The sequence below is a fragment of the Mesorhizobium loti genome (assembly GCF_013170705.1).
In the GTDB taxonomy this organism is placed as follows: Bacteria; Pseudomonadota; Alphaproteobacteria; order Rhizobiales; family Rhizobiaceae; genus Mesorhizobium; species Mesorhizobium loti_D.
Genome location: NZ_CP033334.1, coordinates 6245840 through 6361182, shown reverse-complemented (window position 1 = coordinate 6361182; position 115343 = coordinate 6245840). Strand labels below are relative to the sequence as shown.

General features: G+C 61.2%; 97 protein-coding genes and 6 pseudogenes (2 of these 103 running past the window's edge). 80 read left to right on the top strand and 23 right to left on the bottom strand.

Features of this window, described 5'->3' with window-relative positions:
- The 3 genes from EB815_RS30910 to EB815_RS30900 all read left to right on the top strand — a co-directional run.
- Nucleotides 1-584, top strand: the 3' portion of a protein-coding gene (locus tag EB815_RS30910; protein WP_244277775.1) for a hypothetical protein. Its footprint begins 241 nt before the window's first position; 584 of the gene's 825 nt are visible here — the last part of the coding sequence; the start codon falls outside the window, past its left edge; the stop codon is at nucleotides 582-584.
- Between the two features lie 172 nt (nucleotides 585-756).
- Entirely contained in the window at nucleotides 757-4188 is a 3432-nt protein-coding gene (locus tag EB815_RS30905) for a DEAD/DEAH box helicase (protein ID WP_432430891.1), read from the top strand.
- Entirely contained in the window at nucleotides 4185-5924 is a 1740-nt protein-coding gene (locus EB815_RS30900) for a phospholipase D-like domain-containing protein (RefSeq protein ID WP_065005186.1), read from the top strand. Before EB815_RS30905 ends, EB815_RS30900 begins: the two co-directional genes overlap by 4 nt.
- A gap of 6 nt (nucleotides 5925-5930) precedes the next feature.
- On the opposite strand, the gene EB815_RS30895 is transcribed toward EB815_RS30900, so the two are convergent.
- Nucleotides 5931-6443: a 3'-5' exonuclease gene (locus EB815_RS30895; RefSeq protein ID WP_081294830.1), complete on the bottom strand. Its 513-nt coding sequence runs from the start codon at nucleotides 6441-6443 to the stop codon at nucleotides 5931-5933.
- A 50-nt stretch (nucleotides 6444-6493) separates the two neighbouring features.
- On the opposite strand from EB815_RS30895, the gene tnpA reads away from it, so the two are divergent.
- Genes tnpA through tnpC form a run of 3 tightly spaced genes read left to right on the top strand, consistent with a single transcriptional unit; the run spans nucleotide 6494 to nucleotide 8927 of the window.
- Nucleotides 6494-6967, top strand: coding sequence for an IS66-like element accessory protein TnpA (gene tnpA, locus EB815_RS30890; protein WP_171883330.1), 474 nt, complete (start codon nucleotides 6494-6496; stop codon nucleotides 6965-6967).
- Nucleotides 6948-7301: an IS66 family insertion sequence element accessory protein TnpB gene (gene tnpB, locus EB815_RS30885; protein ID WP_014761846.1), complete on the top strand. Its 354-nt coding sequence runs from the start codon at nucleotides 6948-6950 to the stop codon at nucleotides 7299-7301. The genes tnpA and tnpB overlap by 20 nt, the downstream gene beginning before the upstream one ends.
- A gap of 54 nt (nucleotides 7302-7355) precedes the next feature.
- Nucleotides 7356-8927, top strand: coding sequence for an IS66 family transposase (gene tnpC, locus EB815_RS30880; RefSeq protein ID WP_171883329.1), 1572 nt, complete (start codon nucleotides 7356-7358; stop codon nucleotides 8925-8927).
- On the opposite strand, the gene EB815_RS30875 is transcribed toward tnpC, so the two are convergent.
- The gene (locus EB815_RS30875; protein ID WP_246740207.1) at nucleotides 8858-9532 is read right to left on the bottom strand and encodes a UvrD-helicase domain-containing protein; all 675 of its coding nucleotides are present in this window, start codon (nucleotides 9530-9532) and stop codon (nucleotides 8858-8860) included. The two genes, tnpC and EB815_RS30875, sit on opposite strands and share 70 nt — an antisense overlap.
- 1422 nt (nucleotides 9533-10954) lie before the next feature.
- Here EB815_RS30875 and EB815_RS30870 point away from each other — a divergent pair.
- The 16 genes and pseudogenes from EB815_RS30870 to EB815_RS30800 all read left to right on the top strand — a co-directional run bounded on the left by EB815_RS30870 (nucleotide 10955) and on the right by EB815_RS30800 (nucleotide 32882).
- Entirely contained in the window at nucleotides 10955-12157 is a 1203-nt protein-coding gene (locus tag EB815_RS30870; RefSeq protein ID WP_064987350.1) for a cytochrome P450, read from the top strand.
- Nucleotides 12158-12251: 94 nt separating this feature from the next.
- Nucleotides 12252-13538 (top strand): cytochrome P450, encoded by a 1287-nt coding sequence (locus EB815_RS30865; RefSeq protein ID WP_064987410.1) that lies wholly within the window; start codon nucleotides 12252-12254, stop codon nucleotides 13536-13538.
- Nucleotides 13525-13665, top strand: a pseudogene (locus tag EB815_RS34150) (ferredoxin); the annotation flags it as partial. The gene EB815_RS30865 and the pseudogene EB815_RS34150, both read left to right, overlap by 14 nt.
- A 174-nt stretch (nucleotides 13666-13839) precedes the next feature.
- On the top strand, nucleotides 13840-14664 hold the full coding sequence (locus tag EB815_RS30860) for an SDR family oxidoreductase (RefSeq protein ID WP_065005097.1): 825 nt from the start codon (nucleotides 13840-13842) through the stop codon (nucleotides 14662-14664).
- Nucleotides 14664-16007 carry a cytochrome P450 gene (locus EB815_RS30855; protein ID WP_065004879.1) on the top strand — a complete coding sequence of 448 codons (1344 nt, stop codon included), beginning with the start codon at nucleotides 14664-14666 and terminating at the stop codon, nucleotides 16005-16007. The genes EB815_RS30860 and EB815_RS30855 overlap by 1 nt, the downstream gene beginning before the upstream one ends.
- A 150-nt stretch (nucleotides 16008-16157) precedes the next feature.
- Nucleotides 16158-17123 (top strand): polyprenyl synthetase family protein, encoded by a 966-nt coding sequence (locus EB815_RS30850; protein ID WP_019856502.1) that lies wholly within the window; start codon nucleotides 16158-16160, stop codon nucleotides 17121-17123.
- A gap of 325 nt (nucleotides 17124-17448) precedes the next feature.
- Nucleotides 17449-18999 (top strand): hypothetical protein, encoded by a 1551-nt coding sequence (locus tag EB815_RS30845; RefSeq protein ID WP_065005098.1) that lies wholly within the window; start codon nucleotides 17449-17451, stop codon nucleotides 18997-18999.
- Nucleotides 18996-19898, top strand: coding sequence for a terpene synthase family protein (locus EB815_RS30840; protein WP_019856505.1), 903 nt, complete (start codon nucleotides 18996-18998; stop codon nucleotides 19896-19898). The genes EB815_RS30845 and EB815_RS30840 overlap by 4 nt, the downstream gene beginning before the upstream one ends.
- Nucleotides 19899-19983: 85 nt before the next feature.
- Nucleotides 19984-21033, top strand: a complete 1050-nt coding sequence (gene fni, locus EB815_RS30835) for a type 2 isopentenyl-diphosphate Delta-isomerase (protein ID WP_019856506.1) — start codon at nucleotides 19984-19986, stop codon at nucleotides 21031-21033.
- A gap of 402 nt (nucleotides 21034-21435) precedes the next feature.
- Nucleotides 21436-23088: an MFS transporter gene (locus EB815_RS30830; RefSeq protein WP_019856508.1), complete on the top strand. Its 1653-nt coding sequence runs from the start codon at nucleotides 21436-21438 to the stop codon at nucleotides 23086-23088.
- Nucleotides 23089-23426: 338 nt separating this feature from the next.
- Entirely contained in the window at nucleotides 23427-23639 is a 213-nt protein-coding gene (locus EB815_RS30825; protein WP_020628770.1) for a cold-shock protein, read from the top strand.
- A 594-nt stretch (nucleotides 23640-24233) separates the two neighbouring features.
- A complete protein-coding gene (locus EB815_RS30820; RefSeq protein ID WP_223217784.1) occupies nucleotides 24234-24806 on the top strand; it encodes a hypothetical protein in 573 nt (190 codons plus the stop codon).
- Nucleotides 24807-25051: 245 nt separating this feature from the next.
- Nucleotides 25052-26743: a type IV secretion system ATPase VirD4 gene (gene virD4, locus EB815_RS30815; protein WP_065004880.1), complete on the top strand. Its 1692-nt coding sequence runs from the start codon at nucleotides 25052-25054 to the stop codon at nucleotides 26741-26743.
- Between the two features lie 357 nt (nucleotides 26744-27100).
- On the top strand, nucleotides 27101-28138 hold the full coding sequence (locus EB815_RS33475; protein ID WP_196232815.1) for a type III secretion protein: 1038 nt from the start codon (nucleotides 27101-27103) through the stop codon (nucleotides 28136-28138).
- 237 nt (nucleotides 28139-28375) lie between these two features.
- Nucleotides 28376-29627: pseudogene (locus tag EB815_RS34290) on the top strand (type IV secretory system conjugative DNA transfer family protein).
- A 60-nt stretch (nucleotides 29628-29687) separates the two neighbouring features.
- On the top strand, nucleotides 29688-32882 hold the full coding sequence (locus EB815_RS30800) for a Ulp1 family isopeptidase (RefSeq protein ID WP_432430888.1): 3195 nt from the start codon (nucleotides 29688-29690) through the stop codon (nucleotides 32880-32882).
- 37 nt (nucleotides 32883-32919) lie between these two features.
- Here the strand turns inward: EB815_RS30800 and EB815_RS33735 are convergent.
- Nucleotides 32920-33488, bottom strand: a pseudogene (locus EB815_RS33735) (ISKra4 family transposase); the annotation flags it as partial.
- A gap of 27 nt (nucleotides 33489-33515) precedes the next feature.
- A complete protein-coding gene (locus EB815_RS30795) occupies nucleotides 33516-34235 on the bottom strand; it encodes a response regulator (protein WP_019856516.1) in 720 nt (239 codons plus the stop codon).
- A 777-nt stretch (nucleotides 34236-35012) separates the two neighbouring features.
- Here EB815_RS30795 and EB815_RS30790 point away from each other — a divergent pair.
- The 12 genes from EB815_RS30790 (at nucleotide 35013) to virB11 (ending at nucleotide 44720) form a co-directional block, all read left to right on the top strand.
- On the top strand, nucleotides 35013-35210 hold the full coding sequence (locus EB815_RS30790; protein ID WP_019856517.1) for a hypothetical protein: 198 nt from the start codon (nucleotides 35013-35015) through the stop codon (nucleotides 35208-35210).
- A gap of 87 nt (nucleotides 35211-35297) precedes the next feature.
- Nucleotides 35298-36074 (top strand): type IV secretion system lytic transglycosylase VirB1, encoded by a 777-nt coding sequence (locus tag EB815_RS30785; RefSeq protein WP_019856518.1) that lies wholly within the window; start codon nucleotides 35298-35300, stop codon nucleotides 36072-36074.
- 75 nt (nucleotides 36075-36149) lie between these two features.
- Nucleotides 36150-36455, top strand: a complete 306-nt coding sequence (virB2, locus tag EB815_RS30780; RefSeq protein ID WP_019856519.1) for a pilin major subunit VirB2 — start codon at nucleotides 36150-36152, stop codon at nucleotides 36453-36455.
- Nucleotides 36455-36781, top strand: a complete 327-nt coding sequence (locus tag EB815_RS30775) for a type IV secretion system protein VirB3 (RefSeq protein ID WP_019856520.1) — start codon at nucleotides 36455-36457, stop codon at nucleotides 36779-36781. Before virB2 ends, EB815_RS30775 begins: the two co-directional genes overlap by 1 nt.
- Nucleotides 36781-39150, top strand: coding sequence for a VirB4 family type IV secretion/conjugal transfer ATPase (locus EB815_RS30770; RefSeq protein ID WP_065004882.1), 2370 nt, complete (start codon nucleotides 36781-36783; stop codon nucleotides 39148-39150). Before EB815_RS30775 ends, EB815_RS30770 begins: the two co-directional genes overlap by 1 nt.
- A gap of 13 nt (nucleotides 39151-39163) precedes the next feature.
- Complete coding sequence (locus EB815_RS30765) at nucleotides 39164-39844, top strand: type IV secretion system protein VirB5 (RefSeq protein WP_064987366.1); 681 nt, start codon at nucleotides 39164-39166, stop codon at nucleotides 39842-39844.
- Between the two features lie 58 nt (nucleotides 39845-39902).
- Entirely contained in the window at nucleotides 39903-40787 is an 885-nt protein-coding gene (locus tag EB815_RS30760) for a type IV secretion system protein (RefSeq protein WP_064987367.1), read from the top strand.
- Nucleotides 40788-40813: 26 nt separating this feature from the next.
- Complete coding sequence (locus EB815_RS30755; RefSeq protein ID WP_019856524.1) at nucleotides 40814-40972, top strand: type IV secretion system lipoprotein VirB7; 159 nt, start codon at nucleotides 40814-40816, stop codon at nucleotides 40970-40972.
- Complete coding sequence (locus EB815_RS30750; protein WP_065004883.1) at nucleotides 40969-41682, top strand: type IV secretion system protein VirB8; 714 nt, start codon at nucleotides 40969-40971, stop codon at nucleotides 41680-41682. Before EB815_RS30755 ends, EB815_RS30750 begins: the two co-directional genes overlap by 4 nt.
- The gene (locus EB815_RS30745) at nucleotides 41679-42560 is read left to right on the top strand and encodes a TrbG/VirB9 family P-type conjugative transfer protein (RefSeq protein WP_027046530.1); all 882 of its coding nucleotides are present in this window, start codon (nucleotides 41679-41681) and stop codon (nucleotides 42558-42560) included. The genes EB815_RS30750 and EB815_RS30745 overlap by 4 nt, the downstream gene beginning before the upstream one ends.
- Nucleotides 42557-43696: a type IV secretion system protein VirB10 gene (virB10, locus tag EB815_RS30740; protein ID WP_065004884.1), complete on the top strand. Its 1140-nt coding sequence runs from the start codon at nucleotides 42557-42559 to the stop codon at nucleotides 43694-43696. The genes EB815_RS30745 and virB10 overlap by 4 nt, the downstream gene beginning before the upstream one ends.
- The gene (gene virB11, locus EB815_RS30735) at nucleotides 43680-44720 is read left to right on the top strand and encodes a P-type DNA transfer ATPase VirB11 (RefSeq protein ID WP_064987370.1); all 1041 of its coding nucleotides are present in this window, start codon (nucleotides 43680-43682) and stop codon (nucleotides 44718-44720) included. The genes virB10 and virB11 overlap by 17 nt, the downstream gene beginning before the upstream one ends.
- 113 nt (nucleotides 44721-44833) lie before the next feature.
- On the opposite strand, the gene EB815_RS30730 is transcribed toward virB11, so the two are convergent.
- From EB815_RS30730 to EB815_RS30695, 8 genes and pseudogenes are all read right to left on the bottom strand, one after another.
- Nucleotides 44834-47374 (bottom strand): two-component system VirA-like sensor kinase, encoded by a 2541-nt coding sequence (locus tag EB815_RS30730; protein ID WP_065004885.1) that lies wholly within the window; start codon nucleotides 47372-47374, stop codon nucleotides 44834-44836.
- A gap of 969 nt (nucleotides 47375-48343) precedes the next feature.
- Nucleotides 48344-48940, bottom strand: a pseudogene (locus EB815_RS30725) (ISKra4 family transposase); the annotation flags it as partial.
- Between the two features lie 14 nt (nucleotides 48941-48954).
- Nucleotides 48955-49082 (bottom strand): annotated as a pseudogene (locus EB815_RS30720) (IS630 family transposase); the annotation flags it as partial.
- A gap of 458 nt (nucleotides 49083-49540) precedes the next feature.
- Nucleotides 49541-50653: an IS110 family transposase gene (locus tag EB815_RS30715; protein ID WP_065004887.1), complete on the bottom strand. Its 1113-nt coding sequence runs from the start codon at nucleotides 50651-50653 to the stop codon at nucleotides 49541-49543.
- A gap of 147 nt (nucleotides 50654-50800) precedes the next feature.
- Complete coding sequence (locus EB815_RS30710) at nucleotides 50801-51688, bottom strand: dihydrodipicolinate synthase family protein (protein ID WP_065005099.1); 888 nt, start codon at nucleotides 51686-51688, stop codon at nucleotides 50801-50803.
- Nucleotides 51689-51705: 17 nt separating this feature from the next.
- Entirely contained in the window at nucleotides 51706-52344 is a 639-nt protein-coding gene (locus EB815_RS30705) for a LysE family translocator (RefSeq protein ID WP_010914002.1), read from the bottom strand.
- Nucleotides 52345-52428: 84 nt separating this feature from the next.
- Complete coding sequence (locus EB815_RS30700) at nucleotides 52429-53118, bottom strand: B3/B4 domain-containing protein (protein ID WP_065004888.1); 690 nt, start codon at nucleotides 53116-53118, stop codon at nucleotides 52429-52431.
- 364 nt (nucleotides 53119-53482) lie between these two features.
- The gene (locus EB815_RS30695; RefSeq protein WP_064987375.1) at nucleotides 53483-54247 is read right to left on the bottom strand and encodes a carbonic anhydrase; all 765 of its coding nucleotides are present in this window, start codon (nucleotides 54245-54247) and stop codon (nucleotides 53483-53485) included.
- 679 nt (nucleotides 54248-54926) lie between these two features.
- On the opposite strand from EB815_RS30695, the gene EB815_RS30690 reads away from it, so the two are divergent.
- Complete coding sequence (locus EB815_RS30690) at nucleotides 54927-55571, top strand: acyl-homoserine-lactone synthase (RefSeq protein ID WP_065004889.1); 645 nt, start codon at nucleotides 54927-54929, stop codon at nucleotides 55569-55571.
- Nucleotides 55572-56025: 454 nt separating this feature from the next.
- Nucleotides 56026-57849 (top strand): glutamine--fructose-6-phosphate transaminase (isomerizing), encoded by a 1824-nt coding sequence (gene glmS / locus EB815_RS30685; RefSeq protein WP_065004890.1) that lies wholly within the window; start codon nucleotides 56026-56028, stop codon nucleotides 57847-57849.
- 395 nt (nucleotides 57850-58244) lie between these two features.
- Here the strand turns inward: glmS and EB815_RS30680 are convergent, their stop codons facing one another.
- On the bottom strand, nucleotides 58245-58508 hold the full coding sequence (locus EB815_RS30680; RefSeq protein WP_065004891.1) for a hypothetical protein: 264 nt from the start codon (nucleotides 58506-58508) through the stop codon (nucleotides 58245-58247).
- Between the two features lie 332 nt (nucleotides 58509-58840).
- The gene (locus EB815_RS30675) at nucleotides 58841-60004 is read right to left on the bottom strand and encodes a porin (protein WP_065004892.1); all 1164 of its coding nucleotides are present in this window, start codon (nucleotides 60002-60004) and stop codon (nucleotides 58841-58843) included.
- Between the two features lie 1347 nt (nucleotides 60005-61351).
- On the opposite strand from EB815_RS30675, the gene hemN reads away from it, so the two are divergent.
- Nucleotides 61352-62677, top strand: coding sequence for an oxygen-independent coproporphyrinogen III oxidase (gene hemN / locus EB815_RS30670; protein ID WP_065004893.1), 1326 nt, complete (start codon nucleotides 61352-61354; stop codon nucleotides 62675-62677).
- A gap of 1 nt (nucleotide 62678) precedes the next feature.
- Here the strand turns inward: hemN and EB815_RS30665 are convergent, their stop codons facing one another.
- Nucleotides 62679-62969, bottom strand: a complete 291-nt coding sequence (locus tag EB815_RS30665) for a ZinT/AdcA family metal-binding protein (protein ID WP_065004894.1) — start codon at nucleotides 62967-62969, stop codon at nucleotides 62679-62681.
- 303 nt (nucleotides 62970-63272) lie between these two features.
- Between EB815_RS30665 and EB815_RS30660 the strand changes: the two genes are divergently transcribed.
- From EB815_RS30660 to EB815_RS30595, 14 genes are all read left to right on the top strand, one after another.
- Entirely contained in the window at nucleotides 63273-63671 is a 399-nt protein-coding gene (locus EB815_RS30660) for a hypothetical protein (RefSeq protein WP_155772359.1), read from the top strand.
- A complete protein-coding gene (locus EB815_RS30655; protein ID WP_065004896.1) occupies nucleotides 63662-64051 on the top strand; it encodes a hypothetical protein in 390 nt (129 codons plus the stop codon). Before EB815_RS30660 ends, EB815_RS30655 begins: the two co-directional genes overlap by 10 nt.
- A 666-nt stretch (nucleotides 64052-64717) precedes the next feature.
- The gene (locus EB815_RS30650; RefSeq protein WP_065004897.1) at nucleotides 64718-66748 is read left to right on the top strand and encodes a conjugal transfer protein TraG; all 2031 of its coding nucleotides are present in this window, start codon (nucleotides 64718-64720) and stop codon (nucleotides 66746-66748) included.
- Between the two features lie 118 nt (nucleotides 66749-66866).
- Nucleotides 66867-67280 carry a CopG family transcriptional regulator gene (locus EB815_RS30645; RefSeq protein ID WP_065004898.1) on the top strand — a complete coding sequence of 138 codons (414 nt, stop codon included), beginning with the start codon at nucleotides 66867-66869 and terminating at the stop codon, nucleotides 67278-67280.
- Nucleotides 67277-68245 (top strand): P-type conjugative transfer ATPase TrbB, encoded by a 969-nt coding sequence (gene trbB / locus EB815_RS30640; protein ID WP_065004899.1) that lies wholly within the window; start codon nucleotides 67277-67279, stop codon nucleotides 68243-68245. The genes EB815_RS30645 and trbB overlap by 4 nt, the downstream gene beginning before the upstream one ends.
- A gap of 11 nt (nucleotides 68246-68256) precedes the next feature.
- Nucleotides 68257-68565: a TrbC/VirB2 family protein gene (locus EB815_RS30635; protein WP_010914020.1), complete on the top strand. Its 309-nt coding sequence runs from the start codon at nucleotides 68257-68259 to the stop codon at nucleotides 68563-68565.
- Entirely contained in the window at nucleotides 68565-68837 is a 273-nt protein-coding gene (locus EB815_RS30630; RefSeq protein WP_065004900.1) for a VirB3 family type IV secretion system protein, read from the top strand. Before EB815_RS30635 ends, EB815_RS30630 begins: the two co-directional genes overlap by 1 nt.
- The gene (trbE, locus tag EB815_RS30625) at nucleotides 68831-71281 is read left to right on the top strand and encodes a conjugal transfer protein TrbE (protein WP_065004901.1); all 2451 of its coding nucleotides are present in this window, start codon (nucleotides 68831-68833) and stop codon (nucleotides 71279-71281) included. The genes EB815_RS30630 and trbE overlap by 7 nt, the downstream gene beginning before the upstream one ends.
- Complete coding sequence (gene trbJ, locus EB815_RS30620) at nucleotides 71278-72003, top strand: P-type conjugative transfer protein TrbJ (RefSeq protein WP_065004902.1); 726 nt, start codon at nucleotides 71278-71280, stop codon at nucleotides 72001-72003. The genes trbE and trbJ overlap by 4 nt, the downstream gene beginning before the upstream one ends.
- Nucleotides 72004-72034: 31 nt before the next feature.
- Nucleotides 72035-73357, top strand: coding sequence for a P-type conjugative transfer protein TrbL (gene trbL, locus EB815_RS30615; protein ID WP_065004903.1), 1323 nt, complete (start codon nucleotides 72035-72037; stop codon nucleotides 73355-73357).
- Nucleotides 73358-74083: a conjugal transfer protein TrbF gene (gene trbF / locus EB815_RS30610; RefSeq protein ID WP_006329228.1), complete on the top strand. Its 726-nt coding sequence runs from the start codon at nucleotides 73358-73360 to the stop codon at nucleotides 74081-74083.
- A complete protein-coding gene (gene trbG / locus EB815_RS30605; RefSeq protein WP_065004904.1) occupies nucleotides 74080-75108 on the top strand; it encodes a P-type conjugative transfer protein TrbG in 1029 nt (342 codons plus the stop codon). The genes trbF and trbG overlap by 4 nt, the downstream gene beginning before the upstream one ends.
- Nucleotides 75109-75119: 11 nt before the next feature.
- Nucleotides 75120-76334, top strand: a complete 1215-nt coding sequence (locus tag EB815_RS30600; protein WP_065005100.1) for a TrbI/VirB10 family protein — start codon at nucleotides 75120-75122, stop codon at nucleotides 76332-76334.
- A gap of 12 nt (nucleotides 76335-76346) precedes the next feature.
- A complete protein-coding gene (locus EB815_RS30595) occupies nucleotides 76347-76592 on the top strand; it encodes a DUF2274 domain-containing protein (RefSeq protein WP_065004905.1) in 246 nt (81 codons plus the stop codon).
- On the opposite strand, the pseudogene EB815_RS33725 reads toward EB815_RS30595, so the two are convergent.
- A pseudogene (locus EB815_RS33725) lies at nucleotides 76540-77192 on the bottom strand (radical SAM protein); the annotation flags it as partial. The gene EB815_RS30595 and the pseudogene EB815_RS33725 sit on opposite strands and share 53 nt — an antisense overlap.
- A 144-nt stretch (nucleotides 77193-77336) precedes the next feature.
- Here EB815_RS33725 and EB815_RS30590 point away from each other — a divergent pair.
- A complete protein-coding gene (locus tag EB815_RS30590) occupies nucleotides 77337-78092 on the top strand; it encodes a Crp/Fnr family transcriptional regulator (RefSeq protein WP_065004906.1) in 756 nt (251 codons plus the stop codon).
- A 251-nt stretch (nucleotides 78093-78343) separates the two neighbouring features.
- Here the strand turns inward: EB815_RS30590 and EB815_RS33720 are convergent, their stop codons facing one another.
- Nucleotides 78344-78607 carry a hemerythrin domain-containing protein gene (locus tag EB815_RS33720; RefSeq protein ID WP_245303314.1) on the bottom strand — a complete coding sequence of 88 codons (264 nt, stop codon included), beginning with the start codon at nucleotides 78605-78607 and terminating at the stop codon, nucleotides 78344-78346.
- 150 nt (nucleotides 78608-78757) lie between these two features.
- On the opposite strand from EB815_RS33720, the gene ccoN reads away from it, so the two are divergent.
- The 9 genes from ccoN to EB815_RS34285 all read left to right on the top strand — a co-directional run bounded on the left by ccoN (nucleotide 78758) and on the right by EB815_RS34285 (nucleotide 87638).
- Complete coding sequence (gene ccoN, locus EB815_RS30580) at nucleotides 78758-80368, top strand: cytochrome-c oxidase, cbb3-type subunit I (protein ID WP_065004907.1); 1611 nt, start codon at nucleotides 78758-78760, stop codon at nucleotides 80366-80368.
- 11 nt (nucleotides 80369-80379) lie between these two features.
- Complete coding sequence (gene ccoO / locus EB815_RS30575; RefSeq protein WP_065004908.1) at nucleotides 80380-81111, top strand: cytochrome-c oxidase, cbb3-type subunit II; 732 nt, start codon at nucleotides 80380-80382, stop codon at nucleotides 81109-81111.
- A gap of 12 nt (nucleotides 81112-81123) precedes the next feature.
- Complete coding sequence (locus EB815_RS30570; RefSeq protein ID WP_065004909.1) at nucleotides 81124-81276, top strand: cbb3-type cytochrome c oxidase subunit 3; 153 nt, start codon at nucleotides 81124-81126, stop codon at nucleotides 81274-81276.
- A complete protein-coding gene (ccoP, locus tag EB815_RS30565) occupies nucleotides 81273-82136 on the top strand; it encodes a cytochrome-c oxidase, cbb3-type subunit III (RefSeq protein WP_065004910.1) in 864 nt (287 codons plus the stop codon). Before EB815_RS30570 ends, ccoP begins: the two co-directional genes overlap by 4 nt.
- A gap of 203 nt (nucleotides 82137-82339) precedes the next feature.
- Complete coding sequence (gene ccoG / locus EB815_RS30560) at nucleotides 82340-83905, top strand: cytochrome c oxidase accessory protein CcoG (protein WP_081294647.1); 1566 nt, start codon at nucleotides 82340-82342, stop codon at nucleotides 83903-83905.
- Complete coding sequence (locus tag EB815_RS30555; RefSeq protein ID WP_065004911.1) at nucleotides 83902-84399, top strand: FixH family protein; 498 nt, start codon at nucleotides 83902-83904, stop codon at nucleotides 84397-84399. Before ccoG ends, EB815_RS30555 begins: the two co-directional genes overlap by 4 nt.
- A complete protein-coding gene (locus tag EB815_RS30550; RefSeq protein WP_065004912.1) occupies nucleotides 84396-86675 on the top strand; it encodes a cation-translocating P-type ATPase in 2280 nt (759 codons plus the stop codon). Before EB815_RS30555 ends, EB815_RS30550 begins: the two co-directional genes overlap by 4 nt.
- Entirely contained in the window at nucleotides 86672-86827 is a 156-nt protein-coding gene (gene ccoS / locus EB815_RS30545; protein WP_019856561.1) for a cbb3-type cytochrome oxidase assembly protein CcoS, read from the top strand. Before EB815_RS30550 ends, ccoS begins: the two co-directional genes overlap by 4 nt.
- A 367-nt stretch (nucleotides 86828-87194) precedes the next feature.
- Entirely contained in the window at nucleotides 87195-87638 is a 444-nt protein-coding gene (locus EB815_RS34285; RefSeq protein ID WP_056565207.1) for an enoyl-CoA hydratase-related protein, read from the top strand.
- A 309-nt stretch (nucleotides 87639-87947) separates the two neighbouring features.
- Here EB815_RS34285 and EB815_RS30535 read toward each other — a convergent pair whose 3' ends face one another.
- The 5 genes from EB815_RS30535 to EB815_RS30515 all read right to left on the bottom strand — a co-directional run bounded on the left by EB815_RS30535 (nucleotide 87948) and on the right by EB815_RS30515 (nucleotide 93431).
- The gene (locus EB815_RS30535) at nucleotides 87948-88742 is read right to left on the bottom strand and encodes an N-acyl homoserine lactonase family protein (protein WP_056565205.1); all 795 of its coding nucleotides are present in this window, start codon (nucleotides 88740-88742) and stop codon (nucleotides 87948-87950) included.
- 2 nt (nucleotides 88743-88744) lie between these two features.
- A complete protein-coding gene (locus EB815_RS30530) occupies nucleotides 88745-89668 on the bottom strand; it encodes an NAD(P)-dependent oxidoreductase (protein WP_056565200.1) in 924 nt (307 codons plus the stop codon).
- A gap of 69 nt (nucleotides 89669-89737) precedes the next feature.
- Nucleotides 89738-91693: a (Fe-S)-binding protein gene (locus EB815_RS30525; protein ID WP_056565196.1), complete on the bottom strand. Its 1956-nt coding sequence runs from the start codon at nucleotides 91691-91693 to the stop codon at nucleotides 89738-89740.
- Nucleotide 91694: 1 nt separating this feature from the next.
- Complete coding sequence (locus EB815_RS30520) at nucleotides 91695-92663, bottom strand: electron transfer flavoprotein subunit alpha/FixB family protein (RefSeq protein ID WP_056565194.1); 969 nt, start codon at nucleotides 92661-92663, stop codon at nucleotides 91695-91697.
- A 3-nt stretch (nucleotides 92664-92666) separates the two neighbouring features.
- A complete protein-coding gene (locus tag EB815_RS30515) occupies nucleotides 92667-93431 on the bottom strand; it encodes an electron transfer flavoprotein subunit beta/FixA family protein (RefSeq protein WP_056565190.1) in 765 nt (254 codons plus the stop codon).
- A gap of 315 nt (nucleotides 93432-93746) precedes the next feature.
- On the opposite strand from EB815_RS30515, the gene EB815_RS30510 reads away from it, so the two are divergent.
- The 11 genes from EB815_RS30510 (at nucleotide 93747) to EB815_RS30460 (ending at nucleotide 105961) form a co-directional block, all read left to right on the top strand.
- Nucleotides 93747-94961: a substrate-binding domain-containing protein gene (locus tag EB815_RS30510; RefSeq protein ID WP_162258877.1), complete on the top strand. Its 1215-nt coding sequence runs from the start codon at nucleotides 93747-93749 to the stop codon at nucleotides 94959-94961.
- A 73-nt stretch (nucleotides 94962-95034) separates the two neighbouring features.
- Nucleotides 95035-96576 carry a sugar ABC transporter ATP-binding protein gene (locus EB815_RS30505; RefSeq protein WP_056565184.1) on the top strand — a complete coding sequence of 514 codons (1542 nt, stop codon included), beginning with the start codon at nucleotides 95035-95037 and terminating at the stop codon, nucleotides 96574-96576.
- Complete coding sequence (locus EB815_RS30500; protein ID WP_081294650.1) at nucleotides 96573-97523, top strand: ABC transporter permease; 951 nt, start codon at nucleotides 96573-96575, stop codon at nucleotides 97521-97523. Before EB815_RS30505 ends, EB815_RS30500 begins: the two co-directional genes overlap by 4 nt.
- 2 nt (nucleotides 97524-97525) lie before the next feature.
- Nucleotides 97526-98494, top strand: coding sequence for an ABC transporter permease (locus EB815_RS30495; protein WP_056565801.1), 969 nt, complete (start codon nucleotides 97526-97528; stop codon nucleotides 98492-98494).
- Between the two features lie 36 nt (nucleotides 98495-98530).
- The gene (locus tag EB815_RS30490; RefSeq protein ID WP_056565181.1) at nucleotides 98531-100204 is read left to right on the top strand and encodes a GMC family oxidoreductase; all 1674 of its coding nucleotides are present in this window, start codon (nucleotides 98531-98533) and stop codon (nucleotides 100202-100204) included.
- 1 nt (nucleotide 100205) lies between these two features.
- A complete protein-coding gene (locus tag EB815_RS30485) occupies nucleotides 100206-100613 on the top strand; it encodes a hypothetical protein (protein ID WP_056565178.1) in 408 nt (135 codons plus the stop codon).
- A 28-nt stretch (nucleotides 100614-100641) separates the two neighbouring features.
- Entirely contained in the window at nucleotides 100642-101019 is a 378-nt protein-coding gene (locus EB815_RS30480) for a carboxymuconolactone decarboxylase family protein (protein WP_056565175.1), read from the top strand.
- Nucleotides 101016-102515 (top strand): aldehyde dehydrogenase, encoded by a 1500-nt coding sequence (locus EB815_RS30475; RefSeq protein WP_155772361.1) that lies wholly within the window; start codon nucleotides 101016-101018, stop codon nucleotides 102513-102515. The genes EB815_RS30480 and EB815_RS30475 overlap by 4 nt, the downstream gene beginning before the upstream one ends.
- Nucleotides 102516-102541: 26 nt before the next feature.
- Entirely contained in the window at nucleotides 102542-104044 is a 1503-nt protein-coding gene (locus EB815_RS30470; protein WP_056565795.1) for an aldehyde dehydrogenase family protein, read from the top strand.
- Between the two features lie 15 nt (nucleotides 104045-104059).
- Complete coding sequence (locus EB815_RS30465; RefSeq protein WP_056565172.1) at nucleotides 104060-104974, top strand: SMP-30/gluconolactonase/LRE family protein; 915 nt, start codon at nucleotides 104060-104062, stop codon at nucleotides 104972-104974.
- A 57-nt stretch (nucleotides 104975-105031) separates the two neighbouring features.
- A complete protein-coding gene (locus EB815_RS30460) occupies nucleotides 105032-105961 on the top strand; it encodes a LysR family transcriptional regulator (protein WP_056565168.1) in 930 nt (309 codons plus the stop codon).
- Between the two features lie 369 nt (nucleotides 105962-106330).
- Here the strand turns inward: EB815_RS30460 and EB815_RS30455 are convergent, their stop codons facing one another.
- Nucleotides 106331-107761, bottom strand: coding sequence for an NAD-dependent succinate-semialdehyde dehydrogenase (locus EB815_RS30455; RefSeq protein WP_056565165.1), 1431 nt, complete (start codon nucleotides 107759-107761; stop codon nucleotides 106331-106333).
- A 111-nt stretch (nucleotides 107762-107872) separates the two neighbouring features.
- Between EB815_RS30455 and EB815_RS30450 the strand changes: the two genes are divergently transcribed.
- The 8 genes from EB815_RS30450 to EB815_RS30415 all read left to right on the top strand — a co-directional run.
- On the top strand, nucleotides 107873-108553 hold the full coding sequence (locus tag EB815_RS30450) for a GntR family transcriptional regulator (protein ID WP_056565162.1): 681 nt from the start codon (nucleotides 107873-107875) through the stop codon (nucleotides 108551-108553).
- A gap of 3 nt (nucleotides 108554-108556) precedes the next feature.
- Nucleotides 108557-109549, top strand: coding sequence for a proline racemase family protein (locus EB815_RS30445; RefSeq protein ID WP_056565159.1), 993 nt, complete (start codon nucleotides 108557-108559; stop codon nucleotides 109547-109549).
- 28 nt (nucleotides 109550-109577) lie between these two features.
- Nucleotides 109578-110420, top strand: a complete 843-nt coding sequence (locus EB815_RS30440; RefSeq protein ID WP_056565156.1) for a transporter substrate-binding domain-containing protein — start codon at nucleotides 109578-109580, stop codon at nucleotides 110418-110420.
- Between the two features lie 74 nt (nucleotides 110421-110494).
- Nucleotides 110495-111148: an amino acid ABC transporter permease gene (locus EB815_RS30435; protein ID WP_056565153.1), complete on the top strand. Its 654-nt coding sequence runs from the start codon at nucleotides 110495-110497 to the stop codon at nucleotides 111146-111148.
- Nucleotides 111145-112002 carry an amino acid ABC transporter ATP-binding protein gene (locus EB815_RS30430; protein WP_056565150.1) on the top strand — a complete coding sequence of 286 codons (858 nt, stop codon included), beginning with the start codon at nucleotides 111145-111147 and terminating at the stop codon, nucleotides 112000-112002. Before EB815_RS30435 ends, EB815_RS30430 begins: the two co-directional genes overlap by 4 nt.
- 85 nt (nucleotides 112003-112087) lie before the next feature.
- Nucleotides 112088-113566 carry an aldehyde dehydrogenase family protein gene (locus EB815_RS30425; RefSeq protein WP_056565147.1) on the top strand — a complete coding sequence of 493 codons (1479 nt, stop codon included), beginning with the start codon at nucleotides 112088-112090 and terminating at the stop codon, nucleotides 113564-113566.
- A 14-nt stretch (nucleotides 113567-113580) separates the two neighbouring features.
- Nucleotides 113581-115275: a GMC family oxidoreductase gene (locus EB815_RS30420; RefSeq protein ID WP_056565143.1), complete on the top strand. Its 1695-nt coding sequence runs from the start codon at nucleotides 113581-113583 to the stop codon at nucleotides 115273-115275.
- A gap of 17 nt (nucleotides 115276-115292) precedes the next feature.
- Nucleotides 115293-115343: the beginning of an HpcH/HpaI aldolase family protein gene (locus tag EB815_RS30415; RefSeq protein WP_056565140.1), read on the top strand. Its footprint extends 732 nt past the window's final position; the window shows 51 of its 783 coding nt (coding positions 1-51); the start codon lies at nucleotides 115293-115295; the stop codon falls past the right edge of the window.

Genomic DNA, 115343 nt, shown 5'->3' with positions numbered 1-115343 from the left:
AAGCCGAGGTGCAACATGCGGTATCGAGAGCGCGGTTGCTGCGAGCAGCCCCATGGTCGATCGACGAGCACATGGTCCTTCGTACCTCCCTCTGGAGGCAGCGTGTGTTCGGCCCGCCTGGTCGTGGCAAGCCCGGAACCATCGTGAGGGACAAGGCCTATGGTTCCAAGACCCCGGCCTACCTTCGCTATCCCGGCCGTCCAACATACCTGCTTTTCGACACGGGATTTGGTGAGCGGGCCGACTTCGAGGTGGCAACACCGCGCTCCCCACTCCCGGACTTCGTGCCATCACGGATCTGGTTGCCCTACGGGATCTGGAAGCTGAGCGATGGATCGGAAGTCCCGTTCTCGCGCGACTATCTGCCGATGTGGCGCATTTCGAACCATCGAACCGAGCGCATTGCGCCGTGGCTTTGGATCAAAAATATTGTCGAGGAAACGCGTTTCGCCAACTCTGGAACCGCTACATGGGCCTTCCGGCCCGGCGCGCGAAGGGGCGGTCAGCTACTTGCAGAGGCATCACATTTCCGAGTTGCCGCGGCTGACCGACATCATGCCCCACCTCTTCGAGCCCGAGGTTGATTCTTTCCCGGACGGCGTTGCTCGCCTCTATGCCACTCGACCCGGGATCGAGGCCCAGACGCCCTACGCGGAGCTTAACACCCGCATTTTGGTTTAATCGCAGTTTGTTGCCATCGCAAAAAGCAGGGCGGCCTCGAATCTGCTAGGCAGAAGTATTCAGGGGGCAAACCATATGGCTGCAGTCAACAAGAAGAGTAATCCGCCGCTAGAGTCACGTTTCAAATTCGCAGAAGACTCGTTTGCTCGGTTGACGGGAGGATGGGATTCTCACCTGCGCACTGCTGTCGGCACTGCGGACGGCGAGGCGTACCTACTGCGCTTGTTCAAGAAGACGGGCACGGCGCTCGACGATGATCTGCGGGCAATTGTCGCCCGTGGGTTGAGACGGATTCGACGGGTACTTTCTTCTCGTCGTGCTCGAGACGTGCTGGTTGAGGTTCTCGAAGTTGCGGAAGACCAACACGAGCTCGCCATCGTCATGGTCGACCCCGGCAGTCCGATTTCCGGAGCATCACAGCGCCGGAGGGCAAAGGAGGGGCGCTATCTGACGAGCGCAAGTCGTGGGGCCTTCTGGCGGAATATGGTCCGCGTCGCAGAAGCGCTCGCGCTGTGTCACGACGCCGGCATCGTGCACGGCGGCGTCAGCATGCATTCGATATTTTCACACCGAGACGACAGTGCCGATTATCGCCTCGGTGGTGTCGAGGCATGCGTCCACATTTCGGATGGCGATCTCGGAGATTCCGGGCACCTGCTTCGCGCCTCTGCTACGATCTCGTTCCGGCAGGACTGGATCGACCTGGCCGCGGTTGCAGGCGCGCTCCTCGGCCTCGAAGGCGACAACCCTCCGGCGCTTCTGTCCGTGGAACGCCGAATGCTGGAACGGCTGGCCACTCCACCGCAGTTTCAGCTTTTCGATGGCGCTGTAGTTCTCGACGAGCTGCGAAACGTCGTGGTCGAACTCGACAGGGTCGGCTCGAGCTCCGATGGGGAACTGGTTCTCTATCCCTCACGGGGTGTGGTTCAGAGCGATTTGCCGGCCCTTTCTTCGGGCACCATACCCGCGGCCGATGGGGCAGCGATCATGCAGTTTGTTGCCGATGATCTGCTGTCGGCCGGCGTCCGCCTCGTCCCGGCTGGACAGGACACCGCACGCCTCATGACCGATCTCGCGATCTACAATATTCGCCTCATGAGCGACTCCGTCGGAATGATCGAAGGTGCGCACCAGCGTCGTCCAAATGAATGGATGCATGGCGCGGTCGAAATTGTTCATCGAATACACCTGTCAAGAAACAGAACGGGCGCCGAAGAGCGGGTTCAAAACCTCGGACCAGGCGCCAAGCGGTGGCGCGACCTCCTGGAACCCGTCCGGTCCGCCGACGCGACGGCGGACGTTCCAATATGGTTCGCTCTCATCCTCCTCGAAGCTTTCACCCTGCTGAGGGAACAGTTTCGACTCTATCCCGTCGACGTCATCGCCCCAGCCAACGCGGAAGCCAGCGTCGTCTGGCTGGCGCCCCACGATGACGCAGAGCGTGACGCTCAGCGCGAAACGATGGGGTTGCGTCCGGCGGCCGAAGCGCTGAGGCGCGAGTTGAAGTATGACGACGGAAAAGCCAACTGGACGCTGTCACAATCGGCGCGCCTCGCGATGGGCCGCGAGCGCGTGCCTGAACTCAGCTACGAAGGCAGCGGTCTGATTAAGGGGAAAACCGCGTTCGCTTTCGGAACCAATCTGTCGATTCAAGCCGGGCAACGGCTTTTTCTCCGGCCTCGCAAGGACACTGGCGCCGAACGGGCCATCCGACGACGGCTGCAGAATATTGTGGCCGCCAGATCCAATGTCGAGCTTCTGAGGGCTTTGGATGATCCGGCGCAGGTTGCGATGGATGAGGTGTTGCGCGACATCGCGGCACCCGGCCCGCCACCCGCCGACGCCGACATGGAGACGTCCAAGATCGAGGCATGGGGGTCAATCGTCGACGGCAGATCCATCAATGTGGTCGTTGGGCCGCCCGGCGTGGGCAAGACCTTCTTGATCTCACATCTCGTAAAAAGCATCCTTCATCAAACGCCCGATGCTCGAATCCTTGTTTCGTCTCAAAATCATGAGACACTCGTCCACATGGAGGACGAGCTTCGAAAGTTCCTCCCTGCGACCTCCACCATCGTCGTTCGTGTCGAGCGATCGCGCTCCAGCGAGAAAGAGAGCACGCTGAGGCGGAGCTCGCATTCTTTGTTGCGCTCCGTTTCGAAGCCGGACCCGGCCAGCGCTGCAATCATGACGAACCAGCTCAATCAGATCATCCAGGCGCTCAAACCTGTAGATTCGTCTGAGCAGTCGATCGCCGACCGCGCCTTGCGTGACACCGACAATCTGATGCTGCGCTCGTCAGATGTGACGCTTGCAACCACGTCGTCGCATATTCTTGAGGAGATGATCGCCGACGGCGACCAGTTCGACTGGGTCTTTATCGAGGAAGCAGCGCGGGCCAACGGCGCCGAACTGATCGGCGCCCTGCTGCTGGGGAACCGCAGGGTAATGATCGGCGATCACAATCAGCTGTCTCCCTTCGACGCGGCGGATCGCCAGAAGTTCTACGATGCAAGCCGGGCCGGCGAACTCCTGCGTGACGCGAAGGAGAAACTCGCCGCCATCTCCGACCTGCCGAGCGAGGTGGAGTTTGCCCTCGAGACGCTTAAGGCAGATCAGTTTCTGCTCAGCGACGTTCTCGCCATCGCGTCTCGGCTCGAAGAGCCCTTCAGATCGATTGCCGCGCGAGAAGAGATCAGGGCTGGGGACACCGGGCGCCCCAGTACGATCGCCAACACGCTTCGCGAGCAGAGCCGTATGCACCCGGCCATATGCGAGCTGGTTTCCAACACGTTCTACAAGCGGCTGCTGGTTTCCTCCGATCGGGTGAAGGCTCGCAAGCCGGCCGTTGAGTGCGCCGACGGGTTTCCCGCTTCTCCGGTCGTTATTCTGGACATGCCCTCGCTGAGCGTGGTCAAGAGACGCGCATTCGAGCAAACGGTGAAGCGCTCAATTCGCAACGAGGTTGAGGCGACAGCGCTGCTGGCCGCCATGAAGAAGCTGCGGCCCGTCATACGTGAGGGCGCGCCCGTGCCGACGCTCGTGGTGCTGTCTCCGTATACGGCCCAGGTCCATCACCTCGAACGACTGCTCAAGCCTGAGATCGACGTGTCCGCGGGCACCCTCTTCGGCTTCGCCAGCCCGCGAGGCGATGCAAAGTTCGTTTACACCAGCGACAGTTTCCAGGGCGGCGAAGCCGATGTCGTCGTCGCCAGCCTTGTGCGCAACAACGTCCTCGTGGGCACGAGAGCCCTTGGCTTCATCAAGAACCCTCAGCGCCTGAACGTTTTTCTCAGTCGCGCCAAGCACAAGCTCGTTCTCGCAACCAGCCGGCAGTTCATTCGTAATGCAGTAGAGGGGATCGACCCCGACGGGGTGAACGACGAACTCAGCTTTCTGCGGATCATGCTCGATGAAATCACACGCTTGTCCCAGGCCGACTTTCCGTCGGTAGGCAAAGGCGCCTGCGTTATCCCTGTCGATGAACAGGGGAGGCTATCCCAGTGAACAACATCTACATCCCGGCTTGGCACTATCGGGCACCCGGCATCGTGCAGCGGACCTGGGGATGGAGCCCGATCGAGGAAATGATTCTGCTGTCATTGGATCGAAGCCCGGGCACGATCAATGATGTCTCCCAGACGCTCAAGATCCCCCGACAGGTGGTCGGTTCGACCGTCGCCCGTCTCATGCAATTCGGCCTCGTCGAGGTCCGGATGTCACCGCAACCTGTCCTCGCCGCCAGCAGTGTCGGTCATGACTTCATACGGACCGGGCGCGCGCTTCCCGAACGCTCGACCGACCGCGAGATCGGCATCAGCGTCGTCTACGAGAAGGTCGGACTATCCGTTTTCAGGACCAGGGACATTGACACGGTCGCCGTCACCAAACTTCCTGCCACGGGCGCAATCATCAGGTTTCCGGATGGTGAGCCACCCGAGACGCACTACTCGATGATGCAGCGCGTCAACGAATTCATGGTCGGTATGCTCAGGCAAGGCGAATGGCTGCGGGGCGTACAAGCGAACAGCTCCTTCCTGGAGCCGAAATTTCTCGTGCTCGATCTCGACGAGGTGGCCGCCGGCGTGTTTCCGCAAGGGGCGAGCGACCAGCTCGTCGAAGCCCTCAAGACGACGATTAAGACCGGCGTTCTACCGAAAACCACGACCCCGCCGCCGGAGCGCCCCGCAACCATCGAGACCCGATTTGGTGTCGACCAGCTTGTCGTTGGCGCCGAGCAGCACTTGCAGCGTTTCGAGCAGATTGTCGGCGCCGCCACCTCCAACATATTCGTCCTGTCCACTTTCGTGGCCTCGCAGTCCGACGAAAAGGGCAGGGATCGCCGCGAACGCATCGTGCGATCACTAGAGGATGCGTGCAGGCGGGGGGTCAGATGTCACCTCTTCTTCGGCACTTCGCTCGATCGTGCCAAGCACGCCACGGCCATGCAGGAACTCTTTCTCCGCTTGTCCGCCACGAGGCAGACAAGGGGCTATCTCCTGGTGCAGAGGGATCCTGTCGACAGCCATGCGAAGTTCCTCGTAGCCGACGACGGTCACGATGGAGCAGTTGTGCTGATGGGCTCTTGCAATTGGCTCCACTCTCCGTTCTCGGCCGTCGAAGTCTCGGCGGAACTCAGGGAATCCCAGGCGGTGGCGGAGGGGCTGGATCTGCTCCGCGAGATAGTCTCCAAACTTTCCAGTGCCAGCCGATCGGTGGAAGCACTACAGTTCATGGCGTCCGAACTGCGGCGTCAGCGAAACATGCTGTCGACCCCCGAAGACGCACAGGCACCCGCCGCAACATTGACGATCCTGCATGCCGCCGACCACCAACGCCTGCTGCGCGTCGCCGCCCACGATGCGCAACAACGCTTCGTCTGCTGTACGAACAAAGTCGGTGCGAACATGGTGCCGGCGCTCTTCGATCCCGCCGAGGTCGCTGGCCGGCGACTCAGCGACGTCCGCATCTACTATTCGCGCCGTACTGGCCCGGTGAAGCGCAGCCATGTAACGAAGCACCGAGAACGGCTCCACGGGATAGTGGACCTCATCGGTGTGCCCGAACCGCAGCTGCATGCGAAGTTCCTGGCCTGGGACAGTGATCACGTTGTCGTCAGCAGTTTGAACTGGGGCTCGCAGTCAGGTCTTGAGGACAACCCACTGGATGAAATCGGCCTCTATCTGGAGGGCCCGAACTTGGCAACGTCGTTGCTCGATAGATTCGAAGCCGAATGCAGATGACGCCCCTCATTTCACCGGCTCCGCGTGATCGCAAGTGGGAAACTGACTGCAGCCGAGAAAGCGACGATTGGCGGGCCCGATTCTCTGTACAAGGTGGCCGGCGCGACATGTTGGACATTGACGCAGAGCGGCACCGTCGATTGTCTCAAAGCGGAGGTTGTCGCCAGCGATTTCGGAGAGCTCGCCGACGTATCGAGACGGTTCGCGGCTGTTGGTGAGCAGGAACACGCCGCGGCTTGCGCGGGTCAGAGCGACATAGAACAGGCGCCGTTCCTCAGCATACTCAAATGTCTCAGGTCGCGGCATGACCAGGTTGAGTGGTTCGTCATCCTCGATCCGGCTTGGCACCCCATAGTCGCCTTCACTGACATCGAGCAAAATCGTGTAGTCGGCCTCCAGCCCCTTGGCACGATGGAACGACAGTCCCGACACTTCGATGTTCTCGAAATCGGGCTTTGCTTCCTTGAACGGGTCGTGCTGATTGTAGGTAAGCGCGAATTTCCCCGCACCTTTTGCCATTGAGTGGGTTGATGCATGAGGTGTCCACCAAAATAGGTGGACACCTTGTGATGGAAGAAGATGATCAGAAACTGCTGGTAAGGCTTGTCGGTCGGAACGGGCGACGCCGATACGACCCCGCATCGAAGGACCGTCTTGTCTCGGCCTGCCTTGAGCCTGGCGTGTCGGTATCGAGGCTTGCACTCGAACATGGGGTCAATGCGAACCTTCTTCGGAAGTGGATAAAGAAGCGCACGGAGACCCAGTCCCTCCCGCCGTCCTCATCACCGGCGTTTATCCCAGTTCAGATTGAAAGCCCTTCCGATCGGGCCTTGCTGCGACAGAGCAGCATGGCTGCGGTGGATTTGCCGGGGACTTGCGATGGGGTGCGTGGGTCGGCATCGAAAAGGACAGCGCCTTTTTCCTCTCCAGCCAAGGTGAGCGCGTCACTGCCGAACGGCGTGAAGTTGACGCTGGAATGCGGTGATGTGGATGCATTGACGGCGACCATCGGAGCACTGGGTCATGTTCAGACTGGGCGCTGACCTGAAAGTCTACCTGCACCGCGAGCCGATCGACTTCCGGGCCGGCATCAACAGCCTTGCGGTCCTGGTCCAAGAGACGATGGCGCTCGATCCGTTTGCTCCGGCGGTTTTTGCGTTCTGCAATCGCCGTCGCGACCGGATGAAACTCTTGTTCTTTGACCGGTCGGGCTTTGTGCTGGTCCTGAAGCGGCTGACCGAGGACAAGTTCCGGTGGCCGCGCCGGGAGGCAGCGGTGGTCACGCTTACGACCGAGCAATTGCACTGGATTCTCGACGGCATCGATATCGATGCGATGGTCCGCCATCCGGTGCGGCAATATCAGGTTGCCGGTTGAGGGCTCTCGAATTGAGCGATTGACGCGGCGGCATGCTTTCGATTCAAGAATCTGATGAATCGACCCGGCGAACCGACTGTTGAAGAGTTGATGGCGCGTATTGCTGCGCTGCAGGCGCAGAACCGTCAACTCGCCGACCGCGTCGTCAAGCTCGAGGAAGAGCTGGCGCTTGCACGACTGCATCGTTTTGCGCCGAAGAGCGAAAAGCACATTGATCGTCTCTTCAATGAAGCCGAACAGGCCGCGGATGAGGATGACGCCGACGGCGAAGATGACGATGTCGCCGACCTTCCGGATACTGGATTGCCAGTGGTCGAAAGCAAGACCGGAAAGAAGCGCGGCCGCAAGGCCTTGCCGGAAAACCTGCCGCGCGAGCGTGTCGAGTATGACCTTCCCGACGATCAGAAGGCGTGTCCTTGCTGCGCCGGCCAGATGCATCGCATGGGCGAGACCGTTACCGAGCAGCTTCATATCGAGGTGAAGGCGAAGGTCCTGCAGAATGTGCGGTTCAAGTATGCCTGCCGTCATTGCGACCGCACCGGGATCAGCACGCCGGTCGTGATCGCGCCGATGCCCGCGCAACCTTTGCCGGGCAGCATCGCCACGGCCTCGACGCTGGCCTTCGCGCTCGTTCATAAGTATGTCGACGGCACACCGCTCTACCGCCTGGCGCAGGCATTCGAGCGCGCCGGCGTTCCTGTCAGCCGAGGCGCTCTGGGCCACTGGGTGATCGGCTCGAGCGAAAAGCATCTCTCCCGCATCTATGACGCGCTGAAGCTGCGGCTCAGATCGCAGCCCCTCATCCATGGTGACGAGACCACGGTCCAGGTGCTGAAGGAAATGGACAGAGAGGCCGCCAGCACGTCATATATGTGGGCTTACCGGAGCGGCCAGGACAGTGACGAGCCGATCGTGCTGCTCGATTATCAGCCAGGCCGCGGCCAGATACACCCGCAGGCCTTCCTCGGCCATTACCACGGCATAGTGATGAGCGATGGCTATTCCGCCTGGCGCACGCTGGAGGGGGCAACGCATATTGGATGCATGGCCCATTCGAGGCGGCGCTTCGTCGATGCCCTAAAGGCGAGGAAGAAAGGCGGCGGCCCGCCGGAACAGGCGCTCCGCTTCTTCGAACAGCTCTATCGGGTTGAAAGGCAGGCGCGGAACGAAAAACCGGACAAGGGCGAAACGCGAGATCACTGCATTCGCCGCTTCCGCCAGCAACATAGTGTCCCCATCCTCAATGCTCTTAAGGCATGGCTCGACGACATCGCCCCAAAAGTCTTGCCGGACAGCAAGCTCGGCGACGCCGTGTCCTACACCCTGAACCAATGGGGATATCTGACGCGTTACACCGAGGACGGCAGCATGCCGATCGACAACAATCTTCTCGAGCGCGACATCAGGATTTTTGCAACCGGCAGGAAGAGTTGGTTGTTCAGCGATACTGTCGACGGAGCCAAGGCCAGCGCTGTCATCTACAGCCTGATGTTGACCTGCCGCGCCTGTGGCGTCGAGCCGTTAGCGTGGTTGCGCCACGTCCTCACTGAACTGCCTCAGCGCCCCGAGAACGTGGCTATCGACGATCTCCTGCCCTTCAACTTCCTCAAAGCCGCCGCAGCCTGACCCGACGCGTCCGTCTGAAAGCGATCAGTTGTTGCAAGGGCCGTCAATGTGCGGGGAAATGAGCGCTTACGATTGTAGCGCCAGAGCACCATCACCTTGAGCTTCTGGCGCCCATCGCCGCGCCATTGCTCCGAGCGACCGCCGAGGACAGCGTCGAGACGCTTCAGCAGCCGCCAGCAGGCGACGCCGAAGTCGGGCTTCCCCCGCTCGTTCTCTATCGGAACGACACGGATCGATCGAGCGACGGGGGGCCGTGTCGACCGCACTGACTTTTTCAGTTGCGCCGGATTGCGCTGCACGAAGCTCGCGGCAGTCTCGGCGATGAGCTGGTTGCAGCGATAGGTCTGCTCGAGCTGGCCCTGCCAGCTTGCGCCGAAGTTTGCCTCGAACTGCGTGAAAATGGTGATGTCGGAGCCTGCAAAGCGATAGATGGACTGCCAGTCGTCACCGACGGCGAAGATCTTGGTGAACGCCTTCTGGTGCTTCAGCGCCTTGATGAGGTTTGCACTCGGCTCGGAAATGTCCTGGAACTCATCGGCGAGGATCAGGGCATAGGTGCTCTGGTACCGCCCAGTTTCCACGAGGCGCGTCGCATTGGCGATCATCGAGTCGAAGTCGATGCGATTGGCCGATCCAAGGACCGGGTTTACCAATGGCCTCAGTGGCAGCTAATTCTGGACTGGCGTTAAGTGGTTGGATCGGCGTGGAATTTAACCGCCTATATTGGTCAACCCGCTTACGGTCGGCAACGGATTGGTCAACCCAAGACCCCTGGATTGGTAGACCAAAGCAGCAGCCCAATCGACCAAGATTCAGCTCTGTACTTCCCCACAATCCTTTGAGACAGATGGCGTCAGAATGTAATCGTGGCAACGTGCGCGCGACAGCGACGTCCTGACTTAATTCCGGACTGCAACAGATAATTCTGGACGCCACAGTGGAATTGCGCCACCGGGCAGCAGCCTAGGGAATCGCACCAAGAATCAGGCCTGGCGCAAACTTCGAGCGGGCCCTGTGCTTGGGCGCTGACGCACGGCGCCGCTGGCCCTGCCGACCGCGAGCCGAGCTCGGCCGGTGCGCCGATCGGTTGGTGGCGCTAGCACCAAAGCTTCGTGCCAAGGCAGGGGAAACGATCCAGAAGGAGGCTGGAAGCCTGTCGCGTTTTGCGTCGCGCCGTTTGTTTGAGCGGCTGCGGACAAGTGCTCAGGGGCAGGGGAGCATGAAAAAGCTGGGGGCATCACGCGGCCATTTTCGCCTCGTTCAGTGGTAGTCGCCGTTCCTCGCACCAGCATTTGAGTCGCTGTCGAGCGTGCGGTCCGCGAGTTCGCAGTTGCATGAGGAGATGAACGCCGCGCGGCGTCTATTGCCCTTCCGTATGGGTCAATACGGTCAGGTCGCCTGCCATCATTCCAGGACAGGACAACTGATAAAGAAGGTCTCGCCGGTCTGGCGCTGACGTCCACTGTCCGACACTGTTCTGTCGCCTTTTGTTGGGTCCGCGACACCGGCCTATTTCGCTGAGCTCCTGTCTAGCCTCAGGCTAATCCGCTGAAAAGCAATCACAATGTTTTTTCTTCTGCTGGGTCGGCCAAATTGGCACGAGTTTTGAAACTCCTTCGTTGCGAGCCGGGAGCCGCCGACCGACCTTCATTTGGTGGATGACACCGCGATCGATGGATCGAAGAAAGAAAAGCAAAATGTCAAATCCGCATCAGATAGCATTCTATGGCAAGGTGGCCTCGGCGAAACCGCCCAGTACCCAAACAGGCTGCCGCCCTTGTCGACCCTTGCGCAGGAAGTCTTGATGGCCGGCTGCGACTCAAAGGCCCACCACACTCGCCTTGATCCTGAACTCGAAGGCTCAGGATAGAGTTCTGCATCTCTCCGCGCGGTATGCCTAGATAGTTACACGTTGGCCGATCTTGATAATCCGTCGGGCTACGCCGCGGAGGACGTCTCCATGCCGTCTTACGTTATTCGCTGCAGCGCCTTCCGCCCTTCCATCGCTTAGAGAGTGAAGTGCCACCATGACCGAACAATCCTTGCCGACGCTGCCGATGTGGCGCGTCGATCACATCGAGCCCTCGCCTGAGATGTTGGCGCTACGCGCCAACGGTCCGATCCACCGCGTGCGCTTCCCCTCCGGGCACGAAGGCTGGTGGGTGACAGGCTACGACGAGGCCAAGGCGGCGCTGTCCGACGCGGCGTTCCGGCCGGCGGGAATGCCGCCGGCGGCATTCACCCCGGATTCGGTGATTCTCGGTTCGCCGGGGTGGCTGGTCTCGCACGAGGGGGGCGAGCATGCCCGGTTACGCACGATCGTGGCGCCGGCCTTCAGCAACCGCAGGGTGAAGGTGCTCGCGCAGCAGGTCGAGGCGATCGCCGCGCAGTTGTTCGAGACGCTGGCGGTCCAGCCCCAGCCCGCCGACCTGAAGCGCCACCTCTCCTTTCCGCTGCCGGCCATGGTCATCAGCGCGCTGATGGGCGTGCTCTACGAGGATCACGCCTTTTTCGCCGGGCTGTCCGACGAAGTGATGACGCACCAGCATGAAAGCGGCCCGCGCAGCGCGTCGCGCCTGGCCTGGGAAGAACTGCGCGCCTACATTCGCGGCAAGATGTGGGACAAGCGCCAGGATCCGGGCGACAACCTGCTGACGGATCTGCTCGCGGCGGTCGAGCAGGGCAATGCGACCGAGGAAGAGGCGATAGGCCTGGCGGCGGGCATGCTGGTGGCGGGGCACGAGAGCACGGTCGCGCAGATCGAATTCGGCCTGCTGGCCATGTTCCGCCATCCGCAACAGCGCGAACGCCTGGTCGGCGATCCATCCCTGGTGGATAAGGCGGTGGAGGAAATCCTGCGCATGTACCCGCCGGGCGCGGGCTGGGACGGCATCATGCGCTATCCGAGGACCGACGTGACTATCGCGGGCGTGCATATTCCCGCGGAGAGCAAGGTGCTGGTCGGCCTGCCGGCGACGTCGTTCGATCCGCGCCATTTCGACGACCCGGAAATCTTCGACATCGGCCGCGACGAAAATCCGCACCTGACGTTCTCCCACGGGCCGCACTACTGCATCGGCATGGCGCTGGCCAGGCTGGAACTCAAGGTGGTGGTCGGTTCGATCTTCCAGCGCTTTCCCGCGCTGCGCCTGGCCGTGGCGCCCGAAGAACTGAAGTTGCGCAAGGAGATCATCACTGGCGGGTTCGAGGAGTTGCCGGTGCTCTGGTAATACGCGGACGCCGCCCGGAATCGCGACCTTCTCCGCAATTTGCCGGCGCGCGTTGCGCGCGCCGGTCAGATCAGCCAGCCAACAGGAAACCAAGATGGACGTGCAAGAAACCACGGCAGCATGCCGGGACGCCTTCGCCGAACTGGCGTCGCCAGCGTGCATCCACGATCCGTATCCGTTCATGCGGTGGTTGCGCGAGCACGATCCGGTGCATCGTGCGGCGTCGGGCCTCTTTCTATTGAGCCGCCACGCCGACATCTACTGGGCGCTCAAGGCCACGGGCGATGCGTTTCGGGGACCGGCGCCGGGCGAACTGGCGCGCTATTTCCCTCGTGCGGCGACCAGCCTGTCACTCAATCTGCTGGCGTCCACGCTAGCGATGAAGGACCCACCGACGCATACGCGTCTGCGCCGGCTGATCTCGCGCGATTTCACCATGCGCCAGATCGACAACCTGCGGCCGAGCATCGCGCGCATCGTCGCAGCGCGCCTGGACGGCATGGCGCCCGCGCTGGAGCGCGGGGAGGCGGTGGACCTGCATTGGGAATTCGCGCTGGCCTTGCCCATGCTGGTCTTCGCCGAACTGTTCGGCATGCCCCAGGACGACATGTTCGGGCTCGCCGCCGGCATCGGCGCCATTCTGGAAGGCCTGAGCCCACACGCCAGCGATCCTCAGCTCGCCGCGGCGGACGCGGCCAGCGCCAGGGTGCAGGCCTACTTCGGCGACCTCATACAGCGCAAGCGCACCGATCCCCGCAACGACATCGTGTCGATGATGGTCGGCGCGCACGACGACGATGCCGACAAGCTGTCGGATGCGGAGTTGATCAGCATGCTGTGGGGCATGCTTCTAGGCGGCTTCGCCACCACTGCTGCGACCATCGACCATGCGGTCCTGGCGATGCTGGCGTATCCCGAACAGCGGCACTGGCTGCAGGGAGACGCCGTGGGGGTGAAGGCATTCGTCGAAGAAGTCCTGCGCTGCGACGCGCCTGCCATGTTCAGCTCCATTCCGCGTATCGCCCAGCGCGACATCGAACTGGGCGGCGTGGTGATCCCGAAGAACGCGGACGTGCGCGTGCTCATCGCGGCCGGCAATCGCGACCCGGACGCCTTCGCCGACCCCGACCGCTTCAATCCCGCGCGGTTCTACGGCACCACTCCTGGCATGTCGACCGACGGGAAGATCATGCTGAGCTTCGGCCACGGCATCCACTTCTGCCTCGGTGCGCAACTTGCCCGGGTGCAGTTGGCCGAGAGCCTGCCGCGGATCCAGGCGCGCTTCCCCACGCTGGCATTGGTCGAGCAGCCGACCCGGGAGCCCTCCGCGTTCCTTAGGACGTTTCGCGCGCTGCCGGTGCGGCTGCATGAGGGGGGCTGAGATGCGCGTCGTGATCGATCAGGATCTGTGCGGAACCACCGGGCAGTGTGCGCTGACGCTGCCGGGCACCTTTCGCCAGCGCGAACCGGACGGCGTGGCGGAAGTGTGCGTGGCGACGGTCCCGCAGGCGCTGCACGCCGCCGCGCGGCTCGCCGCCAGCCAGTGTCCGGTCGCCGCCATTCGGGTCATCGAAAGCGACGCTGGCGAGCGCGCCAGCGCCGACCCTGCGCCTTCTCCGGCGCAGGCTGAGCGGCATGCCGCGAGAGACCAACGCAACCCAGGAGGACGGTTTGAAGGCAAGGTGGCCGTGGTGACCGGCGCCGGCGCCGGCATCGGCAAGGCATGCGCCCTCGCCATCGCGCGCGAGGGCGGCAACGTGGTGGTGGCCGACATTGATGGCTCGGCGGCCGTCGCCTGCACCGCGCAGATCGCGGCCGAAGCGGGCCACGCGCTGGCCCTGGCCATGGACATCGCCGATGCGCAGGCGGTGGCAGCGCTGTTCGAGACGGCGGAGCGGCACTTCGGTGGGGTCGACCTGCTGGTGAACAACGCGAGCGCCATGCATCTGACACCGCGTGACCACACGATCCTCGACCTGGACCTGGCGGTCTGGGATCAGACCATGGCGACCAATCTGCGCGGCACGCTGCTCTGCTGCCGGCAGGCCATCCCACGAATGATCGCCCGCGGCGGTGGCGCGATCGTCAACATGTCGTCGTGCCAGGGGCTCAGCGGTGACACCGCGCAGACGTCCTACGCCGCGTCGAAGGCGGCGATGAACATGCTGTCGGCCTCGCTCGCCACCCAGTACGGTCATGCGCAGATCCGCTGCAACGCGGTTGCGCCGGGTCTCATCATGACCGAGCGTCTCCTCGCCAAGCTGGACGAGCGCATGCAACGGCATCTGAGCCGGCACCAACTCCTGCAACGCGTCGGCCGCCCCGAGGACGTGGCCGCGCTGGTGGCGTTCCTGCTCTCCGACGATGCTGCGTTCATCACCGGCCAGGTCCTGTGCATCGACGGCGGCATGCTGGCGCATGTGCCGACGTACGCCGACGGTGGCAACAGCCGCGCCGCGCGGCCTGCCGGCGACACCGCCAAAGCGGCCGCGGCGCCCCGCTGCTGATGGACATGCTGCTCAACCCGCTGGACCGTCGGCACCGGCTGCGGGACGACATCCCGGTTGTGCCCGGCGCTTTCCCCCTGGTCGGACATCTTCCCGCCATCGTATGCGACCTGCCACGCCTGTTGCGGCGCGCGGAATGGACGCTGGGCAGCCACTTCTGGCTGGATTTCGGCCCTGCCGGACACCTGATGACCTGTGTGGATCCGGATGCGTTTGCATTGCTCCGGCACAAGGACGTGTCCTCGGCGCTGATCGAAGAGATCGCGCCCGAATTGCTTGGCGGAACGTTGGTCGCCCAGGACGGCGGCGCGCACCGGCAGGCGCGCGACGCGATAAAGGCGGCGTTCCTGCCCAAGGGGCTGACCCAAGCCGGCATCGGCAACCTGTTCGCGCCCGTCATCCAGGCGCGGGTGCAGGCGTGGCGCGACCGCGGCGACGTAACCATCCTGCGCGAAACCGGCGACCTGATGCTCAAGCTCATCTTCAGCCTCATGGGAATCCCAGCGCGGGACCTGCCGGGATGGCATCGCAAATATCGGCAACTGCTGCAGTTGATCGTCGCGCCCCCGGTCGACCTGCCCGGACTGCCCTTGCGGCGCGGCCGCGCCGCCCGCGACTGGATCGACGCGCAGTTGCGCCAGTTCGTCCGCGACGCGCGCGCGCATGCCGCGCGCACTGGGTTGATCAATGACATGGTGAGCGCCTTCGATCGCGGCGACGATGCGCTTTCCGACGACGTCCTGGTCGCCAATATCCGCTTGCTGCTGCTTGCCGGTCACGACACCACCGCCTCGACGATGGCCTGGATGGTGATCGAGCTGGCGCGGCAGCCTGGGCTGTGGGACGCCCTGGTCGAGGAGGCGCAACGCGTGGGCGCGGTGCCGACCCGGCACCCGGACCTGGCGCAGTGTCCGGTCGCCGAGGCGCTGTTCCGCGAGACGCTGCGCGTGCATCCGGCGACCACGCTCCTGCCGCGTCGCGCGCTGCAGGAATTGCAACTCGGCCAACGGCGCATTCCCGCGGGCACCCCTCTGTGCATCCCGCTGCTGCATTTGTCGACCTCGGCGCTGCTGCACGAGGCGCCTGATCAGTTCCGCCTGGCGCGGTGGCTACAACGCACGGAGCCGATCCGGCCGGTGGACATGCTGCAGTTCGGTACCGGCCCACACGTCTGCATCGGTTACCACCTAGTATGGCTGGAAATGGTGCAGTTCTGCATCGCCTTGGCACTGACCATGCACAAGGCCGGGGTGCGGCCGCGGTTGCTGAGCGCCGCCGAAAAAGGTCGGCGCTATTTCCCGACCGCACATCCGTCCATGAAAATCCGCATCGGATTCTCATGAGCTGGCATCGCATGCCCCGTGTGGCGAGGCAGCTGCGCCGGCGACGCGCGGCAATGCTGCACTCGGCGCGCGCGCTCGGGGCGACGCCGCCAACACCGCGGCGGCTCGGACGCTCGCCGTGGCCGTGCCAGGTACAAGGACATGAACGACATGCAGACCGATTCCACGCTACACGACGACGCGCAGGCGCGCGGCGCATCCGGCAGGCTGCCGCCCGAGATCTGGATGCAGGACGGCGCAAGGCGGGTCGAACAGGCGCTGGCGCGTCTTCTCTGCGCCGAAGACGACGGTGAGACCGAGCTGATGGCGGCGATGCGCTACGCCACCTTGCATGGCGGAAAGCGCACCCGCGCCTTGCTCTGTCTGGCTACCGGCGCACTGGCCGACACGCCGGCGCACATGCTCGACGATGTCGGCGCCGCCATCGAGATGATGCACGCCTGTACCCTGGTCCACGACGACCTGCCCGCAATGGACGATGACGTGCTTCGCCGCGGCCTTCCGACCGTGCACGTCAAGTTCGGCGAAGCCACTGCGATCCTGGTCGGCGATGCGCTGCAGGCGCACGCCTTCCTGACCCTGGCGAGCCTGGATGCGCCGGGCGACAACCGTATCGCGCTCGTGCGCGAACTGGCGCAGGCGGTGTCCGCCGAGGGTGCCGCAGGCGGGCAGGCCATGGATCTGTCGCTGGTAGGAAAGCACGTCGAGCTGGACAGGATCGTGGCGATGCACCGGATGAAGAGCGGAGCACTAGTGCGCGCGTCCGTTCGCATGGGCGCGCTATGCGCCATCGCGGAGGATGCCGCCCATGCTGCGCTGTACTGTGCGCTCGATCGCTACTCCGCCTGTTTCGGCCTGGCGTTGCAGGTGGTCGACGACATTCTCGACGCGACAGCGGATACCGCGACGTTGGGCAAGACCCCCGGCAAGGACGCAGCGGCGCAGAAGCCGACCTGTGCGTCGATCATGGGGCTGCAGGCAGCGCGCCAGTTGGCGCTGGATCTGTTGCGCGACGCCGGGGAGGCCATCGCCCCGCTGGGAACGCGTGCAGAACGGTTGGCGCAGATGCTGCAGCGGGCCAACGCGTATCTGTTCAAGCACGCGCCATGCGCATGAGCGCGCCCGTCCGCATGGAGTCGCCCCTGTGCCGCTGCGATCGATCGGCCGGCGTGAGCGGTTCATGCTGCACTGTGTCCAAGTCGGCGGCGATCGCAGCGGTTGCCCAGCACAGCCGCGGCGCACGCGGCGCACGAGGCGCACGCGGCGCGCTGCGCGCAAGCCTATACGGCGGATCGGCCCCAGCATGGGGCGCGTCGCCGCGCCGGAGCAGGGCGGCCGTCCGGCGCTGCCCGTGCGTCGGGCCGCGACGGGCCTGCGGCGACATGCGCGGCGTCTGCCCGATCCTGGTTCCCGTCAACTGTCTGCAGAAGGAACATACCGCGTGAACGCGCTGTCCGAACAGATCCTTTCCGAATTGCGCCACCTGCTGATCGAGATGAGCGACGGCGGCAGCGTCGGTCCGTCCGTCTACGACACGGCGCGAGCTCTGCAGTACCACGGCAACGTCACCGGTCGGCAGGAGGCATACGCGTGGCTCATCGCGCAACAACAGGCCGATGGCGGATGGGGAAGCGCGGACTTCCCGCTGTTCCGCCATGCGCCCACCTGGGCGGCGTTGCTGACATTGCAGCGTGCCGATCCTCTTCCCGGCGCTGCCGACGCAGTCCAGGCTGCAACCCGGTTCCTCGAGCGCCAGCCCGATCCCTACGCGCATTCGGTGCCGGAAGACGCGCCGATCGGCGCGGAGCTGATCCTGCCGCAGTTGTGCGGCGAGGCCGCATCCTTGCTGGGCGGCGTGGGGTTTCCGCGCCACCCGGCGCTGTTGCCGTTGCGGCAGGCGTGCCTTGTCAAGTTGGGCGCGGTGGCGACGTTGCCGAGCGGCCATCCGTTGCTGCACTCCTGGGAAGCCTGGGGAACGTCGCCGACCACCGCATGTCCGGACGATGACGGCAGCATTGGCATCAGTCCGGCGGCCACCGCCGCGTGGCGTGCGCACGCCGTAACAGATGGGAGCACGCCGCAGGTCGGGCGCACCGACGCGTATCTGCAGGCGGCATCGCGGGCGACGCGCAGCGGCATCGAAGGTGTCGTTCCCAACGTCTGGCCGATCAATGTGTTCGAGCCATGCTGGTCGCTGTACACCCTGCATCTGGCCGGGCTGTTCGCGCATCCCGCGTTCGCCGATGCCGTGCGCGTGATCGTCGCGCAGCTCGACGCCCGCATGGGCGTGCGCGGTCTGGGCCCGGCCTTGCACTTCGCAGCCGATGCCGACGACACCTCCGTTGCGTTGTGCGTCCTGCGCCTTGCAGGTCGCGAACCGCCGGTCGATGCGTTGCGCGATTTCGAAGTCGGCGAGCTATTCGTCACCTTCCCCGGCGAGCGCAATGCCTCGGTGTCGACCAACATCCATGCCCTGCATGCGTTGCGACTGTTGGGAAAGCCCGCCGCCGGTACCAGCGCTTACGTCGAGGCCAATCGCAACCCGCACGGTCTATGGGACAACGAAAAATGGCACGTTTCGTGGCTGTATCCCACCGCGCATGCTGTCGCTGCGCTGGCGCAAGGCAAGCCCCAGTGGCGCGACGAGCGCGCGCTGGCAGCGCTGCTGCAGGCGCAGCGCGATGACGGCGGCTGGGGCGCCGGTCGCGCGTCCTCATTCGAGGAAACCGCCTATGCGCTGTTCGCGTTGCACGTGATGGACGGGAGCGAAGAGCCGACAGGGCGCCGGCGCATCGCGCAGGCGGTGGCGCGTGCGCTGGAGTGGATGCTCGCCCGCCATGTGGAGCATGCATTGCCGCAGACGTCGCTGTGGATCGGCAAGGAACTGTATTGCCCCACCCGGGTCGTGCGCGTGGCCGAACTCGCCGGGTTGTGGCTGGCGCTTCGTTGGGGGCGGCGCGTCCTGGCCGAGGGAGCAGGAGCGGCGCCATGATCCAGACCGAACGCGCGCTGCAGCAGGTGCTGGAGTGGGGGCGGTCCCTGACAGGGTTCGCCGACGAGCATGCCGTGGAAGCGGTCAGGGGCGGCCAGTACATCTTGCAGCGCATCCACCCGAGCCTGCGCGACACCAGCGCCCGCACTGGCCGCGATCCGCAGGACGAAACGCTGATCGTGGCGTTCTATCGCGAACTGGCGCTGTTGTTCTGGCTCGACGATTGCAACGACCTTGGCCTGATCGCGCCGGAGGAGCTCGCCGCGGTGGAGCAGGCGCTGAGGCAGGGCGTGCCGTGCGCGCTCCCCGGATTCGAGGGCTGCGCTGTGCTGCGCGCTTCGCTGGCCGCGCTCGCCTACGATCGCCGCGACTATGCTCAGCTTCTCGACGATACCCGGTGCTACTGCGGGGCGCTGCGCGCCGGACACGCGCAGGCGGCAGGGGCGGAACGCTGGTCCTACGCCGAGTACCTGCACAACGGCATCGATTCGATCGCCTACACGAACGTGTTCTGTTGCCTATCGTTGCTGTGGGGGTTGGACATGGCGACCTTGCGCGCGCGTCCGGCGTTTCGCCAGGTCCTGCGGCTCATCTGCGCAATAGGGCGCCTGCAGAACGATCTGCATGGACGCGACAAGGACAGGTCGGCCGGCGAGGCCGACAACGCGGCGATCCTGCTGCGGCAGCGCTATCCGGCTATGCCTGTGGTGGAATTCCTCAACGACGAGCTGGCCGGCCACACGCGCATGCTGCACCGGGTGATGGCGGAAGAACGCTTTCCCGCGCCGTGGGGACCGTTGATCGAGGCCATGGCGGCCATCCGCGCGCAGTACTACCAGCCCTCTACCAGCCGCTACCGCAGCGACGCTGCGGGGGGAGGCCAGCGTGCGCCGGCCTAAACGCGCGGGAGGCGGCGGCGTGCGCGCGCTGCCGTCGGTCCGATCCGACGCAACGCCGTCGCCTGATGCGACGGTTGGGGCGAGCATGAGCGACATCGCCCTGAGCCGGCGCAAGGACGACCATCTGGACATCGTGCTGGATCGGCGAACGGCGCCGGCCACGGTCGCCGCCGGCTGGGAGTACATCCGTTTCGAACACTGCGCATTGCCCGAGTTGGACCTGACGCAGATCGACCTGCGCGCCTCGCTGCTGGGCAAGACCATGCGCGCGCCGCTGCTGATCAGCTCGATGACCGGCGGCATGCCACGCGCCGAGGCCATCAACCGGCATCTGAGCGAGGCAGCGCAAGCCTTGGGGATCGCCATGTGCGTCGGTTCGCAGCGCGTGAGCCTGCAATCCCGCAACTCGCAGGGGCTGACGCGCGCGCTGCGCCGCCTGGCCCCAGACATTCCCTTGCTGGCCAATATCGGCGCCGCGCAACTGCGCGAGGCCGACGGCCTGGACCTGGCGCGCCGGGCGGTGGATGCGCTGGAGGCCGATGGACTCATCGTCCATCTCAATGCGCTGCAGGAAGCGGTACAGCCGGAGGGCGACCGGGACTGGCGCGGCGTCCTGGCGCAGATCGCTCGCGCCGCGCGCAGCGTGGACGTGCCGATTGTGGCCAAGGAAGTGGGGTCGGGCCTGTCCGCCTCTGTGGCCTGTGCGCTCGTCGAGTCGGGCGTGGCGGTGATCGATGTCGCCGGCGCCGGCGGCACCAATTGGGCCGCGGTGGAGGGCGAGCGCGCCCGCGATGCCGCCGACCGTGCAGTGGCGATGTCATTCGCCGACTGGGGGATTCCGACCCCGGCCAGCGTGCAGGCGGTACGTCGGGCGCTGCCAACGGTGAAGCTGATCGCGTCGGGCGGGATCCGCGACGGCGTGGACGTGGCCAAGGCCATCCGCCTGGGCGCGGACACCGCCGGGCAGGCGGCCGGCGTGCTGCGCGCGGCGACGGTGTCCACCGAGGCGGTTGTCGCACATTTCGAGATCGTCATCCGCCAGTTGGCCGTCGCCTGCTTCTGCACCGGCTCGGCTGATCTGGCGGCGTTGCGTCAGGCGCGCTTGTTGCCCTCGGCACATCTGCCCGCCGGTTGATGCCGGCGTCGCTCGTACGTGGCGGCGGGCGCCTAGCAAGTTGCTGAATACCTACGCCAAAGATAGACTACTGATCACCTTGGCGAGGCGGTTCAACGCGCGGGAGCTCGTGATCACCAGAAGGGAAGTCGATGCCCAGGACGTGGCTTGGTTGGAGACGCCAAGGATCGTCAAACTGAGATCCTTGTAACGTGGTCGGGATCGACAAAGACAGGATCGAACCGGTCTCGTCACGCATAGCGGAACGATCGCGCCAGAGGAAGCATTCGGTTCTGCCACAGCATCGGTCAGGCAAAAATAACTTGCGTTGCGCAGATAAAATGCCCTGATCTTGCCATTCCTCCAAAGCACGTGGGCGGGGAGAAATCTCATACAACTGGCAGCGAAGGGAGGCTCGGCCCAATGAGCGGGGTGGCGCGTGAAGAAGTTAATCCGGCGTCATCGGCAACGTTTGCGCCGCTTGAGAGTTCAACTTTCCGTCCGATCTGGATTGCCACACAGGTATCCAGTCTAGGGTGGCTGATTCAAATGGTCGCCATCAGTTGGCTGATGGCGACCATTTCGACATCGGATGTGATGGTCGCCTTGGTGCAGGCTTCGACGACGTTGCCCACATTCCTCCTGTCAATCGTCGCCGGCGCCCTAGCCGACAATTACAGCCGCCGCAATCTCATGTTCGCTGGCTGGTGCGTGATCGCATTGTCCTCGACGATGCTGACTGTTGTTGCAGGCCTCGGAATTTTCAATCCATGGATGGTTCTTGCATTCAGCTGTTTGGCCGGAGTAGGCGCCGCTTTCACCGACCCCGCCTGGCACGCGTCGGTCGGCGATATTCTGCGCAAGCGCGATGTTCCGGCCGCCGTCACGCTTATCTCGGTCGGATATAACGCCGTCCGAAGCATCGGTCCAGCTCTCGGTGGCGTCGTGGTTGCTTCCTTTGGCCCTTTGACGGCTTTCGCCGTGGCGACGCTTACGTATCTGATGCTGCTGTGGACCATAGGGCGCTGCAAATGGCATGTTCGGTCGTCACCGCTGCCGAGTGAACCATTGACCACGGCGATCCATGACGGAGCGCGCTTCACCGCCCTGTCATCCGAAATCAAGGCAGCAATTGCCCGCGGTGCCCTTTTTGGCCTGACGAGCATCTCCATACTAGCGCTCTTGCCTCTCGTCGCCCGCGATCAGCTGGGGGGAGGGCCAATCGTTTACGGCATCCTGATGGCCGGCTTCGGGACCGGCGCCTTGTTCGCCGGCATCTGCAACAACACTCTGAGACGGAGGCTGTCCCAGGAACGTTTGACGACTCTGTCGTGCATCGCCTGTGCGGCTTGTTGTCTATCGCTTGCTTTCACCCCCTCGGTGGCGGTGGCGGTTATCGCGCTGGCGCTCGGCGGCGCGGGCTGGGTCGTGACCTGGACCGGGCTGGACGTGAGCGTCCAGTTGGCGAGTCCAAGGTGGGTCGTTGGTCGCACGCTCTCGATCTATTATGCTCTTTCATCCGGCGGCATCGCGGCTGGCAGCTGGCTGTGGGGTACGGTGGCCGAGAGCAATTCGCTAAGCTCGGCTCTGGAGCTTTCAGGTGGCGCGCTGCTGCTGGTCGCCGGCACCGGCTTCCTGCTGCCCATCCGTCAATGGAAAGACTCCGATCAGGCCCCTCTTGGCTTCGAAACGCCTCAGGTTGCCCTGGAATTGAAACCACGAAGCGGGCCGATCGTCGCCAAGATCGAATATTCAATACCCGAAGCAAATGTCGAAGCGTTCCTGGAGCAGATGCGGGAACGCCGGCGAGTACAAAGCGGCGTCGGTGCGCGACACTGGAATCTCCAGCGCGACCTACAACAGCCTTCGCATTGGACAGAAACCTTCCGCACCCCGACCTGGATGGACTACCTTCGCCTGAACCACCGCCTTACGGCAGCCGACAAGGAGTTGGACCAGCGTCTCCTCGCATTGCATCTAGGAGAGCTTCCTCCTCGAACCACACTTGCGATCGAGCGGCCGACCGGAGCTGGCCGCAAGCGGGACCAATCGATGCGGTTCTTTTTCCGGCGTTGACATTCGTCCAGGCGTCCGCGCTGGTGAGACAGGATAGGTTGGAAACGAGCCAACGCTCTCACCATCCGTTTTGCAGATCGGCTTCGATCCTGGGCGGCTCAGACGTATCCTTGTCGGAGAGATTCCTCGGCACTCGAGCGTCTTGGAGCGCGTTGCGCTCAAGCTCACCGGCACCTGTTCGGTGCGTTCCCGAACAGAGCAATGGCTTTTCGCGCCGCAACCCCGAGGCGGGCTTGTAATTTTCGCTTTTGCTGGGGTTAACTCCAAAGTACGAGATATGAACAGGATCGGCTTCACGGCCCGTCTGGTTCGCAGTGGCCACAGAGGAATACACAGATATGGCGACCGGAACAGTGAAGTGGTTCAACAGCACCAAAGTTTTTGGCTTCATCCAGCCCGATGACGGCGGTCAGGACGTTTTCGTCCATATTTCAGCTGTAGAACGGGCTGGACTTTCAAACCTCGTTGATGGGCAGAAGATCAAGTACGAGATCGAGCAGGACCGCCGTAGCGGCAAGTCCTCCGCAGGTAGTCTCAGCAAGGTAGGCTGATTTTCTCGTCGGACCCGCAGAGTGCGAAGGATAAGTCAAGCCGAAGGTACCATCGTCATTCGCGGGGCGTATCGCGACGGACTCTCTTATACGAGAGGATCCTGATGCGTCACGCAAACGGTGAATCACGAATGCTCTCGCCGCAAACCCCTTCCGCCCGGAAATCTGCCCCGGTTACGGCTCTCAGCGTATCCCAGAGTTGGGAGAAGCTTCTGCGAGACTACAACTGTAACATCATATCGGTTCCGCAGGTCAAGCTTCGGTGGTAACCTCATTGGGTCGAATAATGACTTTGGAGGCCGAGCAATGGATCGCGATAACAAAAGGGCACGCGCAGCTGCAAGTTCATCCCAAGACGTGGGGAATCGCAGTACTCTCCGTGACCTTCCATACGGACCATTGACCCATGTTGCAGAACGGCTGGTAACCGCTAACCCGCGCGATACAGCGCGAAATCTTGGGACCTTCAAAGAACTCGGGAGGCGAGAGCGCATATCCGTTCGGGGCACTCGAACCGAGCCAGAAACTGACCTCGCGAGATTTGAAACGCGGACCAATCAGCTTGGACGATCAGCCGTCGATCTGGGGGACAAATTGACTGCCGGGCTGGGGCACACCTCGGATGAAGTAGCATTGGAGCTATTCAGAGCCGTCAGTAACGTATCCCATTACCTTAGGCCAGAGACGCAAGATAGCATTGTTAATCGCATTGGCAACATGGCCCCACCTTCGCAAGCTAACGGAGCGCTTTACGCTGCGCAAAACTTCAGCAAGTTTAACGCTGAAAATAAATCTCGCATTTTTGATCAGGCCGCTGAATTGGCTACCGATCCGGATGGCCACGTCAGGTCGACAGCATCCAATGCTATGTACGCGATGTATCACCAGTTAGATCCAAATCAACAGGCCCAAGCTCACTCAATTCCCGGCATGCAAGACATCTTGCCGCAGATGCCTCCTCCGCGGCATGCAGCAGAGGAACGCAGTGCGGATCTGGACGCCCACATAGCAGGTCTTGAAGCTGAAGTCCGTGCGGCAGGTGCGCAAATCTCCTATGAACAGCGGCAGCGGGGTGGTGAAATCGGGCAGTCCCTAAGCCACGCCTACAATCACGCCCGCGAGGATCTAGTGGCTGCCTCCAGAAGCAGAGATCGCTCCGGCCGTTGAGGTCTCGGCCATGGCAGTAACGCTTCCTCTCCCGAATTCCGTTCACGGCCTTGCCATCTCCAATTCGCTGGCCGTTGACGTACCTGCTTAGTGTAGCTTTCAAAGACCACGCCTGCCGGGTGGTGCGATGCAAACGTCGCACCACCCGCTGCGGCATCGATCTGTCGAGCGGCGACATCGCGCGACGTCGGTTCGGTGTCTGAAGCAAGCGCAGCATTAGCTACGGCTAATCCGGCAATGGAACAATGTCTTCAACAAAAACGACGCCCCCCAACATAGCTATTAGCATCGCGTGCTCACTCGCCTTGGGCTTCTGCGCGGCAAGTCTGTACGCAACGTTCCGCCACGGGGGTAGCGGCGAGGCTTTGATGACGTTTGACGTCCGTGCCTTTTGGTTTGAGACGCCGTTCTATCTGGGTTTCGCAACCCCTGTCTTCTATCGGGGCATAGCTATCGTGCTCGCAACGTCGGCGGTCGTCTTGCTGATTCAGCAGGTCGTATTGCGGCGCAAACTCGAACACCACGGGACGGCGCGTTGGGCTCGAGTCGACGAAATGCGATGCACCGGATATCTGCGACGATATCGTAGCGTGACAGGGCCGGTATTTGGGAAGACAAGTGGCCCTTTCTGGCCTGGCTACTACCTGACCAATGGCGAGCAGCCTCACAGCCTCATCGTTGCACCGACCCGCGCCGGCAAGGGCGTCGGCATAGTCATTCCAACGCTACTTACATTCAAAGGCTCAGTGATAGCTCTCGACGTCAAGGGGGAGCTCTTTGAGCTCACCTCTAGGGCGCGCAAAGCCACAGGCGACAACGTGTTCAAATTCGCGCCGCTGGATTCGGAGCGGCGCACCAACTGCTACAATCCGCTGTTGGACCTTATAGCGCTGCCTCCGCAGCTGCAATTCACCGAAGCCCGCCGCTTGGCCGCAAACCTGATCACGGCCAAGGGGGAGGGCGCGGAAGGTTTCGTCAGCGGCGCGCGAGATATCTTTGTCGCGGGGATCCTTGCCTGCATCGAGCGGGGCACGCCAACAATCGGCGCCGTCTATGACCTCTTCGCCCAGCCGGGGGAGAAGTTCAAGCTCTTCGCGCAACTCGCCATGGAGACCCGGAACAAAGAGGCACAACGCATCTTCGACGACATGGCGGGGAACGATACAAAAATCCTGACCTCCTACACGTCCGTCCTCGGCGATGGCGGGCTCAATCTGTGGGCGGATCCGGCTGTAAAGGCAGCGACAAGTCGCTCGGACTTTTCGGTCTATGATCTTCGCCGTCGCAGAACGTGCATCTATCTGTGCGTCGGTCCGAACGACCTTGAGGTGATCGCGCCTTTGATACGCCTGTTCTTTCAGCAAATCGTTTCAATTCTACAGCGGTCGCTGCCCCGCCAAGATGAAAAGAACGAGGTTCTCTTTCTGCTCGACGAGTTCAAGCACTTGGGTAAGCTGGAGGCGATCGAGACCGCAATTACGACCATAGCGGGCTACAAGGGTCGTTTCATGCTCATCATCCAAAGCCTTTCGGCACTGACGGGGGCCTATGGAGAGGCTGGCAAGCAGAATTTTCTGAGCAATACCGGCCTGCAAGTGTTCATGGCCACTGCCGATGACGAGACTCCAACCTACATTTCCAAAGCCATCGGTGAATACACGTTTGAAGCCAAGTCGATTTCCTACAGCCAGGCGCGAACGTTCGATTGGAACATTCAGAATTCACATCAAGGTGCACCGCTGTTGCGTCCCGAACAGGTTCGGCTGCTCGATGAAGACTACGAGATTGTTCTCATCAAAGGCCTGCCACCATTGCAATTGAGGAAGGTGCGATATTATTCGGATCGCATTCTGAAACGCATCTTCGAAAGCCAGACAGGCGCCCTCCCGGAGCCGGCACCCTTGATGGAAGCTCATCCAGATGACACTGACGGTTAAGCGCCCGTCTCGCGTATCCCGTCCCTCGGCGATCAGAAACTCCACTACAGGTGAACGGCTATGGGAATTTGCATCTCCAAATCCTCCGGATCGACTCGACAGTCGCCGCGAGAATCCACGGCGTCCGGCTTTGAGAGCAGCATATCAGCGCTGAGGGTCTCCCTGGGCACGCCTGCCGACAGGTTGCGACGGGGCGGAGATGCGCCTCTGGAGCCACATCAGATCCAGCAGGCCGCCTATCATATGGGAGCGTGTGTCGTCGGTGACGACGTCACCAGCCCGATAAGACTCGCGACAGCGGGGCAAACAGTTCACGACGTTCGCCTGCTGCTCAAGCATGGCCGGGGAAACGTTAAGGTGGACGACATTCCCTCTCGCGGCCACAACAGCATCGGATCGTCGGTTGCAATGATGGGAGCAGACGACAACATTAAGGTTGCAGTGGCCGTAGTCATGGGAGCGGCGTGCTGCAATCAGAACGCTCCCCTTTCCGCTATCGTCCACGCCCCACACATGGCGGCCGACGAGTGGAGTATGACCTCTAGTGCTTCCGTGTCAATGAAACAGATAACCGACGAAGGTGATGAGATCCCAGTCAAGTTAGGTCACATTTGGAACGAACTGCGGCGCGGAAGCCGCGACCCGAGGTCGACCGTGGTTATGGATGCCTGGGCCAACGGCCCCGCTGTTCGGTTGAAAGACAGCGCATGGAGCGGAGTGCCGGTCAAGGAGGGTCATTGGTCGATGGACAAAAGCACCGCCGAATTCCTGAAAAACCGTGTTGAGGGGTTGATTCCGTTCGTGCATCCGGACACAAATGAACAGACTGCCAACGATTTGCGCCGGAAGCAAAACGAACCCACTTCGTGGAAAAAATATGCAGAAGTACAAGTGATCTCACCCGAGTTCGCCGATAGTGTACGCAACGCATTGTCCCGTATTCCTGAAGACCAACAAAAGGAAATCGCATCACGGATGATTCAGGAAGCCTACGGAATGGATCCTTCCTCGCGCACGCACCAAGACGCAGTGGAATCAGTTCTGGTCGCCGCCAACCAACTGGACTCGCTGCCCCGGCCTCCTGTCGAGCCGCCGGAATTGGCGGCGTATCACCAGTTCGACGCAAATCAACAGACCCAAGCTCACGCAGTTCCCGGCATGCAAGACATCTTGCCGCAGATGCCTCCGCCGCAGCATGCAGCAGAGGAACGGAATGCGAATCTGGACGGCCACATAGCAGGTCTTGAAGCTGAAGTCCGTGCGGCAGGTGCGCAAATCTCCTATGAACAGCTGCGGCGGGGTGGTCAAGTCGGGCAGCCCATAAGCCACGCCTACAATCACGCCCGCGAGGATCTAATGGCTGCCTCCAGAAGCAGAGATCGCTCCGGCCGTTGAGGTCTCGGCCATGGTAAGTGACGGTTTCTCCTCGAATCCCGTTCGGCCTTGCCATCTCCAATGCGCTGGCCGTTGATGTACCTGCCTTAGGGGCAGAAACACGTCTGCCGTGTGGCGCGATGCAAGCATCGCACCACACGCTCCGGCATCGATCTGTGGAGCCGCGACATCGCGCGACGTCGCTCCGGTGTCTGAAGCAAGCGCAGCATTAGCTACGGCTAATCCGGCAATGGAACAATGTCTTCAACAAAAACGACGCCCCCCAACATAGCTATTAGCATCGCGTGCTCACTCGCCTTGGGCTTCTGCGCGGCAAGTCTGTACGCAACGTTCCGCCATGGGGGTAGCGGCGAGGCTTTGATGACGTTTGACATCCGTGCCTTTTGGTTCGAGACGCCGTTCTATCTGGGTTTCGCAACTCCTGTCCCTCTTCGCCCAGCCGGGGGGAAGTTCAAACTCTTCGCGCAACTCGCTATGCAGACCCGGAACAAAGAGGCACACGCATCTTCGACGATTGGCGGGGAACGATACAAAAATCCTGACGTCCTACACGTCCGTAGCTATCGTGCTCGCCACGTCGGCGGTCGTCTTGCTGTTTCAGCAGATCGTATTGCGGCCCAAACTCGAACATCACGGGACGGCGCGCTGGGCGCGAGTGGATGAAATGCGACGCACCGGATATCTGCGACGTCTCGGCGATGGCGGGCTCAATCTGTGGGCGGATCCGGCTGTAAAGGCAGCGACAAGTCGCTCGGACTTTTCGGTCTATGATCTTCGCCGTCGCAGAACGTGCATCTATCTGTGCGTCGGTCCGAACGACCTTGAGGTGATCGCGCCTTTGATACGCCTGTTCTTTCAGCAAATCGTTTCAATTCTACAGCGGTCGCTGCCCCGCCAAGATGAAAAGAACGAGGTTCTCTTTCTGCTCGACGAGTTCAAGCACTTGGGTAAGCTGGAGGCGATCGAGACCGCAATTACGACCATAGCGGGCTACAAGGGTCGTTTCATGCTCATCATCCAAAGCCTTTCGGCACTGACGGGGGCCTATGGAGAGGCTGGCAAGCAGGATTTTCTGAGCAATACCGGCCTGCAAGTGTTCATGGCCACTGCCGATGACGCGACTCCAACCTACATTTCCAAAGCCATCGGTGAATACACATTTCAAGCCCAATCGATTTCCTACAGCCAGGCGCGAACGTTCGATTGGAACATCCAGAATTCACATCAAGGTGCACCGCTGTTGCGTCCCGAACAGGTTCGGCTGCTCGATGAAGACTACGAGATTGTTCTCATCAAAGGCCTGCCACCATTGCAATTGAGGAAGGTGCGATATTTTTCGGACCGCATCCTTAAATGCATCTTCGAAAGCCAGACAGGCGCCCTCCCGGAGCCGGCACCCTTGATGATAGCGGACGAGGGGCTCTCGGCAGAATCTCAACTCGATGACCCGCTGCGTGAATTGGCGCAGAATTTTGACGATACAGTTTGATGTGAGGCTAGTGTGGACCCGCGAAATAGTAATCCATCCCGCGTAACAGCTTTGTCGCAGGTGCAGGACTTGGAAGAGGAGCAAGCGGGCCAGGCCCGGCAAGTGGGCTTTGAGCAGCACGTGGCCGAGGCGCTCCGGCCGCTGTTCGATGATCGAGCTGACGAGCCGCCAACCAATCCAGAGGCGCTTCTGCGACTGGAACAGGGGTTCCGCGAAATGCTTCAGCGAGGGCAGGATGATCAAGCCGCCTCGTCTTTTTTCAGCGACCCCGGGATGCCCGCTGGACCGGGTGACCTCAACAGCGGCGTGGCGGACGCTTTCGCAGCGGCCGGCTCTGGGCATGCCGGAGTTGATGCCGCCGCCCCGCCAGTGTTAGCTGCCAGCCAACAGCAGATCCGGCCCTCGCCGGATGCGCTTGAACAGGGCAACCACCTGCCACCCGAGCGGGTCATCATCAACAATGAACATTCCACGGCGCTGTTGCGGACAGCGGAGAGGCAGAGGACCCTGAATACGCCGCAACCCGCCGCCATTCAGCAGCCGCTGAGCGAAATCGGCAATTCAGGCGGCCGCGTGCCGATGCAGCCCCCCATGCAGCAGTTGGGTGAATTGCCATTGGAAGGGGTACCGGTTCAAGGCACAGGGTCCGAACACATCGGAAGGCTGCATGCGGAGGCCGCGCCCTCCGCAAGGTCTGAGGCACCCCCCGCTGCGATCGAGGACTCCATCAACGTCTCATTCGCCGTCCCCAAAGGCTTCTCCCATCGGACTCAACGCGTCCCAGACGCGATGCTCTCTTTCTTGGACCCCCATGCCCCCTTGCCGGATGCGGGCCAGGCCCGGCAAGTGAGCTTTGAGCAGCACGTGGCCGAACCGCGCCGAGCCGATCCGGCTCCTGGCGCGAGTGGCGCCCGTGAAGCCCGCTATCGCCACCTGTCCGGCGAACACCGGGACGTTATTGATAAGGCGATCGCCCACGCTGCGGCCCAGCAACACCATAGCGCGGCGACGGTCCGAATATACTCGCATGCGCTTCGCCGATTGGCGAATGATCTCGGCGCTCGCGGCCAAGCGATTGATCTAAAAAATCACCAATCCCTGGTCGATCACGTCGATACTTTCTTTCCGGAAAACCACGGCATGAAGACGGCGTTGAACGTCCTGCGTGCGTATCATGAGCCGGGCTATTCAGCTGCTGCCGCGCGGCCAGCGGTGCCCTCAAAGGCAGACGCGCGTATCTTAGAACAATTGGCCAGTGACAGCAGCTTGGGCTTCGGCAGCCGTAATAACTATGGTCGGAATCTTCGCAGATTTTCTGAAGCGCTTGGGAGCTGGGGCCAGACGATCTCTGGGCTGGATCACAATTCGCGGATCAAATCCGCCGCGACGTTGTTTCCAGGCAATCGCAATCTCTTCTTCGCGTTGCAACGGGTTCGCGATGCGGAGTCCGCGTCAGACAGAAGCGTGGCCGACGCTTTCGCAGCGGCCGGCTCTGGGCACGCCGGAGTTGAGGCCGCCGCCCCGCCAGTCTTAGCTGCCAGCCAACGGCAGATCCGGCCCTGGCCGGATGCGCTTGACCAGGGCAACCACCTGGCACCCGAGCGGGTCATCATCAACAATGAACATTCCACAGCGCTGTTGTGGCCAGCGGAGCGGCAGAGGGCCCTGAATACGCCGCAAGCCGTCGCCATTCAGCAGCCGCTGAGCGAAATCGGCAATTCAGGCGGCCGCATGCCGATGCAGGCCCCCATGCAGCAGTTGGATGAATTGCTATTGGAAGGGGTACCGGTTCAATGGACAGGGTCTGAACACATCGGAAGGCTGCATGCGGAGGCCGCGCCCTCCGCATGGTCTGAGAACCCGCCCGCTGCGATCGAGAACTCCATAAACGTCTCATTCGCCGTCCCCCAAGGCTTCTCCCATGGGATTCAAGGCGTCCCAGGCGCGATGCTCTCTTCCTTGGACCATTATGGTTATGGCTTCTTGCCGGATGCGGAAAAGAAGGAGTGGAACCACGAGATTGAAGGTCGCGGCTACGCCGCCGAGAGGCCAGAAGGGCGCAACGACTTTTCGCTCGTCCATCGCGGTCCAATGAGCGAAGCTGCAGCGGCAGCAGTACCGGCAAGAGCTCCAGGACCCGCCTCGCCAGCCACCGCCAGGCTTTCAGACGCCTATCGCGGTGTTCCGTTGGTCGATCTGACCACCACCTCCGATGCTCGGATCGGAGCTTTTCCGTCAGGCTCATCCAACCTCCCCGCGGGGGCGGTGCTCGGGGCCACCGAACTGCTAAGCGACGCCCATATCCAGAGGGATTACGAATTCCTCGAGCAGCAGCTGCAGCAGGCGGATCCAGCGCTCGCCGCTCGAACGCGGCTGGTGGATCCGTCGGTATCCCATCTGCTGCGCCACATGGAGCAGCCAGACGCGCTAGGCACATTGCAGTCGATTTATAATCGAAACGCCGACCCACCCGACTTCCTGTTCGTGCCAGTGAACGATGGCACTCCTAGCAACCGAGGCACCCATTGGTCGCTGCTGCTCGTAGATCGCCGCGACCCGCAAAGAACGGTCGCCTATCACTACGACTCCGTCCAGCAAAACGACTCCGTCCAGCAAAATCGACGGGGATACAATGACGCGCCTGCCCGAGAGCTCGCAACAAGACTGGACGCGACCATCCTGGTGACACCCGAGACGGCGCAGCAGAACAACCTTGTTGATTGCGGCGTGTTCGTGGTGGACGGCACGCGCGAGCTGGTTCTTCGATTGGCGAACCAAGAGCGGCCAGAACGGCAGCTGCCACTGGACCTCAACTACCTCGTCGCCGATCGGCAGGCGCTGCAAAACCGACTGAGGCAGGGCCGCTTGCCGCACGAGCTTGCCGCAATCCCCGCGGATGCTTTTGCAGCAGCCGGGTCGCAGGTGCAACATGCCGTCTTGCAAGAGCAGCAAGCCCGACAAGTGGCGCCAGCACCGTTTGAACCGCACTTGGGCAGGACTCGCGAGAGCCAGGACGAGCTGACGGGTACACTTGACAACCGCGTGAACAGAGAGGGCGTCATCATAAACACTGAACGTTACACAGTGCTGTTGAGACCGGCGAAGATGCAGAGGACTGACAATCCGCAATCCTTCGCCACGGGGCGGCAAGCGAGCGAAGCAAATACGTCGTCCATCAGGCAAGACTCCGATCAAACCCGAGCAGACCTCATGGCTTCCTCCAGAAGCAGAGAGCGCTTCGACGCCGGACGTTGAGCTCCACGGCTGGGGCGAAGCAGAACAGCTCTTTTGAGACAGAGGCGCTGATGCGATATCCGGACCGGTAGCTCTTGTCGAAGTTTACCAGGCTGGCACAGTTGAAGCCGATGTAGGCCTGGAACCCGCCGACGGCGGTCAGGAACTTGCGCATATTCGGCTAGCCTGTTTCGAGACCTTCCGGGTCGAACTGCAGGTCGGCGATTTCGTCACGGGCACAATAGAGGTTACGATGCCAGAGATGCCATTTGATCCTGCGCAAGCTTTCAAGCAGGTCCTGTCCGATCTGCTCGTCGGTGGTTTTCGAGCCCTTGCACGAACTGGCGAAGGAGCGTGATGCGCGTGGTGTATGAAGCCAGTCGAGGACATGCTCGCTCGCCGTGCGATCATTTCCGCGACCGAGCGGACTTCTTCCCACCATCGTTGATGAAGGTAATATCCTGATTGGTCCGGACGCCCTGCTGCTTGAGATGGTCGAGAACGTGCCATTGCAGCTCGCGATCATAGCCGTGGACGAAACCGATGTAGCGCGGAGCGCCGTCTTCAGGCCGCGAGTGGCCTGCGATCAGCTCGATTTTTCTTCCAGTCGTCGCGGTGGCGGATGTACTCGGGAAACTCCAGAATACCTCCCGGTCAAGCTGCCGAGATCCCTCCGTAGCTGACATCTACGTCAGCGTTGAAGAAGTACCCTGCACCACGGGACGTTTTGACCAGGCAAGGATTGGCCGCATCAACCTCCAGCTTTCGGCGCAGGCGCATAATCAGGACATCGACACTTCGATCACAGACCTCTTCTCCACGCACACGGCTCGCGAGCAGAAGCCGTTCTCTGGATAACACGTTGCGTGGGTTCTCCAAGAACGCGATCAAGAGATTGAACTCACCTGCGGTAAGCTTGACCTCACCACGCTCCTCAAAGATCAGTCGCCGCTGCTTGACGCTGAGCTTCCAGGCCCCAAAGCGAAATGAGCGCTGATCTCTGGTTCGAGGAATGCGCTCTCGTAACGCTACTCGAATGCGGGCCAAGAATTCGCGCATCCCGAAAGGCTTGGCAATGAAATCGGTTGCGCCGAGCTCCAGTGCAACCACTTTTTCCGCCTCATCAAGCCGGTCGCCGCTGATCACTATGATCGGAACATGCGATTTTGTCGCCAGATTGCGGACGATCGCAAGTCCATCCTCCCGGCCTAGATTAAGGTCAACAACCACGAGATCGACTGGCTCATGTGAAAGAACATAGTCAAACTGCTTGCTATCGTGGACTGCGGTTACCTTCAAGGCATGCATCGTGAGGTACTCGGCGATGAGGTGCCGCATTGGGGCATCATCATCGATGACAAGAACATGTTTCAACGGCTCACCTTCAATCTCGAATCGCTTTGTCTAAGCTGTTGCCGAGCAACCCTAGGGCACCGATGTAGAACAGCTGCCCCATGATCCACCCGCCGCTGCGGCGGCCAGGTAAGGAGGCGTTGCTCGTCCATAATCGGTAGAAAGCAGGGCCTTATCGCGGACTGGCGGCATGCATTTAGCCGTGCACCAGACAGGTTCAAGCGCCGACTCGCTTTTCCGGATCGTGATTCTCCGCTTTGTCAGTTTGATGCTGACCCGCTCACACTATTCGGGTTCGACGGCATGGATGCCGAGTTGCCTGCAATGTGTTTGCTTCCTCGTCACGTTATCCGGCGCTTGTGGCCTGGATCATCTCGACATCGTCCGACTCGTGGGAGTCCGACGTGGTTAAGCAGCGCCGCGTTGGAGTCCCTGAAAGGTCGTCGGCGAAAGGACCAACGTGATTCGCTACAGCGGTTTGTGCCAAATAGCATGTCTCCTGCCAAGCCGGGTTCTTCCGAGAAGGCCGGCGGCATCGCATCTTGTTATGGTCGAGGCGGTTACCGTCCGACCTAACATTTCTCAGATTAGGCGAGACCTCCACATTGATCCTGTCACGTCACGGGCAGCACCTCAAACTCGACAGCGCCAAATCGAATCTCGTGATTGTGCCCGGCGATAGCCCGTCGGATTCCGTCAATGGCGTGCGGTTTTCTGCCGATGGGTACGATCAACTGATCCAGTGCGCGGCCGAACAGCTAAACCAGGTTCGCGAGCGTCAGCTCTCCGGGCTTCGGCATGGACGGCCTTTATGTCCACCTCGGCTCGGATTTCTCCGCCGCGCCGAAACACGTTCGCGGCTCCTTCCAGAAGCTGCTTACTTCAATCCGTGATCTAGTTCGCATGCACATCATGCTGCTGCGTCAGCTCAGCCAGCGTCCTTTCCGCCTGAACAAATGTCTTTTGTTTCAGTTGAAACCGAAAAGCTGGACTTGAACATCACGCAGTAACAAACCTCCCCGATAAGCGCGTGCCGGACAGGGCCAGAACCGGTCCGGACGCTTGGAAAGGTAGGGGATAGGAATGTTTATTGCAGCTTGGCCGCTGGCCATCGCCCTGTTGACATCCATGTCATTCCCAGCCGAGCCCGCGCCACTTTCGCCCCGTGAATTCCATCGCCTGTCGCGCAAATGCGCTCCCTGGGTTGCGCCGTCCACCCTCGCCGCGATTGCCAAAATTGAAAGTGGCTTTGAAACGCTGGTGGCTCATGACAACACCACAGGTGAGCAGCTTCGCTGGATAGACCGCCTGGAAGCGACGCGGGGCATCAAGAACCGCCTCGAAGCACAACATTCTGTCGATGTCGGATTGATGCAGATAAACAGCAAGAACTTTTCCTTCCTCAATCTCACGCCGGAAAAGGCTTTCGAGCCCTGCGCCTCGCTATCGGCCGCCGCCCACTTGCTTGAAAGCCGGTATGCCGGCGGCACGACTGCTCCGGCGCAGCAACTGGCGCTTCGCCGTGCCATCTCGGCCTACAACACGGGCGACGTCACGCGTGGCTTCACCAACGGTTATGTACGCAAGGTCGAGTTGGCCGCAAAGGACATCTCGAGTCACCCCGCGCCAACCCTGGAGCCGACCGCTCAAGATGCGCCACACCTTGAGGCACCCGGTCGGAAAGCCGTGCCGCCTCTGCTCCAACAGAGCCAACAGGCCAATGGAAAGCAGCCCAACCAAAATTCTTGGGACATCTGGGGCTCGTATGAGTCAAACCGCTCCGGGGCCGATCCCTCCGGTCCGACAGGCAGCCAGGCTGCGGAAGAACCCTCGAACCCGAACAAACTCGTATTCGATTGAACCCATGGAGATACAATGATGACGCCACTCAAAATACTTCGTGCGCTTAAAGCGCGTGTTCCTTCGCCTTTTTCCATGCTGCGCACGGCGGCTGAATATGTACCGGCCGCTGCTGCAGGCGCGGCGTGGACGGTCTTCTCCATCGGGCCAGCCTCGGCTCAGGTGACCGGAGGGACGGATCCCGCCAAGATGGTCCAGAATATCTGCACCTTCGTACTTGGCCCCTTCGGACAATCACTGGCCGTGCTCGGACTCGTGGCCATCGGCATCTCTTGGATGTTCGGTCGTGCTTCACTTGGCCTGGTTGCGGGTGTCGTTGGAGGGATCGTCATCATGTTCGGCGCCAGCTTCCTGGGCAAGGCGCTCATAGGCGGTGGCTGATGAGCGACCGGTTGGAAGTGAGCACCCTCTATGTGGCGGCGACACGTCCCGCACTGTTTTTGGGGGTGCCGCTGACGCTGGCCGGATTGCTGATGATGTTGGCTGGTCTCGTCATCATTGTCCTTCAAAACCCACTTTATGAAATCGTGCTCGTGCCACTCTGGTTTGGCGCCCGGCTGGTTGTTGAGCGTGACTATAACGCCGCAAGCGTCGCGCTCCTCTATTTGCAGACGGCCGGCAGAAGCGTGGACGGGCCGGTCTGGGGCGGCGCGAGCGTCAGCGCCAATCCGATCAGAGTGCCGAAACGCGGAAGAGGAATGGTGTAATGTTTGGCGCCAGTGGCCGGACCGAGAGGTCTGGCGAGATCTACCTTCCGTATGTTGGTCACGTAAGCGATCAGGTCGTCCTTCTGGAAGACGGATCGATCATGGCCATGGCACACGTGAACGGCCTGCCCTTTGATTTGGAAGACGCTGAGATGCGCAACTCGCGCTGCCGCGCGTTCAACACTCTGTTGCGCAACATCGCCGATGACAATGTCTCGATATACGCTCATCTTGTGCGAAACAACGATGTGCCGGAGCCGGCACTGCGCCAGTTTCAAAGTGCATTTGCTGGCAGTCTGAGCGAGGCCTACGAGAGCCGTGTGCTGTCGGGAAAGCTTTTTCGCAACGACCACTTCCTCACTGTGGTCGTGTTCCCCCGCACCGCAATCGGCAAGATCGGCTTGCGCATTGCCAAGTCCCTCAGACGGAATGACAACGATCTAGCCACCCAAATTCGAATCCTGGAAGACCTCTGGCAGATCATTGCTGGCTCACTCGGCGGTTACGGTCTGCGCCGGTTGGGTATTCGCGAGAAAGGCAACGTGCTCTTCACGGAAATTGGTGAGGCGCTTCGGCTGATAATGACTTGCCGGTTTCTTCCGGTTCCGATGGTTACCGGCTCACTCGGCGCCTCGATCTACACTGACCAGGTCATCTGCGGGAAGCGGGCGCTTGAGATTCGAAGACCCGGAGGTAGCTCCGTGGGATCATTGTTTTCGTTCCGCGAATATCCGGCGACGACGCGGCCAGGCATGCTGAATCCCTTGCTGTCCGCGAACTTCCCGCTTGTCCTGAGCCAGAGCTTTTCCTTCCTCACTCGGCCACAAGCTCATGCGAAGCTTAGCCTCAAGTCCAGCCAGATGACGAGCGCTGGCGACAAGGCTCTCACCCAGATCAATGAACTTGCCGAGGCAGAGGATGCACTGGCTAGCAACGAGTTCGTGATGGGGTCGCATCATTGGAGCCTGTGCGTCCATGCCGACAGCCTCAATAGCCTTGCAGATCGTGGAGCAAATGCGCGCGCAAGGCTGGCAGACGCGGGCGCCGTCATCGTCCAAGAGGGTATCGGCATGGAGGCCGCATACTGGTCCCAACTGCCGGGGAACAACAGGTGGCGCACGCGCCCCGGGGCGATCACCTCCTACAATTTTGCCGGGCTTGTCTCATTTGAGAACTTCCCAAGCGGTTCCAGTTCCGGCCACTGGGGCAAGGCTGTTGCGCGCTTTCGCACAAACGGGGGAACTTCTTTCGACTACATCCCCCATGAGAATGACGTCGGCATGACGGCGATATTCGGGCCTGTCGGCAAAGGCAAGACGACGCTGATGACCTTTATCCTGGCGATGCTTGAGCAAAGCCTGGTCAATCGCGATGGTGCGATCGTCTTTTTCGATAAGGACCGGGGCGGTGAACTGCTGGTGCGAGCCACGGGAGGGACATATCTTGCGTTGCGCAGAGGCGCTCCAAGCGGCTTGGCCCCCCTGCGTGGACTGGACAACACCTCCGCCTCGTTGGACTTTCTGCGCGAATGGTTGATGGCCCTGATCGAGAGTGACGGCCGCGGTCCGATCTCGCCGGAGGAAAGCCGTCGACTGGAACGTGGCATTGTTCGTCAACTTTCGTTTGAACCCGTCATGCGCTCAATTGCGGGCCTGCGCGAATTCCTGCTGCATGGCCCCTCCGAGGGCGCAGGAGCACGGCTGCAGCGGTGGTGTAGAGGGAATGCGCTTGGATGGGCGTTTGACGGCGATGTGGACGAAGTAAGGCTGGACGCCTCGATTACAGGCTTTGACATGACGCAGCTCCTGGAATTTGAGGAGGTCTGTGCGCCGGCCGCCGCCTATCTTTTGCATCGCGTGGGCGCTGTTGTCGATGGCCGTCGGTTCGTCATGAGCTGCGACGAGTTTCGCTTCTATCTGCTCAACCCCCAGTTCTCGGCTGTTATCGACAAGTTCTTGCTCACCGTCCGCAAGAACAACGGCATGTTGATACTCGCAACGCAGCAGCCTGAACACGTGCTGGAATCGCCTCTCGGAGCTAGTCTCGTTGCACAATGTATGACGAAAATTTTCTACCCATCTCCGACAGCCGACCGATCCGCGTATGTCGATGGCTTGAAGTGCACCACGCAGGAGTTCGAGGCAATCCGCCAGGGAATCGCAATTGGCAGCCGCAAGTTTTTGCTCAAGCGCGACAGCGGGAGTGTTGTTTGCGAATTCGATCTTGGCCAGATGCGCGAGTACGTAGCCGTACTCTCGGGGCGGGCCAACACCGTGCGCCTTGCCGACCAGCTTCGTGACCAGCACGGAGATGCCCCAAGTGGATGGCTCGACAAGTTCATGGCTCGTTACCACGAAGTTCAAGACTGATGGAGGAATACTGATGAGATTGGCCAAGCTTGCAGTAATAACGCTTGCTTCCTTTCTGCTTAGCACACAGGCCCGTGCGCAATGGGTCGTCAGCGACCCAGTAACAGAAACACAATCGGTCTTAACAGCGGCTTCCGCCGCGGCGATCCTTATAAAGTCAGCCGAGACGCTCGCTGCCACGATCGAAGTGGTGGAAATGCTGAAGTCGTCATTTGCTGTCACGGGACTGCTGGGCGCAATGAACCAAGGAAATCACTACCCGTCGAGCAATAAGCTGGAGGGGCAGATGTTTGATGCTCGGGCGCCAGTTTCGACCATGGCGCGTAACATTGCGCAGGACCCAACTCGGATAGTCACCGGCTCCGATGCAGAAGGGAAACTGTTACAGGGGCAAATCGCTGGTGCCGCCAATGCCGCAGCTCTTGCAGCCGACACTCTGGACGTAATGGACAAGCGCGTTAAGGCTAACGACAGCACGCTTGGTCAGCTTTCCAGCTCGAGAAATATTGTGCAGGCCACCGTGACCAACGGGCTGGTCCTCAAGCAGATTCACGATGCGATCATCCAAAATGTCCAGGCCACGAGTTTGCTGACGATGGCCACTGCACAAGGGAGCCTTCACGCCGCGGAGGAGTCCGTCACGCAGCGTCGCGAACGCCAAGACACCGCCAAGATCTTTAGCCCATGGCAGTGAAGCACGCAGAGTTCATCCGGCTCAGCTGCACTGATCAGGGACAAATCAGGCTCACGCCATGACTTTCAAAATTCCCACGCCGTTCACGACTATACACGAGATCTTTAATATGGCCTTTACGTTGGAGCTGCATAAAGTGCTCGGAAAGATCCAAGAGGCGGTCAGTGCGCCTCTGGTTGCGTGTGTCACGCTTTGGATAATAATCCAAGGCTGTCTGGTCATGCGTGGGCAAGTCGATACGCGCGGGGGTATCTCGCGCGTAATCATGGTGTCGATTGTCGTTGGCCTTATCTTAGGGCAGGCCAACTACCAGCAGTACATTGAATTGTTCTTCGACGACACGATTCCGAGGTTTGCTCACCACATCAGTGGCAGCGACTTCCCCTTCATCGAGATCCCCAAGAAGCTCGATTTCATGTTTGATTCAAGTCAGTATGCCTTTCAGGTAATTGCTTCCGAAATTGGCCCTATGAACGGCCAGGACATACTTGCTTTCGAGGGAGCGCAGTGGATTTTCTACGGCGCGCTGTGGACAACGTTCGAGATCTACGATGCCGTTGGAATTCTGACGAAGGTGCTGTTGACTATCGGCCCCCTGGTCCTTGTAGCCTACCTTTTTGATCATACTCGAGATATGGCCACCAAATGGATCGGCCAACTGCTCTCGTACGGGCTGCTGCTTCTCCTCTTCAACATCGTTGGAACGATAGTTATCGCCGCCGAAGCAGCCTCGCTGTTGCTTATGCTGACGGTGATCAAATTCTCGGGCACGACAGCAGCCAAGATCATCGGGCTTTACGAGCTCGACATGTTTTTCCTAGCTGGTGACGCTCTGATCGTCGCGCTTCCGACGATCGCCAGCAGCATCGCCGGCGGCTCTTGGGCAGGGGCGAACCCACCTCTTAACCTCAATCGCCACTTTGCCAAAACGGCGCGTGGCTAATCAATCTACGAACGCGGTGCCAATACATGAAATATTACCTGCTTTTCTCCATCCTCGCTTTGGCCGCCTGCAAGACAACCGATCGGCTTGCGACCTGTACGGGTGCGCCATTCCAGCTGAACGTGGGACAATGGGAAACCACCCCTGAGGATCTTCAGGTCGAATGTGCGGAAGAGCCTAAGTGAAGTTTCCTGATCATGCCCTTCTGGTGGAGAGAGAAACGCTAGCCGCCCACTACAAGAAGGTGGAAGCGTTTCAAACTTCACGAGCGAAGTCTGCGCGGCGCCTGTCAAAGGCCCTGATAGCTTTTGCCGCAGCGGCGGTCCTCGGAAATGTTGCCCAGGCATTTACCATCGCTGCCATGGTCCCGTTGGCCAAGCTCGTACCTGTGTTCCTCTGGGTACGGCCTGATGGGACCGTTGACAGCGAAGTGTCAATCTCGCGACTGCCGGCAACCCAAGATCGAGCCGTCATAAATGCTTCACTGTGGGAATATGTACGCCTGCGCGAGGGCTACACAGCAGATACAGCCCAATACGCCTATGACCTCGTATCCAGTTTCAGCGCACCGGCTGTGCAACAGCAATATCAAGATTTCTTCAACTATCCGAATCCCACCTCGCCCCAAGTCACGGTTGGCAAGCGCGGCAAGCTCGAGGTCGCGCATATTTCCTCGAACGACCTCAGTCCGGACGTTCAACAGATCCGCTACAAACGTACCCTTATTGTCGATGGGCAGATGCCGATAGTGACCACCTGGACAGCTACCATCCGCTACGAGCGCTTGACGGGTCTGTCTGGGCAATCGAGGCTCACCAATCCAGGAGGTCTACTCGTCACATCCTATCAAGCCTCGGAAGATACCGTATCGAACCTGGGCTTCGTGCAGCCATGACAAAAAGAGCATTTCTGGCGCTGGCCTGTTCACTCTTCCTAACGATGGAAGCGTGGGCGGAAGACACGCCCCTTGCTGGCAAGCATGATGCGCGGATGCGCTACCTGGCTTACCGTCCCGACGAAGTGGTGCGCCTATCGACCGCAGTGGGGGCAACGCTGGTTGTCACATTCGCGGCCAACGAGACCGTCGCAGCCGTGGCCGTTTCCAATAGCAAAGACCTGGCTGCGCTTCCGCGCGCCAATTATCTCTTCTTTAAGGCTAGTCGCATCCTGCCGCCCCAGCCGGTCATCGTGCTTGCCGAGAGCGAGTCCGGTACACGCAGATACGTCTTCAGCATTTCCACGAGGGCGATGCCCAAACTCGATGAGCAGCAACCAGACCTATACTACAGTGTGCAGTTCACCTATCCTGCCGATGAGGCTGCTGCTCAGAGAAAGGAAGCAGAAAGGCGCTCGATTCTTGGCCAGGCCCGGGCGAAAGTGCTGCAAGACGAGAGAGTTCAGGATTTGTTGAATCGGCCCGCCGCAACTGCCAGTCCGGACGAAAACAATTTTCACTATGTCGCAAAGGGCGATCGATCGCTGGCGCCGCTGGAAGTTTTTGATAATGGCTTTACCACGGTATTTGGCTTCCCAAGCAATTCCCGCATACCCTCCCTCTACGTTATCAATCCAGACGGCAAGGAAGCCGCTGCCAATTACGCAGTAAAAGGCGACTATGTTGAAGTATCCGCAGTCGCCCGGGAATGGCGTCTGAGAGATGGCAACACGGTCTTGTCCATTTTCAACAGGGCCTATGATCCTATGGGACGAGCGCCAGGGACCGGTACAGTGACACCCGACGTGTGGCGCGTTTTGAAAGGCTCGGGCCGATGAATGAAACCGGCCCACAGTCGGGACATGATGTACATGCATCCGGATCGATGGTCTCGGAGCCGGCCCGCCGGCAGGTTTCGGGATCGCAGAAATTGGCCGTCGCTGCTCTTGTTCTCATCTCATCTCTATCGCTCATCTGGCTCGGAGGTCGCCCCAGCACACAAGACGAACCATCTCAGCCAAAACCGCCAATTGTCACCAGCGCCGAGCCATTCCGCCCCGTGCCGATTGAGATTGCTCCCGAACCTCCAGCACCGGTGCAGGCGGCGCAGGCGGCAGATCCTGCGCCATCCACGCCGCCCCCACCGGCGCCAGCTGATCCGCCGCCCGAGGAAACACCAATTTTCGCCTACAGTGGCAGCGGTCAAATGGCCAATGACGATCGGCGGAGCGAAGACAACCATAAGGATGCTCCGGCGACCGCGGATGAGATTTCAATCGGTGGCGATCTGTCAGGCCGATTGAAGCAAGATATACAGGAGCCGAGCCGGGCCACACTTTTGCCGCACCCTGATCTCGTGATTACTCAAGGAACGATCATTCCCTGTATTTTGCAAACGGCAGTCGACACAAATTTGCCCGGCTATGTGAAGTGCGTCTTACCTAAAGACGTCCGCGGCGCCACCAACAATGTCGTGCTCTTGGATCGCGGGACGACCGTGATTGGCGAGATCCAGCGTGGTCTCCAGCAGGGGGATGCGCGTGTCTTCGTGCTGTGGACGCGCATCGAAACACCTGACCATGCTCTGGTTTCGATAGCATCGCCGGGCGCTGACGAGCTCGGCCGCTCCGGAATGCCTGGCACGGTGGACAATCACTTCCGGGAACGCTTTGGCGGAGCGATACTCATGAGCGTCATCCAAGGGGCGTTTCAGGCGGCCGGTCAATACGCGGCCAGCTCTGGCGGAGGAAGCGGCATCAACAGCTTCCAGAGCAACGGTGGACAAGCCGTCGAGACGACACTGAGAGCGACGATCAACGTTCCGCCAACCCTGAAGAAAAACCAGGGAGATGCCGTATCCATCTTTGTGGCTCGGGACCTCGATTTCTCAGATGTATACGATCTTAGAGCGACGGCAGTGGCGCCAGCCCAACATCGCGAACGCCGGAGAGACAAAAATGCAATCGGAGGCTGATCCTCAATTGCGTTTGCTCCTCGAGCCCGTTCTGAAATGGCTTGAGGAGCCAAGCACCGAAGAGGTCGCTATCAACCGGCCTGGGGAAGCCTTTGTCCGACAAGCCGGCCTTTTCACGAAACATCCGCTGCCGCTGTCTTATGATGATCTGGAGGACATCGCGATCCTGGCGGGAGCGCTGCGCAAGCAAGACGTCGGACCGCAAAGCCCCCTCTGTGCGACTGAGTTGCCGAACGGAGAGCGGCTGCAGATCTGTTTGCCGCCCGCTGTACCCTCACGAACAATAAGCCTGACGATACGGCGTCCCTCAAGTCGTGTGACCGAACTCAAGGAAGTTTCAACTCGCTACGAATACTCGCGCTGGAATCAGTGGCGATCGCGAAAAGAGCGCCAAGAGCGGCAGGACGAAACAATTCTTCAGCACTACGACCATGGTGACTTGGAGCAATTTTTGCGTGCCTGCGTCTGCGGGCGGCTCACGATGCTGCTTTGCGGACCTAGTGGAAGCGGCAAAACGACAATGAGCAAGACTTTGATCAACGCTATACCCCCGCAAGAGAGGTTGATCAGCATCGAGGACACGCTCGAACTTGCAATCCCGCACGAGAACCATGTCCGCTTACTCTATCCGAAGGACCGAGCAGGCGCAGGTGCGATGACGGCCGAGCAACTGTTGCAAGCCAGCTTGCGCATGCGCCCCGATCGAATATTGCTTGGCGAGATGCGCGATGATGCCGCTTGGGCCTACCTTAGCGAAGTCGTCTCCGGCCATGCGGGATCGATATCAACGATTCATGGGGCTGATCCGGTCCAAGGTTTCAAAAAGCTCTTTTCACTCGTCAAGAGCAGCGCGCAAGGAGCCGCTGTGGAAGACCGCACGCTTCTGGACATGCTGTCGGCTGCCATTGACGTCATCGTACCGTTCCGTACCCAAGGCGACGTGTATGAGGTGGGAGAGGTATGGCTCGCCGCCGATGCCCGTCGACGGGGAGAGACAGTAGCCGACCTTCTCAACACGCACTAAGGAACAACGTCTCGGGATCGAAAAGCCGGTGATGTGACGCGTCATTGTTCTGCTTCAATGCCCTTTTGACGGTCTTCTCGGATTTCTTAGGTAGCCCGATCGAGTCGGCGGCATCATGCCATCATCATTGTACGAACCGCATGCTGCATTGTCCGGGACGAAACCGGCTTCGCTAGCCAAAGGACGAAGGCCTGATTGGCAGATGTGACCGGCATGGGGTCGATTTCGCCGACGACTATGACAGGCACCGTCATGAGGGTGGCGACCACGGATTCGGCCTGTCCTCGCTCCAGGAAGGGCATTTTACCTAAGATCAGCAGGTCTGCTGCCTTCCCGCTCTCGGTCCAGCCGCAAAGACTTTCGAAGGTCGCGAAGCCGACGGGCTTATAACCCAGCGCGGCGATCTTGTCCTTGTAGATCTCCAACTCAGCTGGATCGGGCTCCACGACTGCAACGATTTCTCCGTTGCCAAGTGATCCGTCGTATGGGCCAAAAGCGATGTCAGCGCTGACTGGCTCCTCCTTGGAGGCCGGTAAGTAGATATCAAAGCGCGTCCCTCGGCCAACAGCCGAGGTGACGTCAAGGCATCCTGCGAGCGCGCTCACGTTTCTGTCAACCGCAGCAAGACCCAGCCCGGTCCCGCCGACGAGAGAGCGCGTGGTAAAAAAGGGCTCAAAGACATGCGGAAGTATCGAACTTGCGATTCCCGGGCCATCGTCGCTGATGGAGAGGAGAACGTAATCTCCAGGTCTCAAGGTGCCCTGAGCCAGCGGTTTGGTTTGGCACACCTGGGCGCGAGAAACGCTAACCTCGACGCGGCCCTCGTTCAAGACAGCCTCCGACGCGTTCTTGCACAGATTCATGAGGATCTGCTGCATCTCGGTTGGGCTGCCCTCGACCATCGTTTGCCACTCGTTGATCTTGAAGTTCAACTGAACACCCGCACGAACTGTAACCCGCAGCAATGGCGCAAGATCCATGACAATTTCGGAGACGTTGAAAGGCACTGCAACGCGCTTGCGGTTTCGGCTGAGTGACAAGATCTGGTCAACGATCAGCTTGGCGCGGCGTCCAGATAAGATGATTTGATCGATGTGCTTCCGTATTCTGGAGGGGCGACGCACCAGACCTTGGGCAATTTCTGAATATCCGATTATTGCGCCTAAAATATTGTTGAACTCATGTGTGGCGCCGCTTGCGATCGTGCCGACGGTCCTCAGCCTTTCCAAATGCTCCCATCGACTCGCCAGAAGGTCGCGTTCGGCATTTACACGTTGCATTTCAAGATGGTTGCTCAAACGCACAATGGCTCTGGCAAGAACCCGCAGGTCGCCTGCTGAAGGGAGTGAGCGATCTCGTTCAAAAACAAGGATGCAAACCACAGCCTGCTGATCGGAGGCCCTGCAAGCAACAATTTGACAAACACCGGAAGTGTCTGGGGCGGTGCGAACCATTTCCGCCGCCGGAACGACGCGAAATACTGGCCATCCGGCGCGGACAAGTGAAACGACTTCATCAAGAAGCGCGACGTTCCAGACACGCATGCACGTGTTCGTCGCAAAGCACTCGGTATGCCTGCTGAGACTCGGATCCACCAGAGCAAGCGCGCATTGATCCGCGTCGAAGGCGCGTTGAACAAGTCTAAGCGCTGCTTCGGTTGAAAAGCGCGGCGACGCGTTCTTTGCTTTACTTTCGTTGAAACGAGCTTCGATCTCACGCATTGCCTCTTCAAGCTCCAGCCGCCTTTCCAACCGGTTCGTCCGCACATGCAGCCTGAAGGCCCGAATGATCGCAAACAAGCAGAGGCATATGGACACCGAGCCAAAGAAAAGTCGTGTGCGCTGCGCTTGCGCGCTGGCCAAGCTGTAGTCTTTCAGATATTCGCCCTCCAGTTCGGCGGCCTTGGCGAACGTGTTAAAGGATGCGATCCGATCGGCTGCGCGGTCCACTCTCGACAACGCGGACAGGATAGCGCGGCCGTTGCGGACAACATCGTGGGTGGCTTGGTCCTGGCTCGGAGGAAGTCGGCTGAGAGACTGATCGATCTGTGATGCGAGGCTGAATCCCGGTCTGGCCGAAAACTGAAGGATCAAATTGGAGAGTTCAAGCCTGTTGGACGGCGCCCCCTCAAGGCGATTGACCGAGCGAGCAAACCGTACGAGACTGCTTTGCAGAAGCTCATTTTGCGCAGCCGCTGCCGAGATGACAGCCTCTGTGTTTTCGACGGACTTTTTGAGCTGTGCAAGCAACCTGGAGTGCGCTCCGGAGCTCTCATCGGGCGAAATCTCGGCAAGGCGTTGCAAGTTTGTAACGTTCCTTTGCAATGCTTGGAGGGTAGAATCAACGGTGCGGAAGTCCAATACCATGTCGGTTCGAGCGCGAGCGACATCGCGCTGGAGCAATGCGTAGTTGATCTGAATCGTTCGCAGTTCACTTAGGACCGCCTCGTCGACCTGTGGGTCCTGCCTCTGTATCCCGACCAAGAGCGCAAACGAGGCCGCCAGGGCGATTACAAAAACGTTGTCGGTACTGAGCCTTTTTTCACAACGAAACGGCGTTTGATGCGCGGTGCGCGCCTTGCGAAAGTCCGATCCGAATTCTTGCTCCTCATTGCTTCGGTGTGCGGCCGGATGCTGCTGGAACAGGAAAACCATGTGTACCTCTCCCCCCACAAAGACGGCTTAGACACCGTCGCACTTTGCCCCCGTTGCCCCGCTGACCCTCCGTTGAATTTCGCGGCGATTAGACTTCGACCGTTCTTTTCCGAACTCTGGCCACTCGCGAGCTCGACGCGAACGTGGAACTGAAGGCACGGCGTTAAGGCACGTTAGAACGATAACTGGGCTATCCGTGAGTGCTGATTTGATAGTTGTTGAGAAGGGAAGGCACCAATGCCAGGCTGACACCGCGTGACGGATTCAATCGAGATTTGCCTGTTTTCGCGTGGCGAGTCGAACCACGCCGATGTTGAAGGTACCGTTGAGTCTCGTCATAATGACGGCAGGAACCGAATACTCGTGAGCCTTCGTTGCGTCAGTCCGCTCAAGCCATCACGCACGCGGCAGAGCTAACTTCCGGCAAGAGTTTCATAGCTGGGCCAACAAATTGCGCTCTATGCCTGACCAGAGTAAGCAGGACGGACGTACGATCGGCATGATCCCCGAGGAGCGTTCGCACTTCATCTCTTATCCGGCGAAGGATAGCCCATTGAACAGCTCACGATCGGTTATGAGATCGAGGCGACACACAAGGCGGGCAACCTGTCGCAGTATTCGAGATCATGGAGGGACAGACAAGCCGCACGCTGCAGCAGCCTGGGGATGACACCGGTCGGCCAGCCATTATGCCGCTAACCCGCTTGCGATCTCTGTGCATTGTATCTCCTGCATGCAGCCCCTGCATTAAGCCAGCGTCGACGACAGAGCCCATATTCCACCAAACAAGGGTTAGCTTTCAAGAAGCTGATTGAACAAATTGATTGTTTGGATCGCACGCATCCGAACAATGGATGCAGCTAAATGCAGCGGCGGTTTTCGTTAGATGCGAGCGAGCGTCTCTTGGCAAGAACCACCGCGGGGCGCGGGCGAGGTGAGGGGCTGCACGCCAAGCGCGTCGGGATGGTCATCGAGGATCTGCGTGCGGGTTTGCAGCAGAAGATGTGCGCCGATCCTGCTCCACCGCATCTGCCGTTTGTTGGCGACCCGCTTGGAACGGCGTTGACGGTGACCTTGACGAGGGCCGAAGAGATGCGATCTCCGGACCGCTAACGCTCGCCGTAATTAATCAGGCTGGCACTGTTGGAGGCGATGTAGGCCTGGTGAACTCGCCGATGGCGGTCAGGAACTTGCGGATGTTCGTCTAGCCTGTTTCGAGACCTTCCGCGTCGAATTGCAGGTCGGCGATTCCGTGACGGGCCCGATAGACGTCAACATGCCAGAGATGCCATTTGATCCTGCGCAGAGTTCGAGCAGGTCCTGTCCGGTCTGCTCGTCCTGGTTTTCGAGCCCTTGCACGAACTGCCGAAGGACCCTGATGCGCACGGTGATATGGAACCAGTCGGCGATTCTTCCCCACCGTCGGTGATGAAGGTGATATCCTGATTGGCTTGCTTCTTGGTCGAGAATGCGCCGTTGCGGCTCGCGATCATAGCCATAGACGAAACCGATGTGGCGCGGAGCACCCTCTTCAGGCAGCGAGCGGCCTACGATCAGCTCGAAATTCTACTTCCGGTCGTTTGGTCGCGGATGAAAGTTCGATGCGGCTGCAGAACGCTTTTGCGATGGCCGCCCATCTTCCCGGCGCTACCGGAGCACGATAACGTTGCGACCATTTCACCACCGAAGAGACCGCAAAGCCAAAGCGCGACCAACCCGATCCAACTCTGCGCCGCCCAACTTCCATCTCGAACGGTGCGTGGAACGCCCGAGCGCCGGGTGCCTAACTCTTATGACCGTGGTCAAGATGATGGATGACCTTTTTCGCCCTATGCCTTTTGCCACAGGTTTTGTTTGCCATTGATGAGGGCAGCACGGAGACGGGATGGGGCCTTGAGACGACGGTTGATCCAGCTCTTATCCGCGGGTTGGTTACCGCACTTCCGTAATCCGTCCTGGGCTATCCCTGTCTAGTATCGGGCGTTGGGCTGATGCCCAGCCACATAGTTAGGACGGGAGTTCCCCACCGTGGCCACATCCCGTCACCGTGCTGCCCGGTTTTTCCGCCGGGAGATCCGGCGCGGGCAGAGCCTTCAATCCGGCGGCGACCGCGCCGGGGGCGCGCTTGTCGGGATCCTGATCTTCGATGAAGAAGCGCACTGCATCTCAACGCACCGGTTCGACCTGGTGGCCGATGGCCCACAGGAACGCCGCCATCTCGCGCGCGATCGCCGCAACGACGATGGGTTTGTTCTTGCCCGCAGCCATCAGGCGCCGGTAGCGGGCGCAAAGCCGAGTCTGCGCCCTCCAGGCGATCTCGCGCACCGCCTTCGGCAGACCCTCGAGCCTGACGCGAATGGGCTCCGTCACCCTGGCGGGATAGCGGTAGGCCCAGGCGCCTTCGATCAGGACGCGGCGGGCGCGGCGATTGCCGGCCAACGTCAGGCCGCCGCGCTTTACCGTGTCACCGGTCGAGCGCTCCGAGGGCACCAGGCCGAGAAAGGCCATCAGCTGCCGCGGAGTGTCGAACCGGCGGACATCGCCGACTTCGCTGACGAAAGTGACGGCGACGATGAAGGACACACCACGCAGCGCCTGATAGGCCATCACCACCGGCGCCATCGACCAGCTCGGCACCAGCTCGGCCAGTTGCGCATCCAGCCGCTCCAGCCGGTCCTGCGCATCGGTGACCACGTCGACCTGGTCCTGGAACACGATCTGCTGGGCCGGATGGTCGAACTTTTGCGCCGCCAGCCAGCGGGCATGGCTCCGGGTCCAGTTCTTGCGTCCGGTAAAGACCCGGCCATGGCGCAGCAGGAACGACAGAAGCTGCTGGCGCTTCTTGCGCAGATCCTCGCTCGCCGCGGAGCGCACCCGCACTAGATCGCGCACCGCTTCATGCACCGCGTCTGGAACCCAGATTCCCTTCAATTCTCCGGCCCGCAGCAGCCGCGCCAGACTGACCGCATCGCGCCGGTTCGTCTTGACGCGCTCGCCCGGGCGCTTGGGGATCAGCGAGGGCGCAACGACATCGCAGCGCTGACCGAGCTCGACGATCTGCCGGTAGAGCCCGTAGCCGGTCGGGCCGGCTTCGTAACAAAAATGCAGGCGAGGATGCTTTTTCTCCAGCTTGCGCACGAAGCGCTCGACCGCCGCCGGCCTCGCCTCGATCTCGCCGAAATACCGGACCTCCCCATTGCGGCCACCCTCGGCAACCGCAGTGGCGTGCTTCGCCTTCGACACATCGACACCGACGTAAAAAACGCTATCTTGCTTCATGGCCCGTCCTTTCTTCGCTTGGGGCTCGGCTCGGGCACTCCCCGAGCAACCCCCGTTTGCTTAACAGCTGCAAAGACTAAGGGCGGGCCGCCGCTCAGACCACGGTCATAACGTCTAGCAGTTGCACTGGGCATGCCCTGTGCTCGGCTATTTGAGCTTCTCCAATGCCTGCTTAATGTCATCTCCGGCGTCCTCCGGCAACGGCAAAATAGGGCGCGGTGGCTGGACGTGCGCCAGACCGAGGTAGTCGGCGATGACGAACATAACGCGGAAGCTGCCGTAGTGTTTGAACAAGGTCCAGAGCGGCCCGAAAGCGCGGTTCAACCGAGTGGACTCCACCGCGTCGCCGGACTGCGCTGCACGCGTCAGCGCAAGCGCCGGGACCGCCAGCAGACCTGCCGCAACGCTGTACCAGGTGTCACATCCGGCAAGCAGGGCATCCGCCGCGCCCCAATCGCCGCTGTATCCGATTGTGAACGTGTCAGGCGTCATCGACCGCAAACGTGCCAGTTCCCCCGCGTAATCGTCATTTGCCGCCAGAGGCATTTTCACCGCGACGATATTGGACACCTCTGACAGCCGGGCGATCAATGCGTCGCTGAATGTGAAGCGCGTGGTGCTTGGATTGTTATATATGCACAAAGGCAATTCCCCCGCCTCGGCCACCGCGACGAAGTGCTGGAAGACTTCGTCCTCGTTCAGGGGAACGTAGGACATCGGTGCCAAGAGCAGGCCGTCAGCACCAGCGGATTTGGCATCGCGCGCCAGAGCCTGAGCTTCATCGGTACGCAATGCACCCACACCCACGACAAGAGGCGTTTTGCCGCCGATGCATTCCACGGCAGCCTGAACGGCACGCTTGCGTTCTTCCCTGGTGAGGTAAGCATAACCGCCCGTGCTCCCCAGAAGGCCGATGGAGTCCGCTCCCGCGCGTTGAATACGCTCGAGAAAACGAGCCAGACCCTCGGTGTCGACATGCCCTTCGGCATCGGTTGGCGTAAGGGGGAACGCCGACAGGCCGCGAAACAAAGTCATCTCCATTCCTTTCGAAACTACATACGGGAAAGCAGCATACGCAGCCCGGCGAACGCGAAGAACATCGCCAACAGACTTTCGATCCAGCGGCGGCAGCGGCGATACAGAGCCACCATAGGCGGTGTGGAGAAGACAATGGCGTAGCCGCAGAATATCGTGACACTTAGGATGGCGCAGCCACCCAGTATCGCCGCGATGCTCTGCCACGATGAATTCGGGCCGATCCCCAGCGTGACGAGCGCGATCCATGCCAGCACGGATTTTGGGTTCGCCAAATGCATCAATAGGCCCTTCCTATAGAGCTCACCCCGCGAAAGAGCGACTTGGTCGGTCGATGCGCGCACCGCCAGCTTCTCGTTCGACGTAAGCGCCGACCGTCCCGCCCTGAAGGCGAGGAATAGCAGGTAAAGCCCCCCGAAAACCTGCAGAACGAGCAGTGCCTGGGCGTACCTGGCCAACAGGGCGGAGATGCCGGTGGAGGCCATAAAACCCCAAAAGATCGAGCCGCTGACGACGCCGGAGGCGAGCATGAGCGCAGCACCTCTGCCGCGCGCCATCGCAACCCCCATAATGCGCATGTTGCTCGGGCCGGGGCTCCCCGCGGCAATGACATATGCAGCAAAGACGATGAGCAACTGATGGAGATCGACATTCATTCTCTCAGCCCTTGATAATTTCGATCGGATCGATCGCGCCGGATGCCCCGGGCGGCCATGGATCCGCTCGCTCGACCGGAAACCTCATCCGGCGATGGCAATTTCTTGGCTCGCGATTTTGCAGCCAGGCATCAAGGCATTCAGCCCTCCGACCATGGCATCCGTCGCCTCTGCCAATGCATCGTCCGGCATGGTCTCCAACGCCTCCAGTACGAACCACATCCGGCCTGTTAGGGTCTTCAGGCGGGTTCGAGTGCCCTGTCGCCAGTTCCAGCGTCGGCAGGTGACGCCAATGTCGTCGCGCCAGATGACCTCACCGGGCAAGGGAGGATCGTTGACCGCCTCTCCATTCATCATGGTGTCGAACGTCTCACTCCCGTCAGCGATCGTCAGGTGGGGTCTTCCGACATAGGCGTCAAAATTCTCTCCACCCACCGGGACTGCGTATTTCAGGCTGATGGCGTTGTAGAGATCGACGATCGGGTTGATCGTCGAAAGAGTGCCGTCTGTCAGAACCCGTTTTCTGAGGGCCTGGGCTGAGCACGGCGTACGGTTAGGCTTCGCGCCAAAGACGACGTAGGCGTCGGACCAACTCGCCAGATGAGCTTCTGCCCAAGTCGGGCCATCCGCCAACACACAATCGCAGGCCTCAGCAAGCAATCTGGGATCGAAACGTCCTTCTCCAGCTGAAGTGGCATCGACGTAGACGCTCACGGCTCTAAATCCCGATGCAATATTCTTAATTCGACCGTCGATGATGAGACCCTCAAACATCCAGGCAACTCCATCAATTCGAGCGCAAGCAATCCATGAGCGGCGCGACCAGCCACAATCGCTTCCCTGACTGCAAGCCCAAAATTGCAGTTCACTGGTCCAAACTAAACTGCCACTTTTGGAGATTTTCATTGGTCCAGTCGAAGGAGGGTTCTCGCAGGACGGGAGCGACGCGTCGATTATCAATCCCTGCTCAAGCAGATCCAGGCCGGAGTGTAGGAACGGTGACGCCACCCAGTTCTCCGCAAGCTACCGGCCCACAAGCTCTCATGCTGTTGTGATCCCGGGCATTATGGTCGATGCCAGCGCCACCGGGCTGGCGTCGTACTGTTCGAAACCGTCCGATTGTTACCGCGGTTTTGCTTTACGCGCACGATGTCCTGAGGCCTAGGATGAAGCGCCGATTGGAGGGACGGATCGGCCGCGCGTTAGAGGGGTAAAGCGTCGTAAACCGCTTGACGTCCGCGGCGTCGACCTCGACCGGTTCCATAGCAACTATCCACTCCACGTTTTCGGTGCAGGGCGGAGTCGTTAATGATCCCTCATAGGTCCAGTAGCCGAGCGAGGCCGGCAAAAGTCCGTTGGGATCGAACTCGTCAACTGCCATCTCCTCGCCGGGCCGAGCTGGAAAGACCTTGGCGAGACCGGCAAAGCTGGTATTTGTCGCGCCAGGCGTAAGAAGGGCGCTCAGCACACCCAGAGTATCGCTCTTTGTGTCTTTATGGACAAAATGTGCTTCCATCGGGAAGCTGATGCCCGCGACGTGATGCTCGCTCGGCGCGTGGAAATGCAACTGCACCAGTTGGTAGACGCGATCCCCGCGGGTCAAGGTGCTGCCTTCCGGCATGTTGACTTGAATAGTGTGGCCGTTGTTCACCATCCTGCCGCCGCCCTTGAGCCAACTGATGGCGATGCACGGTATATCCGCCTTGACCGCGCCGGCGATGTCGATGGGTGACTGCTGCCCGCCCGCCGAACAGGCGAAATTTCTCGTGTCCAGATCGGCCCAATGCTCCGGCCCGACCGAGCCGCCATATCCCCAATGGGCGCTGGCCGCACGCGCGGTCTGGGCGCAGATCGGGCACACGCCCAGCGCGATGAATCCTCTAATCAGGTTACGACGATGCATATTGCCTCGCTCCTTGATGCGAACCTTATGTCCTTGCTTCCAATTGGTGCAGTCAAGGCACAGCCGCAAGGGCGGGCGTAGGTTGAGCCGCGCCACCAGCGTACACGCCAGCCAGTCCTCGTCGATCTGGCAAACTGGAAGAAGCGTCGCCGCCGGCGATCGTTGGAGGCTACGCTCGCCGGTCCGTGGAAATGGCTGGCGACGTGGCTCAGATTCACCGTGCTGCCGCTGATCAGGCCAACAACCAGCACAGCCGGCGTCGCCGGTCCGGCTGTTACTCGACGGTATGTGGCGCGTAACGTTGAAGCGGGAGTGTCGGGCGGGCAGTGCATTGCAAAGGATCCCCTCTTTGGCGAGACGAATTCCTCCATTCCAACTGATTCCCGACCTCTCGGCCACCCACTGTGTAGCCTGCCCGCCACGCTCTCCAAGACCATAAAGGCATATAAAACTCGCGAATACGCCTTGGAAAGCAGGTCTCAAAGGCCAAGGGGACCTTCCATCTGGAAAATGCCAAGCAAAGCTCGCGGGCGGACGATCCATGCGGTTGCCAGGCTGGCTGCCTCCGGTCAGGCGAGATCCGGATCCTTCCGCGAAGATAGCTGTAAACGTCTACAGGCTGCATCGCTGTGCGCTTTGCCCTTCGATGGCGGGAACACAACCCGCATGGAGGCGACGAATGATTCAGCTGATCACACCTGGCCTCCACAGCGAATTCGCAGGCGAGCTCAAAGAGATGCACGGGCTCAGATATCGGGTTTTCAAGGAGAGGCTCGATTGGGAAGTTCAGACCGGAGGCGAAATGGAAACAGACATCTATGACGACTTGAAGCCTGTCTATCTGCTACTCAAGGGATCCGATTGGCGAATTCGTGGCTGCGTGCGCCTCTTGCCAACCACTGGACCGACCATGTTGCGCGACACATTCCCGGCGCTGCTGGGTGAGGCTGTGGCGCCTGCGAGTGCCGACATATGGGAAAGCAGCCGTTTCGCGCTCGATTTGCCCCCATCAACGCCCAAGGCGGCAGGCGGCCTTGCCCAAGCAACCTACGAGCTCTTCGCCGGCATGATCGAATTCGGCTTGGCCAACAATCTCACCCGGATCGTGACGGTGACCGATACGCGTATGGAACGGATCCTTCGCCTCGCAACGTGGCCATTGTCGCGCATCGGACAGCCGCAGCCCGTCGGCAAAACGCAGGCGGTGGCCGGCTTTCTCGAGATCTCTCACGCCAGCCTGTTGCGCATCCGCTGGAGGGGACGTCTGAACGGGCCGGTACTGTGGCAACCGATTCTCGGCCTGTCGCACGGCCCATGCGGATAGCCAAGACGTGGTGCGTGGCCCCAGGGATCGGAAGAGGGTTTGCTTCTCGTCGCCGAAACCAGTCATTGCGGCCGGCCTGGAGAAGCAAACCGAGGAATGATGCATGAAGCAGCGTCCGCACAATTGAACGGCGAGATCAAAGAGTGCGCTGGGCTGCACATCGCACCTGGGCCGAGTATTCTCCGTCTCCTCCGGCCGGCTTGCATGCTATTAACGCAGGTGAGGGCGCCGGCCATGATATGCGCAGCCCGTTGAAGGCGGAAGCGTCCGCCCCGGTTCACATCACCCGCATTGGACTGAGGTTTAGTTCATCCATGGCGTGGATGGTGGCTATCCCAACAATCAATTTTACCGAACTTACTGGATTCCATTAGAAGACTCTAACTGAGCGTATGCCGGGCGGCATCCCTCGTCTGCGTCGGCTAAGGCTGCCGGGAAGAATTCGGAGAAGAACATGTGCGGAATTGTTGGCATCGTTGGGCAACAGCCGGTGTCGGAACGCCTGGTCGACGCATTGAAGCGTCTGGAATACCGCGGCTACGATTCGGCCGGCATTGCGACGATCACCGAGGGCACCTTGCACCGCCGGCGCGCGGAGGGCAAGCTCGTCAATCTCGAGAGGAGACTCAAGGAAGAGCCGCTGGGTGGTACCATCGGCATCGCCCACACCCGCTGGGCAACCCATGGGCCACCGACGGAACGCAATGCACACCCGCACTTCACGGATGGTGTGGCCGTCGTCCATAACGGCATCATCGAGAATTTCGCCGAACTGAAGGACGAATTGGCGGCGACGGGAGCCGAGTTCCAGACCGACACCGACACTGAGGTCCTTGCGCATCTCTTGGCAAGGCACCGCCGGGAGGGCATGAGGCGTGGTGAGGCGGTGCATGCCATGCTGAAAAGCATCAGGGGTGCCTACGCGCTTGCCATCCTCTTTGAGGATGATCCGTCGACCATCATTGCGGCGCGCAATGGACCACCGCTGGCGATCGGTCACGGCGACGGCGAGATGTTCCTGGGCTCCGACGCGATCGCGCTTGCTCCATTCACAAATGAAATCACCTATCTCATCGACGGTGACTGGGCCGTTGTCGGCAGGACGGGCGCTGATATCTTTGATCACGACGGCCACCCCGTCGCGCGTCCGCGCCAGACCTCCGTGGCCGTGGCCACTCTGGCCAACAAGGGCAACCATCGCCACTTCATGGAGAAGGAAATCCTCGAGCAGCCCGAGGTCATCGCCGATGCGCTCGGTCATTATATCAATTTCATCGAAAATGGTCCCGATGCGGTTTTTGGCATCGACTTCGCCAAGATCCCGAGCTTGGCGATCTCTGCCTGCGGCACCGCATATCTCGCCGGGCTGATCGGAAAATACTGGTTCGAGCGCTATGCGCGCCTGCCGGTCGAAATAGATGTTGCATCCGAATTCCGCTATCGCGAGATTCCGTTGTCGCCGCAGTCTGCGGCTCTGTTCATTTCACAGTCGGGCGAAACCGCCGATACGCTGGCATCGCTGAGGTACTGCAAGCAGCTTGGGCTGAAAATTGGCGCTGTCGTCAATGCGCGCGAATCGACCATCGCTCGGGAGGCCGATGTGGTCTTCCCGATCCTTGCCGGCCCAGAGATCGGCGTCGCCTCCACCAAGGCCTTCACCTGCCAGCTAGCCGCTCTTGCCGCAATCGCGATCCACGCAGCCAAGGCCCGCGGAACCGTGACCGAAGATGAGGTGCAGGCGCTCGTCGAGAGCCTCACCGAAATGCCGCGCCTCATGAGGCAGGTACTGGACAGCATCCAGCCGGAGATTGAGCTTCTGTCGCGCGAACTGTCAAAGTGTCATCATGTCCTTTATCTCGGCCGTGGCACAAATTTCCCACTGGCGATGGAGGGTGCGCTGAAGCTCAAGGAAATTTCCTACATCCACGCCGAAGGCTATGCGGCGGGTGAATTGAAGCACGGTCCTATCGCATTGATAGACGAGAACATGCCAGTGATCGTCATCGCGCCGCATGATCGCTTTTTCGACAAGACCTTCTCCAACATGCAGGAAGTGGCCGCCCGCGGAGGGCGCATTATCCTCATCACCGATGGAAAAGGGGCAGCCGCATCGAAACTCGATACGATGCACACAATCGTGCTGCCGGCCACCGACGAGATTATCGCGCCGATGATCTTCTCGCTGCCGATACAGCTTCTTGCGTACCACACGGCGCTCTTCATGGGCACAGATCTCGACCAGCCACGCAACCTGGCAAAATCAGTCACCGTCGAATGATTTGAGCCTTCATTAGTCGCAACGCTCGCCCATTCGGAAAAAACTCCAAGCACTTCAACCGGCGCTCAAGCGCGCCGCTACCGCCTTGCCGTTATTTGCTGGAGCATGCCGTTTAGCGACGATTGGTTGTCCCTTTGGCCTCCCCTCACACTGCTTGGCTGTGCCTACGGGCAAACCCGGTCGAGAAAAGCATCGAATACGCAGCAATAGCGCTAACCACAAAGCGATCCTCCTGCCGCATGCGGATAAGACCCTTCGCTGTCCACTATTTCGTCCTCGCTCGATGATTGCGGCTCGCCGCGGTCTTCGTCGGTGAGACGGTTGCCCTTTGACTTTGCCAGGCGGCCAGCTGCGATGTGCGGGCTGTAGGAATCCCGTGTAACCTCGTTCTGGATCTAACGCTCACCGATAGGCCCGACCAGTCGCAAGAGGACCGGGCGATGATCGGACACATCCAGGGACCGCTCGATGGTTCGGTCGAGCGCGAGGATCACGAAATCGTGGCCGCACGGCACGAGATTGGGCGAGATAAAGACATGGTCGATCAGCGACTTGAAGGGCGACTTGACGCAGGTGATTTGCTTGTCCGAAGCATCCTGCGCGGCGAGCGCGGTCAGGCCGGCGGCGGCCAGCGCGGTCTCCGGAAGCCAAGGTTGCATTGAGTCGCCGCCGATTCAATCGTTATCGAAGCTGGGATACTGGGCGAGTTCGGCGATTGCTTCGGCGATCACGCGCCCACCCATCTGCCGGCGGCCTCCACCGTGTCGCCGGACTGCGCCGCACGCGTCAGCGCAAGCGCCGGGACCGCCAGCAAACCTGCCGCAACGCTTTACCAGCTGTCACATCCCGGCAAGCGGGGCATCGGCCGCGCCCTAATCGCAGCTGTATCCGATTGCAAACGTGTCAGGGCTTATCTGCCGCAGGCGTGGCAGGTCCCCCGCATAATCGTCATTCGCCGCCTGAGGCCACCGAGATGAAGCTCTTCCTCCCGTTAGAATGAACGTTCGAAACGGAGGATGCCGCCGACACTGCTCTTTTTGTTGGCAGTAGCCCAGCTAATGGAAGGGTCGACCTTGCCGACGGCGAAGTCGCCGTAGCGGTCATAGTCGAGTTCGGCTGTAATTGTGAAATCTGCAAGAAACGCATAGGCAACGTTTGCAGCGACACCATAGTTCCTGAGCTGATCACCCGAGAGCTGAAGATTCAACGAAGTTGTCCCATTGAGCTTGTAAGTGGCGCCCGCCCAGAAAGCCCAGTTACCGCCCCAACTTTTGTAGAACCCGCGGCCATGAGCGTCGATTGCGTTAGTGACATCATCGTCGAGCTTGCCGTTGGAGCCGTAGCCGAACATTCCGAATAGCGAGAGTTGGTCGGTAACATCGACGTCGATGCGGACCTTGCCGGCGACCGATTCGTAGTTGCTATCATAAGCGACAACGCCGGTGATCGCGCCCCAGTGTTGTGTGTATTTCACTCCGCCGACTAGGTGCGGAACGTAGCTGTCGATGGTGCCGACCAGGCCCGAGCCTTCTTCGAGTGAAACCACAGCCGAAAAGCCGTTACCGGCGTCAAAGTAGTACTGAACCACATTAGTATCGAAGGCGCCGTACGGGATAAGCATCGGATTGAGCACGTCACCCGCGTAGCCAATAAACATGTCGAAGGCGGACCAGTCCTTGCCAACTCGGAGGCCACCAAGCTGAACCCAGGCGAAAGTCAACGTGATGCCTTGGCTGAATGCGTAGTATCGAGTACTGTCCGAACCGGAATAGGGGGTGTGCTTGCCGTAATTCATGCGAGTCTCGATGTAGGTCTGCAATGTACCGAGTTCGGTCTCTTGCTCGATCCAAGTTTTGAATGTGAAGCGCGTGTGGTTTTGCCACATGCCCTGGGCCTCGCCAGTCTTCACATCCGTGGTTCTAGCTTGGTCATACGATACGACATCGCCGAGGCCGATGTCGTAACGGACATAGCCGCCGATGCGCAGGCAGGTCTCGGTGCCGGGGATGTAGTAGTAACCAGCGCCGTAAACGTCGCAGATCTTGACGTATTCAACGGGCTCAGGCTCGGCCAGGACGATGGCGTCGGCGGCTCGGGCACAGGAAACAGCGATCAGGGCCGCAGCTGAGCCGAGCAGGAGGCTCCTGATGTTCATTCTTGATCTCCGTTCAAATATTGAAGAAGGGGACGTCAACGAACGAGCCAGCCCTTCCTGTCCCCACAATCGAAAACCATGCACATCGCGCTGCGCCTATCGCAGTGTGACAAACGGATCGTAATAACTATTCAACAACAGGGGCGATGAAGCTGAATCATAATTTCACACGATAAGTTGTTTGTTCTCATATCACCTGCTTGAAATGCCCGGGGAGGAATCAAACACTTCCGAGTCGATCGCCATGATTATCTCCGATAGCTGCGGGCATACCATCACAACGGCTTCGAAAATCACCCCGCAAGTGACGTGCCAACCTCACGACCAAGCTACGAATGACACTCAAGTTTGCCGTCGGACCTTGGTTGCGTTTCCTTTTTTGCTCTGAGGGTCAAGCTGAGCACGAAAAGCAAACGTTTCGGACATGGCTCGCCTGTTCGCTTCGCGACAGTATCGTTCAATGGCGATAGCTTTTGTTTGTTTTGAGCCTCGACATTGTTGACATCATGCGAGTGTACCGCTCGGTACGTCAGCCGAGATGCCCCATTGATGCCGACATGCCTAGGCGTAAGCGTCCTCGTTAGGGCGAAGGGCCACACTTTGGCGGTGGCGAGGTGCACCAGCTTTCCAGCTAGTCCGGACAAAGTGGTTCCTAAAGGCGGGCAGGTCGAGACGAGCCGTTGTAAGCCCCTCTCTGAATCGGAAGCCGTGCATGGGCCATTTTTGTTTTTACGGAAGCACATGCGAATTCGCTCGATTGTCAGTTGCGAGCGATGCTTGAGTTGCGCTTCACTCCGGCGCTTTGCCGGGCCACAGGAGCGCGATTTGTCGGTAATCATGCGCCTGGCGTAGCGCTACTTTCTAAATTGGTTCATCAGGCTTGCAGCCTTGGCAGGGGCGGGCCTGGACGGTCTCCTCGAGCACAATTCCCGCTCTGACAGACGGTGCGCCACAGCCAAAGCCTCGTGCCGGCAATTAATACGACGAACTCATCGAGATGCCAGGTATCGCTACGTGACGCCGTCTTACGCACCAGCCGGCGAGCAAAAGTCTGGTCCCGGCGCCGAATCGACTGGTCGGATGGAGCATGCTGCGTTCCATTGGACGCTGAAGGGAGTAGGAATAGGATAGGATAGGATAGTAGACGGTCTGCGGGAAAGTCTCGACGGGAAACCCATGGCGGTTGTCGCTGACCAGCGCGTGCTCATACCATCGCTGTCCAGCCAAGGCTGAATGGGGCTATCGCTGCGAAATAATCGGACCCAAAGCGGACCGGACTGATATAGCGCAAAGACACAGGAGAGCGCAGTGGTAAGGATGGAAGGCAACAACATGGGACGGTAACTGTTGCAGACCACAAAACATCGCGAAGCCCGCCTACCTTGGTACACCATCTATCCGACTGTCGCGGAGTTCTCTGGGGCGGTCGGCGCCGACGCTTATAAGGAATGGCTCAGGAACCTACCGGCTAACGATCCGGCGTCACTCTACTTGCACGTTCCGTTCTGCCGATCAAAGTGCTGGTATTGCGGCTTCCCCACCACCATCACCCGCCATGATGCGCCGATCGTTAATTATCTGGCGGCGCTGCGTGACGAGATACGTTTGATCTCGGAGCACGCGCCGCAGGCGCTGCCCGTGAGTGATGTGCATTTCGGCGGCGGAACGCCAACTCTCATGGGGCCAATTGAGTTCCTTGCCCTGACGGAATTCCTGCGCCGCCACTTTGCGCTTGCGGAAACAGCTACGATCGCCATCGAGATCGATCCACGGACGTTCACGGCCGATATGGCCGAAGCCTTGCAAGCAGCCGGCGTGAACCGCGCGAGCCTCGGCGTGCAGAGCTTCGATCCCATTGTTCAAAAAGCGATCAACCGGGTCCAGAGTGAGGCGCAGACGGCGGCTGCCGTCGAAATGCTGCGTCGGCATGGAGTGACAAGCATCAACTTCGACCTCATCTTTGGTCTCCCGCATCAAACGGTGCAGTCTTGCGTCGAGACCACGAGGGCGGCGGTCGCCACGCGCCCCAACCGGCTTGCGGTGTTCGGCTACTCGCACATTCCGTCCTTTATTAAGAATCAGCGCCTCATCGAGGAGGCATCGCTTCCGGGCAGCGCTGCCCGCGCCGAACAGGATGCGGCCATTGCCGTGACACTGATTGCCGCCGGCTACCGAGAGATCGGGCTCGACCATTTCGCCTTGCCGGACGACGATCTCGCGCTGGCACAGAAAGCCGGTCGACTGCGGCGCAACTCGCTGGGCTACTCGGCCGACACCTGCAAAACCCTGATCGGTTTCGGCGCGTCGGCTATCGGGCGTGTCGGCGAGGGCTACGTCCAGAACGAGGTTACACGGGATTCCTACTGCCGGCACATCGCAGCTGGCCGTCTGGCGACGTCAAAGGGCTACCGTCTCACCGACGAAGACCGCGCGCGAGCCGCAATCATCGAGCGACTAATGTGCGATCTCGAGGCCGATGTGCCGGCAATCTGTGCCGCCCACGGATCTGATCCGATCCATTTTCTCGATTCAGCTGAACGCTTGGCGATGCTTGCCAAGGACGGGATTGTGGACATCGAAAAGGGTTTTGTCCGCGTACGGCGGCAGCATCGCTTTGCGATGCGCGTTGTCGCTGCCGCATTCGACGCTTTTCTCGACCGGGTTGCCCGCTGAGTCAGCCAACCAAGTGTGAGGAGGCCAACACGACGCCGAAGCGAAATTTGACGCCCATGCGGTTTCCTTTCTTCGAGGTCAGGATTTCACAGCCGTCGCCGGCGTAGCAGGCCTCAAGCGGCTTCCCGCCCTCGAAGAAAGCCACGGTGTCGCCATCGATCGTGATCCGCTCGAATTGGTGCGATAGCCGATCTCGTAGTAGGCGTGTACTCATCTGCGCTCTGGTCGCCGCTCTCCACCTTGTAAGCCATGACTGGATCGAGCGTTCCATCGTCAGGAAGGGATAGACCAACTGCCAATCCCGGACCCAAATTCGACAGGGCGCGCTTGCTTGATCTGGTCGTCCTCAAATGTAGATCGGCTGGACCGCGGGATCGTGGCTATATGCGTGATCTTTCTCAGCTGCTTGATCGTGGATCTTGCCGCTCCCTCCGACGGCCACGATGTGGAAGGGCTTGCCCTCCACGGCGATCTCGCCGCTCCTGGTGAACGATCCCGCCGTCACGATATAGGGCTTGAGGGCCGGTCACGACGATGTTGTCCCCTGCCGCGGCGATGCACGGCCGTGCCCGTCCATCGAATAGAGGTCGTGAGCTTGAGCGAGTTGGCGATCTTGCCAGCCACGAAGCTTGGCGTTCTGGTGACGCTCAACAAGGCGACCGCGGCAATGGAACGTGCTGCCAGAGAGGCCGAACCCGTTGAGGCGGGCGGCAAGCTGCGGCCGCGCGTGCAAATCTGTAGGGTCAGGGAACTGTTGAAGGGCAGAAAGCCCACGCTTCCACCTGTCTATGACATTATCTCTGCCGCTGCCGCCCGGCAGGTGGCCGCCGCGGTTGCCAACGCGACAGGAAATACGGGACCCGCCGTCCTTCAAATATTCCATCGCCGGCAGCGGACAGAAAACCACGAACGATCAGTCGCCGACACCTGTGAGCAAGCCGTGTGCGACATTGCAATCATCCATTTATTGGCTCAACTGCCCACATGGCTGTGAATGAACTGGATTTGTTGGTTTTCCAGATGGCAGTGGAAAGCGTCCGCTCACTCTGCTTGAGCTTCAATGACAAAGCGGCGGAAATAGCTGCGAGGAGCCGCGGCAACCTGCTTTTCGACGTGCGGAACGATGATGACGCCGAGGTTCAACGGCTCGCAGCCATCCGATATCGAGGCGGCCAGATTGGTGTGCTGGCGTTGGACAGACAAGGCCTTATTAGCCGCTACTGCGTCGTCGACGGTACCTTCTCCCGCTTCATTGCACCGTTGGAGAATTGGACCAGCATGCCGGTGTCAATGCAGGCCAAAATCGATGTCACTCACCATGCCGGCCTCTTCCTAGGCGCAATGCGAAATGCCGGTCATATGCTTGGCAACTAGCGCTGGCGGAACGCATCTGTGGATCTTTGCATCTGCCTGGGCGTTTGAGCCGGCGGCTCATCGAGGTTTTGCAGCGCGCGGATGTGCCACGGCCGGGGTGATAGCCGCCTCTGCCCAACAGATCGCTGGCGAGGGCTTGTCGGACAATGAATGTCGTCAATTCACCGTCTGAGAAATGGTGTCTGGCTCACAAAAAGCACAGCGAATTGAGACTGAAACGCAGTCCAGCTGGGAACCCAGCGCGAAGGCCGGAAGGTAACTTATCTGCGATAGAGGCAACGGGAAGGCGCCTTCCACTTATAAGGCAGTGCCCAATATGTCGGTACTTGCCTGAGGAATTCCCATGGCGGGCAGGGCTACCTCGCGATCCGATCTCGATAGGCTTGTTGTACCTCAGACCGGAGACTCGATGTTCAGAATTTCCTCAGCGGCTTGCCTGCACGCCACCGCCAGCTCCCCGACCACGTGCTCACGATAGGCACGACCGATATGAGTCCCCTCCGACATAGCATTCCTCGGGAATGCGCGAATATTGATACACCTCGAAGGAGAGCAACGGCGCGCCAAACAGCCTCTCATCGCACCAAGTCGTACATAGGGCGCATTCCTGTTCCGGCCGTCCCGGGCGATGCTCGATCCATCTCTCCAGAACAGCGGAGCAAGCCAGTGACGCCCACGAAGCTTCTGATTGGGCAGATCGCCATTGTGTTCGCCATCGTTCTCCTCGGCGTGTGGGCTGCCACGCAATGGTGCGCTCATATGCTAGCCTTTCAGGAACAACTCGGCGCGCCATGGTTTGTCGCGGCTGGATGGCCGATCTACGAGCCGTGGAAACTGTTGGAATGGTGGTTCCAATTCGATGCCTATGCGCCCGAGGTATTCGACAAGGCGGGCATGCTTGCGGGCGCCAGTGGATTCATGGGCTGTGCCGCTGCGATCGCTGGTTCCCTCTGGCGCGCGCGCCAGCGCGGCTTGGTCACCACCTATGGCTCCTCTCGATGGGCGGTGACGCGGGAGATCGAGAAAGCAGGGCTGTTTCAGCCGGCAGGCGTCTTCCTCGGCAAACTGAAGGACCGGTATCTGCGTCATGACGGGCCTGAGCACGTCATGGCCTTTGCGCCGACACGTTCCGGCAAGGGCGTCGGACTGGTTGTCCCAACGCTTCTCTCCTGGTCCGGCTCGGCCGTCATTCACGACATTAAAGGCGAGAACTGGCAGCTGAGCTCCGGCTGGCGGTCGAGGTTCTCGCATTGCCTTTTGTTCAATCCGACTGATCCGCGATCGGCCCGCTACAACCCGCTGCTGGAGGTACGCAAAGGTTCGGACGAGATTCGCGATGTCCAAAACATCGCTGACATTCTAGTCGATCCGGAAGGCGCGCTAGAAAGGCGGAATCATTGGGAGAAGACCAGTCATTCACTCCTGGTCGGCGCTATCTTGCACGTGCTCTACGCCGAAGAGGAAAAGACTCTTGCCCGCGTCGCCACCTTTCTGTCGGACCCGCAACGCTCGTTTGCCGCGACTTTGCGGCGAATGATGACGACCAACCATCTCGGCGCGGCCAATAAGCCTCAGGTCCATCCCGTCGTGGCCTCGGCGGCACGAGAGGTGTTGAACAAATCGGAGAACGAACGTTCAGGCGTCCTCTCGACCGCCATGTCTTTTCTCGGCCTCTACCGTGATCCGACCGTGGCGGCGGTAACATCGGACTGCGACTGGCGCATTGCCGATCTGATGGATGCGGAGTGGCCGATGTCGCTCTATCTGGTCGTGCCGCCATCGGACATCTCGCGCACCAAGCCCTTGGTGCGACTGATCCTGAACCAGATCGGCAGGCGGCTGACGGAGCGCCTCGAGGGTGACCCAAAGAAGAGCCGCAAGCATCAACTGCTCATGATGCTGGATGAGTTTCCGGCGCTCGGTCGCCTCGACTTCTTTGAGACCGCGCTCGCGTTTATGGCCGGTTACGGAATTCGTGCCTACTTGATCGCGCAATCGTTGAACCAGATCTCCAAAGCGTATGGCGACAACAACGCCATTCTGGACAACTGCCATTTGCGAATTGCCTTTTCCTCCAATGATGAGCGCACGGCCAAGCGAATCTCGGACGCGCTTGGCACGGCCACGGAACTCAGATCCATGCGCAACTATGCGGGCCACCGGCTGGCACCTTGGCTCTCGCATGTCATGGTCAGCCGCCAGGAAACCGCCCGCCCGCTGCTGACACCGGGCGAGGTGATGCAATTGCCGCCCGCGGACGAACTGGTGCTGGTTTCGGGATTGCCCCCCATCCGGGCCAAAAAGCTGCGATACTATGAGGACCACAATTTCACCGAGCGGGTGCTGCCTTCGCCGGTGTTGCGCGACGGACCCTACGCGGACTGCCCGATGTCGCGGCCGGACGATTGGACTGGGCAAGTACGCGGTGTCGACCGTCGTCTTGCGTCTGACGATGAAAGCGCTGGCGCCGCGCTTGCGGACGAGGGAGGTGTTCAGCAGCAGCGCCATCCTGGCCTACCCGAAGAACATACCGCCGTCACCCAGGAACCGGACCAGGACCATCTGTCCAGACCCGCAGACGATGATAGCGAGGCGATGGCGGACAAACGCGTCATGGACCGGATCTCCACCGTCGCAGGTGCCTATGGCATCAACGAGGGAAGGGGTGATGACAAGGATATCGTCCCCGGCTTCTGAACGCTTTCCGCAGCTCGGGCGTATCTCAGCGTAGATAACGGCCGTAAGCAATTTTGGGCATCTCGATGATGCTTGTTCCGCCGCCGGCCCGCCAGCGCCGGCCAGTTGGAACAAGCGCATGAAGCCCCACCGCATTCGTCACCAGTTTCTGCTCGAACCGGAATTGAGCGAGAAGCTGGACAACCTCAGCCGCGATCCCTCGACCACAAAATCCGCGGTCGTCGCGAAGGCCGTAGAAGCTTTCATCGAGCGGCGTGGCGAGAATGAACTCGATCGGCGCTATGGCATGAGGCTGGACCGTCTTTCCCGCGACCTCACTCACGTCAGGCGCGATGTCGAGATGACATTGGAAAGCTTGGCGCTCTTCATCCGCTTTTCGATCACGCTTCATGCCCACACGCCTGTTCCGGACAAGTCGACGCAGGCGATTGCTCAGGAGCGTTTCGACAAATTCGTCGAGCAGGTCGGTCGCCAGATCGCATCGGGGAAACGCTCGCTTGGCAAAGACAATGGCGGAGGAGGGGAAGGATGAGCGCTCATCCAGAGGCCGACCACCGACGCCGCGCCATGCTGCGCACCGCTATGGGTCCGACGATCACTGAGGCGCTGGCCGATCCATTGGTCATCGAGGTGATGGTCAATCCCGATGGTGCGCTGCGGCTCGACCGGCTGGGAGAAGGCCGAATCGATACGGCCGTGCATATGCATCCTTCCGAGGCGGAGCGCATCATCCGCCTGGTCGCTTCCCACGTGCGTGCCGAGGCGCATGCGGACAATCCGATTGTCAGCGCCGAGTTGCCATCGGGCGAACGCTTCGAGGGACTGCTGCCGCCTGTCGTGCTGGCGCCTTGCTTTGCCATCCGCAAACCAGCCGCAATGCTCTACACGCTGGCCAACTATGTTGCGGATCGCATCATGTTGCCGCTGCAGGCCGATGCGTTGATAAAGGCAGTCCGAGAACGGCGCAACATCCTTGTCGCCGGAGGCACGTCGTCGGGTAAGACGACGCTTGCCAATGCGCTGCTGGCCGAAGTCGCCGAATGCGACGAGCGAGTGATCCTCATCGAGGACACCCGCGAACTGCAATGCGCAGCAAAGGACTGCGTTGCCCTGAGAACCAGGCGGGGCTCGGTCACACTCGCCGATCTCGTGCGCTCGACGCTCCGGCTCCGCCCCGACCGCATCATCGTCGGTGAAGTCAGGGGCGCGGAAGCGCTGGACATGCTCAAGGCATGGAACACCGGGCACCCCGGCGGCATCGCCACGGTTCATGCCAATTCGGCGCGCTCTGCCCTCTATCGCATCGAGCAGCTTGCACAGGAAGCTGTCGTCACCGTGCCGCGCCGCCTCATCGCCGATGCCATCGATCTCATCGTCTTCATCGTGGGGCGCGGCTCGTCGCGCCGCATCGATGCAATCGCTGAGGTCACAGGTCTCGACGGCAGCGGCGACTACGCCGTCACCCCACTCACGCCTCCGCAACTCCAGCAACTTTGAAAGGCCCCCTTATGCGTAAGAAGCTCCGCTTTCTTTCGTTTGCCGCGCTCGCGTTTCTTCTCACAGTTCCGGCGCACGCTGCCGGCTCCGGCATGCCTTGGGAACAGCCGCTGCAGCAGATCCTGGAATCGGTGCAGGGACCGGTCGCCAAAATCGTCGCGGTGATCATCATCATCACCACCGGCCTGACCCTTGCCTTCGGCGATACTGCAGGCGGTTTCCGCCGGCTGATTCAGATCGTCTTCGGCCTGTCGATCGCCTTCGCCGCATCGAGCTTCTTCCTCTCGTTCTTCTCCTTCGGCGGCGGGGCGCTCGTCTGATGGCCGCCGGAGTGCAACATATCGAGGGCTTCGAGGTTCCCGTTCACCAGGCATTGACTGAACCGATCCTGCTGGGCGGCGCCCCGCGGGCGGTGGCGATCCTCAACGGCACGGTGGCTGCGGCCATCGGACTAGGCTTGCAGCAATGGATTGCCGGGCTAGTGCTCTGGCTTGGCGGCCACTCGCTCGCGGTCTTTGCCGCAAGGCGCGATCCCGACTTTGCCAGCGTGCTTGTCCGTCACCTTCGCCTGAGGGGATGGCTCGCATGCTGAACCTTTCGGAATATCGCGGCAAGGCCGACCGGCTTGCCGACCACCTGCCCTGGGCAGCACTGGTGGCGCCCGGCATCGTGCTCAACAAGGACGGCAGCGTTCAGCGGACTCTTCGGTTTCGCGGGCCCGATCTGGAAAGCGCGACCGAAGCCGAACTCATCGGCATCTGCGCCCGGGCCAACAATGCGCTTAGACGCCTTGGCTCCGGCTGGACATTGTTTTTCGAGGCCGAGCGTATCGAAGCGCTGGGCTATCCGTCCTCGCGTTTCCCGGACGCGGCGTCATGGCTGGTTGATGAAGAACGGCGTGCTGCCTTCGAGGGCAAGGTCGCGCATTTCGAGAGCCGCTATCACCTGACCTTGCTGTCCATGCCGCCACCGGACGCCCAGGCGCGGGCGGAAAGCGCGCTCGTCGACTCGCATCATTCAGAAGGCGAAAGAGACTGGCGCCAGGAGATGGTGCGGTTCCGTGACGAGACCGACCGTGTGCTGGATCTTCTGTCGGGCTTCATGCCCGAAGTGCGTCTGCTCGATGATGCCGAGACGCTGACATACCTGCACGACACGATCTCGACCCGCCGCCATCCGGTCGCCGTGCCGGAAACGCCGATGTATCTGGACGGCATCCTGGTCGATGTGCCGCTTACCGGCGGCTTGGAGCCGATGCTGGGTGAGCAACATCTTCGCACACTTACCATCCTCGGCTTTCCGAACCTCACCCGGCCCGGAATCCTCGATGCCCTCAATCATCAGGATTTCGCCTATCGCTGGATGACGCGCTTCATTCCGCTCGGCAAGACCGAGGCCACCAAGACGCTGACCCGCTTGCGCCGGCAGTGGTTTGCCAAGCGCAAATCGATCGTCGCAATCTTGCGCGAGGTTGTAAGCAGCGAACCCGTTCCGCTCGTCGACAGCGACGCCGACAATAAGGCGCTCGACGCCGATGAAGCACTTCAGGCGTTGGGCGGCGATCATGTCGGCTTCGGGTATCTCACTGCAACGGTGACGGTATGGGACGAGGATCGCCAAGCCGCCGCTGAGAAACTTCGGGCGGTCGAGCGGATCATCAATGGGCTCGGGTTCACCACCATCCGCGAAAGCGTCAATGCGGTCGAAGCCTGGCTCGGCTCGCTGCCGGGTCATGTCTATGCCAACGTTCGTCAGCCGCTCGTTCACACGCTGAACCTTGCCCATCTCATGCCGCTTTCCTCGGTGTGGGCCGGTCCTGCGGCGAACGAGCATCTGGCTGAAGTCACTGGACGAGAGGCCCCGCCGCTCCTCATCGCCGAAACCAGCGGGTCGACTCCGTTCCGGCTTTCTTCCCATGTCGAAGATGTCGGCCACATGCTGATCGTTGGACCGACCGGCGCCGGAAAATCGGTGCTGCTTGCCCTGATCGCCCTGCAGTTTCGTCGCTATGCCGGCGCGCAGGTCTATGTCTTCGACAAAGGCAATTCGGCGCGCGCGGCAACGCTCGCCATGGGTGGAGAGCATCATGTCTTGGGTTCGGACGGTGCGCTTGCCTTCCAGCCTCTGCGCAATATCGGTGATCAGGGTAGGCGCAGCTGGGCAGCTGAATGGATCGCCGGCCTGATTGCCCATGAGAACGTCACCCTCACGCCGGAGGTGAAGGAGGCGATCTGGTCGGCGCTCAACAGCCTCGCCACCGCGCCGGCGCAGGAGCGCACGCTGACCGGTCTGTCGGTCCTGCTTCAGTCCAATGCACTGAAGTCCGCCTTAATGCCCTACACGCTCGACGGTCCCTTCGGCCGATTGCTCGATGCCGACGATGATCGGCTGGCCTTGTCGGATGTGCAGTGCTTCGAGACCGAGGAGCTGATGCGTAGCCAAAGCGCTGTGCTGCCTGTGCTCACCTATCTCTTCCATCGCCTTGAGGAGCGGTTCGACGGGCGCCCGACGCTGCTCATGCTCGATGAGGCCTGGGTCTATCTCGACAATCCGCTTTTTGCTGCCCGCATCCGCGAATGGCTGAAGGTGCTGCGAAAGAAGAACGTATCGGTGATCTTCGCCACGCAGTCGCTTGCCGACATCGCCGGCTCTGCAATAGCGCCGGCGATCATCGAGAGCTGCCCACAGCGCATTTTTCTCCCCAATGATCGTGCCGTGGAACCGCAGGCACGGACTGCCTATGAGCGCTTCGGTCTCAACGACCGGCAGATTGAACTGATCGCCCGGGCCACGCCGAAGCGGCACTACTATTTGCAGTCGCGCTGCGGCAACCGTCTCTTCGAGCTCGGGCTCGGCCCCATCGCGCTTGCACTTTGCGGCGCCTCGGGTCCAGCCGCGCAAAGCCTGATCGACAGGGTCCTGTCCGAGCACGGGCAGGACAGCTTTGTCTTTCGCTTCCTCGGCGCCCGCGGCCTGGATTGGGCGGCCGAGCTTCTCCAGCAATTCCCTCAACCAACCAAGGAGCAATCGTCATGATGCGGCGCCGCTTTCTCTCGGGCCTGATCACCCTTTCGTTGATCGCCAAGCCGATGGCCGACTACGTGCAGCCGGCCTACGCGCTCATCGTGTTCGATCCGTCGAACTACGCACAGAACGTGCTCACGGCGGCGCGCTCGCTGGAGCAGATCAACAACCAGATCCAGTCGCTCCAGAACCAGGCGACCGTGCTGCAGAACATGGCACGCAATCTTCAGAGTCTGGATTTTTCTTCCGTGGGTCAGCTTACCGGCTCGCTCCAACGGATCGACGGTCTGATGGACCAGGCAAGTGGCCTGAGCTTTGATCTCAACAAGCTTCAGGACCAGTGGCGTAATCAATATCCGGAAAGCTACGACGCCACGATCAAGGTCAGCGATGTGGCGAGCGCCGCACGTGACCGCTGGCAAAGCGCTATGCAGGCATTCCGTCAGACCATGGGTGTTCAGTCGCAGATCGTCGAGAATGTTCGCGGTGATGGTGACCTGCTTGCCGATCTCGTCAACCGCAGCCAAGGCGCGGCCGGTGCGCTTCAGGCAAGTCAGGCCACTAACCAGCTCCTTGCGCTTTCGACCAAGCAGCAGATGCAGATCCAGACGCTGCTCGCAACGCAGTTCCGCGCTGAGGCCGAGGATGCGGCGCGCAAGGCGCAGTCCGAGGAGGCCGCGCGCGAGACGACAAAGCGCTTCCTCGGCACAGGCACGGCCTATCCCGGCAACTGATCACCAATCTCTTGACGACGAGGAAGGCGGCATGAACGACCTTGGGGTCATTGATCGCTTCATGGAGACCTTCATCCGCTACATCGATAGCGGGTTCGGTCTGCTCTCGGGCGATGTCGCCTTCCTTACCACGAACCTGATCGGCATCGACGTCACACTTGCCGGCCTCGCCTGGGCATTCGGCGGCGAACCCAACATATTCGGCCGGCTCATCCGCAAAGTGCTCTATGTCGGCGTCTTTGCCTTCATCTTGAATAACTTCAAGAACCTCGCCGACATCATTTATCGGTCTTTTGCCGGTCTCGGCATCAATGCGTCATCCGGCAACCTATCTGCCGACAATCTCCTGCATCCGGGCCGCATTGCCGCAACCGGTTTCGAGGGCGCCTGGCCGCTTCTCGATCAGGCAAGCCAGCTTCTCGGCTTCCCAGAAATCTTCGGCAACGCGCTCACCATCTTCGTGCTGCTCGTGGCCTGGTTCCTGGTCATCATCGCCTTCTTCATCCTCTCCATCCAACTCTTCATCACCATCCTCGAATTCAAACTCACCACTCTGGCCGGATTCATTCTTGTGCCCTTCGCGCTTTGGAACCGGTCAGCGTTTCTCGCCGAGCGCGTGCTCGGCAATGTCATCTCGTCGGGCATCAAGGTGATGGTGTTGGCCGTCATCATCGGCATCGGCTCCACGCTCTTTGGCGAGTTCGCTTCCGCGCTGCAAGGCAAGGAGCCGGATCTGGCCGCCGCCATGTCACAGGTCCTGGGCGCCTTGGCGCTCCTTGGTCTCGGCATTTTCGGACCTGGGATAGCCTCCGGTCTTGTCTCGGGCGCGCCGCAGCTTGGCGCGGGCGCCGCACTTGGAACCACGGCAGCCGCAGCCGGTGCATCGCTCGTTGCCGCAGGCGCAGCATTTGCCGGCGCGCGCATGGCAACCGGCAGCGGTCTCACCGCACTCCGTGCCGGCACGACCATGGGGTCAGCGGCTTCTACGGCCTGGCAGATGGGGCGCGCAACATCGCTCGAGTCCGGCCTGCCCGGTGTAGCTGCTGGAATGCATGGTGTGACCAGCGCCGCCGGCGGCGCCGCAATGGGGGCGGCACGATCTGCCGCAGGAGGCTTCGGGCGCAGCGTTGATGCCGGGCGCGAAGCTGCCTGGACCGCGACCGGTGGTGCGCCGACCGCATCCATGACAGGAAGCCCTACTGGTCCGGTCGCTGATGCCGCGCCCGGCTGGGCCAGGCGCCTGCGTTCCGAACAGACAGCCCGTGCCCACCGTCACGCCGCCATGCAGGCCGTCCGAGAAGGCGACAGGCCGGGAGGCAGCGCCAATCCCTCTCTCAACGACAAGGACGACTAAATGCTATTCAAGCGACCCATTCAACGTTACGGCAAGACGCCCGAGCCGGTCACGCCGTATCAGAAGGCCGCGCAGCTCTGGGACGAGCGCATAGGCTCATCTCGAGTGCAGGCCCGCAACTGGCGGTTCATGGCTCTTGGCTGTCTGACCTTGGCGGCCGGACTTTCCGGCGGACTCGTGTGGCAGTCGATGCAGAGCCGCGTCGTGCCTTACGTCGTCGAGGTCGACGGCTTCGGCGAGGCACGCGCCGTTGCGCCGGCAATCCGGGACTACGAGCCCTCCGATGCCCAGATCGCGTGGCATCTCGGCCGCTTCATTCAGAATGTCCGTTCCGTTTCCACCGATCCGGTGCTGGTGCGGCAGAACTGGCTTTCGGCCTATGACTTCGCCACCGACCGCGCGGCGCTCTTTCTCAACGAGTACGCCAAGGCGAACGATCCTTTCGGTCAGATCGGCACACGCAGCGTGTCGGTGCAAGTGACCAGCGTGGTCAGGGCTTCCGACAGCTCGTTCCAGGTCAAATGGGCCGAGCAGGTTTTTGAGCGCGGCAGCCTTGCCAGCACGACGCGCTGGATCGCGATCCTCACCATCGTGATCCGCCCGCCAAGCAATACTGACCAACTGCGCAACAACCCGCTCGGCGTCTTCATCAACGCCATCGATTGGTCGCGCGAGCTCGACAGTGCTGCGCCGACGTCCGTTTCCCCAAAAGGAGTCCACCAATGAAGAATAGAATGTCGTCGGTCCGTGCCGTGCTGATCCTGTCGGCCTCTACGGCGGTCCTCTCCGCCTGCGCGTCGAAGCCGGTACCGCCGCCTGCGATTTCCTATGATGCTGCCGATTTCAAACCAGCCGCAATCGAGAAGCCGCCGGAGAAGCCGGTCAAGATAGTCGAGGTGCCAAAGCCGCTGCCGCTACCCGGTCAGTTACAGCCCAATCCGGGCAGGGTGGCCGAAGACAAGCGCTCTCCTGAAGAACGGGTCTCCGATGCCAATAAAGCAGCGACGCAGCAACCTACCAGGTATGGGTACATGAATGCGGTTCAGGTTTATCCATTCGCCGACGGCGCGCTCTATCAGCTCTATGCCGCGCCGGAGCGCGTCACCGATATCGCACTCCAGCCGGGCGAGAAACTAACAGCCGTGTCGGCCGGCGACACGGTGCGTTGGGTGATCGGCGATACCGTCAGCGGCACCGGTGACAATCAGCGCACCCATGTGCTGGTAAAACCCTTCGCGCCGGGACTTAACACCAATCTGGTGATCACCACGGAACGACGCACCTACCATTTGCAGCTTCAAAGCACCGAGAAGACCTCAATGGCGGCGATCTCCTGGACCTATAGCGAGGACCAGATCATCGCGCTACGCCAGCGCAACGCTCAAGCCGAGGCTGCCACGCCGGAGGCGTCGAATGTGGCGCTCGAGAATATCCGCTTTCGGTATTCAATCACCGGCGACACACCACCCTGGAGGCCGACGCGCGCTTTCGACGATGGCAGCAAGGTCTATATCGAATTCCCCCGTCGCATTGATCAGGGTGAAGCGCCTCCTCTCTTCATCGTCGGTGCCGATGGGGACAGCCAGCTCGTCAATTATCGCATGCGCGGCAACTACTACATCGTCGATCGCCTCTTTGGCGCTGCAGAACTGCGTCTAGGCAGCAAGCAGCAGCAGGTGGTGCGCATCACGAGAACTGACGGCCGGCAACCGACGCGGCGCATACCACTTTTTGGCCGTTCCAGCAGGTGAGGGAAGCGCTCATGACCGATACGTCCCGACCCGATGCACCGTCGAAACTCGATCCCGAGCAGCTGCAATTGCGAGCCTCGCCCCGCCGCGCTGTCCGATTCAGGCGCGGTGTGATCGTCGCCATCGCTGCAGTCGGATCCGGTGCCATTCTGGGCGTCACGATGATGGCGCTTCAAGGACCGGCATGGCGTATCAAGCACCAGGCAGAGGACCGCTATAACACCGAGCGCAAGCCACCCGCCGAGGGACTAGAAGCGCTTCCCAAGGACTATACCGGGATCATGCCGAAGGCCCCTGTGCTCGGACCGCCACTGCCCGGTGACCTCGGTCGCCCCATCCTTGAACGCCAACGTCAGCTCGGCATCGCGCCAGGGCAGGATATCTCCGCCGAGGAGCAGCGCCTTGCCCAGCAAGCAATTGAGGCGCGCGAGTCGCAAGTCTTGTTCCGGATCGACAATCGACCCAGACAGACAGATGTCGCCGGCGGCGGGCCGAGTGCGCAGCAGCCGTCTGAGGCGCTTCCGCAATCCGGAGCGACGCGCGCGTCAGCTTCCGTTGCCCCAGCCGAGGGTGACCAGAACAACCAACAGCGCAAGCTCGATTTTATCAGTCAGCGAAACACAAGCGGGATCTACAATCAGCACGCGCTGCAGACGCCGGCCTCACCCTACCAACTGATGGCCGGCAGCGTGATTGCGGCCAGTCTCGTCACCGGCATAAATTCCGACTTGCCTGGCCTTGTCGTCGCGCAGGTCACCGAGAATGTGCACGACACAGTCACCGGCAGCATTGTGCTCATTCCGCAAGGCTCACGCCTCATCGGCACTTATGACAGCGTCGTGGCTTTTGGGCAGAGGCGCGCATTGCTGGTCTGGCGGCGAATAATCCTGCCCGACGGTTCCTCGATCGAAATCGACAATCTGCCAGCGACGGATACTGCCGGCTATGCCGGGCTTGAGGACAAGGTCGATTTTCACACCTGGCAGCTGATCAAGGGAGTTGCTCTAGCGACGCTACTGGGCGTTGGTACCGAGTTGAGCTTTGGGGAAAACGAAAGCGACCTAGTTAAGGCGATCCGGGAATCCACTCAGCAAAACATCAGTCAAGCCGGCCAGCGCATCACCGAAAAGAACCTGAATATTCAACCCACCATTATCGTCCGCCCCGGTTGGCCCCTACGCGTGATTGTACACAAGGATCTTGTGCTGCGCCCATACCCGACTTGAACAGGAGTAATCATGGCAGATCTGAAACTTGGAAAGCTTCCAGACCGGACACCTTCGAAGATGACCATCACCGTTAGCGCGGACCTGAACCGAGCACTCAAGGACTATGCGGCGCTTTACCGCCAGACCTATGGCGAGTCTGAAACGGTAGCGGAACTCATACCTTTCATGCTGGCGGGGTTTCTGGAAGGTGACAGAGCGTTTGCCAAGGCCAGAAAGGAAAGCGTGCCTGCCGCCGGCATGTCAGAGAAATCGTGACGCGTGTCAGGTTCAGATTCCGAGTAATCGAAGCATAAAGTTGGAGATTCACGGATCCACGCCGCGAGAGCGAAGGCGGTTGATCGCCTTTTGCACTTTCGGATGGAAATGCTGCGCGCCTAGGCTTGCCCGCCCCATGCCGATCTCGGCAAGTGTATCAAGGCGGGCTTCGTCTATGTCGTTGGGTTCGATTTCGACGCTGATCTTCGCATCGGTAAATCGAAGCTATCCCGCAGGGCAGTTCCCTGGACTATCATATCCCCGGGCTTCAGCGTGGTCGGCGAGCCGCCGCCGAAATGCACGGCTCGGACATGGGCCTTGCCGCTGACAAGAGCGGCGACAGTCGCGATCTCCGCGTCAAGCGAGGGGAGATCCGCAGCCACCGGCTCGGAGTGGCGGGTCTGCTTTGTATGGCACGCACAGAACCAGCAGAGCCGGTCGCATGTACAGGTAGAGCGAGGCTTCGCCACCGTTTTCGAGAGCCTTAAACCAGCTTCGATAGACATCAGCGGCGACGCCCGGATGGAAATGCGGCGCGGTCGGGCAACTCGTATAACGCGGCACTTCCTCGCCAAGCCTACCAACTAATTCCGGTATCATGTCGTGTTTGCCTCGCCGGCAGTCTGGACGCGTCAAGAGCCAAAGCTCTGATTTCGGTCGCCTCCAGCACGGACAAACTGCCGCAAGGATTTCTCTGCCATCGCTTGCTATCCTGCCGGAACTTGGGATTGGTAGCGCGAGCGAATGACAGTACGGCAGGACATTCACAGTTCCGGCATTCCCGTTCTTTGCCTGTCTTGCGAAGCACGGCATCGCGGCGTCTGCGGTGCGCTCGATCCGGACCATTTGGTTGGGCTCGCCAAGACCTCGTCGCGGCACAAAATCGAGCCGGGCGTCGAACTGGTCGCCGACGCCGAGGCCGTCGACAGCTATTCAAACATGCTTTCAGGCGTTGTGAAGCTGACGAAGTGCCTTTCGGACGGCCGCCAGCAGATTGTCGGTCTTCGGTTCGCACCGGATTTTTTGGGACGGCCCTTCAAGGTGAAAAGCACGATCAATGTGGAAGCGGCAACCTCCGTCTCGCTGTGCTCGTTTCCGAAGGCGGCCTTTGAACGGATAATGAAGGCATCACCGGAACTCGAGCATCGCCTGCTCAAGCAGACGCTGAACGAACTCGACGAGGCACTTGAACGGATGGTAACTCTCGGGTGCAAGACCGCACCGGAGAAGGTGGCGAGCTTTCTCCTCATGATCGCCCAGAATATGGATTCCAGTATCGACCCGGCGGCTAGGTCGGCATGCTTCGATCTGCCGCTGACACGTGCCGACATCTCTGATTTCCTCGGACTGACGAATGAGACCGTAAGCCGCCAGCTTACGCGATTGCGGGCTGACGGCGTGATCCGGATCGAGAACAAACGCCATGTAACGGTGGAAAGCATGAGTCGGCTGGAGCAGCGCTGCGGCGGCCGAGGCGCACGGCAACCGGCCTTTGAATGAGGCCTAAGCGTTACGTCGCTTGTTGCGATCCGCGGCAGGACCTGCTCGCGTTCGAAAGCGATGTGTCGCCGCAAGCCTTCGAAGAAGCCGCGCAGCATGAACCCGACAGCTTCCGCGCTCTCTATCGGATCACAATGACCGATCGCTAGGAGCGTTTCGGCCACCTCGCCAGCGAAGCATTGATCCTCAAGGTGCTCGACGCGCAACCGGCTGGTTGAGGCAAGTTCGGCCTCGGCCGGGGTCAAGTGCGCTTAATACGCAGGGAAAATCACCGTCTCCTCAAACCCATGAATGGCACGGAGCAGCGGAACGATGTTCTTGGCCATTCCAAGAAATTTGAGGCGGTTGGCGTTCGGCAGTGCATCGGCAATGCTTTCCAGCGAGAAGCAGAGCTTCAGCTTTTCCCGATGGACAAGGTTCATGACCTCGCCCGGAATCGCCTCTGGGCCGGCCCGGCGCGAGGAAGCCGCACTCGTCCATGAGCGGGGTGGCCCGTGCTGCGTTTCCTTGTTCAAATCGCCACCTTCTGATCGGACCGAACTCAATGTTGCCCGAAGCAAAATCGTGCGGCTCTGACATGGATCAGGGCGAGCAGGCCGCAACTACGGAATTAATGCATCGCGGATTTGGCATCCGCTCATTGGAATCCTGGTCGGGGACATGTCATGAAATTCGGCACGGAGATCGTCGTTCTAACCCTGTTTGCTTTTGCGGCCCTGGTGGCTGCCGGCTCCGGCGTAGAAGGACCTTTTCGCCAGCATATGATGGTTTTGTTCTTCGCCCTGGCTGGCTTTAACGCGATCCTGCTGCGCAACTGGGATTTCAAGCCGGCCTCTCCGATCGACCCATCCGCCTACATGGACGGTCCGATCCGCTACGGAGCCATCGCAACGGTATCCTGGGGCGTCGTCGGCATGCTCGTCGGTGTGATCATTGCGCTGCAGCTCGCCTATCCGGACCTCAATATCCAACCCTGGTTGAACTTCGGCCGGCTGCGGCCACTGCACACATCCGCCGTCGTCTTTGCCTTTGGCGGCAATGCGCTTCTTTGCACGTCCTTGTACGTGGTGCAGCGCACCAGCCGCGCGCGGCTGTTTGGCGGTGGCCTCGCTTGGTTCGTGTTCTGGGGATATCAGCTTTTCATCGTCATGGCCGCGACCGGCTATCTGCTCGGCATCACCGAGAGCCGCGAATACGCCGAACCCGAATGGTACGTGGACATCTGGCTGACCATCGTCTGGGTCGCCTATCTCATCCTGTTCCTTGGCACGATCCTGAAGCGCAAGGAGCCGCATATCTACGTCGCCAACTGGTTCTACCTGTCCTTCATCGTCACCATCGCGATGCTGCACGTGGTCAACAACCTGTCGATGCCAGCCTCATTCCTGGGCTCCAAGAGCTATTCCGCTTTTTCCGGTGTCCAGGATGCCCTGACGCAGTGGTGGTACGGTCACAACGCCGTCGGCTTCTTCCTCACCGCCGGCTTCCTCGGCATGATGTATTACTTCGTGCCCAAGCAGGCGAACCGGCCGATCTACTCCTATCGCCTCTCGATCATCCACTTCTGGGCGCTGATCTTCCTCTACATCTGGGCCGGTCCGCACCATCTCCACTACACCGCCCTGCCCGACTGGGCGCAGACGCTCGGCATGGTGTTCTCGATCATGCTGTGGATGCCGTCATGGGGCGGCATGATCAACGGCCTGATGACGCTGTCCGGCGCCTGGGACAAGCTCCGCACCGATCCAATCATCCGCATGATGGTGATGGCTATCGCCTTCTACGGCATGTCGACCTTCGAAGGCCCGATGATGTCGATCAAGACGGTCAATTCGCTGTCGCATTATACCGACTGGACCATTGGCCACGTGCATTCCGGTGCGCTCGGCTGGGTGGGCATGATCTCGTTCGGCGCGATCTACTACATGGTGCCGAAGCTGTGGAACCGCGACCGGCTCTATTCGCTGCGGCTGGTCACCTGGCACTTCTGGCTGGCGACGCTCGGCATCGTCGTCTACGCCGCGGTGATGTGGGTGTCCGGCATCATGCAGGGCCTGATGTGGCGCGAATACGACGAGCAGGGCTTCCTGGTCTACTCCTTCGCTGAAACCGTCGCCGCCATGCACCCCTACTACGTCATGCGCGCCATCGGCGGGGCGATGTACCTCTCCGGCGCTCTGATCATGGCCTGGAACATCACCATGACCATCCTCGGACACCAGCGCGAGGAGGAGCCAATGCCCGGCTCCGTTCCCGCCCTTCAGCCTGCCGAATAAGGAGCCAGAAAATGGGCTTGATGGACAAACACGCAATCATCGAGAAGAACGCCACGCTTCTTCTCGTTGGCTCTCTTCTTGTGGTGACCGTCGGCGGCATCGTCGAGATCGCACCGCTCTTCTATCTCGACAATACGATCGAAAAGGTCGAGGGCATGCGGCCTTATTCGCCGCTCGAACTCGCCGGACGCAACATCTATGTGCGCGAAGGTTGCTACCTCTGCCACAGCCAGATGATCAGGCCGTTCCGCGACGAAGTCGAACGCTACGGTCACTACAGCCTGGCGGCCGAGTCGATGTACGATCATCCTTTCCAGTGGGGATCGAAGCGAACCGGGCCGGACCTCGCCCGGGTCGGCGACCGCTACTCGAATGGATGGCACGTTCAGCACCTTACGGATCCGCGTTCGGTGGTGCCGGAATCGATCATGCCGAGCTACGCGTTCCTGAAGGACAGGCCGATCGAGGTGAAGGATTTCTCGACACATCTGGTCGCCAACAGGCGGGTCGGCGTCCCCTACTCCGATGACATGATCGCTCACGCGAACGCCGACCTGATGGCGCAGTCCGATCCCAATGCCGACACATCCGGCCTCGAGACCCGCTACCCCAAGGCCAAGATCGGCGACTTCGACGGCAACCCGCAACAGGTCACCGAAATGGATGCCCTCGTCGCCTATCTGCAGATGCTCGGCACCTTGGTCGATTTCAAGAACTACGACGAAGCCGCCGGCTATCGCTGAGGAGTTTTATCGATGGATTACAATTTGATGCGAGAGTTCGCTGACAGCTGGGGCCTTGTTGCCATGGCAATCTTCTTAGTCGGTTGCATTGCCTTCGCGCTCCGACCCGGCGGCAAAAGGCAGGCCGATCAAGCCGCTCAGATCCCACTGAGGCAGGACCCATGAGCAACGAGCATATCGACGAAGTCTCAGGCATCTCGACGACCGGCCATGAATGGGACGGGATCAAAGAGCTCAACAACCCTTTACCGCGATGGTGGGTGATGACCTTTTATCTCACCATCGCCTGGGCGGTCGGCTACACCATCGCCTATCCGGCATGGCCCCTGCTGCACTCGGCAACGAAGGGCGTGCTCGGCTATTCCAGCCGCAACGACGTCAAGAATGAACTGGCGGCAGCCGAGGCCGCCAAGGGCAAGTATGTCGCGGCCATCCAGCAAAAGACCGTATCCGAGATAGCAGCCGACGACGGGCTGCGCGAATTCGCGGTCGCGGCCGGCGGAGCTACCTTCAAGGTCAATTGCGTGCAGTGCCACGGCTCCGGCGCGCAAGGGTCCAAGGGCTTTCCCAACCTGAACGACGACGACTGGCTGTGGGGCGGCAAGGCCGAGCAGATCCAGCAAACGATCACGCACGGCATCCGCTTCGCGTCCGACACGGATACCCGCGTGTCGGAAATGCCGCCCTTCGGTGACATCATCACGCCTGAACAGACCGCACAGGTCGGCGCCTATGTCGCCAGCCTCTCGGGCAAGGTCCAGGATGCAAGTCTCGTCGAGCCCGGCGCCAAGGTATTCGCGGAAAACTGCGTCGCCTGTCATGGCGATAATGCGAAAGGCAACAAAGAGCTCGGCGCGCCCAATCTGACCGATGCGATCTGGCTCTACGCACCCGGCGAGACAGCCATCGCCGTCCAAGTCCGCGCGCCGAAGCACGGTGTCATGCCGGCGTGGATCGGGCGTCTCGGCGAGACCAAGGTTAAGGAACTTGCGGTTTATGTCCATTCGCTTGGCGGCGGAGAATAGGAACGGAAGCCTATTCTCGTCCCTCCCCGCCAAGCGACGGGGCCCGGCACGAGTCGGGCCCCGACACCATTCCGGCATGCGGCGATTGACCTGCAGCAAGGCGGCGCGACCCACATGGCGAAGCGGGCTCACTGCAGACCGGACGTCTGTCGAAGCAGACAAGTCCGTCGCACAACGATGTCATAGGCGGCGCGCGAGTGGAGATGCACGTGCTGGATAAAACGCAGATGGAGCGGCTCGAGGCAAGAGCGGTCAACTCCGCCAAGACACGACAGCCGCTCTATGCTCCGCGCAAGAAAATCTTCCCTAAACGCGCCTCGGGCAGCTTTCGCCGCTTCAAATGGCTGGTGATGGCGATCACGCTGGGCATCTATTATCTGATGCCGTGGCTGCGCTGGGATCGCGGACCGTTCGCGCCGGCCCAGGCTGTGCTGCTCGATCTTGCCAACCGCCGCTTCTACTTCTTCTTCATCGAGATATGGCCGCAGGAATTCTACTATGTCGCCGGCCTTCTAATGATGGCCGGCATCGGCCTGTTCCTGATCACGTCCACCGTTGGCCGCGCCTGGTGCGGTTATACCTGTCCGCAGACCGTATGGGTCGATCTTTTCCTCGTCGTCGAGCGGACGATCGAAGGCGATCGCAATGCCCGCATGAAACTCGACGCCGGCCCATGGACGGCGCGCAAACTGGTACTGCGCGTATCGAAGCACGCCATCTGGCTGGTCATAGCGGTAGCCACCGGCGGCGCCTGGATCTTCTATTTCGCCGACGCGCCAACGCTGATCAGCGAGGTCTTCACCGGCACTGCCCCTCCGGTCGCCTATGTCACCATCGCGGTACTGACGGCCACCACCTACACATTCGGCGGGCTGATGCGCGAGCAGGTCTGCACCTACATGTGCCCATGGCCGCGCATCCAGGCTGCCATACTCGACGAGAATTCGCTCACCGTGACCTACAACGACTGGCGCGGCGAGCCGCGTTCGCGTCATGCCAAGAAGGTCCAGGCTGCTGGTCAGCCGGTCGGCGACTGCGTCGACTGCAATGCTTGTGTCGCCGTCTGCCCGATGGGGATCGACATTCGCGACGGCCAGCAGCTCGAATGCATCACTTGCGCGCTCTGCCTCGACGCGTGCGACGGCGTCATGGACAAGCTTGGCAGGGAGCGCGGGCTGATCTCCTATGCGACATTGTCCGATTACAACGCCAACATGGCGGTGGCGACCGCGGGCAGTTCCTCCCCGGTGACCCCCTCCCTTGTCAGGACGGCTGAAGGCAAGTTTTCCGACAGCTTGACGCATTTCCATGTTCGCAAGATCTTCCGCCTGCGCACCTTCATCTATCTCGGTGCCTGGTCGGCAGTCGGGCTCGCGCTGCTCTTTTCGCTGCTGACCCGCGAGCGGCTGGAACTCAACGTCCTGCACGACCGCAATCCGCAATTCGTGACCCTTTCCGACGGCTCGATCCGCAACGGCTACACCGTCAAGCTGCTCAACATGATCCCCGAGCCAAGGACGATCGTTGTCACCTTGCAAGGCCTGCCGGGAGCCGAGATGAGCGCTTTCGGTGTCGATCTTCCTCCCGCACGGTCCTTCGCCACCCTGGCTGATCCCGACCGATTGAAGACGATGAAGGTTTTCGTGCGCCAGCCAGCGGGTGAGGCTCGGCACGCTGCACAAACCTTCAAGTTCCGGGTCGAGGACAAGGAGAGCCTCGAATCCGCCGAATACACGGCCACCTTCAATGCACCGGAGATCGCCAAATGAGTGCTCATTCGCGAAAATCCCGCGAATTCACCGGCAGGCATATGCTGTTCATCATCCTCGGCTTCTTCGGCGTGGTCATCGCGGTCAACCTGACCATGGTGACGCTCGCCAATACGAGCTGGACCGGCCTCGTCGTCGAGAACACCTATGTGGCGAGCCAACAGTTCAACCGGAAGGCAGAGGAAGGGCGCGCGCAAGCGGCGCTCGGCTGGACCGGCAACCTGACGATCGCTCGGAGTGAGGTCCGCTACAGCTTGAGCGATGCCACCGGCAAGCCGGTCCCCTTGCATGGCGTGAAGATACTGTTTCGTCATCCCGGTTATGAGGCCGAGGACAAGCCCGTCACTCTTGTTCTTGCTTCGGCTCAGGAGTTTGCAGCACGGGCCGTGCCCAAGGATGGCGTATGGACCATCGAAGTCGATGCCGACGCCGGTCTCGCGGAGCCCTATCGCGACGTTCGCCGGATCATGATTTCGCAAGGAGCGCTGCAATGAGCTGCTGTGCACCCGGCGCTGAAATGGCGCTGGATCTGAACGGCGCCACATCGGTCCTGCCATCCAGCCAGGAAATCAGGTTGGCGAGCCGATCGCTTGGCGACGATCTTCGGCAGACCGACCTTTCAGTGCCGACGGTTCATTGCGCCGCCTGCATCCAGACGATCGAAGCGGCACTTGGAAGGCTCGATCACGTCGAAAGCGCGCGCGTCAACCTGTCGACGAAACGGGTCGCGGTCCGGTGGCGTGGAGACGAGGTGCCACCGTTCATCGCCGCGCTTGGCAGGCTGGGCTACGACGCGCATCTGTTCGCACCCGAGATCGACGACAAGGACAAGACGCTTGCCGAACTGATCCGCGCCGTCGCTGTTGCCGGCTTTGCGGCGGGCAACATCATGCTGCTTTCGGTCTCTGTCTGGTCCGGCGCCGAAGGTGCTACCCGCGACCTGTTCCACTGGGTCTCGGCGCTGATCGCCATTCCTGCCCTCGCCTTCGCCGGCGGCATCTTCTTCCGGTCGGCCTGGAACGCCTTGCGTCATGGCCGCATGAATATGGACGTGCCCATCGCGGTCGGTGTTTCGCTCGCCTACGCCATGAGCCTCTATGAGACGATCAATCATGGCGACCACGCTTATTTCGACGCGTCGGTATCGCTGCTGTTCTTCCTTTTGATCGGACGCACGCTGGATCATGTGATGCGGGAGCGTGCCCGGACTGCCGTGAAAGGCCTGTCTCAGCTGGCCGCGCGTGGCGCCATGGTGCTGCGCGGCGATGGCGCGCGCGACTATCTGCCGGTCGGCGAGATCGAACCAGGCATGCGGTTGTTGATCGCCGCCGGCGAGAGGATCCCCGTCGATGGCAAGATCATCCAGGGAACGTCGGATCTCGACTGCTCGCTGGCCTCAGGCGAAAGCACGCCGAAAAACGTGGCGCCAGGCGAAGCGGTACAGGGCGTGCTCAATCTTACCGGCCCGCTGACGATTGAGGCGACAGCCGCCGCAAAGGATTCATTCCTGGCGGAAATGGTCCGGCTGATGGAGGCCGCCGAGGGCGGCCGCGCGCAATATCGCCGTATAGCCGACCGCGTTTCAGCGCTTTATGCCCCGGTGGTCCATCTCACGGCGTTTGTGACATTCCTGGGCTGGATAGCGGCAACCGGCGACTGGCATCGGGCGATGACGATCGCCATCGCCGTCCTCATCATCACATGCCCGTGCGCGCTTGGCCTCGCGGTGCCGATCGTGCAGGTGGTCGCCGCACGGCGCCTGTTCGAGAACGGCATCATGGTCAAGGACGGCTCCGCCATGGAACGCCTGGCGACGATGAATACGGCGGTTTTCGACAAGACCGGAACGCTGACGCTCGGACAGCCCCGGCTCGTCAATGCGTCGTCGATCGATCCGGCCGTGCTGGCAATCGCCGCCGATATGGCCGCGCATTCGCGTCATCCGTTTTCAAAGGCCATAGCCGGTTTTGCCGCTGCTGGCGGGCAGCACAAGTTCGATGCCGTCACCGAGCATCCGGGGTTTGGAATCGAAGCCACTGTCGCCGGAAGTATCTGGCGGCTGGGCCGGCGCCGATGGGCTGGATGGAAGGCCCGAACCGATGGCGAAAGCGGGCATGGCGGAACAGTCCTGACGAAAGACGGGGGCATTGTCGCATCCTTCGTTTTCGAGGATGCGTTGCGGGCCGATGCCGGAGCCGCCTTGGCGCAGTTGAACGATGCCGGGATCTCGGTCGAAATGCTATCGGGCGATACCGCAGACGCCTGTGGCGATGTCGCAGGAATATTGGGCATCGACCGTTTTGTTTCGGCGCTGCTGCCGTCCGGGAAGGCTGAGCGGATAGAAGTGCTGACCAAGGCCGGCCACAAAGTCCTGATGGTGGGCGACGGGCTCAACGACACGCCAGCGCTGGGCGCGGCGCACGTCTCGATCGCTCCAGCCACCGCCGCCGATATCGGCCGCAACGCCGCCGATTTCGTGTTCCTGCGTGAAAGCCTTTCGGCAGTACCCCTTGCGCTGGACGTCTCGCGGAAGGCAGGGCGGCTGATCCGCCAGAACATAGCCATCGCGATCATCTACAACGCTGTTGCCGTGCCGATCGCCATTCTGGGGCATGTCACGCCGTTGATAGCCGCGATCGCGATGTCGGCCTCATCACTGCTTGTCATTGGCAATGCATCGAGGCTGCAAGGTTTTGTGCCAGACGAGCCAAGGAGAACTGCTCCGCCAGACAGGCGCTCCCACACTGGCACATTGGCGCAACCCTCATGACAATCCTGGTCTATCTCATACCTGTTGCTCTGTTGGCGGGCGGGCTTGGACTGTCTGGCTTCCTGTGGGCCTTGAGGAGTGGTCAATACGAGGATCTCGAGGGAGCCGCCGAGCGTATCCTCATTGACCGGGACGAGAGGCCGGAATGCTGATCCAAGCCGCCGGCGTGCGGACCATGGCCGTCGCGTCCGATTCGTGACATCTTGCGAACTCAGCCGGCTGGGCTACGCACAACATCAGCGATAAATGATGCAGTCAAAAGTGTGCATGCCGCACGAGCGACTACATTGTTGTAGCCTTTTCAACAGCGTAGAAATCCGACGGTATTTTTGGCGGTATCTTGGAAAACGTCAACCAACTTTACCCAGGAAAATCAACGAGGTGGCGCTCCAATTGATGATCGAGTGGGAATGACGGGATACAAACGGCGGAGCGCCACTTCAATCCTCTCATCGAGACCATGCGGGCATCGCGTTTGCCCATCGTGGCAGCCGTGAACGGCCCCGCGCCGGCGCTGCCGTGGGTATCGCGCTCGCCGCCGACATCGTCATCGCCGCCCGCTCGGCCTATTTCTATGAGCCTTTCGTCGGCATCGCGCTCGTGGCCGATGCCGGCAACCCGCTTTTTCTTTCACGCACCCTTGGCCGCGTACGCGCGTCCGGCATGATGTTGTTGGGCGACCGGATCACAGCGGAACGCTCGGCCCTGTCTGGGAGATCGCAGAGGACGACGGTATGCATGCCGCCGCTCTGGCGATTTGCGCGCGGCTCGCGGCTCTCGACGCGCAGGCGGTCGCGGCTGATTTCGGTGCGAGCGAACAGCTTCAATTTGAGCAGGATCTGCAAGGCGAGGCGGCCGTTCCCCGGCTATCAAGGCGCGCATCGCGGAGTTTTTCGCTCGGCGGAAAGAGTAGGATCCGGCAATGGAGACCGCGCTTCCTCAGGATGCCAGAAGGAACGGTGACGGCATATGACCATCCAGACGACCTACATCCTTTCGGGTGTACGTACCGGCATCGGTACTTTAGGTGGAAACGCTTAGCGGCGAGGAGCAGGCCGCGCTTGGCGCCAAGGTAGCCGCCGAAGCGATCAAGCGCGCCGGCATCGAGCCTTCCGAGGTCGGCCATGTGGTCTTCGGCAATGAAGCCGGTCGTCGCCTTGATCCGGGCGAGGCCGCGCGTGTCCGAATGCCCGGTGCGCTCCTGGCGAAGGCCGTGACCCGCCCGTTGCCCGAACGTGTCGCTGGATCCCAGCCGTCCCGTCATCGACGTGATCAGTCCAACGGGTGGGCAAGGCTTACAATGTCCTCGACGTCCTGGCGGCTGCGCGCGAAGCGTTTGAGCACCAGCGGATCGTGCCCCGGTACGATGTGAGCGGGCGAACTGGCAAGCTGCTTCATCCGTTCCACTCCGAAGATCACGTCGCTCAGTCGGTCGAAGACCGGAAAGGGCTTTTCGCGCTCCATATTGGCGTAGAAATGGGCTGCGTCGGACGCGATCACGACCGCGCCGTTGTCGGTTTCCACCCGCACCACCTGCAATCCGCGCGAGTGGCCGCCAACCTTGTGGAGCGTGATGCCGGGCGCGATCTTCGACTCGGGGTCGTGGAAGCAAACCTTTCCGGCAAAGACGCGCCGCACCATGGTGGTGACATCTTCGGCCTCGAAGGGATGGCGCATGGCATGGTGGCACATGCAGCGGCCGGTCGCGAACTCCATCTCCGCATCCTGCAGGTGAAAGGTCGCGTTCGGAAACAGATGATGGTTCCCGCAATGGTCGTAATGCATGTGTGAGACGATGACGTCGCTGACATCGGCGTGGTTGATGCCGATTGCCGCCAGGCCGTCATCGACGGGCCTCACGACACTGCGTCCGCGTTTGTCACCGGTCGGTTTGTCGAAACCGGTGTCGACGATGAAAGTGCGCTTCTCGCCGACGATCGCCCAGACGAAGTAGTCGAGCGGCATGGGAACATCATGTGTGTCCCCGCCCAGGAAATTCTCACCCGAGCGGCGTTCGAAATGGCCGTAGCGAACGGCATGGATCTCATAAAGTTCGGCGTCACCCATGATCAGCTCGCTTTGGCGACATCCGGGGTCTGGGCCGAGCCGACCTCCACATGCGCCCATGTCTCAACCGTCTTGACCATACAGGTAAAATCGGAATCCGGCCCGTAGAGCTGGTTCGTCACGCTCAGCAACTGGCGCACGGCACTGCCCACCACCATAGGCACGCCCATCGCCTCCGCCTCATCCACGCACAACCGCACATCCTTGAAGGACAGCCCCGTCGCGAAACCAAAATCGAAGGTCCGCGGCAGCACGGATTTCGGGAACTTGTCCTCGGTGGCACTGTTGCGGCCGCTCGACGCGTTGATGACATCGATCATGACCTTCGGATCGAGGCCCGCCTTCACGCCCATCACCACCGCCTCGGAGGAGACCGCAAGGGCCGCCGCCGCAAGCAGGTTGTTGGCTAGCTTCATGGTCTGGGCGGCGCCCTGAACCTCGCCCATGAAGAATATCCGGCCGAAATTCTCGATGACCGGCCTCGCCGTCTCGAAGGCGGCCTTGGGACCCGAGACCATGACGGCGAGGGTGCCGTTGCGTGCTCCCTTCAATCCGCCGCTGACCGGCGCATCGATCATGGCGATGTTCTTGGCTGCAAGGCCTTCGGCTACCCTGGCGGCCGTTCGCGGGCCGGTGGTGGAAATGTCCACGAAGATGCGGACCGCCTTGCCGTCGGCGATGCCGCCATCGCCGAGCACGATCTTTTCCAGGATCTGCGGGCTCGGCAAGCTGGCAAAGACGATCTCCGCGGCATCGGCAACCTCGCCTGCGCTGCCCGCGGCCCTTGCGCCCGAATTGGTCAGTTCCAGCACGGCGTTGGCGTCGATATCGTGGACTATCACCTCATAGCCGGCCTTGATGAGACGGGTGGCCATCGGCGTGCCCATTTTTCCAATGCCAACAAAGCCGATTTTCAGGGTCGACATGATCGCTCTCTCCTCCTTCGGGGCCTATTGCCCATGGTGCTTGGTCTCGATTTCCCGGATCGCATTCTGTCAGGTCGTTTCCACCGTGGGCATTTCGAGCGCCTGGCTTGTACGCGGCACGAGAAGTTCCGCTATGTCCACGACCTTCAATCTGTCGGCCACGCCGAGTGCATCGATCGCGGCTGTGTACATCACCTTGTCCTTGGGACAGGCGACGACGAAATAAGCGACGTCGCCCAGGCTCAGTGCCTCGCGGATGCGGTTCTCGCTCGGCCGCTCGGTCACGCCGTCGTCACCTTGCCAGATGCGGCCGCCGCCGGCGCCGCAGCAAAAGGAATTCTCCCGGCAGCGCGGCATGTCATGAAGCGTATAGCCGGCGGCCCGGATCAGTTCGCGCGGCGCATCGAAGCCGCCATTGTAGCGTCCAAGATAGCAGGGATCGTGATAGGTGACCCTGGCGCCGTCGGCGACATGCAGGTCGAGTTTTCCCGCCGCGATGAGTTCCGCCAGCAGCGCCGTATAGTGCAGCACCTCGAACGCCGCGCCGAAATGCTGATAGTCGTTCTTCAGCGCATTCAGGCTATGCGGATCGGTGGTCATGATCCGGTTGAAGCTGCACGCCTTGATCTCATCGATGTTGGACTGAGCGAGCGTCTCGAACAGACCTTCTTCGCCGGCACGCCGCACATCGTTGCCGCTGTTGCGCTCGGCATCGAAGAGAATGCCGAAGTCGACACCGGCCGCGGTCAGCAGTTCGGCAACCTTGCGGGTGATTTCCTGAACACGCGGATCGTAGGACGCGTAGTCTCCGACGAACCACAGAACGTCGACGGGTTCCTCGCGTGCGTCCTTGACTGGAAAGCCGAGTTCCCTGGTCCAGCGGGCCCGCATCTTGGAAGGCTTGCCCATGGAGTTGCCGAGACGGGTCAGGTTCGACAGCGCCTCCTGCAGACCGGGGCTGACACGGCCTTCGTCGACCAGATGACGGCGCATGTCGATGATCTTGGGCAGATGCTCGATCTCGACCGGGCATGCTTCCATGCAGGCACGACAGGTGGTGCAGGCCCACAGCGTCTCCTCGGAAATCACGCCGCCGACCAGTGGGGCCGCCGATGGTCCCGCGGCAAGCGCATCGCGCATTTCGGTGATCAGCAACTTCGGGCTGAGCGGCAGGCCGGCGGCATAGGCTGGGCAGACCGCCTGGCAACGGCCGCATTCGGTGCAGGACAGAAGGTCGAGCTGCTGTTTCCAGTCGAACTGTCCCAGGTTGTCGATGCCTGGAGCCTCGCGCGCTTCCGGGACCGCGGGTGCCAGGCCGCGGGGCTCGAGGCTGCGGAAGTAGATATTGGGCGCGGCAAGGAACATGTGCCGGTGTTTCGAACCGGGGATATAGACGAGGAACGCCAGGATGGCACCGACGTGAACCCAGTAGAACAGCTCTTCGCCCGCATGTCCCGGTATGCCGGCACGCTCGAGCAGTCCTGCCAGCGCCGACGCGACGGGCCGCCACGAGCCGTCGGCGCCGCCGGCTATGCGCGCCGCCGCCTCGAGCAGCAGAGACGCCACGATCAGAACGATCAACACGTAGATGATTGCCGCATCGCTGCCGTTCGAGCCATCGAAGCGGGCAGGCCTAAGCACGTAGCGCTGATAGAGTGCAAGTGCGACGCCGATCAGCATCAGCACCGAAAAGATATCCTGCAGAGCGGCAATCCAGGTTTCGCCTCCGATGGCCGCTAGCGAGAACCCGGGAAACAGCCGCGAGCCGAAGGCATCGATCGTGGCGGTGAACAGCACGAAGAATGAAATGAAGATGATTGCGTGGAGCACGCCGGAAAGCGGCTTGCGGAGCATTTTCCGGTGCATGCCGATGGCGACCATCACGCCCTGGAGACGCAGCATCGGGCGGTCGAAGCGGGCCGCTGCCGGTGCATTGGCGAGAGCAACCGCGTAACGACGAGAGCGCCAGGCCGTCAGCGCGAGTGCTGTGACGACCAGGATCCAGAGTGGCAGGGTCGATGCCATCTCAACGGCCAGAGCCGGCCCGCAGCCTGTCGCTCAGATTGGCGACGAGATCGAACAGGTCACAGGTCGCGCCGTAATGCGCGACATTGAAGATGGGCGCCTTCGGATCGGTGTTGACGGCAATGATGAGCTCGGCCTGCGACATGCCTTCGAGATGTTCGGGCGCGCCGGACACGCCGAGCGCCAGGTAGAGCTTCGGCTTCACCTTCTGGCCGGATTTGCCGACCTGGCGCAGCTTCGGCAGCCAGCCATTGTCGACCACAGGACGGCTGCCGGCGATCTCCGCCCCCAGCATCGTCGCCAAATTGCGAGCAAGATCGATGCTTGCCTCGTCGCCGATGCCGCGGCCCACGCACACGATCCTGTCGGCTGCCGTCAGATCGACGTCGGCATAATCCGGCATGTCGATGGCCACCATCTTCACCTTGCCGCTGGTGAGTACGGGTTCGGCATCGATCGTTTGCACGTTCACGGCCGCGATCGGATCCGGCACTGCCGCTGCGAAGGCCCCTGGGTTGATCATCAGAACCGCGGGCAGCCGCACTTCGCATTCGGCGAGTATCTTGCCACCATACATCTGCGCGACGATCGTCAGGCTTTCGCCATGCCGCTTGATTTCATTGACATAGGAGATGAGCGGCCAGCCGGTTCGCGCCGCGATGTCCGCTGCCACGTCCAGTCCGTTTGCCGAATAGGGAACCAGGACCAGGCCGGGGCTTTCGGCGGTGACGACGTCGCGCAGAAGCAGCGTGTAGGCCTCGGCGGGAATGACATCCAATCTTGTGGAGCAGGCCACTATCAGGCGATCGGCGGCACCAAGGCAAGCGGATGCCCCTTCCGCGTCACGACCGGCGAAAAAGGCAACGACCTCGTCGTCGGCCTGGGCCAGCGACCGCGCCGCGGCGATCATTTCAAGGGAGAAGGCTTCGATCTTGCCGGAATGGCCTTCGGTACAGGCAATCAACTTCATGGCTTAGTTCCTCGCCAGGCCTTTGGCTGCCAGGATGGTGATCAAGCGATCCGCGACTGTCTCGGCATTGCCGCCGAGGTTCTCGCCGGAGCCGCCCTGGACTGGCAGGCGCAATGTGATGATCTCGGCGGAACGTTCGAAACCCGACAATTCGGGCGTGGCGCGGCCGATGGGCGTCTTGGACGCCTCGCGAAGCTTGCTGCCCGAGACATAACGGGGCGCCTTCGACGCGGTCTGAACGCCGAGCACCGCCGGCGTGGCCAACTCATAGGTGACGGCGACACCCGCGCCGCGCTCTTGCGTGACCCGAAGCACGGCGCCGTTCGCAACGATACGGTTGGTTCCCGACACATGCGGCCAGTCGAGCAGCGCGCCGACATAGGGCGCGAGCTGGCCAAAGACATCCTCGGTCGATTGGACGCCGCAAAGAACCAAGTCTGCCGACTTTGCCCTCGCCATCGCCGCGATGGAAGCCGCGATCTCTCGTGAGGAGATCATGGCGTCCTCCTCTGATTGAAGTGCCACGACTTCCTCGGCGCCGCGCGCTGCGGCCATCTGCAGGACCCGGTTGGCGCCTTCGCCAACGGCCACCGCCGTCACCTTCGCACCGCAGGCCTCCTTGAGCAGGATTGCTTCCTCGAGAGCATGATCGTCGAAATCGTTGAGCTGGAAATCCAGCCATTCCCGATCGATGCTGCGGCCGTCCTCGGCGAGTTGCAGCTCGCCCGCGGAATCCGGGATCATGCGCAAGACGACAAGAATATTCACGGCCTCTCCTCCGACGGAACGCACCTCGAGCGCCCAGCACCGGCTGCTAGATAAGTCGTATTCCTCGCTCCTCCCAATGGCCAAAAAGGTAATAGCAGCTATTACAAGACGGCAGATTGACGATCGTGGGTAATCGACTGCTAATTTGCGTCAAATCGCGTCCAATCGAATTTTCCTGAGTTGGAGGTTGTCAGGAGAATGCTCGTGCGATTTGCCCGAGATATAAACATCTATTCTTTGTTTATACTTTCTCGTGTGCGAGAATTCCTGAGGAGAATTTTAAACGCTCTGTCGAGCGTTAAGGAGGAGGAACCAATGTCAATAAAGAGCATCCTAGACCACAAGATTTCCCGCAAGGGCTTTATCCGGGGCATGCCGGCCGTGGCGGCAGCCATGGCCGCCGCGCCGGCCATCCAACTCGCCCAGACCAGCGCGGCCGTCGCTTCGGAGACGGCGGAAAAGAAGCCTGGCTACTACGGCGCGCCGCGCACCTGGATGTGGAACCCCAATGCCAATACCATGGTCGACACCTCGAAATGGAAGAAGGCGGGTCCGTACACGATCGGGTTCTCCAATGCTTCGATTTCCAATGCCTGGCGCGTCGCCTTTCAGCATGGCGTTCTGTGGTCCGCCGGCCAGCATCGCGACGAGATCGCCCATCTTCTCGTCACCGACGCCAATGACGATCCTTCCAAGCAGATCGCGGATATCCAGGATCTGATCAGCCAGGGCGTCGATATCCTGCTCATTGCGGCCTCGACCGAGGACGCGCTCGATTCCGTCGTCGGCCGCGCAACCGAACAGGGCATTCCCGTCGTCATGGTCGATCGCAAGGTGAAGACGCCGGCCAACTACATCACCTACGTCACGGCATCCGACTGGGCGTTGGGCCGTCTCGAGGCGCAGTGGTTGTGCGAGACGCTGGGCGGCAAGGGCAACATCGTGATGCTGCCAGGCATCGCCGGATCGAGCGTCGCGGAAATCCGCATCAAGGCGAACGAGGAAGTGTTCTCGAAATTCCCCGGCATCAAGGTGCTGGAGAAGCAGTATTGCGACTGGAATCCGGCAACCGGCAAATCGGTGATGGCCGCGCTGATCCAGAAGCACGGCAAGGCCATCGACGGTGTCTTGGCCGACAGCGCCCTACAGGGCTATGGCGCGATCGAAGCGTTTCTTGACGCCGGCTACAAGGACGGCGAATTCCCGCCGATGACCGGTGGCGACGTTGCCCGGATGTATCAACTGGCCAACCAGCACAACATCAAGATGGTCGGCATCGACTATCCGACGTCGATGGGCATCACCGGCATCGAGACCGCGCTCGACGTGCTCAAGGGCATCTCGGTCCCGGACAAGGTCGAGGTGAGCTTCCAGGTCGTCACGTCGCCCGGCGCGGATACGGTCTCTGTCAAGGGCGACAGGCATCTGCTCGACCATGTCAGCATGAGCGACCCGGGTGATCTGTCGCCAAGCAACGGGCTGCCTGCCGGCTACAATCCGAGCACATTCAATCCCGACTATCCGAAGTAAGCCTCCCAAGCGACCCGGTGTGCGCCCTCCTGGGCGCGCACCGGACGTGCATTGAACAGTTCGAGCACCGGATATGTCAGCGTCTGTTATTGAACTCAGTCAGATCGAGAAGGACTATCCTGGAGTCAAACCCCTGGACAAGGTTGATTTCGCCGTGCAACCCGGCGAGATTCATGCCCTTCTCGGCGAAAATGGCGCGGGCAAGTCGACGCTGATCCGCGTCATGGGCGGCGTGACCAAACCGAATTCCGGGACCATGACCTATCTCGGCAAGCCGGTTTCCTGGCAGTCGCCGAAGGAAGCACGCGCTGCCGGCATCCACGTGATCCATCAAGAGCTTGCTCTTTTTCCGGAGCTTTCTGTTGCCGAGAACATCCTGGTCGATACGCAGCCTCGCGGCATGCTGGGTCTCATTTCGAACCGCGCCCGCCACGTCCGCGCCGCTGAAATCCTCTCACAGCTCGGCGTCGACATCCCAACCCACGCCAGGATCGACGAATTGCCGCTTGCCGACCAGCAAATGGTCGAGATCGCGAAAGCCCTGGTCGGCAAGGTGCGGCTGCTCATCCTGGACGAGCCGACGGCGGTCATCGCCGGACGTGAGGTCGATCTTTTGTTCGAGAACATGCGGAGGCTGCGCAACGAAGGCGTCGGCATCGTCTACGTCTCCCATAGGCTGGAGGAAATCTTCGAGATCGCCGACACGGTCACGATCCTCAAGGACGGCCAGCTCGTCGGCACGAGCCCGGTAAGCGCGCTCACGCGCGAGGAGATGATCACCCGGATGGTCGGTCGCCGGCTCAGCCAGATCTATCCGCCTCGGCGTACCGCACGGGCGAGCGGCCCGGATGTGCTCGCCGTTCGCAATCTCAAGGCTGGTCCGCGCGTCCGTGACGTCAGCCTCAACGTCAAGGTTGGCGAAATCGTCGGCGTGGCCGGCATGGTCGGTTCAGGGCGCACTGAGGTCGCCGAGGCGATCTTCGGCACGCGCACCGTGGAGAATGGTGTGATCGAATTCGATGGCAAGCCATTTGCGGCGAAGCTTCCGAAGGGCTCGATACGCCATGGACTCGGTTTTCTGACCGAGAGCCGAAAGGACGACGGCCTGTTTCTCGGCCTGCCGATTTCCGCCAATATCGTAGCGCCCGACCTCGGCGGCATAACGAAACATGGCCTGATCGACCGCAAGCGGGAACGTGCGGTGGCCATGCGGCAGATCCAGGACTTTTCGGTCGCGACGCCGTCGCCTGACGTGAAGATCGGCAATCTCTCCGGTGGGAACCAGCAGAAGGTGTTGTTCAGCCGCTGGTCGCGCATCGCCAGCAGGCTGCTTATCCTCGACGAGCCGACGCGCGGGGTGGATATCGGGGCCAAGGTGGAGATCTATCGCATCGTGCGCCGGCTGGCGGATTCTGGCGTCGGCGTACTGATGATCAGTTCGGAACTGCCCGAAATCGTCGGCCTTTCCGACAGGGTCTTCGTGATGGCTCAAGGCTATGTCGTCGGCGAAATCAACGGCGATGCGCTCGGCGAAGAGGCGATCATGGATCTCGCGGTGCGATCTGTCGAGCACCGCAATGCGGAAATCGATCAGCGTGCGGAGCCGGTAGGATGAGTGCCATCACGATGGATCTTCGCCGCAACCGGCTGATGCTTTCCTATCTGATCGTGGCGGTGCTGCTGGTCCTGCTTGCGGTCGCCGGCGGCTTCCTGTCCGATCGATTCCTGACTTGGCGCAACATCGGCAACCTGTTCCAGCAGCTCATCGTGCTGGGCATGGTCAGCCTAGGCCAGACGTTTGTCGTGCTGATGGGCGGCATCGATCTGGCGGTCGGTTCGCTGGTTGGTGCGCTCACCGTCTTTCTGGCGAACTTCCTCGAATGGCGCCCCGATCTGGTGTGGCTTGCACTGCCGCTCGCATTGGTCGCCGCGACCGCTGTGGGCGCGCTCAACGGGTTGTTGACGGTTGTGCTGCGTGTCCATCCGTTGATCGTCACGCTCGGCATGTCCTCGATCATCTTCGGCGGAACGTTGATGTACCGCAAGGAGCCCGGCGGCTCCGTACCGCGTGCCTTCGCGGATATTGCCTATGCAAAGGTCGGCGGCGTTCCGCTCAGCGCCGTCGTGCTCGTCGCGATCTTCGCGCTCGCCGGGCTTTGGCTGCAGCGCACGCGCACGGGCCGCAGCATCTACTTCGTCGGCGGCGACCGGGAAGCGGCGCGGCTGAACGGGTTGCCGGTCGATCGCATCGTGGTGCTTGCCTACGCGCTGTCGGGCCTGTGCGCGGGCATAGCGGCGATTTTCCTGACTGCGCGAACTGGCGTTGGCGACCCGCGCATCGGTGCCGCGCTGACGCTGCAGTCGGTAACGCCGGTGGTGGTCGGAGGCACCATCCTGGCCGGCGGGAGAGGCGGCGTGCTTGGCACTTTCCTTGGCGTGCTGCTCGTCACCATGCTCAACAGCCTGCTGAATTTCGTCAATGTCTCGTCCTATTACCAGTGGGTCATCCAGGGTCTTATCATCATCATCGCGGTCGGCATCCACACACCAAGGCGGAGATAATGATGGCGCCTCTCGATACACCGATGCCGCGATCGCAAGGCATTTCCCTGGCGTCTGTCTTCGAGCGCTACGGGCTGGTGGTCTTCCTGGTCGCGCTGATGATCGTCGCGGCTCTCGCCTCACCGACCTTTCTGCGGCCGGCCAACCTGGTCAATGTGCTGACCATCGCGGCACCGCTTGGCATGGTTGTGATCGGTCAGACCTTCGTCATCCTGGTGCGCGGATTGGACCTGTCAGTGGCCTCGCTGATGGCGACGGTGGCGGTGCTGGCGACCGCTTTCAAGGCCACCACCAATGAAGCGATTCCGATGATCTTCATCGCCGCGATCGCCCTGTCGGCCGTGGTGGGCCTGGTGAACGGCTGGCTCGTCGCCAAGCGCAATGTCAGCCCCTTTCTCGCGACACTGGCGATGATGATCATCCTGCAGGGCATTCGTTTCGCCTATACCGGCGGGGCGCCGATCAGCACCTTGCCGCCGGGCATGGGCTTTCTGGCCTCTGGGCGGATTTTTGGCGTACCGGTCAATCTGATCACCCTGGCATTCCTGGCGATCGCGTTCGGCATCGTGTTGCACCGGTCACGCCTCGGCCGTGAGATATTCATGGTGGGAAGCAATCCGAAGGCCGCGTTCCTCAACGGTGTCGCGCCCGATCGCGTGGTCATCCTTTGCTACGTCATCTGCTCGGTCTGCGCGGGAATAGGCGGCCTGTTCCTGCTCGGCTATGTCGGTACCGTCTCGAACTGGGTCGGCCAAGGCTACGAACTGGACTCCATCGTTGCCGCCGTGATGGGCGGCGTGGCGCTTACCGGTGGGCGCGGCAACATTTTCGCGGCGCTGCTTGGCGTGGCTGTTCTGGTGGTGATCAACAATCTCGTGCTGCTGCTCGGATTTCCGATCGAGATGCAGCTCATCATCAAGGGCGTCATCATCATCGGCGCGGCGGCGTTTTATCGGACGCGGCTCGCCTGAACCGATGCTGCCGTTGGACCCCAAGGGAGGAAGAAAATGACCGTTGAAGTTCTGGCGGATCGCGGTGCACGGGCAAGGCGCGACGAGGAAGTGGATGTCGTGATCGTCGGGGCCGGCCCATCCGGCTCGGTCGCCGCGCTTCATCTGGCGCGTGCCGGCATTTCCGTTGTCGTGCTCGAACAGGGCGAATGGCCTGATTATGCCGACTATACCGGCGCGCGTCCGGAGCACGAGCTTGTCAGCACCAAGCTCTGGCATCCCAATCCCAACGTCCGTGACAATCCCAACGACTATCCCGTCGACACGTCGACGACGGACATCAACCCGCTGATGTTCGCCGGCGTCGGCGGCAGCGCGACGCTTTATGGCGCGCAGTGGATGCATTTCCTGCCGTCGGACTTCCGCGTGCGGTCGATGGACGGCGTGGCCGAGGACTGGCCGTTCAGCTATGAGGACCTGCTGCCTTACCAGCTTGAGATCGAGCGCGAGGTGGGCGTTTCCGGTCTCGCCGGCGATCCGGCCTATCCGCCTCGCGGCGCCTATCCCTTCCCGGCGCTGCCCATCGGCTCCGTCGGTCTGCGCGGTGCGCTGGGCATGGAAAAGATGGGCTGGCACTGGTGGCCCGGCAGCAATGCCATACCGTCGGAGACGTTCGGCGAACTCAATCCGTGCGTGCGCCGCGGGACCTGTCTTACCGGGTGTCCGGAGGGCGCGAAATCCACGACCGACCGGTCGCATTGGCCGTTGGCATTGAAAGCCGGCGCGCGGCTGGTCACCCGTGCTCGGGTCAAGGAAGTCGAGACCAACGAGCAAGGGCTGGCGACCGGCGTCGTCTATATAGACGCGAACGGCCGGGAGCGGCGCCAGCGCGCCAAGGTGGTCATCTTGTGCGCCAATGGCGTCGGCACGCCCCGGCTGCTGCTGATGTCGGGAGGGTCCAGGAATCCGGACGGCCTTGCCAACTCATCGGGCATGGTCGGCAAAAGGTTGATGATGCATCCCTTCGCCAGCGTGCTTGCCTCTTACACGGATCCGCTCGATTCCTGGCGCGGCCCCTTTGGCCAGCAGGTCTATTCGCTCGAGTTCTACGAGACCGACGAAAGCCGCGGCTTCGTGCGCGGTTCGAAATGGAACTGCATGCCCTCGGGCGGACCGGTCGGCGTATCCGGGGCAACCGGATCCAAGGTCTATGTCGCCGAGAGCGGCCGGTTCCAGGATTTCTGGGGCGCCAACCTGCACGAGAATGTGGCGCGCCGCTTCGGTCACTCGCTGATCTGGGGCATTGTCGGCGAGGATCTTCCCGAAGAGAACAACCAGGTGATCCTGTCCAAGGATCTGACGGACTCCGACGGGCTGCCCGCGCCGCAGATCGTCTACAAGGTCAACGAGAACTCCAACCGGCTGTTGAAGTTCAATATCGATCGCTGCCTGGAATCGGTGCGCGCCGCCGGCGCCATCGAGACTCTGGTTTCGACACCGGTGCGTGAATCGGGCTGGCATCTGATCGGAACCACCGTGATGGGTGACGATCCGAAGCGCTCGGTCGTCGACCAATGGGGCGCCTGCCACGACGTGCCCAACCTCTACGTCATGGACGCGTCGACCTTCCCGACCTCGGGCGCCACCAACCCGACGGCGACCATCATGGCGGTCGCGCTGCGCAACACGCGCCGCATGATCGCCGAACGCCGCAACCAGAAGGTGGCCTGACATGTCGAACGAGAACATCTTCTTCGCGCTCGCCGATTTCCTGATCCCCGCGCATGGCAAGATGCCGAAGTTCAGCGACGTCTGCGGCTACGCCGACGTCGAGAAGTCACTGGATTTTCGCACGGACCTGAAGCCGGGCTTTGCGCGCGGCATCACGGTCGATCCGGCCAGCGGCGCCGAGGCTTGCCTGGAAAGCCTCAACAAGGAGGATGGCGAAGCCTTCTCGGCGATCACAACGATTGCCATCGCCACCTACTACATGAGCCCGCGCGTGCGCGAACTGATCGGCTATCCCGGCCAGGAGAACGTCCCCTACGATTCAAAGGCGACGCAGATTTACCTGACCAACGGCTCGCTCGGCCACGTCATTGCGCGCGGCCGCAAATATCGGCCGACTCCCGGCCTTTGATCTCCCAATCAACGGAAAGGACAATCCAATGGGCAAAGATGTATTCGACAAGGGTTTTGAAATCCGCAAATCGGTTCTGGGCGCCGAATTCGTCGAGAAGTCCTTCGCCAGCGCCGACGATTTCAATCGTCCGCTACAGGAACTCGTGACGGAATATTGCTGGGGCGCCGTCTGGGGCCGCGACACGCTCGACAAGAAGACCCGCAGCATGCTGAACCTCGCCATGCTTGCCGCGCTCAATCGTCCGCACGAGCTGAAGATGCATGTCAAGGGTGCGCTAACCAACGGTGTGACCAAGGACGAAATCCGCGAAGTCCTTCTACAGGTCGTGATCTATGCCGGCGTGCCCGCAGGCGTGGATTCTTTCCGGGTGGCGCGCGAAGCTTTGCAGGAAGTCGGAGCATGACAACCCGTCCGCCGCTCGCCACGGAAAAGCTCTCCATGCTGATCAGCGGCCGCCCGGCCGCCGCGCGGTCGGGGGATTATTTCGAATCCTTCGATCCCTTCACCGGCAAGGCCTGGGCGCTCGTCCCGCGCGCCGGGATAGCCGATGTCGATGCGGCCGTTCAGGCAGCCGCGGCCGCGTTCCGTGGCGAGTGGCGGACAATGACCCCAACGGTGCGTGGACAGATCATGACGCGCTTTGCCGACCTCGTGGCGGAGGAGGCCGAGAACCTGGCCGTTCTCGAAACCCGCGACAACGGCAAGCTGATCAATGAAATGCGGATGCAGTGCAGATACATCCCGCAATGGTTCCGCTTCTTTGGCGGCCTCGCCGACAAGATCGAGGGGCGCGTCATCCCGATCGACAAGCCGGGCGTGTTCAACTACACGCGCCGCGAGCCGCTCGGGGTGGTGGCAGCGATCACCCCATGGAACTCGCCGCTGATGCTGGCGACATGGAAGCTTGCTCCCGCGCTCGCCGCAGGCAACACGATCGTCTGGAAGCCGTCGGAATTCTCCTCGGTGTCGGCATTGTTCTTCGGCCAGCTTTTCGAGAAGGCGGGCTTTCCCAAGGGCGTCGTCAACATCGTCACCGGCTTCGGGCACGAGATCGGCGACCGCCTCGTCACGCATCCCGATGTCGCCAAAGTGGCCTTCACCGGCGGCGACGCAACCGGCCGCCGCGTCTATCAGGCCGCCGCCGGCGGGCTCAAGAAGGTCACGCTCGAACTCGGCGGCAAATCCGCCAACATCGTCTTTGCCGACGCAAAGATGGACGCGGCCATTCCCGGCCTCGTTTCGGGCATCTTCGCCGCGACCGGGCAGACCTGCATCGCCGGATCGCGCGCACTCGTGCAGCGCTCGGTCTATGACCAGGTGACGGAGAAGCTGGTCGCCTTCGCAAAGACCGCGAGGATCGGCGATCCGCTCGATCCCGAGACCCAGGTGGGTCCGATCACCACCTTGCCGCAGCGCGCGAAAGTGCTCGATTACATCGGCATCGCCAATGGCGAGGGCGCAGCACAATTGCTCGGCGGCAAGATACCCGAGGACACGTCGATTGCCGACGGCTGGTTCGTCGAGCCGACGATCTTCGGCAACGTGAAGCAGTCCATGCGCATCGCCCAGGAAGAGGTCTTCGGACCGGTGCTGTCAGTCATTCCCTTCGACGACGAGGACGAGGCGGTGGCTATCGCCAACGACACCATCTACGGGCTTGCGGCCGGGATGTGGACGCAGGACCTCGGTCGGGCGATCCGCCTGCCCGAGCGGCTCGAGGCCGGCAGCGTCTGGGTCAACATGTACCGCGCCACCAGCTATCTCTCCCCTTTCGGCGGCTACAAGCAGTCGGGTATCGGCCGCGAGAACGGCCAGACCGCCATCTACGAATATCTTCAGGAAAAAAGCATCTGGATCGATGCAGGGAATTCCATTCCCGCGCCGTTCGTCCAGCGCTGATCGACCAGATGCTTCGGGAGGAAGCCATGACCATACGTTTCGATGCCGTGCCGCCACTCGATCCCAAGGTGGCGGCGTTCGTCGGCGGCAGCCATGCGATGCTTGTCGGCAACGCGTGGCTCCCGGCGGCCTCGGGAAAGACGTTGGATGTGGTCGATCCTTCGAACGGCCGGATCATTGCGGCCGTGCCGGCCGGCGACAGCGCCGATGTCGATCTGGCGGTCCAGGCCGCGCGCAAGGCGATCGACGGCCCCTGGTCCAAAATGGTGCCGGCCGAGCGCGCCAGGCTGATCTGGAAACTCGCCGATCTGATCGATGCCAATGTCGATATGCTGGCGACGCTCAATTCCTATGAGAGCGGCAAGCCGATCGGTGATTCCCGCAATGGCGAGGTGCCGTTCACGGCCGAGACGTTCCGCTACTATGCGGGGTGGGCCACGAAGATCAATGGCGAGACGATGACGATCAATGCGCCCGGCGACTGGCACGCCTATACCCGCCGCGAGCCGGTCGGCGTCGTCGGTCAGATCATCCCGTGGAACTTCCCGCTCAGCATGCTGGCCTGGAAGGTGGCGCCGGCCTTGGCGGCCGGCTGTACGATCGTGCTCAAGCCGGCCGAGCAGACGCCGCTCGGCGCGCTCTATTTCGGCAAGCTGGTCCAGGACGCCGGCTTTCCGGAAGGCGTGGTCAACATCCTGACCGGTTTTGGCGAAACCGTCGGTGCGGCGATGTCTGCCCATCCCGACATCGACAAGGTGGCATTCACCGGTTCGACCGAGGTCGGCAGGCTGATTGCCCGCGCCGCGACCGGCAATCTCAAGAAGGTCAGCCTGGAACTTGGCGGCAAGGCACCGACCATCGTGCTTGGCGATGCCGATATCGACATGGCGGTGGCCGGCGCCTCGAGCGCGGCATTCTTCAATGCCGGGCAGAGCTGCGGCGCGGGAACGCGCTTCTTCGTTCACAAGAAGATCTACGACAAGGTCATGTCCGGCATCGCCGAGCGGGCCGAAAAGCTGAAGCTCGGCGCCGGGCTTGATCCTGCGACGGAGCTTGGCCCCGTCGTCTCTCAGCAGCAGATGGAACGCATCACCCGGCTGATCTCGGAAGGCAGGAGCGATGGCGCCGAGATCGTCACTGGCGGCGCGCGTGCGGGCCACGTCGGCTATTTCGTCAAGCCGACGGTCATTTCCCGCACGCGGCCTGACATGTCGGTGATCCGCGAAGAGATATTCGGGCCGGTGGCCTGCGCGATGCCCTTCGACGACGACGACCTGGACAAACTCGCCAAGGATGCCAACGACACCGAGTATGGCCTTGCCGCATCGATCTGGACCAACAATCTAGGCGCCGCGCATCGGCTGGCCGCGAAGATCAAATCCGGCACGGTCTGGGTGAACTGCCATAACTTCAACGACGTCACCATGCCGTTCGGCGGGTTCAAGCAATCGGGCTGGGGGCGAGAACTTGGCGAACAGGCGCTCCAGCTCTACACCGAGACCAAGACCGTCGCGATCCGGCTGCCATAGGCGAGGGGGCGGCCGATGTCCTGCTACGAGACGATCGATGCGCGATTCGGGGATTTGATCGATCCGGTCGCATTCCTCGAAACCATCCACACGGGAAATCGCTGGGCGGAGGGACCTGTCTATTTCGCCGACCTCCGCTCGTTGATCTGGAGCGATATTCCCAACGACCGCATGCTGCGATGGGACGAGGAGACGGGGGCGGTTTCGCTGTTCCGAAGCCATGTCTCCAACCCGAACGGCAACACGCGCGATCGCAACGGAAGGCTGGTCACCTGCATGCAGGGGGAACGCCGTGTCGTGCGTACCGAATGGGACGGCTCGATCACGGTGCTGGCCTCCGCTTACGATGGCAAGCCGCTGAACTCGCCGAACGATGTGGTCGTGAAGTCCGACGGCAGCATCTGGTTCACCGATCCGAACTACGGGATCATCTCCGATTATGTAGGGCGCAAGGGCCTGCAGGAGCAGCCGGGCTGCCGCGTCTACAGGATCGATCCGCTATCGGGAAAGATCACCGTCGTTGCCGATGATTTCTCCATGCCGAACGGGCTCGCCTTCTCGCCCGACGAGAAGCACCTTTACATTTCGGACTCCGGTTTTCTAACCGACCGCGGCGCTCCGCATCACGTCAGGCAGTTTGACGTCGACGGCGACAGATTGGCGAATTCCCGCATCTTCGCCGACATATCGCCTGGCATTCCGGATGGTTTTCGCGTTGATGTTATGGGCAATCTCTGGATCAGCGCATGGGATGGCGTACAATGCCACACGCCCGAAGGTGAACTCATCGGGAAAATCCAGGTGCCGGAAATGGTTGCGAACCTGGCCTTTGGCGGGCCGCGCAACAATCGGCTGTTCATCACGGCGACAACATCGGTCTATGCCGTGTTTCTGAATGTCCGAGGCCAGAAGTACGCGTTCGGTACGTGACACGGACACCACTGGGGGGCTTGGAAGCGCTGCGGCGGCGGATGGTTGGGGTGAGAGTTGGACACGAAGCAGCTACAGGTATTCATCGCCGTCGGTGCGGCTGGCAGCTTCTCGAAGGCCGCACTCGACCTCAGCGTCACCCAGCCGATGGTCACGCGCCATATTCGCGGGCTTGAGGAGGAGCTCGGCGTCGAGCTGTTCTATCGCAACGGACGCGGTGTCGTCCTGACCGAGGCGGGCGTGCTCCTGAAGGCTCATGCCGACGAGATCGTCGAGCGGATGCGGCTGGCGCAGAATGCAGTCTCGAACCTCAAATCCTCGCCGAAGGGAAGGTTGGTGCTGGCCGTGCCGCCTTCGGTCGGCACCGTGTTGACGGTGCCGCTGGTCAAGAAGATCAAGAACGAGTTTCCCAATGTCGCGCTGCAGGTGATCGAGGGCTTCAGCGGCCATATCCTGGAATGGCTGATTGCCGGCCGCATCGACGCCGCCGTGCTCTACAATTCGCCGAACCATCCGTCCGTGCTGACTGAACCGCTGGCCGATGACGAGCTTTTTCTGATCGGACCGGTCTTGTCAGAGCGCGTGCTGCCGCGCGCGCCGGTCGGCCTCGACATCTTCGCCGAGTTGCCGATGATCCTGCCCAGCCGCCCGCACGGGCTGCGGCGGCTTATCGACAACACCTTGGCGGAGCATGGCATCTATCCGCGTGTCGAGATGGAGCTGGAGGCAATGCCGTCAACCTTGCTTCTGGTCGAGGAGGGCACAGGCTATACGGTTCTGCCCTATGCTTCCGTCCATCTCCTTGTCGAGGCTGGCCGCATCGAGGTCTGGCCATTCGACCCACCGATCACCCGACAGCTGATCCTCGCGACCTCGTCGCAGCGACCGATGTCCTCGAATTTTCGGCCGCTCTTCCGCGCGGTGCGCACGGAACTGCGGGACATCATGTCCACCCACATCTGGAAACCGACAACTTATCCTGAATGAGTGTTGGTGCCGTCATCTGCTGGCCGTCGCAGACGCGGCGGCCGGCTCGATCGACCGGGTCGCGGACATCGTCAAGGTCCTCGGACTTATCAACGCGTCCCCCAGATTTCACCGACCATCCCGCTGTCATGAACGGTTGTTCGGACCTGCTCGTTTCCGTGTTTGGAGAACAAGGCATGCATGCCCGGTCGACCATTGGAGCAGGTTCACTGCCCAACCAGATCACGGTGGAACTCGAGATGATCATTGCGCTCGCGGTCGATTGAAAATCGTGTGGTGGCTCGGCATCGCGCTCGCAAAACGGAAGCCATGCCTCGCCTTGATCCCCACGCTCCCCAATCATCTCCGCAGCGCATCGATGTGCGCGCTCTACATCTCCGTCACGAACTTCGTCCGCAGATAGGCGTCGAGGCCTTCGATGCCGCTCTCCGAGCCGTACCCGGATTCGTTGACGCCGCCGAACGGCGTTTCCGGCGTCGACACCATCATGTGGTTGACGCCGACCATGCCGGCCTCCAGTGCCATCTCGGTCTTCTGCGCGAGGCTGAGATTGCGGGTGAAGACAAAGGAGGCCAGGCCATAAGGCAGCGAATTTGCCCGTTCGATCATGCCGTCGAAGGTTGAGAAGGTGGTGGTCGGCGCGATCGGCCCGAACGGCTCTTCGGACATGATGCGCGCGGCATCCGGAACATTCTTCAGCAAGGTCGGAGCGTAGAAATAACCCTTTTTGCCGATCCGCTTGCCGCCGGTGACGACGCTCGCTCCCTTCGCTGTCGCATCGCTGACGAAGCCGTCCATGGCGTCGAGCCGTCGCGGCGCGATCATCGGGCCCATCTGCACGTTTGCGTCGAGGCCGTCGCCGATCTTGAGCTTTTCGGCGCGTGAGGCGAAGCCTTCGATGAAGCGGTCATAGATAGCGTCATGCACGTAAAAGCGGGTTGGCGAGGTGCAAACCTGGCCGGCATTGCGGAACTTGAAGGCGACGAGCGTATCGAGCGTCTTGTCGAGATCGGCGTCCTCATAAACGATGACGGGGGCGTGGCCCCCCAGCTCCATGGTGCAGCGCTTCAGCGTATCTGCCGCCTGTTTCTGCAACAGCTTCCCAACGGCCGTCGATCCGGTCAGCGAGACCTTCTTCGGGATCGGCGAGGCGATCAGATAGGACGAGACCTTGGCTGGTTCGCCGAACACGATGTTGAGCACGCCCGCCGGCAGTCCGGCGTCCTGGAAGCAGCGGGCGATGGCGACCGCGGTCCCCGGCGTTTCCTCCGCCGGCTTCAGGATGATCGAGCAGCCGGCGCCGAGCGCACCTGAAATCTTGCGGATGACATTGCTGGCCGGAAAGTTCCAAGCGGCGAAGGCGACGACAGGCCCGACCGGCTCCTTGAACACCATCTGCCGCACGCCGGGCAGCCGGGCAGGGACGATGCGGCCATAGGCGCGCTTGCCTTCTTCCGCATACCAGCGGGTCGCGTCCGCCGCGAACTGCACCTCGCCGGTGGCCTCCGCCAGCGCCTTGCCGTTCTCCATCGTCAGGACACGCGCGATGGTCTCCTTGCGCTGCTCGATCAGGTCGGCGGCCTTGTCCATGATCGCCCAGCGCTGCATCGCGGTCATCGTCTTCCACAGCTTGAAGCCTTTGAGCGATGCGGCGAGAGCACGGTCGAGGTCGGCCTCCGTGACATGCGGCACGGTGGCCAGCACCTCCTCGGTGGCGGGATTGATCAATGGTTCGGACTTGCCGTCCGACCCTTGGCACCACACGCCGTCAATCAGCAGCTCGATCGTCTCTGGATACATGTTCCTGGCCCTTTCAGCCCGGCGGGCGCGGAAAGCCGCCGGCGGATTGCACGTCACAAGAAAATTTCCGCGATGACTTGACCTGTACATTGTATACAGTATGGTGTCGACATGATTTTAGCGCGCATCCAGAAATTGTCGGTCGCCATCCCGGAGAATCTCGCTGAGATGCTCGAGGAAGAGATCATCTTCGGCCGCCTCAAGTCGCGGGAGCGGTTGACCGAGGAAATGGTCGCCGCGCGTTACGGCGTCAGCCGGTCGCCGGTGCGCGAGGCGCTCAGGCTGCTCGAGCGCGACGGCCTGGTAATGCGCGAGGCCAGGCGCGGCATCTGGGTTTCACCGATGTCGCAGCGCGATTTCGACGAGGTCTATACCTGTCGCATCGAACTCGAAGGGCTGGTCGCCAAGCAGGCGGCCGAATCCGCCGACATCGAAAAGAAGGCCGAATTCAAGAACCTCTTGTCGGAGCTGAAGCAGGCACAGGCCAGGAACGATGCACGGCAGTTCTTCATCGTCGACGTCCGCGGCTCTCTCCTGACCTACACGCTGGCCGGCAACAAGACGCTGACACGCCTGCTAGGGGGTCTGGAAAAGCAGGCCTTGCGCTACCGCTATCACGCCTACGAGCAGGATCCGAAGATCATCCAGCTGTCGCTGGACGACACGGCCCGCATCTATGATGCGATCACCGCAGGTGATGGCGAAAGCGCCAAGGCCATGACCGAAAACCTCATCCGGGAAATCTGGCAAAGCATGCGGGCCGGCATTCGCGACGCGTTCGGAGAGGGCTAGTCCGTGTCCAGCTTCTCGTCAGCGTTCAGCGTCATCGATTCCCATACCGCCGGCCACCCCACGCGCGTCATCCTCGGCGGCGTTCCGAAACTCTCCGGTTCGAGCGTGCGGGAGAAGCGGGACCATTTCCGCCGGCGCTTCGACCATCTTCGCCCGGCGCTGCTGCATGAACCGCGCGGCCATGCCGCCATGGTCGGTCTGGTGCCGGTCGCCTCCGATGTCGCCGATTATGGCGCGTTCTTCATCTCGTCCTATGTCTATCTCGATATGTGCGGTCACGGCACGATCGGCCTTGCCAGGACGCTGGCCTTCACAGGCCAGATCTCTGTCGAAACGGGCGACAGCTTCACGCTGGAAACGCCTGCGGGCATCGTGACCGTTCATCTGATCTGGAACAAAGACGGTTCGCTGGACCGGGTGCGCATAGCCAACGTCCCGAGCTATGTCGGGCTGGAGCGCTTGAGTGTTTCCGTCGAAGGCATTGGCAAGGTTGATGCCGCGATTGTCTATGCCGGCATGTGGTATGCGCTGGTGGACGCCGCGTCGCTCGGCTTCAAGCTGACCCCGGACAATGCATCGGTCTTGATGCAGGCCGGCGCCAGGATCAAGGACGCGATCAAGGCGGCGATGAAGGACCTGCCTCTGCTGGCGGGTGCTGCCGCGCCGAGCGTGCTTTTTCACGATGCCGACAGCGCGCATTCGGCGACGCATTTTCTTGTCCTGGAATCCAACAAGTTCGACCGCTCGCCTTGCGGCACCGGCACCTCGGCGCGCCTGACCTATCTGCTCGGGAAGGGGCTGATCAGCCCCGACCAGACTTATCGCGCCAGGAATATCTTCGGCATTCCGTTCGAAGCGCGCCTGCAAAGGCGCGTCGAGGAGCAAGGCCGCGAAGCGATGATCATCGAGATCGAGGGCTCGGCCTTCATTACCTCGACCCAGACAATCTACTTCGAGAAGGGCGACCCCCTCTCGAAGGGATTTCTAGCCCGCTAACCACAAATAACTCAGAAAGGGGAATGACATGAAATTCACGGTAATGCGTACGTTCATGGCCGCTTTGACCATCGGTCTTGGCCTGCTCACCGCGCCGATCGCTGCTTCCGCCGACGACAATCCGTCCGCCGTCATCGACCAGATCCGTGCCAGCGGCGTGCTCAAGGTTCCTGTGATGACCGGCGAAGAGCCGGGCTATATCAAGGATCCGGCCACCGGCCAATGGAGCGGCTTCTACTACGAATTCCTGGGCGAGATCGCGACCCAGCTCGGCGTCAAGCTCGAGCCTGTCGAGACCACCTGGGGCAATCTGGCCGCCGACTTCCAGTCCAACAAGATCGACATCGCCATCGGCGTCAATCCGAACCCGAAGCGCGGTCTTGTCGTCGACTATCTATGGGAGCCGCTGTTCACCGACGCCTGGGCCGTGCTGACGCCTCCCGGCAAGCCGGTCAAGACCTGGGCCGAGCTCAATTCGCCCGACAAGACCGTCGTCGTCCAGAAGGGCAGCACCATGCAGGTCGTCGCCGAAGCGCTGCTGCCGAAGGCCAAGATTACACCAGTGGAAGATCGTGGCCTGGCGTTGATGGAACTGCAGGCCGGCCGCGCCGATGGCGTCGTGCTTTCCATCTTCGATGCGCTGCAGATCACCAACCAGAAGATCGGCAATGTCTCGCTGCCCGAGCCGATCCTGCGCAATCCGGCAACGCTGGCCGTCGCCCGCAAGCCGGGCAATGCCGGCTACATCAACTTCCTGACCAACTGGATCCTGCAGGAGCGTTCGCTCGGCCTTGCACAGGGCAAGCTTGCCCGCTCGTGGGAAGCCCGCGGCATCGACCTGTCGATCCTTCCGGCAGGGTTCTCCTTCTGATCGCAACAGCCTGACCGCCGCCTGGTGCGGCGGTCAGGCCACCACTGGACGTGCATCGAACCAGTGAGGACGCCATGTTCGACTATACAGTGATAACCAACAATATCGGGCTGCTCTGGCAGGGCCTGCTGATGACGCTCTACTTCACCGTCATCACCATCGGTGCCGGCATGCTGATCGGCCTGTTCATCGGGCTTATCCAGCTCAGCACGTTCAAGCCGCTGGTCATCCTCGGCCAGATCTATGTCGAGTTCTTCCGCAACATTCCGCTGCTCGTCACGCTGCTCTGGGTCTATTACGCCTTCCCGATCTTCGCCGGCATCAATGTCACGAAATTCTGGGCCGGCTTCATCGGGCTGAGCTGCTACGTCGGCTCCTTCTACGCCGAAATCCTGCGCGCCGGCGTCCAGTCGGTCGATCCCGGCCAGACGGATGCGGCGACCGCGATCGGCATGTCCTATGGCCAGCGCATGCGCCGGATCATCCTGCCGCAGGCATTCCGCAAGATGATCCCGCCCCTGGCGGGCCAGTCGATCATCCAGATGAAGAACACCACGCTGCTGTCGATGATCACGGTTCCGGACCTTCTCTATCAGGCGAGCTACATCTCGAGCTTCACCTATCGGCCGATGGAGGTTTACACCGCCGTCGGCGTCATCTTCCTGATCATCCTGATCCCGCTGACCCTCTTGTCCAGGAAACTCGAAAGAAGAGGGAGCCTGAAATGAGCGCCATTGAACCAAGCGCCGTGACGGACAAGAGCGACAAGCCTGTCCTGCGGCTGGACGGGATCTGCCTCAAATTCGGCGACAAGCGTGTGCTGAACGGCATCGATCTCTCGGTCGTCGAAGGCGAGGTGGTGGTGCTGATCGGCGCCAGCGGGTCGGGCAAGACGTCGTTGCTGCGTTGCATCAATCTGCTCAACATGCCGACCAGCGGCAGCATCGTCATCGATGACGAAACGCTGTTCGACAGGAGGGCCGATGGCAAGGGCGCCCAGATACCGGCCCAGGAGGTCAACCGCATCCGCTCCAAGACCGGCATGGTCTTCCAGCAGTTCAATCTCTTCCCGCACATGACGGCGCTCGAGAACGTCATGGAAGGCCCGGTCATCGTCAAGAGGGAGCCGAAGGAGCAGGCACGCCAGAAGGCGCTGCGACTGCTCGATCTCATGGGGCTGGGGCAGCACGTCGAGAAATATCCGCGCCAGCTTTCCGGCGGCCAGCAGCAGCGCGTCGCGATCGCGAGAGCCATGGCCATGCAGCCGAAGGTGATGCTGTTCGACGAGCCGACCTCGGCGCTCGATCCCGAACTGGTCGGCGAAGTCATGAAGGCGATGGTCGAGCTGGCCAGGAGCGGCATGACCATGGTGATCGTCACCCACGAGCTAGGCTTCGCCTTCGAGGTCGCCGACCGGGTCGTATTCCTCGATCAGGGGTTGGTGGCGGAGCAGGGGCCACCAGCCAAGGTGCTGCTGCATCCCGAACATCCGCGTCTGAAGACATTTGTCGGACGCTTCCATGAATCGGCGGATCTGCTTCGCCCGTTCCTCGAGGCGCGTGAAGCCGAGAAGGCGTGCTGAAGGCACGCCGCTTCACGCGAAAACAGCCAAGCGGACATCGTCGAATGCGCCCCCCTTTCGAGCTGGCCGCAAAAGGAAGACATCAATGACACTGAGTTTCGATCCGGCCACCATCGCCATTCCCAGGGGACATCATATCGGCGGGCAGTCCATTGAGCTGCCTGGCGCGGAGATCGAGGTTCTGCGCCCTTCCGATCTCCAGCCCATGGGGTTGATCACCGATGGCGGGGAGGCCGCGGTGCAGCAAGCCGTCGATGCCGCGAAGAAGGGGCTGGCGCAAAGCCGTTGGGCGAAGATCGCGCCACGCGATCGCGCCGCCGTGCTCATGCGCTTCGCGGCGCTGATCGAAGAGAACGCGACCTATCTCGGACAGCTGGAAGCGATGGGGTCGAGCCGGCTGATCTCGATGACGATCGTCCGCGACGCGGTACGTACCGCCGGCGTCGTGCGCTACTACGCCGAGTTCTGCGACAAGATCGAAGGCACGGTCACCGCGACCGAGGCGAATGCGCTGAGCATCGTCAAGCATGAACCCTACGGCATTGTCGGCGCGATCGTTCCATGGAATTTTCCGATGATCACCGCCGCCTGGAAATTCGCCCCGGCGCTGGCCGCCGGCAATGCGGTGGTGATGAAGACGTCGGAGCTGACGCCACACAGCCTTCTGGCATTGGCGGAGCTTGCCGCCAGGGCCGGCATTCCCGCCGGTCTGTTCAATGTCGTCAACGGCTATGGTCATACGACCGGTGCGGCGATCGTGCGCCATCCCGACATCCTGAAAATCTCCTTCACCGGCTCGACGCAGACCGGTGCGGCGATCATGACGCTCGCTGCCCAGTCCGGCATCAAGCCCGTCACGCTCGAACTCGGCGGCAAAAGCCCGCAACTGGTGCTGGCCGATGCCGGCGACATCGATGTGGTGGCCGGCCGCGTCGCTGCGGCGTTCATGGACAATGCCGGCCAGGTCTGCACGGCCGGTTCGCGGCTGATCGTCGAGGACAAGATCGCGGATCAACTTCTAGAACGCGTCATTGCCCGGACCAAGGCGATCAAGGCGGGACCGACCTGGGACGAGACGACCACCTTCGCGCCGATCATCAGCCGCAAGCAGCTTGAGCGCATCGATACGATGGTGCGCGCCAGCATCAGCGAAGGCGCCTCGGTCATCACTGGCGGCACGGTGCTGGAAGGACGCAACGAAGGCAGTTTTTTCTCGCCGACGATCCTCGAAAATGTCGCCGACGACAATATCGGTTTCAAGGAGGAGTTCTTTGGTCCGGTGCTGACGGTGCGCACCTTTGCCGATCTCGACGAAGGCCTCGCCCTGGCGGCGCATCCGGTCTACGGGCTCGCCGCCAGCGTCCACACCACGGACATGAAGAAAGCGCTCAAGGCGGCCGATTCGATCGAGGCCGGCATGGTCTGGATCAACCAGCACGGGCGCGGCCCGGAGTTCACCTACCCGGCCGGCGGCTACAAGGGGTCCGGCTTCGGCAAGGACATGGGTCGTGCCGGCGTCGAGGCGTTCCTGCGCCAGAAGGCCATCTGGGCCAACTACGCCTGAGCGAGCGCAAGCACATGCAATTCGATTACATCATTGTCGGCGGCGGCTCGGCGGGTGCCGTGCTCGCCAGCCGTCTCTCGGAGAACGGCACGAAGCAGGTCGCGCTTTTCGAAGCCGGGCCCGACACGCCGCCGGACGACGTTCCGGAGGTCATTGCCGACAGCTATCCCGGCCTGTCCTATTTCGACCCGAAATACCATTGGACGGAGCTACGCGTCTTCAACCGCTCGCCCAAGCAGAATGCGCAGGTGGTCAAGATGGCCAAGCTCGAACAGGCCAAGGTGATGGGCGGCGGCTCCAGCATCAACGGCCAGTTCGCGGTGCGCGGCATGCCGCACGACTATGACGAATGGGAAGGTCTCGGCTTGCCCGGCTGGGGATGGGACGGCATGCTGCCCTATCTCAAGAAGCTGGAACGCGATCTCGATTTCGATGGCGAGCTTCACAACAAGACCGGGCGGATTCCGATCCGCCGCGTCTTTCCGCAGGACTGGGCCGGCTTTACCCGATCCGTCCTCAAGGTGACGGAAAGCGACTATCCCTACCGGCCGGACTACAATGGCAGTTTCGAGGACGGCTCGTTCCCGCTGCCTTTGTCGAACGAGAACGACCGCCGCGTCTCGACCGCGATCGGCTATCTGGACGCCGAGGCGCGTGCCCGCAAGAACCTGCACATCTTCGCCAATGCCTTCGTCGAGAGACTGGTGACCGAGGGGACGCGCATCACCGGCGTCGAGGTCACGATCGCTGGCCGCACGAAGATTCATCGCGCCAACGAGACGATCGTTTCAGCTGGCGCCCTGCATTCGCCGGCCATCCTGATGCGCGCTGGCATCGGTCCGGCGGCGCAGCTGAAGCGGCTGGGCATCGACGTGGTCGCCAACCGCCCCGGTGTCGGCGAGAACCTGACCGATCATCCGCATCTGGCCGTCGGCGCGCATTTCAAGAAATCCGCGCGGCTCAAGCCCGGTCAGCGGCGCCACATATTTCTGGGCGTCAGATACTCTTCGAACCATGCCAACTGCCATCCCGGCGACATGCTGCTGATGCCCGTCAACCGTGCCGGCTGGCATCCGCTCGGCAAGGCGATGGGCGCGCTCAATGTCTGCGTCAACAAATCCTATTCGCGCGGCACCGTGACGTTGAAGTCCGCGGTGCAGACCGATGAGCCGATCGTCGATCTGAACATGGCCTCCGACGGCCGCGACCTGATGCGCCTTGTCGATGGCTTCAAGCGCATCTGCAAGATCATGCAGTCGCCAGACGTCCAGCAGCACGTCAACACCTGGTTCCTGGCCGGCTACAGCGACGAGGCGCGTGCACTCAGCGTCCGCAAGCCGTCGAACTGGATCAAGACCGCAACCGCGGCCTACCTCTTCGACTACGCGCCGTTCTTCCGCGAAACCTTGCTCAAGCGCAAGTTCGGCACCACCGACCGCATCCAGGCGATGCTCGGCAATGAAGAGCTGATCGCCGATTGGGTCAAGCAATCCGTCTGGTCGGGCTGGCATGTCTCCGGCACCTGCAAGATGGGCGCCGACGGCGATCCGTTGGCGGTGCTGGATGCCGAATGCCGCGTGCGCGGCGTGCAGGGCCTGCGCGTCGTCGATGCCTCGATCATGCCGACGATCATCGCCGCCAACACCAACATCACCACCATCGCCATCGCTGAAAAAGCGGCGGACCTGATTTTGAATTCCCGACAATAGCAAAGGACCTCAAGGCTATGCGCAAGAACAAGGTGAAGGACATCTGGGCCGCCGGCGGCGAAGTGGTG

What these genes read in the sequence shown, in the direction of transcription:
- EB815_RS30830 (WP_019856508.1), top strand. Translation starts at nt 21,436, where the DNA reads ATGAGCGGGGTGGCGCGTGAAGAAGTTAATCCGGCGTCATCGGCAACG.
- EB815_RS30550 (WP_065004912.1), top strand. Translation starts at nt 84,396, where the DNA reads ATGAGCTGCTGTGCACCCGGCGCTGAAATGGCGCTGGATCTGAACGGC.
- EB815_RS30840 (WP_019856505.1), top strand. Translation starts at nt 18,996, where the DNA reads ATGATCCAGACCGAACGCGCGCTGCAGCAGGTGCTGGAGTGGGGGCGG.
- EB815_RS30470 (WP_056565795.1), top strand. Translation starts at nt 102,542, where the DNA reads ATGACCATACGTTTCGATGCCGTGCCGCCACTCGATCCCAAGGTGGCG.
- EB815_RS30455 (WP_056565165.1), bottom strand. Translation starts at nt 107,761, where the DNA reads ATGTATCCAGAGACGATCGAGCTGCTGATTGACGGCGTGTGGTGCCAA.
- fni (WP_019856506.1), top strand. Translation starts at nt 19,984, where the DNA reads ATGAGCGACATCGCCCTGAGCCGGCGCAAGGACGACCATCTGGACATC.
- EB815_RS30655 (WP_065004896.1), top strand. Translation starts at nt 63,662, where the DNA reads ATGGCTGTGAATGAACTGGATTTGTTGGTTTTCCAGATGGCAGTGGAA.
- glmS (WP_065004890.1), top strand. Translation starts at nt 56,026, where the DNA reads ATGTGCGGAATTGTTGGCATCGTTGGGCAACAGCCGGTGTCGGAACGC.
- EB815_RS30635 (WP_010914020.1), top strand. Translation starts at nt 68,257, where the DNA reads ATGCGTAAGAAGCTCCGCTTTCTTTCGTTTGCCGCGCTCGCGTTTCTT.
- EB815_RS30570 (WP_065004909.1), top strand. Translation starts at nt 81,124, where the DNA reads ATGGATTACAATTTGATGCGAGAGTTCGCTGACAGCTGGGGCCTTGTT.
- ccoP (WP_065004910.1), top strand. Translation starts at nt 81,273, where the DNA reads ATGAGCAACGAGCATATCGACGAAGTCTCAGGCATCTCGACGACCGGC.
- EB815_RS30895 (WP_081294830.1), bottom strand. Translation starts at nt 6,443, where the DNA reads ATGGCAAAAGGTGCGGGGAAATTCGCGCTTACCTACAATCAGCACGAC.
- EB815_RS30875 (WP_246740207.1), bottom strand. Translation starts at nt 9,532, where the DNA reads ATGATCGCCAATGCGACGCGCCTCGTGGAAACTGGGCGGTACCAGAGC.
- ccoO (WP_065004908.1), top strand. Translation starts at nt 80,380, where the DNA reads ATGGGCTTGATGGACAAACACGCAATCATCGAGAAGAACGCCACGCTT.
- tnpC (WP_171883329.1), top strand. Translation starts at nt 7,356, where the DNA reads ATGAATCGACCCGGCGAACCGACTGTTGAAGAGTTGATGGCGCGTATT.
- EB815_RS30495 (WP_056565801.1), top strand. Translation starts at nt 97,526, where the DNA reads ATGGCGCCTCTCGATACACCGATGCCGCGATCGCAAGGCATTTCCCTG.
- EB815_RS30690 (WP_065004889.1), top strand. Translation starts at nt 54,927, where the DNA reads ATGATTCAGCTGATCACACCTGGCCTCCACAGCGAATTCGCAGGCGAG.
- tnpA (WP_171883330.1), top strand. Translation starts at nt 6,494, where the DNA reads ATGGAAGAAGATGATCAGAAACTGCTGGTAAGGCTTGTCGGTCGGAAC.
- virB10 (WP_065004884.1), top strand. Translation starts at nt 42,557, where the DNA reads ATGAATGAAACCGGCCCACAGTCGGGACATGATGTACATGCATCCGGA.
- EB815_RS30510 (WP_162258877.1), top strand. Translation starts at nt 93,747, where the DNA reads ATGTCAATAAAGAGCATCCTAGACCACAAGATTTCCCGCAAGGGCTTT.
- EB815_RS30865 (WP_064987410.1), top strand. Translation starts at nt 12,252, where the DNA reads ATGGACGTGCAAGAAACCACGGCAGCATGCCGGGACGCCTTCGCCGAA.
- tnpB (WP_014761846.1), top strand. Translation starts at nt 6,948, where the DNA reads ATGTTCAGACTGGGCGCTGACCTGAAAGTCTACCTGCACCGCGAGCCG.
- EB815_RS30500 (WP_081294650.1), top strand. Translation starts at nt 96,573, where the DNA reads ATGAGTGCCATCACGATGGATCTTCGCCGCAACCGGCTGATGCTTTCC.
- trbF (WP_006329228.1), top strand. Translation starts at nt 73,358, where the DNA reads ATGCTATTCAAGCGACCCATTCAACGTTACGGCAAGACGCCCGAGCCG.
- EB815_RS30535 (WP_056565205.1), bottom strand. Translation starts at nt 88,742, where the DNA reads ATGGGTGACGCCGAACTTTATGAGATCCATGCCGTTCGCTACGGCCAT.
- EB815_RS30525 (WP_056565196.1), bottom strand. Translation starts at nt 91,693, where the DNA reads ATGGCATCGACCCTGCCACTCTGGATCCTGGTCGTCACAGCACTCGCG.
- trbG (WP_065004904.1), top strand. Translation starts at nt 74,080, where the DNA reads ATGAAGAATAGAATGTCGTCGGTCCGTGCCGTGCTGATCCTGTCGGCC.
- EB815_RS30770 (WP_065004882.1), top strand. Translation starts at nt 36,781, where the DNA reads ATGTTTGGCGCCAGTGGCCGGACCGAGAGGTCTGGCGAGATCTACCTT.
- EB815_RS30755 (WP_019856524.1), top strand. Translation starts at nt 40,814, where the DNA reads ATGAAATATTACCTGCTTTTCTCCATCCTCGCTTTGGCCGCCTGCAAG.
- ccoG (WP_081294647.1), top strand. Translation starts at nt 82,340, where the DNA reads ATGCACGTGCTGGATAAAACGCAGATGGAGCGGCTCGAGGCAAGAGCG.
- EB815_RS30730 (WP_065004885.1), bottom strand. Translation starts at nt 47,374, where the DNA reads ATGGTTTTCCTGTTCCAGCAGCATCCGGCCGCACACCGAAGCAATGAG.
- trbL (WP_065004903.1), top strand. Translation starts at nt 72,035, where the DNA reads ATGAACGACCTTGGGGTCATTGATCGCTTCATGGAGACCTTCATCCGC.
- EB815_RS30905 (WP_432430891.1), top strand. Translation starts at nt 757, where the DNA reads ATGGCTGCAGTCAACAAGAAGAGTAATCCGCCGCTAGAGTCACGTTTC.
- virB2 (WP_019856519.1), top strand. Translation starts at nt 36,150, where the DNA reads ATGCTGCGCACGGCGGCTGAATATGTACCGGCCGCTGCTGCAGGCGCG.
- EB815_RS30765 (WP_064987366.1), top strand. Translation starts at nt 39,164, where the DNA reads ATGAGATTGGCCAAGCTTGCAGTAATAACGCTTGCTTCCTTTCTGCTT.
- EB815_RS30630 (WP_065004900.1), top strand. Translation starts at nt 68,565, where the DNA reads ATGGCCGCCGGAGTGCAACATATCGAGGGCTTCGAGGTTCCCGTTCAC.
- EB815_RS30870 (WP_064987350.1), top strand. Translation starts at nt 10,955, where the DNA reads ATGACCGAACAATCCTTGCCGACGCTGCCGATGTGGCGCGTCGATCAC.
- EB815_RS30695 (WP_064987375.1), bottom strand. Translation starts at nt 54,247, where the DNA reads ATGCATCGTCGTAACCTGATTAGAGGATTCATCGCGCTGGGCGTGTGC.
- EB815_RS30775 (WP_019856520.1), top strand. Translation starts at nt 36,455, where the DNA reads ATGAGCGACCGGTTGGAAGTGAGCACCCTCTATGTGGCGGCGACACGT.
- EB815_RS30705 (WP_010914002.1), bottom strand. Translation starts at nt 52,344, where the DNA reads ATGAATGTCGATCTCCATCAGTTGCTCATCGTCTTTGCTGCATATGTC.
- EB815_RS30700 (WP_065004888.1), bottom strand. Translation starts at nt 53,118, where the DNA reads ATGTTTGAGGGTCTCATCATCGACGGTCGAATTAAGAATATTGCATCG.
- EB815_RS30600 (WP_065005100.1), top strand. Translation starts at nt 75,120, where the DNA reads ATGACCGATACGTCCCGACCCGATGCACCGTCGAAACTCGATCCCGAG.
- virD4 (WP_065004880.1), top strand. Translation starts at nt 25,052, where the DNA reads ATGTCTTCAACAAAAACGACGCCCCCCAACATAGCTATTAGCATCGCG.
- EB815_RS30425 (WP_056565147.1), top strand. Translation starts at nt 112,088, where the DNA reads ATGACACTGAGTTTCGATCCGGCCACCATCGCCATTCCCAGGGGACAT.
- trbJ (WP_065004902.1), top strand. Translation starts at nt 71,278, where the DNA reads ATGATGCGGCGCCGCTTTCTCTCGGGCCTGATCACCCTTTCGTTGATC.
- EB815_RS30420 (WP_056565143.1), top strand. Translation starts at nt 113,581, where the DNA reads ATGCAATTCGATTACATCATTGTCGGCGGCGGCTCGGCGGGTGCCGTG.
- ccoN (WP_065004907.1), top strand. Translation starts at nt 78,758, where the DNA reads ATGAAATTCGGCACGGAGATCGTCGTTCTAACCCTGTTTGCTTTTGCG.
- EB815_RS30760 (WP_064987367.1), top strand. Translation starts at nt 39,903, where the DNA reads ATGACTTTCAAAATTCCCACGCCGTTCACGACTATACACGAGATCTTT.
- EB815_RS30680 (WP_065004891.1), bottom strand. Translation starts at nt 58,508, where the DNA reads ATGCAACCTTGGCTTCCGGAGACCGCGCTGGCCGCCGCCGGCCTGACC.
- EB815_RS30715 (WP_065004887.1), bottom strand. Translation starts at nt 50,653, where the DNA reads ATGAAGCAAGATAGCGTTTTTTACGTCGGTGTCGATGTGTCGAAGGCG.
- EB815_RS30520 (WP_056565194.1), bottom strand. Translation starts at nt 92,663, where the DNA reads ATGAAGTTGATTGCCTGTACCGAAGGCCATTCCGGCAAGATCGAAGCC.
- EB815_RS30675 (WP_065004892.1), bottom strand. Translation starts at nt 60,004, where the DNA reads ATGAACATCAGGAGCCTCCTGCTCGGCTCAGCTGCGGCCCTGATCGCT.
- EB815_RS30595 (WP_065004905.1), top strand. Translation starts at nt 76,347, where the DNA reads ATGGCAGATCTGAAACTTGGAAAGCTTCCAGACCGGACACCTTCGAAG.
- EB815_RS30485 (WP_056565178.1), top strand. Translation starts at nt 100,206, where the DNA reads ATGTCGAACGAGAACATCTTCTTCGCGCTCGCCGATTTCCTGATCCCC.
- EB815_RS30790 (WP_019856517.1), top strand. Translation starts at nt 35,013, where the DNA reads ATGGACGGCCTTTATGTCCACCTCGGCTCGGATTTCTCCGCCGCGCCG.
- EB815_RS30490 (WP_056565181.1), top strand. Translation starts at nt 98,531, where the DNA reads ATGACCGTTGAAGTTCTGGCGGATCGCGGTGCACGGGCAAGGCGCGAC.
- virB11 (WP_064987370.1), top strand. Translation starts at nt 43,680, where the DNA reads ATGCAATCGGAGGCTGATCCTCAATTGCGTTTGCTCCTCGAGCCCGTT.
- EB815_RS30555 (WP_065004911.1), top strand. Translation starts at nt 83,902, where the DNA reads ATGAGTGCTCATTCGCGAAAATCCCGCGAATTCACCGGCAGGCATATG.
- EB815_RS30710 (WP_065005099.1), bottom strand. Translation starts at nt 51,688, where the DNA reads ATGACTTTGTTTCGCGGCCTGTCGGCGTTCCCCCTTACGCCAACCGAT.
- EB815_RS30645 (WP_065004898.1), top strand. Translation starts at nt 66,867, where the DNA reads ATGAAGCCCCACCGCATTCGTCACCAGTTTCTGCTCGAACCGGAATTG.
- trbB (WP_065004899.1), top strand. Translation starts at nt 67,277, where the DNA reads ATGAGCGCTCATCCAGAGGCCGACCACCGACGCCGCGCCATGCTGCGC.
- EB815_RS30435 (WP_056565153.1), top strand. Translation starts at nt 110,495, where the DNA reads ATGTTCGACTATACAGTGATAACCAACAATATCGGGCTGCTCTGGCAG.
- ccoS (WP_019856561.1), top strand. Translation starts at nt 86,672, where the DNA reads ATGACAATCCTGGTCTATCTCATACCTGTTGCTCTGTTGGCGGGCGGG.
- EB815_RS30745 (WP_027046530.1), top strand. Translation starts at nt 41,679, where the DNA reads ATGACAAAAAGAGCATTTCTGGCGCTGGCCTGTTCACTCTTCCTAACG.
- EB815_RS30465 (WP_056565172.1), top strand. Translation starts at nt 104,060, where the DNA reads ATGTCCTGCTACGAGACGATCGATGCGCGATTCGGGGATTTGATCGAT.
- EB815_RS30785 (WP_019856518.1), top strand. Translation starts at nt 35,298, where the DNA reads ATGTTTATTGCAGCTTGGCCGCTGGCCATCGCCCTGTTGACATCCATG.
- EB815_RS30505 (WP_056565184.1), top strand. Translation starts at nt 95,035, where the DNA reads ATGTCAGCGTCTGTTATTGAACTCAGTCAGATCGAGAAGGACTATCCT.
- EB815_RS30855 (WP_065004879.1), top strand. Translation starts at nt 14,664, where the DNA reads ATGGACATGCTGCTCAACCCGCTGGACCGTCGGCACCGGCTGCGGGAC.
- EB815_RS30440 (WP_056565156.1), top strand. Translation starts at nt 109,578, where the DNA reads ATGAAATTCACGGTAATGCGTACGTTCATGGCCGCTTTGACCATCGGT.
- EB815_RS30450 (WP_056565162.1), top strand. Translation starts at nt 107,873, where the DNA reads ATGATTTTAGCGCGCATCCAGAAATTGTCGGTCGCCATCCCGGAGAAT.
- EB815_RS30850 (WP_019856502.1), top strand. Translation starts at nt 16,158, where the DNA reads ATGCAGACCGATTCCACGCTACACGACGACGCGCAGGCGCGCGGCGCA.
- EB815_RS30590 (WP_065004906.1), top strand. Translation starts at nt 77,337, where the DNA reads ATGACAGTACGGCAGGACATTCACAGTTCCGGCATTCCCGTTCTTTGC.
- EB815_RS30530 (WP_056565200.1), bottom strand. Translation starts at nt 89,668, where the DNA reads ATGTCGACCCTGAAAATCGGCTTTGTTGGCATTGGAAAAATGGGCACG.
- EB815_RS30475 (WP_155772361.1), top strand. Translation starts at nt 101,016, where the DNA reads ATGACAACCCGTCCGCCGCTCGCCACGGAAAAGCTCTCCATGCTGATC.
- EB815_RS30480 (WP_056565175.1), top strand. Translation starts at nt 100,642, where the DNA reads ATGGGCAAAGATGTATTCGACAAGGGTTTTGAAATCCGCAAATCGGTT.
- EB815_RS30430 (WP_056565150.1), top strand. Translation starts at nt 111,145, where the DNA reads ATGAGCGCCATTGAACCAAGCGCCGTGACGGACAAGAGCGACAAGCCT.
- EB815_RS30825 (WP_020628770.1), top strand. Translation starts at nt 23,427, where the DNA reads ATGGCGACCGGAACAGTGAAGTGGTTCAACAGCACCAAAGTTTTTGGC.
- trbE (WP_065004901.1), top strand. Translation starts at nt 68,831, where the DNA reads ATGCTGAACCTTTCGGAATATCGCGGCAAGGCCGACCGGCTTGCCGAC.